Source organism: Nonomuraea sp. NPDC050680 (assembly GCF_040654555.1).
Classification (GTDB): Bacteria; Actinomycetota; Actinomycetes; order Streptosporangiales; family Streptosporangiaceae; genus Nonomuraea.
Genome location: NZ_JBFAIF010000006.1, coordinates 111,521 through 225,353, shown reverse-complemented (window position 1 = coordinate 225,353; position 113,833 = coordinate 111,521). Strand labels below are relative to the sequence as shown.

General features: G+C 70.6%; 99 protein-coding genes and 1 tRNA gene (2 of these 100 cut by a window edge). 50 read left to right on the top strand and 50 right to left on the bottom strand.

Features of this window, described 5'->3' with window-relative positions:
• Positions 1-1,810, bottom strand: partial view of an elongation factor G gene (gene fusA, locus AB0H88_RS23495; RefSeq protein WP_357647728.1) — the 5' portion only. It extends 248 nt beyond the left edge of the window; only the first 1,810 of its 2,058 coding nucleotides appear in the window; it begins with the start codon at positions 1,808-1,810; its stop codon lies beyond the left edge, outside the window.
• A gap of 107 nt (positions 1,811-1,917) precedes the next feature.
• Positions 1,918-2,043 carry a hypothetical protein gene (locus AB0H88_RS23490; protein WP_357647726.1) on the bottom strand — a complete coding sequence of 42 codons (126 nt, stop codon included), beginning with the start codon at positions 2,041-2,043 and terminating at the stop codon, positions 1,918-1,920.
• A 241-nt stretch (positions 2,044-2,284) separates the two neighbouring features.
• On the opposite strand from AB0H88_RS23490, the gene AB0H88_RS23485 reads away from it, so the two are divergent.
• The 5 genes from AB0H88_RS23485 to AB0H88_RS23465 all read left to right on the top strand — a co-directional run bounded on the left by AB0H88_RS23485 (position 2,285) and on the right by AB0H88_RS23465 (position 8,491).
• On the top strand, positions 2,285-2,425 hold the full coding sequence (locus tag AB0H88_RS23485) for a hypothetical protein (RefSeq protein WP_357647724.1): 141 nt from the start codon (positions 2,285-2,287) through the stop codon (positions 2,423-2,425).
• A gap of 69 nt (positions 2,426-2,494) precedes the next feature.
• Positions 2,495-4,147 (top strand): serine/threonine-protein kinase, encoded by a 1,653-nt coding sequence (locus AB0H88_RS23480; protein ID WP_357647722.1) that lies wholly within the window; start codon positions 2,495-2,497, stop codon positions 4,145-4,147.
• Positions 4,148-4,156: 9 nt separating this feature from the next.
• Positions 4,157-7,195, top strand: coding sequence for a BTAD domain-containing putative transcriptional regulator (locus AB0H88_RS23475; protein WP_357647720.1), 3,039 nt, complete (start codon positions 4,157-4,159; stop codon positions 7,193-7,195).
• A gap of 80 nt (positions 7,196-7,275) precedes the next feature.
• Entirely contained in the window at positions 7,276-7,881 is a 606-nt protein-coding gene (locus tag AB0H88_RS23470; RefSeq protein WP_357647718.1) for a hypothetical protein, read from the top strand.
• A gap of 163 nt (positions 7,882-8,044) precedes the next feature.
• Complete coding sequence (locus tag AB0H88_RS23465) at positions 8,045-8,491, top strand: OmpA family protein (protein WP_357647716.1); 447 nt, start codon at positions 8,045-8,047, stop codon at positions 8,489-8,491.
• A 109-nt stretch (positions 8,492-8,600) separates the two neighbouring features.
• Here the strand turns inward: AB0H88_RS23465 and AB0H88_RS23460 are convergent, their stop codons facing one another.
• The 4 genes from AB0H88_RS23460 to AB0H88_RS23445 all read right to left on the bottom strand — a co-directional run bounded on the left by AB0H88_RS23460 (position 8,601) and on the right by AB0H88_RS23445 (position 12,447).
• Positions 8,601-9,563, bottom strand: coding sequence for a winged helix-turn-helix domain-containing protein (locus AB0H88_RS23460; RefSeq protein WP_357647714.1), 963 nt, complete (start codon positions 9,561-9,563; stop codon positions 8,601-8,603).
• 44 nt (positions 9,564-9,607) lie between these two features.
• Positions 9,608-10,690: a trypsin-like peptidase domain-containing protein gene (locus AB0H88_RS23455; RefSeq protein WP_357647712.1), complete on the bottom strand. Its 1,083-nt coding sequence runs from the start codon at positions 10,688-10,690 to the stop codon at positions 9,608-9,610.
• A 19-nt stretch (positions 10,691-10,709) separates the two neighbouring features.
• Positions 10,710-12,137, bottom strand: a complete 1,428-nt coding sequence (locus AB0H88_RS23450) for an AMP-binding protein (protein WP_357647711.1) — start codon at positions 12,135-12,137, stop codon at positions 10,710-10,712.
• Between the two features lie 247 nt (positions 12,138-12,384).
• Positions 12,385-12,447 carry a hypothetical protein gene (locus tag AB0H88_RS23445; protein ID WP_357648029.1) on the bottom strand — a complete coding sequence of 21 codons (63 nt, stop codon included), beginning with the start codon at positions 12,445-12,447 and terminating at the stop codon, positions 12,385-12,387.
• A 925-nt stretch (positions 12,448-13,372) separates the two neighbouring features.
• Between AB0H88_RS23445 and AB0H88_RS23440 the strand changes: the two genes are divergently transcribed.
• A complete protein-coding gene (locus tag AB0H88_RS23440) occupies positions 13,373-15,550 on the top strand; it encodes an acyl-CoA dehydrogenase (RefSeq protein ID WP_357647709.1) in 2,178 nt (725 codons plus the stop codon).
• Between the two features lie 142 nt (positions 15,551-15,692).
• Here the strand turns inward: AB0H88_RS23440 and AB0H88_RS23435 are convergent, their stop codons facing one another.
• A complete protein-coding gene (locus AB0H88_RS23435; protein ID WP_357647707.1) occupies positions 15,693-17,537 on the bottom strand; it encodes a hypothetical protein in 1,845 nt (614 codons plus the stop codon).
• 103 nt (positions 17,538-17,640) lie between these two features.
• On the opposite strand from AB0H88_RS23435, the gene AB0H88_RS23430 reads away from it, so the two are divergent.
• From AB0H88_RS23430 to AB0H88_RS23410, 5 genes are all read left to right on the top strand, one after another.
• On the top strand, positions 17,641-19,227 hold the full coding sequence (locus tag AB0H88_RS23430) for a hypothetical protein (protein WP_357647705.1): 1,587 nt from the start codon (positions 17,641-17,643) through the stop codon (positions 19,225-19,227).
• A gap of 110 nt (positions 19,228-19,337) precedes the next feature.
• Entirely contained in the window at positions 19,338-19,472 is a 135-nt protein-coding gene (locus tag AB0H88_RS23425; RefSeq protein WP_263655675.1) for a hypothetical protein, read from the top strand.
• An 11-nt stretch (positions 19,473-19,483) separates the two neighbouring features.
• Positions 19,484-20,287: a glycosyltransferase gene (locus AB0H88_RS23420; protein ID WP_357647703.1), complete on the top strand. Its 804-nt coding sequence runs from the start codon at positions 19,484-19,486 to the stop codon at positions 20,285-20,287.
• Positions 20,284-21,387: a glycosyltransferase family 4 protein gene (locus AB0H88_RS23415; RefSeq protein WP_357647701.1), complete on the top strand. Its 1,104-nt coding sequence runs from the start codon at positions 20,284-20,286 to the stop codon at positions 21,385-21,387. Before AB0H88_RS23420 ends, AB0H88_RS23415 begins: the two co-directional genes overlap by 4 nt.
• Positions 21,384-25,436, top strand: coding sequence for an alpha-(1->3)-arabinofuranosyltransferase family protein (locus AB0H88_RS23410; protein ID WP_357647699.1), 4,053 nt, complete (start codon positions 21,384-21,386; stop codon positions 25,434-25,436). Before AB0H88_RS23415 ends, AB0H88_RS23410 begins: the two co-directional genes overlap by 4 nt.
• On the opposite strand, the gene AB0H88_RS23405 is transcribed toward AB0H88_RS23410, so the two are convergent.
• Entirely contained in the window at positions 25,357-26,529 is a 1,173-nt protein-coding gene (locus AB0H88_RS23405; RefSeq protein ID WP_357647697.1) for an acyltransferase, read from the bottom strand. The genes AB0H88_RS23410 and AB0H88_RS23405 overlap by 80 nt on opposite strands.
• Positions 26,526-27,245 carry a methyltransferase domain-containing protein gene (locus AB0H88_RS23400; protein WP_357647695.1) on the bottom strand — a complete coding sequence of 240 codons (720 nt, stop codon included), beginning with the start codon at positions 27,243-27,245 and terminating at the stop codon, positions 26,526-26,528. Before AB0H88_RS23400 ends, AB0H88_RS23405 begins: the two co-directional genes overlap by 4 nt.
• A gap of 275 nt (positions 27,246-27,520) precedes the next feature.
• Between AB0H88_RS23400 and AB0H88_RS23395 the strand changes: the two genes are divergently transcribed.
• A complete protein-coding gene (locus tag AB0H88_RS23395) occupies positions 27,521-28,438 on the top strand; it encodes a DUF3068 domain-containing protein (RefSeq protein WP_357647693.1) in 918 nt (305 codons plus the stop codon).
• 136 nt (positions 28,439-28,574) lie between these two features.
• The gene (locus AB0H88_RS23390; protein WP_357647690.1) at positions 28,575-29,681 is read left to right on the top strand and encodes a nitronate monooxygenase family protein; all 1,107 of its coding nucleotides are present in this window, start codon (positions 28,575-28,577) and stop codon (positions 29,679-29,681) included.
• A 7-nt stretch (positions 29,682-29,688) separates the two neighbouring features.
• On the opposite strand, the gene AB0H88_RS23385 is transcribed toward AB0H88_RS23390, so the two are convergent.
• Genes AB0H88_RS23385 through AB0H88_RS23375 form a run of 3 tightly spaced genes read right to left on the bottom strand, consistent with a single transcriptional unit; the run spans position 29,689 to position 31,210 of the window.
• Positions 29,689-30,069, bottom strand: coding sequence for a type II toxin-antitoxin system VapC family toxin (locus tag AB0H88_RS23385; protein ID WP_357647688.1), 381 nt, complete (start codon positions 30,067-30,069; stop codon positions 29,689-29,691).
• A gap of 16 nt (positions 30,070-30,085) precedes the next feature.
• Entirely contained in the window at positions 30,086-30,361 is a 276-nt protein-coding gene (locus AB0H88_RS23380; protein ID WP_357647686.1) for a type II toxin-antitoxin system prevent-host-death family antitoxin, read from the bottom strand.
• 39 nt (positions 30,362-30,400) lie between these two features.
• On the bottom strand, positions 30,401-31,210 hold the full coding sequence (locus AB0H88_RS23375; RefSeq protein WP_357647684.1) for a crotonase/enoyl-CoA hydratase family protein: 810 nt from the start codon (positions 31,208-31,210) through the stop codon (positions 30,401-30,403).
• A gap of 192 nt (positions 31,211-31,402) precedes the next feature.
• Between AB0H88_RS23375 and AB0H88_RS23370 the strand changes: the two genes are divergently transcribed.
• Genes AB0H88_RS23370 through AB0H88_RS23350 form a run of 5 tightly spaced genes read left to right on the top strand, consistent with a single transcriptional unit; the run spans position 31,403 to position 37,598 of the window.
• Entirely contained in the window at positions 31,403-32,953 is a 1,551-nt protein-coding gene (locus AB0H88_RS23370) for an acyl-CoA synthetase (protein WP_357647682.1), read from the top strand.
• Positions 32,943-33,839 carry an OB-fold domain-containing protein gene (locus AB0H88_RS23365; protein WP_357647680.1) on the top strand — a complete coding sequence of 299 codons (897 nt, stop codon included), beginning with the start codon at positions 32,943-32,945 and terminating at the stop codon, positions 33,837-33,839. Before AB0H88_RS23370 ends, AB0H88_RS23365 begins: the two co-directional genes overlap by 11 nt.
• The gene (locus AB0H88_RS23360; RefSeq protein ID WP_357647678.1) at positions 33,839-34,858 is read left to right on the top strand and encodes a thiolase domain-containing protein; all 1,020 of its coding nucleotides are present in this window, start codon (positions 33,839-33,841) and stop codon (positions 34,856-34,858) included. The genes AB0H88_RS23365 and AB0H88_RS23360 overlap by 1 nt, the downstream gene beginning before the upstream one ends.
• Before the next feature lie 2 nt (positions 34,859-34,860).
• A complete protein-coding gene (locus tag AB0H88_RS23355) occupies positions 34,861-36,009 on the top strand; it encodes a thiolase domain-containing protein (RefSeq protein ID WP_357647676.1) in 1,149 nt (382 codons plus the stop codon).
• Entirely contained in the window at positions 36,009-37,598 is a 1,590-nt protein-coding gene (locus tag AB0H88_RS23350; protein WP_357647674.1) for an acyl-CoA synthetase, read from the top strand. The genes AB0H88_RS23355 and AB0H88_RS23350 overlap by 1 nt, the downstream gene beginning before the upstream one ends.
• Here AB0H88_RS23350 and AB0H88_RS23345 read toward each other — a convergent pair.
• From AB0H88_RS23345 to AB0H88_RS23335, 3 genes are all read right to left on the bottom strand, one after another.
• Entirely contained in the window at positions 37,556-39,385 is a 1,830-nt protein-coding gene (locus tag AB0H88_RS23345) for a hypothetical protein (protein WP_357647672.1), read from the bottom strand. The genes AB0H88_RS23350 and AB0H88_RS23345 overlap by 43 nt on opposite strands.
• 186 nt (positions 39,386-39,571) lie before the next feature.
• A complete protein-coding gene (locus tag AB0H88_RS23340) occupies positions 39,572-40,204 on the bottom strand; it encodes a LysE family translocator (RefSeq protein ID WP_357647670.1) in 633 nt (210 codons plus the stop codon).
• Positions 40,205-40,341: 137 nt separating this feature from the next.
• Complete coding sequence (locus tag AB0H88_RS23335; RefSeq protein ID WP_357647668.1) at positions 40,342-41,202, bottom strand: LysR family transcriptional regulator; 861 nt, start codon at positions 41,200-41,202, stop codon at positions 40,342-40,344.
• Positions 41,203-41,302: 100 nt separating this feature from the next.
• Here AB0H88_RS23335 and AB0H88_RS23330 point away from each other — a divergent pair, with 100 nt between their 5' ends.
• From AB0H88_RS23330 to AB0H88_RS23315, 4 genes are all read left to right on the top strand, one after another.
• Positions 41,303-41,833, top strand: a complete 531-nt coding sequence (locus tag AB0H88_RS23330) for a cysteine dioxygenase family protein (RefSeq protein ID WP_357647666.1) — start codon at positions 41,303-41,305, stop codon at positions 41,831-41,833.
• Between the two features lie 40 nt (positions 41,834-41,873).
• The gene (locus AB0H88_RS23325; protein WP_357647664.1) at positions 41,874-42,416 is read left to right on the top strand and encodes a helix-turn-helix domain-containing protein; all 543 of its coding nucleotides are present in this window, start codon (positions 41,874-41,876) and stop codon (positions 42,414-42,416) included.
• 171 nt (positions 42,417-42,587) lie between these two features.
• A complete protein-coding gene (locus AB0H88_RS23320) occupies positions 42,588-43,298 on the top strand; it encodes a sulfotransferase family protein (RefSeq protein ID WP_357647662.1) in 711 nt (236 codons plus the stop codon).
• 73 nt (positions 43,299-43,371) lie between these two features.
• Positions 43,372-43,962: a TetR family transcriptional regulator gene (locus AB0H88_RS23315; RefSeq protein WP_357647660.1), complete on the top strand. Its 591-nt coding sequence runs from the start codon at positions 43,372-43,374 to the stop codon at positions 43,960-43,962.
• A gap of 2 nt (positions 43,963-43,964) precedes the next feature.
• On the opposite strand, the gene AB0H88_RS23310 is transcribed toward AB0H88_RS23315, so the two are convergent.
• Positions 43,965-44,567 carry a hypothetical protein gene (locus AB0H88_RS23310; RefSeq protein WP_357647658.1) on the bottom strand — a complete coding sequence of 201 codons (603 nt, stop codon included), beginning with the start codon at positions 44,565-44,567 and terminating at the stop codon, positions 43,965-43,967.
• Between the two features lie 89 nt (positions 44,568-44,656).
• On the bottom strand, positions 44,657-45,481 hold the full coding sequence (locus AB0H88_RS23305; protein ID WP_357647655.1) for an NAD(P)H-binding protein: 825 nt from the start codon (positions 45,479-45,481) through the stop codon (positions 44,657-44,659).
• Positions 45,482-45,566: 85 nt separating this feature from the next.
• Here AB0H88_RS23305 and AB0H88_RS23300 point away from each other — a divergent pair, with 85 nt between their 5' ends.
• Positions 45,567-46,517 carry an Lrp/AsnC family transcriptional regulator gene (locus AB0H88_RS23300; protein ID WP_357647652.1) on the top strand — a complete coding sequence of 317 codons (951 nt, stop codon included), beginning with the start codon at positions 45,567-45,569 and terminating at the stop codon, positions 46,515-46,517.
• A gap of 26 nt (positions 46,518-46,543) precedes the next feature.
• On the opposite strand, the gene AB0H88_RS23295 is transcribed toward AB0H88_RS23300, so the two are convergent.
• The gene (locus tag AB0H88_RS23295; protein WP_357647651.1) at positions 46,544-47,899 is read right to left on the bottom strand and encodes a dipeptidase; all 1,356 of its coding nucleotides are present in this window, start codon (positions 47,897-47,899) and stop codon (positions 46,544-46,546) included.
• Between the two features lie 230 nt (positions 47,900-48,129).
• Here AB0H88_RS23295 and AB0H88_RS23290 point away from each other — a divergent pair, with 230 nt between their 5' ends.
• Positions 48,130-49,512: an aspartate aminotransferase family protein gene (locus AB0H88_RS23290; RefSeq protein ID WP_357647649.1), complete on the top strand. Its 1,383-nt coding sequence runs from the start codon at positions 48,130-48,132 to the stop codon at positions 49,510-49,512.
• Between the two features lie 38 nt (positions 49,513-49,550).
• Entirely contained in the window at positions 49,551-50,666 is a 1,116-nt protein-coding gene (gene ald / locus AB0H88_RS23285; protein WP_357647647.1) for an alanine dehydrogenase, read from the top strand.
• Positions 50,667-50,791: 125 nt separating this feature from the next.
• Here ald and AB0H88_RS23280 read toward each other — a convergent pair whose 3' ends face one another.
• The 6 genes from AB0H88_RS23280 to AB0H88_RS23255 all read right to left on the bottom strand — a co-directional run bounded on the left by AB0H88_RS23280 (position 50,792) and on the right by AB0H88_RS23255 (position 55,263).
• Positions 50,792-52,180: a sel1 repeat family protein gene (locus AB0H88_RS23280; protein WP_357647645.1), complete on the bottom strand. Its 1,389-nt coding sequence runs from the start codon at positions 52,178-52,180 to the stop codon at positions 50,792-50,794.
• A gap of 52 nt (positions 52,181-52,232) precedes the next feature.
• Positions 52,233-53,213, bottom strand: coding sequence for a sulfite exporter TauE/SafE family protein (locus AB0H88_RS23275; protein WP_357647643.1), 981 nt, complete (start codon positions 53,211-53,213; stop codon positions 52,233-52,235).
• 160 nt (positions 53,214-53,373) lie between these two features.
• The gene (locus AB0H88_RS23270) at positions 53,374-53,613 is read right to left on the bottom strand and encodes an SHOCT domain-containing protein (protein WP_357647641.1); all 240 of its coding nucleotides are present in this window, start codon (positions 53,611-53,613) and stop codon (positions 53,374-53,376) included.
• 112 nt (positions 53,614-53,725) lie between these two features.
• The gene (locus tag AB0H88_RS23265; RefSeq protein WP_357647639.1) at positions 53,726-54,475 is read right to left on the bottom strand and encodes a class I SAM-dependent methyltransferase; all 750 of its coding nucleotides are present in this window, start codon (positions 54,473-54,475) and stop codon (positions 53,726-53,728) included.
• Between the two features lie 119 nt (positions 54,476-54,594).
• Positions 54,595-55,062, bottom strand: a complete 468-nt coding sequence (locus AB0H88_RS23260; protein WP_357647637.1) for a Clp protease N-terminal domain-containing protein — start codon at positions 55,060-55,062, stop codon at positions 54,595-54,597.
• Positions 55,063-55,107: 45 nt separating this feature from the next.
• Entirely contained in the window at positions 55,108-55,263 is a 156-nt protein-coding gene (locus tag AB0H88_RS23255; protein ID WP_091081925.1) for a helix-turn-helix domain-containing protein, read from the bottom strand.
• A 99-nt stretch (positions 55,264-55,362) separates the two neighbouring features.
• On the opposite strand from AB0H88_RS23255, the gene AB0H88_RS23250 reads away from it, so the two are divergent.
• Positions 55,363-56,808, top strand: a complete 1,446-nt coding sequence (locus tag AB0H88_RS23250) for an FAD-dependent monooxygenase (protein WP_357647635.1) — start codon at positions 55,363-55,365, stop codon at positions 56,806-56,808.
• Positions 56,809-56,969: 161 nt separating this feature from the next.
• Here AB0H88_RS23250 and AB0H88_RS23245 read toward each other — a convergent pair whose 3' ends face one another.
• Positions 56,970-57,590 carry an NAD(P)-binding domain-containing protein gene (locus AB0H88_RS23245; protein ID WP_357647633.1) on the bottom strand — a complete coding sequence of 207 codons (621 nt, stop codon included), beginning with the start codon at positions 57,588-57,590 and terminating at the stop codon, positions 56,970-56,972.
• A 119-nt stretch (positions 57,591-57,709) separates the two neighbouring features.
• On the opposite strand from AB0H88_RS23245, the gene AB0H88_RS23240 reads away from it, so the two are divergent.
• Positions 57,710-58,111: a helix-turn-helix domain-containing protein gene (locus AB0H88_RS23240; protein WP_357647631.1), complete on the top strand. Its 402-nt coding sequence runs from the start codon at positions 57,710-57,712 to the stop codon at positions 58,109-58,111.
• A gap of 433 nt (positions 58,112-58,544) precedes the next feature.
• A complete protein-coding gene (locus AB0H88_RS23235) occupies positions 58,545-59,132 on the top strand; it encodes a Uma2 family endonuclease (RefSeq protein ID WP_357647629.1) in 588 nt (195 codons plus the stop codon).
• A gap of 99 nt (positions 59,133-59,231) precedes the next feature.
• Here the strand turns inward: AB0H88_RS23235 and AB0H88_RS23230 are convergent, their stop codons facing one another.
• The 3 genes from AB0H88_RS23230 to AB0H88_RS23220 are packed head-to-tail and all read right to left on the bottom strand — an operon-like array spanning position 59,232 to position 61,443.
• Positions 59,232-60,257: a hypothetical protein gene (locus AB0H88_RS23230; RefSeq protein WP_357647627.1), complete on the bottom strand. Its 1,026-nt coding sequence runs from the start codon at positions 60,255-60,257 to the stop codon at positions 59,232-59,234.
• A gap of 43 nt (positions 60,258-60,300) precedes the next feature.
• The gene (locus AB0H88_RS23225; protein WP_357647626.1) at positions 60,301-61,233 is read right to left on the bottom strand and encodes a hypothetical protein; all 933 of its coding nucleotides are present in this window, start codon (positions 61,231-61,233) and stop codon (positions 60,301-60,303) included.
• Between the two features lie 33 nt (positions 61,234-61,266).
• A complete protein-coding gene (locus AB0H88_RS23220) occupies positions 61,267-61,443 on the bottom strand; it encodes a helix-turn-helix transcriptional regulator (RefSeq protein ID WP_357647624.1) in 177 nt (58 codons plus the stop codon).
• A 62-nt stretch (positions 61,444-61,505) separates the two neighbouring features.
• Here AB0H88_RS23220 and AB0H88_RS23215 point away from each other — a divergent pair, with 62 nt between their 5' ends.
• Positions 61,506-62,018, top strand: a complete 513-nt coding sequence (locus tag AB0H88_RS23215) for an ATP-binding protein (RefSeq protein ID WP_357647622.1) — start codon at positions 61,506-61,508, stop codon at positions 62,016-62,018.
• Positions 62,019-62,261: 243 nt separating this feature from the next.
• Here the strand turns inward: AB0H88_RS23215 and AB0H88_RS23210 are convergent, their stop codons facing one another.
• Positions 62,262-62,669: a hypothetical protein gene (locus AB0H88_RS23210; RefSeq protein ID WP_357647620.1), complete on the bottom strand. Its 408-nt coding sequence runs from the start codon at positions 62,667-62,669 to the stop codon at positions 62,262-62,264.
• A 450-nt stretch (positions 62,670-63,119) separates the two neighbouring features.
• Between AB0H88_RS23210 and AB0H88_RS23205 the strand changes: the two genes are divergently transcribed.
• Positions 63,120-63,716 carry an RNA polymerase sigma factor gene (locus tag AB0H88_RS23205; protein ID WP_357647618.1) on the top strand — a complete coding sequence of 199 codons (597 nt, stop codon included), beginning with the start codon at positions 63,120-63,122 and terminating at the stop codon, positions 63,714-63,716.
• Entirely contained in the window at positions 63,713-64,666 is a 954-nt protein-coding gene (locus AB0H88_RS23200) for a CU044_5270 family protein (protein ID WP_357647616.1), read from the top strand. The genes AB0H88_RS23205 and AB0H88_RS23200 overlap by 4 nt, the downstream gene beginning before the upstream one ends.
• Before the next feature lie 62 nt (positions 64,667-64,728).
• Here AB0H88_RS23200 and AB0H88_RS23195 read toward each other — a convergent pair whose 3' ends face one another.
• Positions 64,729-67,443, bottom strand: coding sequence for an AAA family ATPase (locus AB0H88_RS23195; protein ID WP_357647614.1), 2,715 nt, complete (start codon positions 67,441-67,443; stop codon positions 64,729-64,731).
• 236 nt (positions 67,444-67,679) lie between these two features.
• Between AB0H88_RS23195 and AB0H88_RS23190 the strand changes: the two genes are divergently transcribed.
• Together AB0H88_RS23190 and AB0H88_RS23185 are read left to right on the top strand one after the other, a co-directional pair.
• On the top strand, positions 67,680-68,243 hold the full coding sequence (locus AB0H88_RS23190) for a permease (protein ID WP_357647612.1): 564 nt from the start codon (positions 67,680-67,682) through the stop codon (positions 68,241-68,243).
• Positions 68,244-68,278: 35 nt separating this feature from the next.
• Positions 68,279-69,061 carry an alpha/beta hydrolase gene (locus AB0H88_RS23185; protein ID WP_357647610.1) on the top strand — a complete coding sequence of 261 codons (783 nt, stop codon included), beginning with the start codon at positions 68,279-68,281 and terminating at the stop codon, positions 69,059-69,061.
• Positions 69,062-69,064: 3 nt separating this feature from the next.
• On the opposite strand, the gene AB0H88_RS23180 is transcribed toward AB0H88_RS23185, so the two are convergent.
• A complete protein-coding gene (locus AB0H88_RS23180) occupies positions 69,065-69,721 on the bottom strand; it encodes a response regulator transcription factor (protein WP_357647608.1) in 657 nt (218 codons plus the stop codon).
• The gene (locus AB0H88_RS23175; protein ID WP_357647606.1) at positions 69,718-70,920 is read right to left on the bottom strand and encodes a histidine kinase; all 1,203 of its coding nucleotides are present in this window, start codon (positions 70,918-70,920) and stop codon (positions 69,718-69,720) included. The genes AB0H88_RS23180 and AB0H88_RS23175 overlap by 4 nt, the downstream gene beginning before the upstream one ends.
• A 236-nt stretch (positions 70,921-71,156) precedes the next feature.
• Here AB0H88_RS23175 and AB0H88_RS23170 point away from each other — a divergent pair, with 236 nt between their 5' ends.
• On the top strand, positions 71,157-72,146 hold the full coding sequence (locus AB0H88_RS23170; RefSeq protein WP_357647604.1) for a DUF418 domain-containing protein: 990 nt from the start codon (positions 71,157-71,159) through the stop codon (positions 72,144-72,146).
• A 22-nt stretch (positions 72,147-72,168) separates the two neighbouring features.
• Here AB0H88_RS23170 and AB0H88_RS23165 read toward each other — a convergent pair whose 3' ends face one another.
• Entirely contained in the window at positions 72,169-73,026 is an 858-nt protein-coding gene (locus AB0H88_RS23165; RefSeq protein WP_357647602.1) for a helix-turn-helix transcriptional regulator, read from the bottom strand.
• Between the two features lie 86 nt (positions 73,027-73,112).
• On the opposite strand from AB0H88_RS23165, the gene AB0H88_RS23160 reads away from it, so the two are divergent.
• Positions 73,113-73,895: an SDR family oxidoreductase gene (locus AB0H88_RS23160; protein WP_357647600.1), complete on the top strand. Its 783-nt coding sequence runs from the start codon at positions 73,113-73,115 to the stop codon at positions 73,893-73,895.
• 52 nt (positions 73,896-73,947) lie between these two features.
• Here AB0H88_RS23160 and AB0H88_RS23155 read toward each other — a convergent pair whose 3' ends face one another.
• Complete coding sequence (locus AB0H88_RS23155; protein ID WP_357647599.1) at positions 73,948-74,430, bottom strand: hypothetical protein; 483 nt, start codon at positions 74,428-74,430, stop codon at positions 73,948-73,950.
• Between the two features lie 185 nt (positions 74,431-74,615).
• Here AB0H88_RS23155 and AB0H88_RS23150 point away from each other — a divergent pair, with 185 nt between their 5' ends.
• Together AB0H88_RS23150 and AB0H88_RS23145 are read left to right on the top strand one after the other, a co-directional pair.
• Entirely contained in the window at positions 74,616-77,855 is a 3,240-nt protein-coding gene (locus AB0H88_RS23150) for a BTAD domain-containing putative transcriptional regulator (protein ID WP_357647597.1), read from the top strand.
• A gap of 110 nt (positions 77,856-77,965) precedes the next feature.
• The gene (locus AB0H88_RS23145; protein WP_357647595.1) at positions 77,966-79,213 is read left to right on the top strand and encodes a hypothetical protein; all 1,248 of its coding nucleotides are present in this window, start codon (positions 77,966-77,968) and stop codon (positions 79,211-79,213) included.
• Here the strand turns inward: AB0H88_RS23145 and AB0H88_RS23140 are convergent.
• The 7 genes from AB0H88_RS23140 to AB0H88_RS23110 form a co-directional block, all read right to left on the bottom strand.
• Positions 79,210-81,312, bottom strand: coding sequence for a beta-galactosidase (locus AB0H88_RS23140; protein ID WP_357647593.1), 2,103 nt, complete (start codon positions 81,310-81,312; stop codon positions 79,210-79,212). The genes AB0H88_RS23145 and AB0H88_RS23140 overlap by 4 nt on opposite strands.
• Before the next feature lie 20 nt (positions 81,313-81,332).
• Positions 81,333-82,244 carry a carbohydrate ABC transporter permease gene (locus AB0H88_RS23135; RefSeq protein WP_357647591.1) on the bottom strand — a complete coding sequence of 304 codons (912 nt, stop codon included), beginning with the start codon at positions 82,242-82,244 and terminating at the stop codon, positions 81,333-81,335.
• A complete protein-coding gene (locus AB0H88_RS23130) occupies positions 82,241-83,143 on the bottom strand; it encodes a sugar ABC transporter permease (protein ID WP_357647589.1) in 903 nt (300 codons plus the stop codon). Before AB0H88_RS23130 ends, AB0H88_RS23135 begins: the two co-directional genes overlap by 4 nt.
• Positions 83,140-84,504, bottom strand: a complete 1,365-nt coding sequence (locus AB0H88_RS23125) for an extracellular solute-binding protein (protein ID WP_357647586.1) — start codon at positions 84,502-84,504, stop codon at positions 83,140-83,142. Before AB0H88_RS23125 ends, AB0H88_RS23130 begins: the two co-directional genes overlap by 4 nt.
• Positions 84,501-85,526, bottom strand: coding sequence for a LacI family DNA-binding transcriptional regulator (locus tag AB0H88_RS23120; RefSeq protein WP_357647584.1), 1,026 nt, complete (start codon positions 85,524-85,526; stop codon positions 84,501-84,503). Before AB0H88_RS23120 ends, AB0H88_RS23125 begins: the two co-directional genes overlap by 4 nt.
• A gap of 390 nt (positions 85,527-85,916) precedes the next feature.
• Positions 85,917-86,567 (bottom strand): response regulator transcription factor, encoded by a 651-nt coding sequence (locus tag AB0H88_RS23115; protein WP_357647582.1) that lies wholly within the window; start codon positions 86,565-86,567, stop codon positions 85,917-85,919.
• Positions 86,564-87,676 (bottom strand): sensor histidine kinase, encoded by a 1,113-nt coding sequence (locus AB0H88_RS23110; RefSeq protein WP_357647580.1) that lies wholly within the window; start codon positions 87,674-87,676, stop codon positions 86,564-86,566. The genes AB0H88_RS23115 and AB0H88_RS23110 overlap by 4 nt, the downstream gene beginning before the upstream one ends.
• A gap of 93 nt (positions 87,677-87,769) precedes the next feature.
• Between AB0H88_RS23110 and ggt the strand changes: the two genes are divergently transcribed.
• Positions 87,770-89,503: a gamma-glutamyltransferase gene (gene ggt / locus AB0H88_RS23105; RefSeq protein WP_357647578.1), complete on the top strand. Its 1,734-nt coding sequence runs from the start codon at positions 87,770-87,772 to the stop codon at positions 89,501-89,503.
• A 14-nt stretch (positions 89,504-89,517) separates the two neighbouring features.
• On the opposite strand, the gene AB0H88_RS23100 is transcribed toward ggt, so the two are convergent.
• Positions 89,518-90,972, bottom strand: a complete 1,455-nt coding sequence (locus tag AB0H88_RS23100; protein WP_357647576.1) for an NAD(P)/FAD-dependent oxidoreductase — start codon at positions 90,970-90,972, stop codon at positions 89,518-89,520.
• Positions 90,973-91,134: 162 nt separating this feature from the next.
• Positions 91,135-91,302 (bottom strand): hypothetical protein, encoded by a 168-nt coding sequence (locus AB0H88_RS23095; RefSeq protein ID WP_225295673.1) that lies wholly within the window; start codon positions 91,300-91,302, stop codon positions 91,135-91,137.
• A gap of 105 nt (positions 91,303-91,407) precedes the next feature.
• Here AB0H88_RS23095 and AB0H88_RS23090 point away from each other — a divergent pair, with 105 nt between their 5' ends.
• Positions 91,408-92,193 (top strand): SURF1 family protein, encoded by a 786-nt coding sequence (locus AB0H88_RS23090; RefSeq protein ID WP_357647574.1) that lies wholly within the window; start codon positions 91,408-91,410, stop codon positions 92,191-92,193.
• A gap of 2 nt (positions 92,194-92,195) precedes the next feature.
• Positions 92,196-92,507, top strand: coding sequence for a DUF3817 domain-containing protein (locus AB0H88_RS23085; RefSeq protein WP_357647572.1), 312 nt, complete (start codon positions 92,196-92,198; stop codon positions 92,505-92,507).
• 25 nt (positions 92,508-92,532) lie between these two features.
• Here AB0H88_RS23085 and AB0H88_RS23080 read toward each other — a convergent pair whose 3' ends face one another.
• The 3 genes from AB0H88_RS23080 to AB0H88_RS23070 all read right to left on the bottom strand — a co-directional run bounded on the left by AB0H88_RS23080 (position 92,533) and on the right by AB0H88_RS23070 (position 94,844).
• Positions 92,533-92,724 (bottom strand): hypothetical protein, encoded by a 192-nt coding sequence (locus AB0H88_RS23080; RefSeq protein WP_357647570.1) that lies wholly within the window; start codon positions 92,722-92,724, stop codon positions 92,533-92,535.
• Between the two features lie 117 nt (positions 92,725-92,841).
• Complete coding sequence (locus AB0H88_RS23075; RefSeq protein ID WP_357647568.1) at positions 92,842-93,945, bottom strand: protein kinase; 1,104 nt, start codon at positions 93,943-93,945, stop codon at positions 92,842-92,844.
• 44 nt (positions 93,946-93,989) lie between these two features.
• The gene (locus AB0H88_RS23070; RefSeq protein ID WP_357647566.1) at positions 93,990-94,844 is read right to left on the bottom strand and encodes an arylamine N-acetyltransferase; all 855 of its coding nucleotides are present in this window, start codon (positions 94,842-94,844) and stop codon (positions 93,990-93,992) included.
• A gap of 72 nt (positions 94,845-94,916) precedes the next feature.
• Between AB0H88_RS23070 and AB0H88_RS23065 the strand changes: the two genes are divergently transcribed.
• Together AB0H88_RS23065 and AB0H88_RS23060 are read left to right on the top strand one after the other, a co-directional pair.
• Positions 94,917-95,600 carry a response regulator transcription factor gene (locus tag AB0H88_RS23065; protein ID WP_225295662.1) on the top strand — a complete coding sequence of 228 codons (684 nt, stop codon included), beginning with the start codon at positions 94,917-94,919 and terminating at the stop codon, positions 95,598-95,600.
• Complete coding sequence (locus AB0H88_RS23060) at positions 95,597-98,911, top strand: DUF4153 domain-containing protein (RefSeq protein WP_357647564.1); 3,315 nt, start codon at positions 95,597-95,599, stop codon at positions 98,909-98,911. Before AB0H88_RS23065 ends, AB0H88_RS23060 begins: the two co-directional genes overlap by 4 nt.
• A gap of 20 nt (positions 98,912-98,931) precedes the next feature.
• Here AB0H88_RS23060 and AB0H88_RS23055 read toward each other — a convergent pair whose 3' ends face one another.
• A complete protein-coding gene (locus AB0H88_RS23055) occupies positions 98,932-99,387 on the bottom strand; it encodes a hypothetical protein (RefSeq protein WP_357647562.1) in 456 nt (151 codons plus the stop codon).
• A gap of 238 nt (positions 99,388-99,625) precedes the next feature.
• Here AB0H88_RS23055 and AB0H88_RS23050 point away from each other — a divergent pair, with 238 nt between their 5' ends.
• From AB0H88_RS23050 to AB0H88_RS23030, 5 genes are all read left to right on the top strand, one after another.
• Positions 99,626-101,170, top strand: coding sequence for an amidohydrolase family protein (locus tag AB0H88_RS23050; protein WP_357647559.1), 1,545 nt, complete (start codon positions 99,626-99,628; stop codon positions 101,168-101,170).
• 261 nt (positions 101,171-101,431) lie between these two features.
• Entirely contained in the window at positions 101,432-102,457 is a 1,026-nt protein-coding gene (locus AB0H88_RS23045; protein WP_357647556.1) for an alanine racemase, read from the top strand.
• A 26-nt stretch (positions 102,458-102,483) separates the two neighbouring features.
• On the top strand, positions 102,484-102,864 hold the full coding sequence (locus tag AB0H88_RS23040; protein ID WP_357647554.1) for a Rid family detoxifying hydrolase: 381 nt from the start codon (positions 102,484-102,486) through the stop codon (positions 102,862-102,864).
• Positions 102,865-102,873: 9 nt separating this feature from the next.
• A complete protein-coding gene (locus AB0H88_RS23035; protein ID WP_357647552.1) occupies positions 102,874-104,070 on the top strand; it encodes a hypothetical protein in 1,197 nt (398 codons plus the stop codon).
• A gap of 163 nt (positions 104,071-104,233) precedes the next feature.
• A complete protein-coding gene (locus AB0H88_RS23030) occupies positions 104,234-107,281 on the top strand; it encodes an NACHT domain-containing protein (protein ID WP_357647550.1) in 3,048 nt (1,015 codons plus the stop codon).
• A 127-nt stretch (positions 107,282-107,408) separates the two neighbouring features.
• On the opposite strand, the gene AB0H88_RS23025 is transcribed toward AB0H88_RS23030, so the two are convergent.
• Entirely contained in the window at positions 107,409-107,954 is a 546-nt protein-coding gene (locus AB0H88_RS23025) for a TetR/AcrR family transcriptional regulator (protein WP_357647548.1), read from the bottom strand.
• Positions 107,955-107,958: 4 nt separating this feature from the next.
• Entirely contained in the window at positions 107,959-108,579 is a 621-nt protein-coding gene (locus AB0H88_RS23020; RefSeq protein WP_357647546.1) for a LysE family translocator, read from the bottom strand.
• 103 nt (positions 108,580-108,682) lie between these two features.
• On the opposite strand from AB0H88_RS23020, the gene AB0H88_RS23015 reads away from it, so the two are divergent.
• Complete coding sequence (locus AB0H88_RS23015; protein ID WP_357647544.1) at positions 108,683-111,421, top strand: AAA family ATPase; 2,739 nt, start codon at positions 108,683-108,685, stop codon at positions 111,419-111,421.
• Between the two features lie 164 nt (positions 111,422-111,585).
• On the opposite strand, the gene AB0H88_RS23010 is transcribed toward AB0H88_RS23015, so the two are convergent.
• Positions 111,586-111,972 (bottom strand): response regulator, encoded by a 387-nt coding sequence (locus AB0H88_RS23010; protein ID WP_357647542.1) that lies wholly within the window; start codon positions 111,970-111,972, stop codon positions 111,586-111,588.
• A 116-nt stretch (positions 111,973-112,088) separates the two neighbouring features.
• Between AB0H88_RS23010 and AB0H88_RS23005 the strand changes: the two genes are divergently transcribed.
• A tRNA-Arg gene (locus AB0H88_RS23005) sits at positions 112,089-112,160 on the top strand.
• Between the two features lie 462 nt (positions 112,161-112,622).
• A protein-coding gene (locus tag AB0H88_RS23000; protein WP_357647540.1) for a DEAD/DEAH box helicase family protein crosses the window boundary here: on the top strand, positions 112,623-113,833 show its beginning. 2,326 nt of this gene lie beyond the right edge of the window; only the first 1,211 of its 3,537 coding nucleotides appear in the window; it begins with the start codon at positions 112,623-112,625; its stop codon lies beyond the right edge, outside the window.

The following is a 113,833-nucleotide window of genomic DNA, read 5'->3' as shown; positions in this document are numbered from 1 at the left end:
CCAGCAGCACCATGATGCTGGCGCGCAGTGCCTCGCGCAGCCCGAGCCGGCCGGCCGTACGGAACGCCATCTCCGAGGAGTCCTTGGGATGGGTGGCTCCGTCGGTCAGGGTGATCCGCAGGCCGGTCACCGGGTGGCCGCCGAGAGGGCCGTCGGCCAGGGCGTCCCGGCAGCCTGCCTCCACCGCCCGGACGTACTCGCGCGGCACCCGTCCGCCGACGACGGTCGAGCGGAACACCGCGCCGTCGGCTGTGTCCAGGGGATCCACGTCCAGGACGACGTGCGCGAACTGGCCCGCCCCGCCGTCCTGCTTGACGTGCCGGTACAGGAACCCGGAAACTCCGCGCTCGACCGTCTCCCGATGGGCCACCTGAGGCCGGCCGATGGCGACCTCCAGCCCGTGGGCGCGCCGGATCTTCTCCGCCGCGACCTCCAGATGCAGCTCGCCCAGCCCCGACAGCAGCGTCTGACCGGTTTCGGCGTCGGTGCGTACCACCAGCGAAGGATCCTCTTCCACCAGCCGGGCCAGCGCCGACGTCAACCGGTCGGTCTCGGTGCTCCTGCGGGCCTCGACCGCCACCGAGACCACCGGATCGGCCACGGCCGGCGGTTCGAGGAGCAGGGGCGCCGTGGGCGCGCACAGGGTGGCGCCGGTGCGGGCCGTCTTCAGCCCGACCACCGCGACGATGTCCCCGGCCGCCGCGTGGTCCACCTCGGTGTGCCGGTCGGCCTGCACCCGCAGGATCCGGCCGATCCGCTCGGTGCGCCGCGCGCCGGTGTCCAGCACCGTGTCTCCTCTCCGCATCGTTCCCGAATACACCCGCAGGTACGTCAGTCGCCCGGTGGCCGTCGAGTGCACCTTGAACACCAGCGCGGCGAACGGCGCCGCCGGGTCGGCGGCGCGCTCCTGCTCCGTGCCGCCGTGCGTGCCACGTACGGCCGGCACGTCCAGCGGCGAGGGCAGGTAGGCCACGGCGGCGTCCAGGAGCGGCTCGATTCCGCGGTTGCGGTACGCCGATCCGCACAACACCACCACCCCCTCACCGGTCCGGGTCAGGTCGCGCAGCGCGGCGGCGAGAGTCCGTTCGGAGATCGCCGACTCCGCGCAGAACTCCTCCAACGCGACCGGGTGCAGCTCGGCCACCGCCTCCTCGAGCAGCCGGCGGCGCCGGTGCGCCTCCTCCCGCAGGCCGTCCGGAATCGGTCCCTCCTCGACCGGATCGCCGCTGCCGGGCCAGGCCAGCATCCGCATGCGCGGCAGATCGACCACCCCGGTGAAGCCGTCCTCCTGCCCGATCGGCAGGTGGACCACCAGGGGGACCACGTTTAACCGCTCGCGGATCGACTCGACCGCCGTGTCGAGGTCGGCGCCGGCGCGGTCCAGCTTGTTGACGAAGGCGATGCGCGGCACTCCGTACCGGTCGGCCTGCCGCCACACCGACTCGCTCTGCGGTTCGACTCCCGCGACGCCGTCGAACACCGCGATCGCGCCGTCGAGCACCCGCAGCGAGCGCTCCACCTCGTCGGAGAAGTCGACGTGTCCCGGGGTGTCGATCAGATTGATCCGATGGCCGTCCCAGGAGCAGCTCACGGCTGCGGCGAAGATGGTGATCCCACGGTCGCGCTCCTGGGAGTCGAAGTCGGTGATGGTCGTGCCGTCGTGTACCTCGCCGCGCTTGTAGGTGGCGCCGGTGAGGTACAGGATCCGCTCGGTGATGGTGGTCTTGCCGGCATCGACGTGGGCGAGGATGCCCAGGTTGCGGACGGCGTTCAGCGAGTCGGTGTGATGACGGTGCAATTCGGTACGCACGGCCTATGGCCCTTTCGGGACGCTTCAGACAGGACAGCGCGATTTCCGGACGAACACCGCGCGGAAGCAGGCCAATGCCTGTTCGATTCCGCGCGGAAAAGGGCTGATCAGGTGTTCGTCAGAGACGTCCAGTGCCGGCCGCGCAGCCGACGCCGGGCGGACGAAGACACCAGGATCACCTCGTAGCGAGACGAGGGGATGACCGAAGCGGTGCTGTTGCTGCTGTTGCGCACGGCCGGCTCCCCTCACTCGTCAATGGGCGCCGCGGTGGCACCCCGTTTCCGGGCGAGTGTACTGAAATGGCGGTAAGCGGCAAACCGATTTTAATCGGGAAACGCCCGGTGGCCACCGACCAGCCGGTCGCGCTGAGTGCTGTAAAGAAACTCGCCGTTATTCGGCGGCCGTCGTGGTTTGGACTCCTGCGCTGTCTGAAACTTTTTGTCACCTTCGCTGTCAACTGTTAGTTTGACGGCCGTGGAGCCCGACACGGAACGCTCGCGAGAACGCCCCGACCCGCCGAAGCCGCTGCTGGCCGCCGGCCTGGCGCTGGTCGGTGTGGTGTGGCTCATACTCGCCGCGTTGACGACATTCCTCATGGTCGCGGGCCCGGACTGAGCCAGGCGGCGGTGCTCCGGGAGTGGGCGACCTCGGGGATGTGCGCCGACCCTGGCTAGTGTGTCTGCGATGAGTGGCGAGCGGGTCATAGGCGGGTACACGCTGCGGCGTGTGCTCGGCCGGGGTGGCATGGGCGAGGTGCATCTCGCCACCACGCCCACCGGTGGCCTGGCCGCGGTCAAGGTGATCCATCCCGAGCTGGCCCGCGACCCCGCGTTCCGGCGGCGCTTCGAGCGCGAGGTGGCCGCGGCTCGCCGGGTGGCGAGATTCTGTACGGCCCCGGTGCTGGACGCCGGGATAGATGGGGATGTCGCCTATCTCGTCACCGAATACGTTAAAGGGCCGGATCTGGCGAAGGCCGTACGGGAACAGGGGCCGTTGTCCGGGTCCGACCTGGAAGCGCTGGCGGTGGGCATCGCGACCGCGCTCGGCGCGATTCACGGCGCCGGGGTCGTCCACCGGGACCTCAAGCCGTCGAACGTGCTGCTCTCGCCGCTCGGGCCGCGCGTGATCGACTTCGGCATCGCACAACTCGTCGAGGCCGACAGCCAGGCCAGCCAGGCGATCCTGGGGACGCCCGCGTTCATGGCACCCGAACAGGTACGCGGGGAGCCGCTCGGGCCGGCCGCCGACGTGTACGCGTGGGGCGGGGTGATCGCCTTCGCGGGAACCGGGCGGCTGCCGTTCGGTGGCGGGTCGCCGGCCGAGGTGCTGTACCGGATCGTCAACGAGGGGCCGCGGCTGGACGGGCTCGACGCGGGCATGCGGGATGTGGTGGAGCGGGCGATGGCCAGGGATCCACGCCTTCGCCCCACGGCCCGGCAACTGCTGGAGTCTCTGACGGGCGGCAGGCAGCTCAGTCAGGCCACGGCCACTCAGGTCGTCGAACGTACCTGGACCGGCCCTCGCGGCTTGACCGCGGAGGGGCCGGCGGCGTTCGGCGCCCGTGGCGGGGAGCGCGTCGGAGCGGTCGAAGGGCGTGGCTTGGCCGCAGCGGCCGAAGAGGCGTCCGTCCAGGCTGCTGCCGGTGTGAGCCTCGCCCGTGGTGGAGTGGCGCGGCGTCGGTGGCCCTGGGTGGCGGGGGTGATCGCCGTGGTGGCCGCCGTGGTGGCGGGGGTCGTGGTGGTGCCTCGGGTGTGGTCGCCGTCGTGGCCGTACGCGGCGGGGTTCGGCGACTCGTGGGCCACCGGGGCGTCCGACGGCGGGGACGCGCGGGTCGCCGGGAGCGACTACGTGCTGACCGCCAAGGCGGGCTGGCGGCTGTGGAAGTCCGCGCCTGTGCCGGAGCCGGACGGCGGGGTGGTGGTGAGCGCGAAGGCGCGGCTTGAGCAGGGGTCCGGTGAGTACGGTGTGTGGTGCCACGGCTCGGCGAGCTCGGGGGATCGCTACGAGTTCGGGGTGAGCGGCTCGGGGCGGGTCTCGATCGTCAAGCGCCGTACCGGGCAGAAGGGCACGTCTCTGTACGGTCCGGCGGCTCCGAACGGTACGGCGGCGACCGGCGGCGGCCGGATCGTCACGGAGTGCGCCGGTCCCAGCGGTGACGGCGCCGCTGGTGGCGGGGTGAGGTTGCGGATGTGGGTGAACGAGAAACTCGTCGCCGAGGTGTCCGATACGAGTGATCCGCTCGGGCCGGGGGCGGCCGGGGTTCAGGTCGCTCCGGACACCGGGGAGGCGCTGCGCGTACGCTTCGAGTCGTTCGCCATCGACCGTACGAAGGACTAAGCCCCCGAAATGCCGAAATTTCCGGCGCTGCCCGGCGAGGAGGGGCACGGTCCCGTCCGGTTCCGGCTGCTGGGGCCACTGCGGGTCGAAAGCGGATCCGAGCCGGGGCCGGAGCCGGGGCCACTGTCCGGGCTGGGTTCTGGGCCGGAGCCGGGGCTACTGTCCGGGCCGGGTTCTGGGGCGCAGTCGGGGTCGGGCCCGGGGCCGGCGAAGCATCGGGCGGTGCTGGCCGCGCTGCTGGTCTCCGCCGGACGGGTGGTGCCGATCGAGCGGCTGATGGCCGTGGTCTGGGACGACCGGCCGCCGGCCTCCGCGGAGTCGGTGCTCAGGGTGTACATCAGCGCGCTGCGCAAGCTCGTCGACGGCATCACGACCGTGCCCGGTGGCTACCTGATCGAGGTGGAGCCGGACGCGGTCGACTGCCACCGGTTCGAGCGGCTCGTCGGCGAGGCTCGGCGGGCGAGGGAGGCGGGCAGGGCCGAGGCGGCGGCCGAGGGGTTCGGGACGGCGCTGGCGCTGTGGCGAGGGGACGCCATGGCCGATATCGAGTCCTCGTACCTGCGCAGAACGCACGCCGTACCCCTGGAAGAGCTCCGCCTGACCGCGCTCGAAGAGCGTGTGGAGCTGGACCTGCTGCTGGGCAGAGGCGGTGAGGTGGTCGGCGAGCTGCGGGCGCTCGTCGGAGCGTACCCACTGCGCGAGCGGGCCTGGGCGCTGCTGCTCGACGCGCTGCGCCAGGCCGGGCGGCGGGCGGAGGCACTGGCGGCCTACCAGGAGGCGCGCCAGGTGCTGGTGGACGAGCTCGGCTTGGAACCGGGCACCGAGCTGATCGAGGCACACCGGCGCGTGCTGTCGAGCGAGGGACCGCCGCAGCACGCACCGGTGAAGAGCGAGGCCCCGCCGGATATTTCGGATTTCACGGGGCGGCGGGCCGTCCTCGACTGGATCGCCGCCCGGGTGCCTGCGCGAGGAGACGGGGCGCCTGCGGGTGGGGTGCCCGCGCGAGGAGGCGGTGCGCCTGCGCAGGGAGATGGGGTGTCCGCGCGGGGAGGTGCTCCCGTGCACCTCGTCGTACACGGGCCGCCGGGGTGCGGTAAGTCCGCCGTTGCTGTTCGTGCCGCGACCATGATCGACCTCCCGGACGGACATCTCTACGCGTCGCTCCGCGACCGGCAGCCCGGCGCCGTGCTGGAGGACCTGCTCCGGTCCCTGGGCTGTCCCGATGGTGCCGTGCCTGCCGCTTTCGAGGAGCGTGTACGGCTGTATCGCGGCATGACGGCGGCCCGCAGCCTGCTCGTGGTGCTCGACGACGCCACGGACGAGGCCCAGGTACGCCCGCTGCTTCCCACCGGTCCCGGCAGTCTGACGCTGGTGACCAGCCGCTCCCCGCTGGCGGGGCTGGAGGCGGCCAGGGCGTACGAGCTGGGGGTGTTCGAACCGGGCGAGGCCGTGGCCATGCTCGCCGAGGTGGTGGGCCGCGAACGGGTCGGCGCCGAGCCCGAGGCCGCGGACCGGATCGTGCGGCTCTGTGGTGGTCTGCCGCTGGCCCTGCGCATCGCCGGATCCCGGCTGGCCAGGAAGCCGGGCTGGACCCTCGACCACCTGGCCGGACGGCTGGGCGACGAGCGGCGCCGGCTGGACGAGCTGAGCGCGGGCGACCTGGCCGTACGCGGCTGCCTGGCACTCGGCTACCACGGGCTGGCCGATTCCGAACGGCGGCTGCTGCGCAGGCTGGGCGCGCTGTCCGCGCCCGACTTCGCGTCCTGGGCGCTCGGTGCCGATCTGGAGCCGCTGGCCGAGGCGGGGCTGCTCCAGTCGCTCGGCTTGGACGAGTCCGGCGGTGAGCGGTACGGCTGGCACGACCTGACCCGGCTGTACGCCGCCGAACGCCTGACCGCCGAGGACGGAGGCCCGGCAGCCGTCCTGGCCGAAATCGCGGGCGAGATCCTCGACCGGACCCGCCAGGCGCGGACGGCCCTCCTCCCCGCCGAACCCGGCTCAGGCCGCACCGTGGCCCACACCGAAGCCCAGCCCCTGGCGGCCGGTCCGGATTGGGCGGAGGAGCGGGCGCTGACAGGTGGGTGGGCGGTCGAGACCGGGCGGTTGCGGGCGGATGCTCGGTGGCTGAGTGCCGAACGCCGGTTCCTCGTGGCGACCGTGGGTGACTTCCACCGGGCTGGTCTGCACGAGGCGGCCTGGCGGTTGGCCTTCTATCTGACTCCGCTGTTCGAGCTGGGTGCGCATCACGACGACTGGCACGTCACCACCGCCACCGGTCTCGACGCGGCGCGGGCGGCCGGGCATCGGGAGGGTGAGGCGCTGCTGTTACGTGCTCTGGCCGATCTCCATCGGGTGGAAGGCCGCCCTGAGTCGGCCGCGGCCGCGCTGAGGGCCGCTCAGCCGCTGGTCGAGGGACTGGAGCTGGCCCGGATCATGCTGCGGCTCGGCCTGGTGGAGCGGCGGCCGGCCGAGGCGGAACGCGCGCTGGCCAGGTGCCTGCACGCGTTCGAGGAGGCCGGTGACCGGCGTGGCACGGCCGACGCGCTCCGGGCGCTGGGCGTCGTACGCGGAGACCTGGGGTTGGTGGGCCGGAGCCTGGAGGCGTACGAGGAGTTGGGCGACCCGCGCGGCGCGGCCGAAGCCCTGCTCGACCTGGCCCGGCTGCACCTCGGCGCCCACCGCTACGCACAGGCCCGCGACTGCGCCGAGCGGCGGATAAGGATCAACCGGCGCCTGGGCGACCGGCTGCCGGAGGCGGCCGGGCTGCTCGTGCTGGCCGACATCGCCAGTGCCGAGGGCGACCCGGAGGCGGCGGCCAGGCTGGCGAGCCAGGCCGAGGTGACGTTCACGGCTCACGGTGACCGGAGAAACGCATCAAAAGCCCTGATTATCCTCATAAAAGCGCACTTGGACCTTGATGAGGTTGATGCTGCGGTTGAGGGGCTTGCGCGTGTTATGGGAGAGTCTGACAGCCTCGGTGAGCCCCGGAGCGCCGAGGTCGAGCTTCTGGCGCAAGAGCTGGACAGACGTCGTGGCCTGGGGATTTAGCCCACTATGCGGATCCTGAAGGTCGCCCGGCTACCTTCGGTGCCACGAGTTCCACCCCTACCGGCAAAGGTGATCAGAACATGCGGAAGACGATCGCGCTGGCTGTCGCGGCCGTCGCGTTGACCGGCTGCGGGATGCTCCCTGGCCAGCAGGGCGGCGGCGGCGAGGAGCAGACGGGCCAGACCGGCCAAACCGGCCAGAGCGCGCAGCCTGAGCGGGCCACCACGAGCGGCGCACCGGCCGAAGCGCAGCCGACCGCGCCCGCGCAGGAGGCCAAGGCGATCGCGAGCCGGGAGGTCAAGGTCGGGGCGGGCGGACAGTACGGCAAGGCTCGCGTCGACATCACCGGGCTCAAGCGGCAGGGCAGGACGATCAGCCTCAACTGGACGGTCACGGCCACCGACGGCAAGGTCAACCTGCACAACGGCATGAGCAGCGGCACGCTCGACTACACGGTGTCGGCCGTCTCCCTGATCGACCCGGTCAACGCCAAGCGCTACCGCGTCGCCCGCAACGGTACGGGCCAGGACGCGAAGTGCGTCTGCTCGGGCACCCAGGGGCAGTTCCTGGAGAGCGGCGACGCCACCACGCTCTACGCGGTATTCGCCGCCCCGCCCCCGGACGTCACGAAGATCAATGTCGAGATGCCGATGATGGGCGTGTTCACCGATGTTCCGATCTCTTAGCGTCGCGCTGGCCCTGTTCCTGTCACCGACGCTCGTGTCACCGACGCTCGTGTCACCGACGCTCGTGTCACCAACGCTCTTGTCACCAACGCTCTTGTCACCAACGCTCTTGTCACCGACCCCCGCTCCGCCCGCCGACGCCACCGGTCCGGTGGAGGATCTGGTGCTTCCCGTCGAGGACATCATCGGCGAGGTCGAGTCGCTCGACGGCACCGAGAGCGAGACCAAGCAGGGCGAGCAGGTCACGGTGGCGCTCACCAGCGACGTGCTGTTCGCGGTGGACAAGTGGGTGCTGACCGGGGCGGCGAAACAGCGCCTCAGGGAAGTGGCGCGCAAGATCGACGCGGAGGGCGCCGGGGGTGTCGTGAAGGTCGAGGGGCACACCGACGACCAGGGCACCGACGCCTACAACGCCATGCTGTCGCAGCGCCGGGCGCAGGCCGTACAGCAGGCCATGCGCTCCATGCTGACCGGCGGCAACGCGGACCTCCAGGCGAAGGGGTACGGCGAGAGCCGCCCGAAGGTGCCCAACATCGTCGACGGCAAGCCCGTCGCCCAGAACCGGGCGAAGAACCGCCGCGTCGAGCTCGTCTTCAACGTCAAGCAGTGAAAGCGCCAAGCCGAACGCTAAGCCCGGCCAGGCTCATGCGCCCCGAGCCCATGTGGTGACCCCGGCCAGGCTCATGCGCCCCGAGCCCATGTGGTGAGCCCGGCCAAGCTCAGGTGGTGAGCTGGGCCAGCCCGTCGCCCATCGGGGTACGGCGGTAGAGGACCGACCGGCCGCTGCGCGTACGCGAGACCAGACCCGCCCGGCGCAGCACGGCCAGATGGCCGCCCACCCCGCCGAGCGTCATCGACAGCTGGGCGACCAGCTGGCTGGTGCTGGCCGGACTGTCGAGCGCCGTCAGCACCGCCGCCCGGCCCCGGCCGAGCAGCGCGACCAGGCCGTCGGTGGCGGGCGAGCCCCGCTCCCAGAGCGCGGCGACGCCGTGTGCGGGGTAGGTGAGGCCGTACGCGCGCGGTGGATCGAGGTAGACGTACCTGGCGCCGAACGCGTTCGGTATCAGCACCACGCCCACCCCGCCGAGCCGGTGGGAGGCGCCGCTGACCTTGCCGAGCAGGATGCGCTCCTCCTTGAGCTCCATGTCGATGCCGAGGCGGCCGAACACCTCCAGCCAGCCGTACACTGCGAGCCGCCCCGCCCGCCGCACGATGTCGCGCTCCAGCAGGGCGCGCAGCCGGGGCCAGTCGGGGGCGAGCAGCTCGGTCCAGAGCGCTTCGAGGGCGTCGGCGACCCGCGCCGGGGCGTCGGGAACGTCGAGCGCCGGATCGACCGGCCGCTCCCGGTGGCTGAGCCGAAAGTCGGCGGCGACCCGGTCGGCGGGCATCCGCCGGACGGCGGCCAGCTCCCGCTCGAACGTGGTGTCCACGCCTTCGGGCGGCACGCAGTAGAAGTCGGGCGCGTAGTCGGTCACCTGGTGCAGCCGGCTCAGCGCCCGCAGCACCGGGTTGCCCGCCAGCAGCCGCTGGTAGCGGTCGTGCACGCGGGCGGTCCAGATGGGCAGGCCGGGCGGCACGCTCCGGCCGCACAGCACGTTGAGCGCGCCGACGACCTGGCTCATGGGTGACAGACCGAATCTGACCTTCGCCAGATCCTCGGGCGTGCACTCCAGATGAGCCATCCGTCCCACCTCCCGATGAAAGGAACGGCCATCCTAATGCGGTGTCAGTCGCCTGGCAGGACGCCCAAGGTCACCGTGATCGTCGTGGTCGAGCCGTCGAGTCTGACGACCCCTACCTTGGCCTTTTGCCCCGGTTGGAGCGCGCTCAGCGCCTCGGCCAGCGCGGCCATCGTCGATGTCTTCCGGCCGTTGAGGGAGATGATCACATCCCCCGGCTCGATGCCGGCCTTGGCGGCCGCACTGCCCTTGTCGACCTTGGCCACGGCGACCCCGGCGGGCTGGCTGTCGTCGCCGATGAGCGTACTGCCCCTGATGCCGAGTGCGGCCCGGTGGCTGTTGGTGACCTTGCCGTTGCGGATGATCTGAGCGGCTATGTCCGTGGCGGTGTTGCTCGGGATCGCGAACCCGATGCCCGGCGCGGCACCGCCGCCGAGGTCCCGGTCCGTCGCGGCGAGCGTCGGGATGCCGATGACCTGCCCGGACAGGTCGACGAGGCCGCCGCCGCTGTTGCCGGGGTTGATCGCGGCCGACGTCTGGATGGCGCCGGTGATCGTCGCGCCGGGCGAGTCGGGGTCCTGCGGCTCGGTCACGGTACGGCCCAGCGCCGAGACGATCCCCTGGGTGACGCTGCCCGACAGCCCCAGCGGGTTGCCCATGGCGAGCACCATTTGGCCGACCCGGAGCTTCGAGGAGTCGCCGAACCTGGCCGGTGTCAGCCCCTTCGGGTCGTCCACCTTGATGACCGCCAGGTCGCCGCCGCCGAAGCTCTTGACGAGCCTGGCGTCGTGCGGCTTGCTGCCCGTGGCCAGGGTCACGTTCATCGTCTTGGCCGTGCCCACGACGTGCGCGTTGGTCAGGATGTGCCCCGCCGAGTCGTACACGATGCCCGAGCCGAGCCCGTCCTCGGTGGTGATCTGCACGATCGACGGGAGCACCTGATTGATGGTGCGCTCGAAGGCCGCTTCCAAGGGCACCGCGGACTCCTGAGGGGCGGGCTGCCGGGCGGCGGGCGCCTGGGACGACGGCGAAGCCGTGGGCGTCGTCGATCGGGCCGTGGTGGTGATCGGCGGCCCTGAGCAGCCGGCCAGCAGCATGGCGGCGACGATCCCGGCGAGGACCTTGCTCATGCAGGGGTTACTGCCCCGCTCAGCCGGAAAGATACGCCTCGCGGACGTTTCGTCTGCTCAGCTTGCCGGTGGGCGTACGCGGCAGCGCGTCGCGGAACTCGATGACGCGCGGATGCTTGAGTTTGGCCAGTCGCGGGGCGCAGTGCCGCATCAACTCGGCGGTGAGATCGCCGGTGTCGGCTCCCTCGGCGGGCTGGACCAGCGCGACGACCCGCTGGCCCCACTCGGGGTCGGGTACGCCGATCACCGCGACGTCGGCCACGGAGGGGTGTTCGAGCAGCGCCGCCTCGATCTCGGCGGGGTAGATGTTGACGCCGCCCGAGATGATCAGGTCGGTTCTGCGGTCGAGGAGGAACAGGTAGCCCTCCTCGTCCAGGTAGCCGATGTCGCCGGGGGTGTAGGCGGGCCCGCGCATGGCGGCGGCCGTCTTGCCGGGGTCGCCGTGGTATTCGAAGCGGTTCACGCCGCCGATGTAGACCAGGCCCGGCTCCCCGGGCGCCACCTCCTCGCCGCCGTCGCCGACGATCGTGAACGTCATGCCGTCGAGCGCCCTGCCGACCGTGCCCGGCCTGGCCAGCCACTCCGGCGACGACACCATGGTGGCCACGGCCGCCTCGGTGGAGCCGTAGTACTCCCACAGCACCGGCCCGAGCCAGTCGATCATGGCCTGCTTGGTCGCGGGCGGGCACGGCGCGGCGCCGTGGTAGAGGTGCGTCAGCGATGAGAGGTCGTACTTCTCCCGATCCGGTACGGCCAGCAGCCGATGAAACATCGTGGGCACCATGAACGCGTTCGTCACCCGATGCCGCTCCACCAGCCGCAGGGTCTCGGCGGCGTCGAACCGCTCCGGCGCCACGATCGAGTGCCCGAGCTGCAGCGCCATCATCGCCTGCCCGTACGGCGCCGAGTGGTACAGCTGCGAGCACACCAGGTGCACCCCGCCGACCGGCAGCCCGAAGTGCCGCCAGCTCTTGCGCATGAGGATCGGGTACAACTCCTCGGGCGTCAGGGGCAGCAGCCGCCGGCGCACGCCTTTGGGCCGTCCCGTCGTGCCGGAGGTGTAGAGCATCATCGACCCGGCCCGCCGGTGCTCCGGCGCGGTGTCCGGCTGACCGGCCGCCAGCTCGCCGACGGTGAGTGCGGTGGGGGAGACCACGACCTTCGCGCCGCAGTCGGCCACGATGTAGGCGATCTCCTCGTCGGTGAAGTGCCAGTTGACCGGTACGAGGTAGGCGCCGATCTGGTACGTCGCGAGCATCATGGTCAGGGCGTCCAGCCCGTTCCTGAGCACGGTCACCACCGAGTCGCCCGGCGCCACCCCGCGCCCGGTCAGGCCGTGGGAGACCCGGTTGGTGTGGGCGAGCAACTCCCCGTACGTCGCGCCGTCCGGGCCCAGCAGGGCGGGACGCCCGGCGTCGGCGGCGGCGATCTCGTAAAAACCCCTCATGCTCGCGACCATACAGAACTAGATTCTGGCGGGCGAATAGCAGAATTATCCCGCTCATTCGTAACGTAACCTGAAAGCCATGGCGGACGTCGGCGACCAGATACCTTCCTCGGACTCTCCCACCACCCCGTTCAGGAAGATCGTCCTGCCCGCCGAGGAGACGGTCATGGTCCCCCGGCCCCTGGAACGGCCACAGCCGCCCGACCATCCACCGATCCAGCCCGGCCAGTCGGCCCAGCCCGGTCGGTCAGCCCAGCCCAGTCAGGTTCAGCCCAGTCAGGTTCAGCCCAGTCAGGTTCAGCCCGGTCAGGTTCAGCCCGGTCAGGTTCAGCCCGGTCAGGTCCAGTCGGCTCAGCCAGGCCGGCCAGGCCAGCCGGTACAGCCGCTGCCGCCGATCCCGCCGCCACCCCCGCCGCTCAAGGGTGGGCTGCTCGCCCGGGTCGGTGACATCCCGATCAAGGCCATCTACCTGCTCGGCGCCATCATCGCGACCGTCCTGGCCGTGCTGCTGGTGTTCGTGATCTTCTCCGGCGACGTGCCGAAGGAGACGCAGCAGCCGCCGCGGCAGGTGGTCCCGGTCTCGCCGGCGCCGGGCGGCTCCGCCTCACCCAAGCCGTCGGCGGCCGGGATCGTGCTCCCTGAGGTGCCGACGAGCCTGGCGTACCCCGACCAGGCCGGCACGGCGACCCTCACCATCGGCACCATCTCCGACCTGGCCACCGGGATCAGCTACCCGCGCCTGGGCCTGCCGTGGACGGCCAAGTCGTTCGCGCCGTTCGCCATTGCCCAGCGCGTCGGCAAGGTCGCCATCCCGCACACCGTGATCGGCTCGGCGATGCTCCCCGGCGCCACCCCGAAGCCCAAGCCGGCCAAGAGCGCCGACTATCGCGACCTGGCCGTCAGGGCCGTCAATTGGACGCTGCGCACGCAGTATCCGGCGGGCGCCACGATCGCCTGGACCGGATCGCAGAAGGTGCCGGCGGGCAAGGGCTGGATGGTCGGCTACAAGGTGACCTACACGGTCTCGGGCAAGCAGAAGACGTCGCAGGCCATCGTGTCGATCCACGAGGTGGGCAAGGCCAAGCCGGCGATGCTGTTCGCCTCGATCCCCCAGAGCGGCAAGTCGCACTACCGTGACCTGAACACGATCGCGCAGAACATAAGGACCCTCTAGGCCAGAAGCATGCTCTAGAATATGGTTCTGGCATATGACGGGCCTGGCTGGAGGATGTGCGATGGCGATCGGGTTGAGCGAGGAACACGAGGCGCTCCGCGAGTCGGTGAGCGGCTGGGCGGCGCGGAACATCCCCGCCGAGCTGCTGCGATCCGGGACGGACGGGCGGCCCGCGTTCTGGTCGGGGCTCGCCGAGCAGGGCCTGCTCGGCCTGCACCTGCCCGAGGAGGCCGGCGGCTCCGGCTACGGGCTGCTGGAGGCCGCGGTCGCCGTCGAGGCGCTGGCCGAGCGGATGGCGCCGGGGCCGTACGTGCCGACGGTGCTGGCCAGTGCGGTGATCAACGCCTCCAAGCGGCCCGAGCACCTGGAGTCGTTCGCCGACGGCACGCTCACCGCCGCGGTCGCGCTGACCGGCACGCTGACCGGAACCCTCACCGAGGACGGCGCGCTGATCGTCTCCGGCACGGCCGAAGCCGTGCTCGGCGCCTCGCTGGCCGACGCTCTGGTGCTGCCGGTCTCCACGGCCGAGGGCGAGGAATGGGTCCTCGTCGACGCCGCGTCCGCCACCGTCACGGAGATCAAGTCCCTCGACCTGACCAGGCCGGTGGCCAAGGTGGAGCTGTCGGAGGTGCTGGTGCCCGACTCGGGCATCCTGGGCGGCGTCCAGAGCTCCGACGTGCGCGATCTCGCCGCGATCCTGCTCGGCGCCGAGGCCGCGGGCCTGGCCTCCTGGTGCGTGACGGCCGCCGCCGATTACGCGAAGGTGCGCGTCCAGTTCGGCCGCCCGATCGGCCAGTTCCAGGGCATCAAGCACAAGCTGTCCCGCATGCTCGTGGCGCTGGAGCAGGCGCGCGCCACCGTCTGGGACGCCACCCGCGCCGACGGCAAGGAGCAGGAGTACGCCGCCGCGATCGCCGCCGTCATGGCGCCCGACGCGGCCGTGCAGTGCGCCAAGGACGCCATCCAGACCTTCGGCGGCATCGGCTACACCTTCGAGCACGACGTCCACCTCTACTACCGCCGCGCGCTCACGATCCGCGCGCTGCTCGGCTCGTCGGCCGAGTGGGCGGCCACCGTCACCGCGCTCGCCCTGCAGGGCGTCACGCGCGAGATGGAGATCGACCTGCCCGAGGACGCCGAGGAGCTGCGCGAGTCGATCCGCGCGGAGATCACGTCGCTGAAGGAACTGGAGGGCACCGAGCAGAAGCGGGCGCTGGCCGCGCGCGGCCTGGTCATGCCGCACCTGCCCAAGCCGTGGGGCCGCGGCGCCAAGCCGCTGGAGCAGGTGCTGATCGCCCAGGAGCTCAAGGCCGCGCGGGTGAAGCTGCCCGCGATGATCATCGGCGCGTGGGTGGTGCCGTCGATCGTCTCGTACGGCACTCCCGAGCAGCAGGAACGCTTCCTGCTCAAGACGCTCGGCGGCGAGATGATCTGGTGCCAGCTCTTCTCCGAGCCCGGCGCCGGATCCGACCTGGCCTCGCTGCAGATGAAGGCGGACAAGGTCGAGGGCGGCTGGAAGCTCAACGGCCAGAAGGTCTGGACCTCGGTCGCGCACGTCGCCGAATGGGGCATCTGCATCGCCCGCAACTCCTCCGAGGGCTCCAAGCACGAGGGCATCACCTACTTCCTGGTCGACATGAAGGCGCCGGGGGTCACGGTCCGGCCGCTGACCGAGATGACCGGCGAGAACCTGTTCAACGAGGTCTTCCTGGACGACGTGTTCGTACCGGACGAGCTGGTCGTCGGCGAGGTCGGGCAGGGCTGGAAGGTCGCCCGCAACACGCTGTCGAACGAGCGGGTCTCGCTCTCGTCCGGGTCGGGCGGCACGGGCGCGTCCGTGCCGGACCTGCTCGGGCTGGTGGGCCGGCTTGGGCGGGAGCTGTCGCCGGTGGAGGCGTACCAGGTGGCGCAGGTGATCTGCGAGGGGCACTCGATCAACGCGCTGTCGTTGCGGGTGACGCTCAAGCAGCTGGCGGGGGCCGAGCCCGGCGCGGACGCCTCGGTGCGCAAGCTGCTGTCCACCGCGCACGCCCAGCACGTCTCGGAGTCCGCGGTGGAGCTGCTGGGGTCCGCGGCCGTGGTGGCCGCCGACATGAAGCTCGGAGACGCCGGCTACTGGAACCGGGCGGTGCTCGCCACCCGGGCGATGACCATCTACGGCGGCACCACCGAGGTGCAGCTGAACATCATCGGGGAGCGCATGCTCGGCCTGCCCAGGGACCCTGAGCCGGGTAAATGACGGCGGGGGCCGGCTCGGGGGCCCGGCCCTCCACGGGCACGAGCCCGGCCCCCCACGGGCACGAGCCCGGCCCCCCATGGGCGCCGGGCCCTGAAACGGGCGGGTGTGGAGCGGGCGGACGCGTAGCGGGCCGGCGTGGGCCTTACGGGGTGACCGGCTGGAGCGGGCTCGGCGTCCCGTCGGCCCACGGTCTCGGGATGCCGATCTTGATCTCGCCGAGGCAGGCGTCCGGGCCGTCCGCTGTACGGATGACGAGCTCGCTCCCGCCGCCCTTGACCGCGGCGAATGTCCAGCCGAACCCCTTCTCCGCGGCCACCTCGTCCTGACCGGCGCCGAGCCGTACCGACAACCGGGTGGCGGCCGGGTTGAGGTAGCCGACCTGGACCGTCCACTCGCCCTCGGGCAGCCGCGCCGGCAGCCGGAAGCGGACCTCGCGCGCACCGACCGGCCGGCAGCCGGCGGGCTGGGGGATCGTCAGCCCGTCGATGCTCACCGGGCGCAGGCGGCCCTGCGGATCGAAGGTCAGCGGGTTGCGTACCGGGCCGCTGAGCCGTCTGGTCCAGGTCACCGGGTGCGACGCGATCGGGCCGAGCACCTTCGAGGCCAGCGCGTAGTCGTAGAAGAAGATCGGGTAGACCACCTTGGCGGGCACGTGCGTGTCCAGCACGACCGCGCGGTCCGGGGCGCGCTTGAGCGCCAGCCGGCCGGTCTCGACGTAGCTCTTGACGTCCGCGCCGAACGGCAGGCGGGCGTAGGCCGCGACCGACCAGACCGAGCCGAGCGCGACCGCGGCGGCCAGCGGGAGCCAGGCGAACCTGAGGCGCGGCCAGACGCGCAGCCAGGGGCGTTCCTCGCCGGTGAGCGGGATGAACGCCAGGCCGATGGCGATCGCCACGACCGTGGCCGTGGACGACACGTAGCGCAGCTCGGCCCCGCTCAGGTCCGGCCCGAGCTGCTGGATCCGGCCGATCATGACGGGCACCACGTCGGCCAGCGCGAAGTAGGCGAACAGCACCAGCCACGCCAGCCAGGCCCGCCGCCGGAAGAACACCGAGACCGCCAGCACGACCACCGCGACGCCGAGCCCGGCCCAGACCAGCGCGGGCGGCGTCCCGGCGGCCGCGTAGTCCTCGCCGATCGGGCGCCACTGCCAGGGCCCGCCCAGCGACGTCGGGACCAGTGAGCTGGACAGCAGCGTCCAGGCGAACTTCGCCGCGAGCCCCGCGTCCGGCAGGCTGGGCTGGATGGTGTCGTTGGTGAGCTGCACGGAGGTGAGAAGCTGGCGGAAGAAGACGGCCGCGTAGCCGGCGAGCAGGCCCGCGTACAGCAGCAGGGCCGGCCACTGACGCCGCCAGGTCCAGCCCAGCCAACCCACGCTCAGCGCGACGGCCAGCAGCAGGATGAACGGCGCCTTGACGAAGAACGCCATCGCGAACAGCGTCCAGCCCGCCGCGGCCAGCGCGTGCCTGAAGCGGCCCGTCCTGGTGTAGAGGACGTGCGAGCACAGCGCCATCGGCAGCGCGATCTGGAACGGCAGCGTCTCGATCACCACCGCCCACCACGACAGCGAGGAGATCGTCATCGGCGTCAGCAGGTAGAACGCCAGCGGCACCAGGATGGCCGGCCGCGCCCCGAACAGCAGGCGCAGCAGCCGCAGCAGGGCCAGGCCCGCCGCGCCCAGCAGGGTGACCGTCACGACGTGCGCGAGGACGTCGTTGTAGACGCCCAGGCGGCCCATCGCCCACTGGATCGCGAACGGGCCGGGGACCAGGTGGCCGTAGTCGACCCGCATGAGGTAGTCCCACGTCAGGTCGTGCTCCAGGCCGCGGGCGATGAAGGTGAAGTCGTCCTGGCGGAAGTACGTACGCCGGACGAGGCCGGACTTCCAGACGAGCTGGACGGCGATCATCGCCAGGGCGGTGGCCATCACGGCGTCCCCGCCGCGCAGCCAATGACGGGCCCCCGCCGTCGTCTCGCTCGTCGCCACCCCGCCCCCTCCAGGCCCCCCGCAAGGCCCCCTCCAGCGGGAAGCGTAGTCATTGGGTGATTTACGGGGAATGGCCGTTGTTCGGTTGTGATGTCATAGCGGGATGCCGTACACGACCCGAGCCGGACCGCTGTCGGCCGTGCTTGGGCTCGTCCTCGGCTGCCTCGCCCTCGGACCCGCTCTGGGCTGGGGTTTCATCCTGGTGCAGGACATGGTCTTCGTGCCGGACCCGGTTTTCTCGCGCTTCACGTTCGGGCTGGCCGGCGGGGCGCCGCGGGTGGTGCCCAGTGACGCCGTGGTCACCGCGCTGGCCACCGTCGTCCCGGCCGAGCTGGTGCAGAAGGCGATCCTGCTGGGGATCTTCGTGCTGGGCTGCTCGGGTGCCGCGCTGCTCGTGCCCGCGGGCCTGCTCGGGGCTCGGCTGGTGGCCGGGGCGTACTACGTGTGGAACCCGTACGTGGCCGAGCGGCTGCTGATGGGGCAGTGGGCGTTGCTGCTGGGGTACGCGGGGCTGCCGTGGGTGGTGCGCGCGGTCCTGGCCCGGCGCGGGCTGCTGCTCGCGGTGCTGCCCGCCGCCGTCGGGGGGTTCGCGGCCATGACCGTCACGGCCCTCACGGCGCTGCCCGTCGCGGGCCGGCGGGTCCGGGTGGGCGCGGTGCTGCTGGCCGTCAGCCTGCCGTGGCTGCTGCTCGCGCTGCTGCGGCCGGGCGGGCTGAGCGGGGATCCGGTGGGCGTGGACGCGTTCGCGGCCAGGGCGGACGGGCCGTTCGGGGCGGTGGGCAGCCTGCTGTCGCTGGGCGGGATCTGGAACGCCAATGCCGTCCCGGCCGGGTACGAGAGCGCGGTGGGCTCGGTGGCCAGGCTGGCGCTGGTCGTGGCGGGGATCGTGGGGTTCGTCCTGATGAAGGATCGGCCGAGAGGGCTGGGCGCGGCGGCGGTCATCGGGTTCGGGATCGCCTGCCTGGGGGTGATCGAGCCGGGGCGCGCGGTGTTCAGGTGGCTGGTCGGGGTGTGGGGCGGGTTCGCGGTGTTCAGGGACGCCCAGCAGTTCGTGGCACCGCTGGCTCTGCTGGCCGCGGTCGGGCTGGGCGCCCTGACAAGAGAGGCCCTGACAAGAGAGGCCCTGCCAAGAGAGGCCCTGCCAAGAGAGGCCCTGAGAGGAGAGGAGAAGGCCGTGCGGTGGGTGGGCCTCATGGTGTTGGTGCCCGTGGCCGTGCTGCCGACCCTGGCCTGGGGCGGGGCGGGGGCGCTGCGGGCCGTGAGCTATCCGGAGAGCTGGAGCCAGGCCCGTGAGGTGATGCGGCGCGATCCGGAGCCGGGGGACGTGCTGGTGCTGCCGTTCGAGTCCTACCGGAGGTTCCCGTGGAACGGGGACCGGGCGGTGCTCGACCCGGCGCAGCGCTACTTCGCCGTGCCGGGGCGGGAGGTGGTCGCCAACGACTCGGTACGCGTCGGCAACATGGTCGTCCAAGCCGAGGACACGAGGGTGCGCAAGCTAGAACGCGTACTAGTAGGCCCCTCGCCAGACCTCGCCGCAGCGGGTTTCCGGTACGTCGTGGTCGACGCGGGCACGCCCGGGGAGCGGCAGCGGTTCGCGGGCTGGCTCAGCGGAGCGAGCCTGCTAGTGGACACAGATGATCTGAAACTGTACCGAACCGACCGGCGGTTTGTACCTTTTTTACAACACTAGGTCCACTGATCAGCGGATTTATTAAGATTTCGTAGAGCTACTTCCGAGTAGCAAGAATTGGTTCTAAGTTTGGGACGCCCGCTCATTAGCCGCTCGAGGAGGAACCCCCCGTGATCAAGATCCTCTTAGCAGCGATCATCGGTGTCGCCGTCGCCGCGCTCGTCGCGACGGTCACCACCGTGTCCTTCACCGGGGCCACCGCGACGCCCGTCAACCGCCCGCTCTACAACTACGGCGACCGGTAGTCCGAGCCGTCATGCCGCCCTCCCCCCAAGGGGACGAGAGGACGAGCCGACCACCACTGCTCGAGATCGTCGTTCCCGCCTTCAACGAGGAACTTCGACTCCCGGGGGGGCTCCTGCAGCTGTGCGCGAAGCTTGCCCGCATGCCGTTCCCGACCGCTGTCATCGTCGTCGACAACAACAGCACGGACAGCACCGCTGAGATCGTCAGAACCTGGCCGCGGGGGCCGGTTCCGGTTCGGCTCGTCGAGTGCGCGACTCCCGGCAAGGGTGCCGCCGTCCGCGCGGGGTTGCTCGATACAAGCGCTCCCTTCGTGGGGTTCTGCGACGCCGACATGGCCACCGACCTGGCCGCCATCGATGTCGCCTTCGGCCTGCTGCTCTCCGGTGAGCGCGTGGTCGTGGGCTCGCGGGCGCACGCCTTCTCCGACGTCGAGAACCGGCACAGCCGGGTGCGCGAGCTGGGCGCCGTCGGCTTCCGCGCGCTGGCCCGCGTGCTGGTGCGCGGCGTGAGCGACACGCAGTGCGGCTTCAAGTTCTTCGACGGCGCGCTGGTCCGCGAGGCCGTCGACGGGCTGCGTACCTACGGCTTCGCCTTCGACGTCGAACTGCTGGCCCGCTGCGTCGCGTTCGGCTCGACGGTGCTGGAGATCCCCGTCAACTGGCGGGACATGCCCGGCTCCCGCTTCTCCCCGGCCAGGCACAGCGTCGGCATCCTGCTGGAGCTGGGCCGGATCTGGCTTCGACTGCGCGCCGTGCCGAGCCCTGGTGTCACTCCGAGGTGGGAGCAGCCGCTCGACCCCGTCGGATCTCCGTGAACGTCGCCGTCGTCAACTGGCGTGATCCGTGGCACCCGGCCGCCGGTGGCGCCGAGACGTATGCCTGGGAGATGGCCCGCCGCTTCGCGCGGGCCGGCGACCAGGTGTGCTTCGTCACGGCGCGGGCGCCGGGCCAGCGCAGGAAGGAGACCGTCGAGGGGGTACGGCTGGCCCGCATGGGCGGGCCGTTCACCGTCTACCCCCTGGTCCTGGTCTGGTTGGTGTTCCGCCGGGGCGTGTTCGACGCGGTGCTCGACTGCCAGAACGGCATCCCGTTCTTCACGCCGCTGGTGCTGCCTCGCCGTACCAAGGTCATGTGCGTCGTCCATCACGTGCACGACCGGCAGTTCGACGTGCACCTGCCCCGGTGGCTGGCGGTGGTCGGGCGGTTCCTGGAGGGGCCCGCGTCGCGGTGGACGTACAAGGGGCGCGACAGCGTGGCCGTCTCGCCCTCGACCGTGAGCGCCATGCGCGAGCGGCTCGGCTGGGTCGGCCCCATCCACATCGTGCCCAACGGGGTGAACGTCTCCACCGACAGAGACTTCCCCAGAAGCCGGACGCCGCGGCTGGTCTGTGTCGGCAGGCTGGTCGCGCACAAGCGCGTCGACCTGCTGCTCGACGCGGTGGACCGGCTCAGGAAGCAGTGGCCGGACCTCACCGTGGACGTGATCGGCAGGGGTCCGGAGGAGGCGCGGCTGCGCGCCCGGCTCCCGGAGGGCGTCACCATGCACGGCTACCTGCCCGAGGACGAGAAGGAGCGGCTGATCGCCGCCGCCTGGCTGCAGGTCAACGCCTCGCAGGGCGAGGGCTGGGGGCTGTGCGTGCTGGAGGCCGCCGCGCTGGGGGTGCCGACCGTCGCGTACGACGTGGACGGCCTCAGGGACGCGGTACGCCACGGCGAGACGGGCTGGCTGGTGCCCGAGGGCGTCGGGAGCACCGGCCTGGCCAAGGGCATCGCCGCGGCCCTCGACGAACTCAACGACACCTATCGCATGAAATGTCGGGAATGGGCGGGGAAGTTTTGCTGGGACCGGAGCGCGGAACAGCTGGCCGCGCTGGTGCATGGCCGTACGACGGGACCCGGCTGGGAGGAGCCGTGATCGACAGGGTCCGGCACAGGCTCTGGCTGGCGCTGTGCTGCCTGGGCTTCGCCGTGCTGACGTTCACCACCAAGCCGGGCAGCATCATCTCCGACACCAAGCTCGACCTGGCCCTCAACCCGATCGGCTGGCTGGAGCGCGCCGCCCACCTCTGGGACCCGCAGCACTTCGGCCAGCTGCAGAACCAGGTGGCCGGCTACCTGTTCCCGATGGGCCCGTTCTTCGCGCTCGGTGACCTGGTCAACCTGGCGCCCTGGGTGACCCAGCGGCTCTGGCTGACGCTACTGCTGTGCGTGGCCTTCCTCGGCGTGGAGCGGCTGGGCAGGCAGCTCGGCGTCGGCACGCCGGGCACCCGGATCGTCGCCGCGCTGGCGTACGCGCTGGCGCCGCGCGCGCTGTCGATCATCGGCGAGATCTCGATCGAGTGGCTGCCCGCCGCGATGCTGCCGTGGATCCTGATCCCGCTGCTCACCGCCTCGGAGACGGGCCAGCGGGCCAGGGCGGCGGTCAGGTCAGGGCTGGCCGTGGCGCTGTGCGGCGGAGTGAACGCGGTCGCGGTGCTGGCCGTGCTCATCGCCCCCGTGCTCTACATCCTGACCCGGCCCGCCCCGGTGCCCCGCTGGCGGATGCTCGGCTGGTGGACGGGCGCGGTCGCCGTGGCCACCCTGTTCTGGTGGCTGCCGCTGCTGCTCGTGGGCCGCTACGCCTTCTCCTTCCTGCCCTACACCGAGACGGCCTCGACGACCACGCAGGTCACCTCGCTGACGAACGTGCTGCGCGGCGCCTCCGACTGGGTGCGCTACCTGACCGTCGGCGGCGTCACCGACCAGCCCGCCGGCTACGCGATCGCCACCTCCGCCGTGCTGGTCGCGATCACCGGCCTGCTGGCCGCGCTCGGCCTGGCCGGACTGGCCCGGCGCGACCTGCCCGCGAAGGGCTTCCTGCTCGTGCTGTTCGTCGTGGGCGTGGCCGCGCTGGTCGCCGGGCACGTGAGCGCGCTGGAGCCGGTGGTCGCCGAGCCCGTGCGCTGGCTGCTGGACGGGCCGCTAGCGCCGCTGCGCAATCTGCGGAAGTTCGATCCACTGGTACGGCTGCCGCTCGCCTTCGGCCTGGCGCACCTGCTGACCGGGGCCCGGCTGCGGCTGCGCTCGGTGGCCCTGGTGGCCTTGGCCGGACTCGTACTCCCCGTCTTCAACCAGGGGCTGAGCGCTCCCGGCGACTTCAAGGAGGTGCCGCTTTACTGGAAGCAGGCGGCGGCCTGGGTGAACGAGAACGCCGGAGACGACGGCGTGCTGGTCGTGCCCGGCGCCAAGTTCGGCGAATACCTCTGGGGCCGACCGATGGACGATCCCATGCAGCCGCTGTTCACCGCCCGCTGGACCACCCGGCAGGTCGCGGCGGCCGGCTCGGTGGGCCTGACCCGGCTGCTCGACGTCATCGACCAGCGGCTCACGGCCGGCTACGGCTCGGCGGGGCTGACCGACGTGCTGCGCAGGATGGGCGTGCGCTACCTGGTCGTCAGGAACGACCTCATGCGGGCGAACCTCCAGGGCGCCTGGCCGTCCAGGGTCTACGAGGCGCTCCGCGAGTCGCCGGGCATCACGAAGGTGCGCTCGTTCGGCGGGGAGGTCGGCGACACCGTCACGGACGACGTGATCGAGTCGGTGGACTGGCCGTTCCCCGCGCTGGAGGTCTACGAGGTGTCGGGCAGCTCCGACCTGCTCAGCGTGCAGTCGGCGGGCGATGCCGTACAGGTGCGCGGCGGCCCGGACTCGCTGCTCGCGATGGGCGATCTCGGGCTGCTCGGCGACGGTCCGGTGCTGGTGAACGACGACGCGGGCAAGCGCGAGGCGCCGGTCGTGGCCAGCGACGCGCTGCGGCTGCGCGAGCGGCAGTTCGGTGAGATCCGGTCGAACTGGACGCCCACGCTGACGGCCGACAGGCGCGACGACTTCTCCGGGGTCAAGACGCTCGACCTGCTCGAAGACGGCTGGCTGCGCGACACCGCCACCGCCGAGTACGACGGCATCTCCAGCATCACCGCCTCCTCCTCGGTGGCCGACGCCGAGGCGGTGCCCGGCCTCAGCGCCACGGGGCGCAGCCCGTGGGCCGCCATGGACGGCGACTACGAGACCGGCTGGGAGAGCGGTGGCTGGCACCGGCCCCAGGGCGAATGGCTGCGCGTGGACCTGCCCAACCCGCGGGTGATCCCCCGCTTCCAGGCGACGTTCACCAACAACGTGCTGCTCGGGCAGTCGGTCAAGCGCGTGGCCGTGGAGAGCGAGGGCGGCCGGATCGAGCAGGACGTCCAGCAGACCAACAGCCCGCAGTGGCTGCGCGTCCCGCCCGGTGCGACCAGCTGGCTGCGCGTCAAGATCCTGGCCACGTACAACAGGAACTGGAGCTTCGTGCAGCGAGTGGGCATCACCGAGCTCACGATCCCCGGCATCCTGCCGGGCCGGACGATCCGGCTGCCCGGCGAGGGCGGCGACGCCTTCGTCATGGACCGGGGGCTCGACTCCCGCCCCTGGTGCATGCGGAACCAGAGCCGCTGGATCTGCAACCCGCTGCTGGCCAGACCGGGCGAAGAAGGCGCCGGATTCGACCGGACTTTTACCGTTAAAGCGGGGCGGAAGGTTGCGGTACGCGGCTCCGCCGTCCTGCGTGACGCCAAGCTCGTCGACCGCTTCACCCGGCTGGGCGGGGATCTGACCACGGTGACCGGCTCCTCGCAGGCGACGAAAGACGCGGTGGTCGCGCCGAGGTCGGCGTTCGACGCCGACGCGGCCACCACCTGGCTCCCGGCCGCCGACGACCCCGAGCCCACGCTCACGCTCGGCTGGCGGGCCAAGCGGGTCCTGTCGCGGATCCAGATCGCCCGGCCCGGCGGTGACAGGCAGCCGCTCGACGTGGCCGTGACCGGTGACAAGGGCGCCGTCCGCAGCGGCCGGGTGGACGCGTACGGCTACCTGACGTTCAAGCCCCTCGCCACGACCCGGCTCAAGCTGCGCTTCTATCCCGCCTCCAAGCGGCTGCAGGTCACCGAGCTGGTGATTCCCGGCGTCGCGCCGGCCAGCCGGCCGGAGGGCGTGCCGTTCCGGCTGCCCTGTGGACAGGGACCGAGTCTGCAGGTCAACGGCGCGACCGTGGCGACCAAGGTGTCCGGCACCTTCGCCGACCTGCTCGAACAGCGGCCGGTGAAGTTCACCGGCTGCGCCAGGGCCGCGCTGGCGGCCGGCGACAACCGGGTCAGGGCGGCCGGCTGGGACCCCTTCGCGGTGGAGAACCTGGTGATCGGCGCGCTCCCCGCCGAGCCGCCGGCCGTGGAGGGCGCGGCGGTCCCGAGTACGTGGTCGTCGTCGGTGCGCGAGGCGCGGGTGACGGCGCCGAAGGACGCCTTCCTCGTCGTCAACGAGAACTTCAACGCGGGCTGGCGCGCCGAGCTCGACGGCAAGGCGCTACGGCCGGTCCGGATCGACGGCTGGAAGCAGGCCTGGGAGCTGCCCGCCGGCACGGCGGGGACCGTGCGCATGGAGTACCTGCCCGACCGGCCCTACTGGCTCGCGCTCGCCGTGGGGCTGGCCGGGATCGCGCTGCTCACGCTGCTCGCCCTGGTGTCGCGCGGGCCGCGCCCCGAACACGTCATGGCGACCGCTGCCGCCGCCGATTCACGGCTGTCGCGTTGGCGGGTGCCGTACGTGATCGTGCTGGGGCTGGCGTTCGGCGGCTGGGTCGCGGACTGGCCCGGCATGCTCGCGGTCCTGGCCGCCGTCGTGGCGGTGCTGCTGCTGCGCGTACGGCGGGCGGTGGCCGTGCACTGGGTGGCCGGTTGGCTGTTCGGCGGGGCCACGGCGGCGCTGGCGGCGGCCATGGCGCTGCGCGACTACGGGGTGGACGTCGGGCTGCTGATGGACCAGGTGCCCCAGCTCATCGCCTGCGCGGCCATGGGCGTGCTCTTCGGGCAGCTGGTCACGGAGCCGGAACCACCGGCGGCTCAGCCGGAGCCGGCGGCGGCGGAACAGGAGCTGGCCGGCGCCCGGCCAGCCTGAGCGCGCTCTCCTCGACCAGGTGGTAGCTGGTGGCGCTGACCAGGAGCGAGGCGATGAAGGTCAGGATCGCGACCTTGACGAAGTCGCCGGTGAACGGCTGGTCGCCGGTGATCTTGTAGTACAAGGTGATCACCGGGGCGTGCCACAGGAAGAAGCTGTAGGAGATGCGGCCCAGGTACGCCGTGACCGGGTTGCCCAGCACGCGGTGCCTCAGTGAGTCGTGCCGGGAGGCGAGCGCGAACGGCGCGACCACCAGGACGGCCACGGACGTCTCCAGGATCATCCGCCACAGCGACTGCGACAGCGTGGGCAGGGTGAGCGTGCGCGGCCCGGCCAGCTCGGTGCTCAGCACCGCGTACAGCAGCAGCGCCAGCACCAGCAGCTGGGGCGCGAGCGCGTCCACGACCTCGCTCTGCTTGATCCACACCGACAGGACGGCCATGGCCATGCCGGCGGCGAAGTAGATCAGGTGATGCGGCAGCCAGAGCGCCAGCTGCGGCTGGTCGAAGACGTGCGAGACGACCACGCTGGCCAGCGAGACCACCGGCAGCACGGCGATGCCCGCGAGCAGCCTGACCGGCCGGTCGCCGCCGCGCGCCCAGGCGTGCAGGGCCCAGACGTTCAGGGCCCAGGCGAGCACCGGGAGCACCAGGTAGAACGCCATCTCGATCGGCATCGTCCACATCTGGTAGAGGCCGTCGGGGGCGCGGTTCTGCTCGGTGTAGTTCTGCAGCAGGAACAGCCACTTCACCCAGCCGGTCCAGTCGAGCGAGCTCCACGCCCACAGGGCCAGCGCCGTGACCAGCCAGTAGGCGGGCATGACGCGGACCAGGCGGCGCCACAGGTAGCGTCCCGGCCGGGGGCCCGGCGTGTCCTCGATGACCGCGCGGGCCCACGGGCGGTAGAGCAGCAGGCCCGACAGCAGGAAGAAGATCGGCACGGCGATGCCCAGCCTGGTGGTCATCCAGGCGAACATGCCCTCGCGGTAGATGATGCCGGTGTTGCCACCGACGTGCAGCACCCAGACGCCGAGCGCGGCCAGGGCGCGGATGCCGTCCAGCGCGGCGTCCCTGCCCGCCGGTTGCTCCTTCACGGGCGCTTCCTGAGCACGAGGACCAGATTCCACGTGGCGAACTCCCTGACGATCGGCACCTTCAGCATCGGCCGCCACCACCAGGGCAGGTAGCGGGGCAGCACGTCGACCAGGTCGGCGTCCGTACGGGTCCGCGCCCAGCGCAGACCGTCGGCCACCGAGACCGGATAGAGGCTCTGGCCGTAACGATTTTTGGGCGGCTTCCCGTTTTTATCCTCATATTTCCGCGCGGCCCGGTCGCCCCCCAGGTAGTGCCAGGGCGAGGTCTCGTGGCCGCCCCAGGGGGAGAGCCAGTTCGTGTACGCGAGGAAGATCAGGCCGCCGGGCCGGGTGACGCGCGTCATCTCGGCCGCCATGCGCCACGGGTCTGGAACGTGTTCCAGGACGTTGGACGAGAAGCACACGTCGAAGGAGGCGTCGGCGAGCGGCAGGTCGAGCGCGCTGCCGAGCACACCGCCGCTGGGCGCGCCCTGCCCGGCCAGCTCACCGGCGTCGACGTCCACGCACAGGCAGCGGGCGCCGTCACGCCTGAAGGCGTCGGCGAAGTATCCCGGCCCGCCCCCCACGTCGAGCACCGTCTTGCCACTCAACGCGATGTAATGCCGCAGCTGCGCGGCGGTGTCGGCGGCGAGCGTGGTGTAGTAGTCGCTCGGCGTGGTCTGCTCGGACCTGAACGCGCGGAACAGGCGGATGGATCTGGCCAGATCGGCGCGCATGTTCGCGGCTCCCGGATACTTGACGGGCTCCCACAATAGAACGAAGCTCTGGCGGAGGCGATACCGCTGCGGGACAGGCGCGATAACATCCCGCTCGGACCGGCTTCATCGTAGAACCTGTTCCGATTCGTTATGCGGATGTAGCTGCAGCGATCTGTGATCGAATGCTACTTTCCAGTAGCGATCATGTCGCGGGTTGGTCACGCCCGCGATCTGTTGTCCGGGGGGACAAGTAACGGGCCTTCGTATCCCTCGACCGCCAGGAGGATCCCAGAATGCGACGCACACCTGTCCTCGTTCTCGTCGCCGTCGGCGCCTTCCTGGTCGTCCTGGCGGGGATGATCCGCTTCTGGGCGGCGGACAAGATCATCGCAGCCCCGGCGGCCCAGTACAGCGTCACCAAGCTGCAGGCCCCGGGAGCCCAATACTTCTCCATCGCCGACGGCAAGGTGCTGACCGCGGACCTCAGCATGCTCGTCACCACCCGTGGCGACGTCAAAGAGGCCACGGACAACCGGGTGGTCTGGGACGAGTTCACCGTGGTGGACGACGTCACCAACAGCAAGCCGCAGATCAGCCTCTCGGAGCGCCGCAGCGCCTTCGACCGGCGCACCGGCGTGGGCGTCAACTGCTGCGGGGTCAGCGTCAACAAGGAGCCGGTGAAGCTGGAGGGGCAGATCTACCTGTTCCCGTTCGGCGTGGAGAAGAAGACGTACAAGGTCTTCAACCAGACGGCCAAGAAGGCGTTCGACACGACCTTCGTCGGTGAGGACACCGTCAACGGGCTGCCGGTGTACAAGTTCCAGCAGATCGTGCCGGCCACGAAGGTCGCCACGCTGACCGCCCCCGGCTCGCTCTTCGGCGTGACCCAGTCGGGTGACATCCAGCTCGACCGCTGGTACGAGGGCACCGACACCTACTGGGTCGAGCCCAACAGCGGCGCCCCGGTCAAGGAGGAAGTGCGCCGCAACGAGACGCTCAAGACCCAGGACGGCGTCGAGCGCGCCAAGGCCCTGGTCGCCACCGCCTCGTTCACCCCGCAGACCATCACCGAGATGGTGCGCACGGCCACTGACGCCAAGAACCAGATCACCCTGCTGAAGACCACGATCCCGATCGTCCTGCTCGTGCTCGGGCTGCTCGCGCTGGCCCTCGCGGTCCTCCTGGGCCGCCGTCGGCGCGAAGGCGAGTAACTCCTACGGCTGGTACAGGGCGCCCGTGACCGATCCGGGCGCCCTGTCCATTTGTGTGGTCGTTTGTCGGACCGACAAAAAGTTCTAGTACTAGAACACGTTGCAGTTTCTTCGCCGCCGGTCGTATTGTCGGCCCATGCGGACACGTGTCACGGACATGTTCGGAATCGAGCTCCCGATCTTCGCCTTCAGCCATTGCCGCGACGTGGTCGCCGCGGTCAGCCGGGCCGGCGGCATGGGCGTTCTCGGTGCCCTCTACTTCACCCCAGAAGAGCTCGAAATGGAGCTCAAGTGGATCGACGACCACGTCGACGGCCACCCGTACGGCGTCGACGTGGTCATGCCCGCCTCCTACGAGGGCGCCGACTTCGCGCCCGAGGAGCTGGTGGGCCGCCTGCAGACGATGGTCCCGGCAGGCCACCGGCAGTTCGTCGAGAACCTCCTGGCCGCCCACGGCGTGCCTCCCCTGTCCTCGGACGCCGACGCGGGCAAGGTGCTGCTCGGCTGGACGGACGTCACCGCCCGCCCGCAGGTGGAGACGGCGCTGCGGCACCCGATCGCCCTGCTGGCCAACGCGCTCGGCCCGCCGCCCGCGGACGTGGTCGAGCTCGCCCACTCCCACGGCGTCAAGGTCGCCGCCCTCGCCTCCACCCCGCGCCACGCGCTCAAGCAGGTGGAGGTGGGCGTGGACGTGGTGGTGGCGCAGGGCACGGAGGCCGGCGGCCACACGGGCGAGATCTCCACCATGGTCCTGATCCCTCAGGTGGTGGACGCGGTGGACGTACCGGTCCTGGCGGCGGGCGGCATCGGCAACGGCCGCCAGATGGCCGCAGGCATGGCCCTGGGCGCCGAGGGCGTCTGGACCGGCTCGCTGTGGCTCACGGTCGAGGAGGCCGACACGCCCGAGATGGCCAAGCGGCGCATCCTGGAGGCCACCTCCCGCGACACCGTCCGCTCCCGCAGCTGGACGGGCAAGCCGGCCCGCCTGCTCAAGAACGAGTGGACGGACGCCTGGGAGTCGCAGGAGTCACCGGGGACGCTGCCGATGCCCCTGCAGTTCATGCTGGTGTCGGACGCCCTGCGCCGCATCGGCCGCTCCGACGCCGCCGAACTGGCCACCTTCCCGGCCGGCCAGATCATCGGCATCATGAACCAGGTCCGGTCCACGCGCGACGTCATGTACTCGCTGATGGAGGAGTACGCGGAGGCCACGGAACGGCTCGGCCGCATCACCGGCGACTGACCTGTCATCAGACCGGGACGATGGTCACCAGGCTTTCGAGTCCCACGAAGTCATCTGTGTTGCGGGTGTAGAGCGGCAGTCCCCGGCTCGACGCGATAGCGGCGATCATCAGGTCCATGCGCCGTGACCGGGGATCGCGCTTCGCGTTGATCGTCAATGCGACGAGAGTGCCGTAGCGGGCTGCCGCGTCCGCGTCGAAGGGCAGTGGCTCGAAATCGACGACGGCGGCGCCTAGTCTTTCCATGCGGGCGGCCCGGACCGCATCGTTCTTCGCCATCGCCACGCCCTGATGAAGCTCGGCCAGCGTGATCGACGTGATGTCGACAAAGTCTGGCAGGTCGCCCAACGGGAGCTCATCGAGGTCGATGTAGACGCACGTATCGATCACTCCGCGAGAGTGGCGCTCATGCACGGCGCCGCTCCCAGGGGTCGTCGTCGATGCGGTCCTCGGTGCCGAAGAACTCGTCGGCCTCCCCACGCATTTCGGCGTAGTCCACACGGGGGAGTCTTCGGTATTTGGCCACGAGTTCCGCTGTGCTCAGGCGGCGCTTGCGGGGCAACGGCCTTAGCTCTGCCACCTCGACGCCGTTGCGGGTGATGTGGAACACCTCGCCCGACTCCACTTGATCCATGACCGCGGCGGAGTTGTTGCGAAACTCCCGTTGGGTGATGACCTTCATGAGGCCTAGTGTAGCTCCGTGTAGCGCACGGGGCTACACTCAATGGCCCTTGTAGACCGCGGCGCGCTTCTCCTTGAAGGCGCGGGCGCCCTCGCGGGCGTCCTGGGAGCCGATGACCGGCCAGCCGATCTCGTCCGACACCTTGAGCGCCTCCGGCTCCGGCATGCCCAGCGTGTCCCGGTACGTGCGCAGGATCGCCTGCACCGCGAGCGGGCCCGAGGCGGCGATGTCGTCCGCGATCTCCCGCGCCACCGCCAGCGCCTGCCCGTCCGGTACGACGCGGTTGACCAGGCCCATGGCCAGGGCCTCCGCCGGGGTGACGGAGCGGCCGGTGAGCAGCAGGTCCATGGCGTGGCAGTACGGGATCTGCCGGGGCAGGCGGATCGCGCTGCCGCCCATCGGGAACAGCGCCCGCTTGGCCTCGAACAGGCCGAGTGTGGCCGACTCCGCCACCACCCGCAGGTCGGTCCCGACCAGCAGTTCGGTGCCGCCCGCCACCGCGTAGCCCTCCACCGCCGAGACGATCGGCTTGGTCGGGAGGTCCTCGCGGAGCAGGCCCTTCCAGTGGAAGTTGGGGATCTGGGCGGCGCGGGCCTGGACGTCGGCGTCCGTCGAGGGTTGTCCCATGGCCTTGAGGTCGGCGCCGGCGCAGAAAGTGCCCTCCGCGCCGGTGAGGATGGCGGCCCTGACCTCCGGCTCGGCCGACACGTACGCCCAGGCCGAGGCCAGGCCGATCAGCATGTCGGAGGAGAGCGCGTTGCGCGCCTCCGGCCGGTTCATGGTGACGATGACGACGTGGCCGTCGCGTTCGACCCGGCAGTGGGGGGTGCTGATCGGCAGGAGCTCCACGGACGCCTCCAGGTAACGAATCAAGCGCTTGTTAGGCAGCGATCCTACCCTGTGGCGGGCCCGCGGACGATGATGGCGGCACGACCTCGATCAAGCGCTTGCTACGACTCCGGTGCCGGGATACGCTGCCCAGGCAAAACGAGAACAAGTTCTTGTTTATCGGGGCCTCGGACCACCTGAAGAGGAGTTTCGATGGGCACGCTCGGTTTCTGGAGACTGGCGCAGGCGGATCCGGACTGGATCGCGTGCGTGGACCCAGACGGTACGGAGCACCGCGCGGGCGACCTCCTCGCCCGGTCGAACCAGCTGGTGCACGGCCTGCGCGAGCTCGGGCTGAAGCCGGGAGACGGCGTCTGCGGCCTGGTGCCGAACGGCGTGGACGGGCTCGTCCTCTACCTGGCCGCGTTACAGGCCGGCTGGTACTACACGCCGATCAACTGGCACCTGACCGGGCCCGAGATCGCCTACATCGTGGCCGACAGCGAGGCCCAGGCGTTCTTCGTGCACCCCAGGTACGCGGCCGAAGGCGCGAGGGGCGCCGAGGCCATCGCGCCTGAGCGGCGCTTCGCCGTAGAGGATGGCGATATTCCGGGATTCCGGCGGATCAGCGAGCTGACCGACGGACAGCCGGACACCGCGCCCCCCGACCGTACGGCCGGGCTGACCATGCACTACACCTCCGGCACGACCGGCAAGCCCAAGGGCGTCCGGCGGCCACTGAACGGGCTCGACCCCGACGACGCCGCCGAGATGCTGTCGTTCCTGCCGGGCCTGTTCGGCATCACCCGGGGCCGGCCGAACGCGCACCTGATCACCTCGCCGAACTACCACACCGCCGTCACCCAGTTCGGCGGCACGGCCCTGCACATGGGCCACACGCTCGTCTACATGGACAAGTGGGACGCCGAGGAGATGCTCCGGCTCTGCGAGAAGTACCAGGTCACGAACTCGCACATGGTGCCCACCCACTTCAAGCGCCTCCTGGCACTGCCCGAGGAGACCCGCCACAAGTACGACCTGTCCTCGCTCAAGTGGATGATCCACGCGGCCGCCCCCTGCCCGGTGCCGGTGAAGTGGGCGATGTTCGAGTGGTGGGGCGACTGCGTCTACGAGTACTACGCGGCCACCGAGGGCGGCGGCACCCTGGCCACGCCGGAGGGCTGGAAGGCGCACCCGGGCACGGTCGGCTCGGCCTGGCCGATCAGCGAGCTGCTCATCGTGGACGACGCGGGCGAACCCCAGCCGACCGGAACCCCCGGCACGATCTACATGAAGATGCTCGGCACCGGGTTCGAGTACAAGGGCGACCCCGACAAGACCGCCGCGAATCGGCTCAAGGACTACTTCACGGTCGGCGACATCGGCTACCTGGACGAGGACGGCTTCCTCTTCCTGTGCGACCGCAAGGCCGACATGATCATCTCGGGCGGGGCGAACATCTACCCCGCCGAGATCGAGAACGAGATCATGATCCACCCCAAGGTCGCGGACGTGGCGGTGTTCGGCATCCCGGACGAGGAGTGGGGCGAGCAGATCAAGGCCATCGTCGAGCCCGCGCCGGGTTCGGCGCCGGGTCCCGAGCTCGCGGCCGAGATCCTCGCCTCGCTGGAAGGCCGCCTGGCCCGGATGAAGTGGCCCAGGTCGATCGACTTCATCGAAGAGATGCCCCGCGAGCCCAACGGCAAGCTGCTCAAACGCAAACTCCGCGCACCTTACTGGGAGGGACACGACCGTGCCATCTGAACCGCTGGTGGCGGAGCACGTACTGGAGTTCCCCGGCGGCTACGCGCGCACGACCGGGCCGGTGATCGGGCGCTTCCTGACCGAGTTGCGCGGCGGCCGGATCGTCGGCGTGCGGACCGCCGAGGGCAAGGTGCTGGTGCCGCCGCTGGAGTACGACCCCGCGAGCGGCGAGGCCGTCACGGAGGAGTTCGTCGAGGTCGGGCCCGCGGGGACGGTGACCGCGTGGGCATGGGTGGACGAGCCGCGCGACGGCCACCCGCTCGACCGGCCGTTCGCCTGGGCGACGATCAAACTTGACGGCGCCGACACCGCGCTGGTGCACGCCGTCGACGCGGGCAACGCCAAGGCGCTGCGGATCGGCAGCCGGGTCTGGCCGGTCTGGCGGAGCGAGCGTACCGGTCACATCACCGACATCTCCTACTTCGCGCCGGAGGTCACGAAGATCGTGTCCCACGTGCGGGCCGACTACCGGCTGCAGGTGGGCGGGTCGCTGCTGACCTTCCTGGAGGGCGTCGAGCGCGGCGTGTTCCTCGGCGGCCGGTGTCCTGCCTGCGAGAAGGTGTACGTCCCGTACCGCGTCTTCTGCCCGGCCTGCGGTGGCCCGATCGCCGATCAGCTCGAATTACCCGACACCGGCACGATCACCACGTACGCCATCAACAACCTGCCCGACCCCCGCGCCCCCGAGGTGCCCTTCGTCTCCGCCTACATCCTGCTCGACGGGGCGGACATCCCGATGATCGCCCTCGTCGGCGGCCTCCCGGCGCACGAGGTGCGGCAGGGCATGCGGGTCAGGGCCGAATGGGTGCCCGAGAGGGAGCGGACGAAGTCGATGCGCAACGTCCGATGGTTCGCCCCCACCGGCGAGCCGGATGTGGAGCTCTGATGCGTGAGGTAGCCGTCGTCGCGTTCGCCCAGACCCGCCACACCGACCATGACGGCGGCCTGAGCGAGCCCGAGCTGATCCTGCCCGTCATCAACGAGGTCAAGGAGTCGACCGGGCTGAAGCGGTTCGGCTTCACCTGCTCCGGCAGCTGCGACTACCTCGCGGGCGCGCCGTTCTCGTTCGTCTCCGCGCTCGACGCGCTCGGCGCGTGGCCGCCGATCTCCGAGAGCCATGTGGAGATGGACGCGGCCTGGGCGCTGTACGAGGCATGGGTGCGCCTGCAGCACGGCGACATCGACTCCGCCCTGGTGTACGGCTTCGGCAAGTCGTCACTCGGCGACCTGCGCGAGATCATGACGCTCCAGCTGGACCCGTACTATCTGGCGCCGCTCGGCCTCGACCAGCTCTCCTTCGCCGCCCTCCAGGCCAGTGCGGCCGGCGCCGAACGCAAGGAGCTCGACGAGATCGTCCGGCGCAGCCGGGCCGCCGGCCGGAGCAACCCGTACGCGCTCGACCTGCCCGAGGACGTCGGCGACGAGTACGCGGTCGAGCCGATCAGGAAGTCGGACGTCGCCCCCATCACGGACGGCGCGGCGGCGATCGTCCTGGCGGCCGGCGACCTGGCCAGGGAGCTGTGCGCCAGACCCGCCTACATCAGGGGCATCGCGCATCGCATCGAGCCGCATTACCTGGGTATGCGGGATCTCGCCTTGTCGGTCTCCGCGGCCGACGCCGCACGTGCCGCGGGGGTCGGCAAGGGTCCCGTCGAGGTGGCGGAGCTGCACACGCAGTTCGCCCACGAGGAGCCGATCCTGCGCCGGGCGCTGGAGCTCCCCGACGGCACGGTGATCAACCCGTCCGGCGGCCCGCTCGCCGCCAATCCGGTCATGGCCACCGGCCTCATCCGCATCGGCGAGGCGGCCCGGCGCATCCACGACGGCACGGCCGCCCGCACGGTCGGCCACGCCGCCGGCGGCCCCTGCCTGCAGCACAACCTTGTGACCGTCCTGGAGGCATGAAAATGGGCAACAGGTGTGCCGTGATCGGCGTCGGTCAGACGCACTACACGACCAAGCGCAGGGACGTGTCGATCGCCGGGCTGGTGCGCGAGGCGGCCGTCCGGGCCCTGGAGGACGCCGGGCTGACGTTCAAGGACATCGACGCGGTCGTCGTCGGCAAGGCCCCCGACCTGTTCGAGGGCGTGATGATGCCCGAGGCGTACCTGGCCGACGCGCTCGGCGCGGCCGGGAAGCCGATGATGCGCGTGCACACCGCGGGCAGCGTCGGCGGCTCCACGGCACTGGTCGGCGCGAGCCTCGTCCAGGGCGGGGTGCACGACCGGGTGCTGGTCGTGGCCTTCGAGAAGCAGTCGGAGTCCAATGCCACCTGGGCCCTGTCCACCCACCTGCCGTTCAGCGCGTCGCTGGTGGTCGGGGCCGGTGGCTACTTCGCGCCGCACATCAGGGAGTACATCCGCAGGACCGGCGCGCCCGAGCACGTCGGCCACCTGGTGGCGGTCAAGGACCGGCTGAACGCGCTCAAGAACCCCTACGCCCATCTGAAGATCCCCGGCATCGACCTGAAGATGGTCGAGTCGACGCCGATGCTGTGGGAGCCGATCCGCTACCTGGACACCTGCCCGTCCAGCGACGGCGCCTGCGCCATGGTCCTGTCGTCGGAGTCGGCGGTCACCGGCACGCCCGCGTGGCTGCACGGCACGGCCATGCGCTCCGAGCCGATCTTCCGCGCCGACCGCGACACGGTCAGCCCGCAGGCGGGCAAAGACTGCGCGGCCGACGTGTACCAGCAGGCGGGCGTCACCGACCCGCGCCGCCAGATCGACGTGGCCGAGGTGTACGTCCCGTTCTCCTGGTACGAGCCGATGTGGCTGGAGAACCTGGGGTTCGCGGCAGAAGGCGAGGGCTGGAAGCTCACCGAATCGGGAGCCACCGCCCTCGACGGTGACACGCCGTGGAACGCCTCCGGCGGGGTGCTGTCGAGCAACCCGATCGGGGCGTCGGGGCTGATCAGGTTCGCCGAGGCCGCGCTCCAGGTACGCGGGATGGCGGGGGAGCACCAGGTGGACGGCGCCCGGCTGGCGCTCGGCCACGCGTACGGCGGGGGAGCCCAGTTCTTCGCGATGTGGATCGTCGGACGGGAGAAGCCCTGATGGAGTTCAACCACGCCGACCTGTTCGAAGGGATCGCGGACGCGGTCGGCGACCGGCCGGCCGTCGTCTGCGACGACGAGCGCCGCACCTTCGCCGAGCTGGACGCCGAGGCGAACCGGATCGCCCACTACCTCCAGGATCTCGGCATCAAGCCCGGCCAGCACGTCGGGCTCCACCTGTACAACAGCATCGAGTACGTCGCCGGGATGCTCGCCGCGCTGAAGATCCGGGCGGTGCCGATCAACGTCAACTACCGCTACGTCGAGGCCGAACTGCTGTACCTCTATAAGGACTCCGACATCCGGGCGCTGATCTACGACGTGGAGTTCGAGCCGCGGGTGGCGGCGGTCATGGGGGAGGCACCCCTGCTGGAGCACCTGATCGCGGTCGGCGGCCAGCCGTCTGTCGCGACCGCCGTGCCGTACACCGAGGCGCTGGAACGCGGCGTGCCCACGCGCGGCTTCGAGCCGCGATCCACGCGGGACGTCTACATCATCTACACCGGCGGTACGACCGGCATGCCCAAGGGCGCGATGTGGCACGTCGAGGACCTGTTCGTGGCCTTCGGCGGCGGCAACCCGTACGGCGCGCCGCTCCCGACGCCGCAGGCGGTGATCGACCAGGCGGCCGCCGCGGACCCGCCCATGGTGATGATGGCGGCCGCGCCGCTGATGCACGGGGCCGCGCAGATGGGCACGTTCGTCAGCTGGTGGATGGGCTCGACCGTGGTCTACGTACGCAGGTTCGACGCCGACACGGTGCTGCGGACGATCGCCCGCGAGAAGGTGGCCACGCTGAGCATCACCGGCGACGCCATGGCCAGGCCGCTGGCGGAGGCGATGGAGAGCGGCGACTACGACATGTCCTCGCTCATCGCGCTCAGCTCGACCGGGGCCATCCTCACCGGATCCGTCCGCGACCGGCTGCAGCGGGCCCTGCCCAACGTCATGATCCTCGACAGCTTCGGCTCCACGGAGTCCGGCTACACCGCCTCCGGGGTGGCGGGCTCCTCACCCGAGGCGGGGCTGCGCTACCAGCCGAACGCCACGTCCGGCCTCGCCGTGCTCGACGACAAGCTGCGGCCCGTCGAGCCCGGCTCGGGGGAGCTGGGCACGGTGGCCAAGTCGGGGCCGATCTCGTTCGGCTACTACAACGACGCGGAGAAGACCGCCCGTACGGTCGTCACCGACGCCGACGGCACCCGATGGCTGCTGACCGGCGACCTGGCCAGCGTCGACGCCGACGGCACCGTGAACGTCTTCGGGCGCGGGTCCCAGTGCATCAACACCGGCGGGGAGAAGGTCTTCCCCGAAGAGGTGGAAGCGGTGCTCAAGGGGCATGACGCGGTCTTCGACGCGGTGGTGACCGGGATACCGGACGAGCGGTGGGGCAACCGGGTGGCGGCCGTGGTCGAGGCGCGCGAGGGGGTCGAGGTGACGGCGGGCGAACTGGACGCGCACTGCAGGCAGCGGTTATCGGGGTACAAGGTGCCTCGTACGTACGTGTTCGTGGACGAGATGGTCCGGTCACCGGCGGGCAAGGCCGACTACCGGTGGGCCCGGCGCCAAGCCGAGTCCGGCGGCTCGTAAGCCCGGGGTTCAGCGGCTCGCGCCTCTTCCGCCTCCTCGTGGCGGCTCAGCTCGGCCCGGCAGACGTCGAGCCGGGCCTGGGCCACGGCGCCGAGCACATCGTCCTCGATCACCTGGGTGCCCCGGTGCAGCACGACGCCGGCCTCCAGCCATCGCCCCGCCTCGATCAGGGCGTCTCCGAGCATGAGCATCCCGTTGGCCAGCTGACCCATGAGGACCGGATCGCCGGCCGCGAACCGCTCCAGCACCGCCACCGCCTCACCCAGCGGGCGCACCGCGTCGGCGTGCCTGCCCTGGCGCATGAGCGCGGCGGCTTCGGCCTGGGACCAGGCGATGGCCTCCAGCGCGTCGTGCGGCCGGTGGAGCGCGGCCAGCGTCGCGCCCAGGACCGCGTACGTCATGGCCGCGCCGACCGGCTCGTCCAGCTCGTCACAGAGATCGGCGGCCCGCTCGACCTGCGCCAGCGCCTCGACGGCCCGCTGCCGCCCGAGCAGCGCCCTGGCGTAGACGCACAGGCACCGCACCAGCATGCCGCCTTCCACGTCACCATCCGGGTCGCCCAGCAGCGGACGGAGTGCGGCCTCGACCTGGTCGCCGAGCCGCGCGGACGGCTCGGCCGCCGCTTCCTCCAGCAGTCCGTCGAGCCGGCCCGTGAGCAGCGACCGCAGCGCCGACCGTACGGCGGGCCGCTCGCTCGACCGCCGCAGGACCTCCAGCATCCGCAGGAGGTGCCCGGCCGTTCTGGCCGGATGGTCGTGCACGGCCAGAACGAGCGCGTCCAGGTCCTCGGTCTCGGCCAGGAACTGCTCGGCCACGACCTCCGGCCCCAGCGGCGCCAGCCTCCCCTGTGGACCAGACCGGCCCGGGAAGAGGCGGGCCAGCCAGTCGCCCAAGGCCAGTCTGCGGTCGTACGTCTGGGCCTCGGGCACCGCCGACAGCAGTTCCCGCAGCTCCTGGCGGGTAGGCGTGGTGAGCGTGACCAGGGCCACCGCCTGCCGGGCCGTCGCGGCGTCCACCGGTTCGTGCCCGTCGGGCCACACCGTCATCCACTGGTGCTGCTCGTACATCAGGAACCGGCTCAGCAACTCCCCGCCCTCGACGTCGTCCCCGCGCAGCCGCATCAAGGCGGCCAGGTGCAGGTGCAGCGGATTGCCGTACCCAGGATCGTCGAGAGCGGGCAGGACGGCCCGGGGTGACGCGAATGCCCGCATGGCCGCCGCCGCGTGCCCGACCCGCTCGGCGCGCGTCAGCGGACGGCGGTCGAGCTGGACGGTGACGCTGTTCAGCTCCTTCGGCAGGCCGCCGACACCGGAGGGCTCGCGGGTGAGCAGCAGGATCCTGACCCGGTGACGGAGCCGCCGACCGGCCAGGTGCCCGATGAGTTCGCCGAGCGCCCCAGCCCACGGTTCCGGGTGGTCGACGGCGAGGAGGGTGGGGCGGAGTACGTCGAGGCGGGTGGCGCAGGGGTAAGGGGTGGTGAGGAAACCGGCGTCCCAGCCGACCTCGGTGAGCTCCACGCACAGCTCGCCGGCCAGCCGCGTCTTACCCGTGCCGCCCCGGCCCGTCAGCACCGCGATCGACAGCGGGGCCGGGGAGTCGGTCCAGCCGCGCAGTGTCGCCAGCTCCTCGTGGCGTCCCAGAAAGGGGACGACGGCGTGCTCCGGCACCAGCAACGGCCAGTCAGGGCAGTCGGGCGGCAGCGGTTCGCGGGCGCGCCGCAGGAGGCTCGGCAGAGAGTGGACCTCGACGACGCGCTCGACCCCGAGGCGGTGCGGTGGCCTTTCCATGGGGCCCGCCTAGTCGCTACGTCCCGATGTGTCGTCCCCCGACGAGGGTGCCACCACTATCCCATCCGGGCTCGCCCCCAGGCAGGAGATTGCCCCGCTTACTATGCTTACTCGCCCGTGAGCAGGGGAGCTACGCCTTCTCGCCCGTGAGCAGGGAGCTACGCCCTTTCGCCCGTGAGCAGGGAGTTACGCCTTTTCGCCCGTGAGCAGTGCGGCCAGGCCGAGGTAGACGAGGCCGCTGCCGATGTCGAGGCGGCGCCGCGCCCGCGTGGAGCGCCGGACCCGGCCGGCCAGGGCCGAGGAGAGCAGCGCGTACGTGCCGTCCGTGGTCATCCCGAGCCCCATCCAGACCAGCCCGAGCACCAGGATCTGCGGCGCGACCGGACCCGCCGCCGGATCCGTGAACTGCGGCAGGAACGCCAGGAAGAAGATGGCGGTCTTGGGGTTGAGCACGTTGACCACGAAGCCCTCCCAGAACATCCGCCGCTTGGAGTGCATCTCCGTCTCGACCGCTTCCTCGGCCGAGGCGGCGGTCCGGTTCATCAGCTTGCGCACCCCGAGCCAGACGAGGTAGGCGACGCCCGCGTACTTGATCACGGTGAACGCCGTGGCGGAGGCGGCCACCAGCGCGCTGATGCCCAGGGCCGCGGCGACCACGTGCACCACCGAGCCCGCGTGGACGCCGAGCACCGAGATCAGGCCCGCCGACCTGCCCTGCGCGACGCTTCTGGTGACGATGAACAGAACCGCGGGACCCGGCACCAGGAGGAGGGCGAGGGTGGCCGCGCAGAAGAGAGCGAGCGTCGCGAAATCCGGCATGTCGCTCATGGTAGGCGTGCGCCCCTCGTCGCGGCCAACGGAATTCCGCCGCCGCGCCACGACGGATCGTGGGGGGTGCGCCCCCGCCGCCTCGACGGATCGTAGGGGTGCGCCCCCCGCCGCCACGGCGCGACGGGTCAGACGCTCTCCACCAGGGCCGACAGCAGCGCCTCGGTGGCCGGCGGGTGGGGCGGGTCGCCGTAGACCGCCGCGTACACATGCCTGGTGGACCCCGGGATCGGAGCCACCTCCACGTCCGGATGCCGGTGCGCGCTGAGCGCCAGTCCGGGCAGCACGGTCAGCCCCATGCCCGCCGCCACCAGCGCTTGTACGGCCACGATGTCGTCGCTGGTGAAGGAGATCCGCGGCTCGAACCCCGCCTTGGCGCAGATGTCGAGCAGATGGCTACGACACCGGTCACACCCCGCGATCCAGGGGTCCCCGGCGTGTGCCCCCAAATCCTGCGAGACGCCGGAGGACACCAGATAACTCGGGTCGTCGAGCAGGTGGATCATCTGGATCCCCGGGTCCTCCGGTGCCGTGTCGTCGTAGCGGAACATCACCGCCACATCCACCCGCCCGCTCCGCAGCAGCCGCAGCGCCTCCGGCGGCTCGGTCTCCGTGAGGTGCAGCCGCAGCCCGGGATGCGAACCCGCCAACCGGGTCGCCGTCCTGGGGATGAAGGTGCCCAGCGCGGAGGGGAACGCGGCCAGCCGGGCCCGCCCCGAACGCAGCCCCACGTGCGCGGCCAGCTCGTCGGCGGTGGCGTCGAGGCGGCCGATGATGTCGTCGGCCCGCGTGGTGAGCAGCTTGCCGGCCTCCGTGAGCCGGATGCCACGCCCGACGCGCTGCACGAGCTTGGCCCCGGTCTCGGCTTCGAGCCGGGCGAGGTGGTGACTGACCGACGGCTGCGAGTAGTGCAGCTCCTTGGCAGCGGCGGTCAGCGAGCCCGTACGCGCGACGGCGACGAGGACGCGGAGCCGTACGACATCCAGCATTCATCAACCATATCTATTGATGAGCCACAAAACTTCTGTTGGACCTATGGATCCCAACGTAGCACCGTAGAGGGGGAGAGCGACTTATAGGGAGACATACATGGACACGGTCCTGATCCGGCCGGGGCTCGACGCCCTCGTGTCGGACATCGGCGACATCACCGCCCGCCGTCTCGCTCCGCGGGAGACCGCGTTCGCGGTGGCGGATCTGCTCCGCCCACGGCTGTCCAGCCTCGACTTGCTCACGGCGGAAGAGCGAGCGGGTTCGCCCGATACGTACGTGTCCCAGGCGCTGTACGCGTGCGACGACTTCTCGATCGTGTCGGTCGTATGGCGGCCGGGCCAGTACACGGTGATCCACGACCACGTGTCGTGGTGCGCGTTCGGCGTGATCAGCGGGATCGAACACGAGACGCTCTACCGGGACATGGGGGACCACCTGCTGGAGATCGGGCAGGCAGCCAACCTGCCGGGCGAGGCCAGCGGGTTCGCGCCGCCCGGCGACATCCACAAGGTGATCAACGTGAGTGACGAGGTCGGGGTGTCGGTGCACGTGTACGGGGCCGACGTGAGCAGGCTCGGCAGCAGCGTGCGCCGGGTCTACGACCTGCCCGTCAGGACGCCGGCCTAGCCACGGTACTCAACCTGAGGGCCCGGCTAGGCTGAGCCGTATGCCGGCAGAGCGCCCCAGGCGGGCGGACGCGCGCCGCAACCACGACGCGGTCCTGGCCGCGGCCAGGAAGCTGTTCGCCGAGCGCGGCGCGGACGTGCCGCTCGACGACGTCGCCCGCCACGCCGGGGTCGGCAACGCGACGATGTACCGGCATTTCCCCACCCGCCAGGACCTGATCATCGCCGTCTACGCCGACGAGGTGACGGAGCTGTGCGAGAGCGGCGACACCCTCCTGGCGGCCGCTTCGCCGGGCGACGCGCTGCACGAGTGGCTGGGCGCCTTCGTCGCGCACGTCGCCGGCAAGCGCGACCTGGCGCTGGCCCTCCCGCGCGACGGCTCGGCGCTGTTCGGCGAGTGGCACGAGAAGATGCTGGCCACCGCCTCGGCACTGCTCACCAGGGCACAGGAGGCGGGCGAGGTCCGCCCCGACCTGACCGTCCGCGAGCTGATGACCCTCGCCAACGCGATAGCGCTGACCGGCTCGGACCAGTCCGCGCGGCTGCTCGACCTGCTCAGGTACGGGACGGTCGGCAGGCGCTGACCCGGCCATGAGCGGGCGCTTGCGTCGGCCCCAAGCGGGCACCGATCCGGCCGTAAGCGGGCGCCGATCCGGCCATAATGGGAAAAAATGTACAAGCGTTGAGATTTGTGGGCTAGTCCTTTACTCTCAGCCAGAGGCGCGCGTCAGCCGCTGGAAACGGGAGGCACGGCAATGCTGAAAGTGATCGGGGCGGGGTTCCCGCGTACCGGAACCAGCTCGATGAAGGCCGCGCTGGAGCGGCTCGGGTTCGGCCCCTGCTACCACATGTTCGAGATCCTGACCAAGCCGGAGCATGCCGACCGGTGGGTGTCCGTCGTCTCCGGCGAGCCGGTGGACTGGGACCAGGTGTTCGACGGCTACCAGTCGGCCCAGGACTGGCCGGCCAGCGGGTTCTGGCGCGAGCAGGCGGCGGCCTACCCTGACGCCAAGGTCATCCTGACCGTCCGCGACCCCGCTCGCTGGTACGTCAGCATTCAGAATCTCTTCTCCATGGGCCCCGGCCGGACCATGTCCATGGACCCGTCGACGCTGCCACCGGCCGCGGCGAAGGTCTTCGAGGGGATGCAGAAGATGCAGCCGGTCATGAGCGCGATCGGGGAGGAGACCTTCGGCCAGGGCTGGACTCCCATGGCCGGCATGCCCGACGAGAAGGTCGCCATCGAGGCGTTCGAGCGCCACAGGGCCACCGTCGAGGCGAGCCTGCCCGCGAGCCGGCTCCTGGTGTTCGACGTGCGCCAGGGGTGGGAGCCGTTGTGCGAGTTCCTGGACGTCGAGGTGCCCGATGAGCCGTTCCCGCACCTCAACGACTCCGAGTCGCTGCAGCGCAGGATGGGCGAGCTGATGGCGGGGCAGATCCCATCGTCCATCGAGGAGGTCCGCTAGATCCGACCCCCTGCCCGGCCTCTGGTGGTGCCTGACCCCGTTACCATCGGAGGCCAGCAGGAGGTGGTGGCCCATGTCGACCGATGAGCTCGCCGGCCAGGCGTGGGAGAACGAGAGCAAGGGCCAGCGCACTCGCCGCCGGATCCTGGAGGCCGCCCGCCGCACCTTCGGCGAGGTCGGCTACGAACGCGCCACCATCCGCGCGATCGCGGCCGAGGCGGACGTCGACAAGTCCTCGGTCATCCAGTACTTCGGCACCAAGCAACAGCTGTTCCGCGAGTCCCTCGACTTGTGCCTCGACGTCGACTCCCTGACCACCGACGACCCGGGTCGCTCCGCCGAGAACTACCTGCGCGCCATGCTGGAGCGCTGGGCCGCCGCCCCCGACAACCCGATGGCCATACTCCTGCGCACCAGCATGACCAGCCAGGAAGCCGCCCAGTTGCTCCGCGAGCACGTGACGGCTGAGGCGATCGACCGGATCGCGGCCGGGGTCCACGGTCCCGACGCGCGCCTGCGGGCGGCGCTGGCGGGCGCGATGATGTTCGGCATCACCGTCCACCGCCACCTGGTGCGCATGCCCGACCTGGCCGAGGCCGACCTCGACGACGTCCTCCGCCTGGCCGTACCTCTCATCCGCACGCTGCTCGACGCCGACACCTGATCTCAGAGGCTTCCGCCGCCCCCCACGCCGGCCCGGGGCTGGTCGCCGGCCAGCAGATCGGGCCGGTGGTGGCGGACCCGATCGCCCATCGGACCGTGTTCCCACAGCGGGTCGACGACGCCAAGGGGAATACTCAGTTTCGGTAATCCGGTCGCCGGATCGACCGGCATCCGATCCAGATGGCACAACAACCAGCCAGGGGCGCTGGGAGAAACCTCATATTCACCCCAGCCGACCACGCCGATGCATTTTCTGGTTCCGGTCCGGACATAGATCCGGTCCGCCTCGGCGATGGTACGCGGGCTCGGCACCCGGCTTTCCACGACATCGACGCACTCAATGTGCCGCCATGCCAGGCGTACGCGGGATCCGTACGCGTCTTCCATCTCCACGCCCTCAGCGGAGAAACGTACGACCGTGTCCGCGGCCATCTGCCGATGCCTGGCCAGGCGTACGCCAATGGCGAGTATCGCCGTTCCCGCGGCTATCCACCCCCATTCGATATGACGGCCCGAGGCGAAGCTGAGCGCCAGGCACACCGGGACCAGCAGGATGAGCGGGCTGAGCAAGCGGGCAGCGGTCGCGAATGAGAATTCGCGCACCATGCGAAACTCCTCCATAAATCAAAACTGACGTCCGGTGACATACGTGTCAATCCGGCGTGCCCGCCCACTGCTCACCCTGTCAGCCCCCGTCAGCCGAAGTCGGCGGCGTGGTCCGTGGCCCACCGCCGCAGAGACCGTGCCGGAACCCCGGTGACGTCCTGGACGGTGGAGGTCAGGGTGGGCGGCGGTCCGGCGAGCATGGCGGCGTAGCCGTCGAGGAGCACGTCGACGAAGGAGTCGGGGAAGCTCTCGTCGGCCAGCAGCCGCTCTCGGGCCTGTTCGCGGGTCAGCTCCCGCCAGCGCAGCGGCCGGCCCAGCGCCTCGCCGATGACGCGGACCTGCTCGGCCTGGGTGAGCACTTCCGGGCCGGTCAGGGTGTAGGTGGCGCCGTCGTGTCCCGGCTCGGTGAGGGCGCGGACCGCGACGGCCGCCATGTCGGCCTCATGGATCGGGGACATCGGCAGCGCGCCGTAAGCCCCCTCGACGATGTCCCCGGCCCGGATCTGGTCGGCCCACCACAACGTGTTCACCGCGAAGGTGCTCGGCCTGATCATGGTGGACTCGATCCCGCAGCCGTGGACGAGCTTCTCCTGCTCCTCGAAGCCGAGGTCGGGAACGCCGCCCGTACCCAGGAAGACCACGCGGCGGGCCCGCCGGGCGATCACGTCGAGCACGGCGGGCAGCTGTTCGCCGGTGTGCAGCGGCCAGAGCAGGAACACCGCGTCGATGCCGTCCAGGCAGGCCGCGATGGTGTCCGGCGCGGACAGATCGCCGCGCATCACCTCGACCTCGGCGGGGAAGCGGGCGGCGCGCGGATCGCGGGTGACCGCCCGTACGGCGTGGCCGGTCTCGCGCAGTTGGGTGATGATCTGACCGCCGACGTTTCCGGTGGCGGCGAGGACGAGGATGTTCATGCGACGAGCGTCGCGCACGACCACCCACGTGTCCCAGCCAGGCGGCTAGGATCGCCGGAAACCGTCACCGCACAGGGATGTCTGGATGGATACCGTCGACCGGGGTCTGGTTCACGCGCTGCAGATCGACGGCCGGGCCTCGTTCAGGGCGGTCGCCGACGTGCTCGGGGTCTCGGAGAACACCGTGGCCCGCCGCTACCGGCGGCTGCGCGGCCAAGGCGTGCTGCGGGTGGCGGGCCTGGTCAACGGCGCACGGCTGGGGCACACCCAGTGGACCATCCGGCTGCGCTGTACCCCGGACGCGGCCGTGCCGGTCGCCAAGGCGCTGGCCGCCCGTGACGACACGTCCTTCGTGTACCTGCTGTCCGGCGGCACCGAGATCTCCTGCACCGTACGGACGCGCGGCACCCACGACCAGGACGCCCTGCTGCTGGACAAACTGCCCCGCACCAGCCGGGTCGTCTCGGTCTCCGCTCACCTGCTGCTGCGTAATTTCGTGCTGCCGGACGGCTGGCAGGGGCTGGCCTGCCTGTCACCCGAACAGGCCGACCGGCTGCGCCCGCCGCCGGTCGAGGCCGGAGACGGTCCGATCGACCTCGACGAGGGCGACAAGGCCCTGCTGCGGGCGCTCAATCTGGACGGCCGCGCGCCCTACGCCGAGCTGGCCGCCGCCACCGGCTGGTCGGAGACCACGGTGAAACGCCGCCTGTACGCGCTGCGCGGCCAGGGAATCCTGAGCTACCAGCTCGACGTACCGCCTTCGGCGCTCGGATTCGGCACCGAGGCCCGGCTGTGGATCGCCGCCCCGCCGGCCAAGGCGGTCGAGGTCGGTGCGGCGCTGGCGCGGCATCCCGAGATCGCCTTCGCCGCCCTCACCACCGGGCCCACCAACCTGGTCGCGGCCCTGAACTGCCGCGACCCGCTGGACCTGGGCCGGTACCTCACCGAGCGCCTCGCTGCCCTGGAGGCGGTCACCACCATGGAGACCGCCCCCATCATCCGCACGGTCAAGCGCGGCGGCCGACTCCTGCTGTAGCGAAATCAGGGATCAGGGATCAGGAATCAGACGCCGAGCGCGGAGGGCAGGCTGAGCTCCCGCAGGAACAGCGCCTCGGCGGTGGCGATGCGGCGCAGCTCCTCCAGGTCCACCCGCTCGTTGGGCGCGTGGATGGCCGCCTCCTCGTCCTCGGCCCCGAACAGCAGGATCTCCGCCGCCGGGAACTGCTTCAGCAGCGTGTTCACCAGCGGAATCGACCCGCCCGCCCCCACGTCGCGCGGCGGCCGCCCGAAGGCGCGCTCCATGGCCCGGTTGAGCGCCGTGCGGGCCTTGCCGCCCGAGTCCGCCTGGAAGCCCGATCCCACGGTGAAGTCGCCGAAGGCGACCTGCGCGCCCCACGGCGTGACCTGCCGCAGGAACTCGACCACCGCGTTCACGGTCGTCTTGGGGTCGCCGGAAGGGGGGATGCGGACCGTGACGCGGGCGCGGGCCGCGGGCTGGACCGCGTTGATGGCGCCCGACACCGAAGGCGCGTCGATGCCGGTCACGGTGATGGCGTACGAGGCCCACAGGCGGTCCGCCAGGGAGCCGGAGCCGACCAGCGACACACCGTCCAGCACACCGGAGGTCCTGCGGAACTCCTCCTCCGACGGTCCCTGACCGAGGAAGGTGCCGCGGGGCAGGCCCGGTACCCGGATGTCGCCGTTGTCGTCGTGCAGCGAGGTCAGCATGCGCATGAGCGCCGAGAGCGCGTCGGGGGTGGCGCCGCCGAACTGGCCGCTGTGCACCGGCTCGCGCAGGGTGCGGACCTCGATGGTGAAGGCCGCCATGCCGCGCAGGGAGGTGGTGACCGCGGGGTCGCCGATCCGCGGGTTGCCGCAGTCGGCCACCACGATCGCGTCGGCCCGCAGCAGGTCGGGGTTGCGCTCGACGAACGCCTCCAGGCGCTCCCCGGCGTACTCCTCCTGGCCCTCGATGAGGACCTTCACCCCGACGGGGAACTGCCCCTGGAACGCGCGCAGGGCGGTGACATGCGAGATGATGCCCGACTTGTCGTCTGCGGCGCCCCTGCCGAACAGCTGGCCGTCGATCAGGGTCGGCTCGAAGGGCGGGGTACGCCAGGCGGCCGGGTCCCCGGCGGGCTGCACGTCATAGTGCGCGTAGAGCAGCACCGTGGGCGCGCCGGGCGGCGCGGCCACCTCGCCGTACACCGCGGGGAAGCTGCCCTCGACCGCGACCCGCTGCACATGCGTCAGTCCGGTGCTGCGCAACAGCTCCTCGGTCAAGGCCGCGGCGGCGAGCACGGGCTCCTCGGGATGCCCGGGGAAGGCCACCGACGGGATGGCGGCGAGCCGCTTGAGGTCCTCCACGGACTGCGGCATCGCGGCCGCGATGGCGCTCTCGATCTGGTCAGGAGTCACGGACGGTCCCCCGGGTCGTTCTCGATAGTTAACGTCTCATTGGATCACAAAGGCTTCACATCGCGTGAAACGGGCATGGCCCGCGCGCTAATCTACCTGCGGATTTCGCAGCTGTTACATTCCGTTCCTGCGGATCTCGGTTTTCTTGCACACTGCTGCGACGCTTTCGCTTGGCAAACCCGAGGTGAACATGCAGACTGTGGGGAGATCGGACACGAGGGAAGATAATCATGACGCAGCCGGAAAACGAGATTCTCAAGGCCGCGCAGGATCACCTGTGGTTGCACTTCACGAGGCACAGCGCCTACCAGCAGGCGGAGATCCCGACCATCGTTCGCGGTGAGGGCTCCTACATCTACGACATCCACGGCAAACGCTACCTGGACGGCCTGGCGGGACTCTTCGTGGTCCAAGCCGGTCACGGCCGGAGCGAGCTGGCCGAGGCGGCCGCCAAGCAGGCGCAGGAGCTCGCCTTCTTCCCGTTGTGGTCTTACGCGCACCCGAAGGCGGCCGAGCTGGCACAGCGGCTCGCGAGCCTGGCCCCCGGCGATCTCAACAGGGTCTTCTTCACCACCGGCGGCGGCGAGGCGGTCGAGTCGGCCTGGAAGCTGGCCAAGCAGTACTACAAGCTCATCGGCAAGCCGCTCAAGCACAAGGTCATCAGCCGCCAGATCGCCTACCACGGCACCCCGCAGGGCGCCCTGTCGATCACCGGCATCCCGGCGTTCAAGCAGATGTTCGAGCCGCTCGTGCCCGGTTCGGTGCGGGTGCCGAACACGAACTACTACCGCGCCGACGAGATCAGTGGCGTCAAGGGGATGAGCCCGGAGGAGTACGGCATCTGGGCCGCCGACCGCGTCGCCCGCGCGATCGAGATGGAGGGCCCCGACACGGTGGCCGCCGTCTTCGCCGAGCCGGTGCAGAACGCCGGCGGCTGCTTCCCGCCGCCGGCCGGCTACTGGCAGCGGCTGCGCGAGATCTGCGACGAGTACGACGTGCTGCTCGTCTCCGACGAGGTCATCTGCGCCTTCGGCCGGCTCGGCACGATGTTCGGCGGCCAGAAGTTCGACTACGTGCCCGACATCATCACCTGCGCCAAGGGCCTGACCAGCGGCTACTCGCCCATCGGGGCCATGATCGTGCATGACCGGCTGTTCGAGCCGTTCAAGGGCGGCGACCAGATGTTCGCCCACGGCTACACCTTCGGCGGGCACCCGGTCTCGGCGGCCGTGGCGCTGGCCAACCTCGACATCTTCGAGCGCGAGGACCTGCTCGGCCACGTCACCAAGAACGAGCCGCTCTTCCAGGCCACCCTCGACGGGCTCAAGGACCTGCCGATCGTCGGCGACGTCCGGGGCGCCGGCTATTTCTGGGGCATCGAGCTGGTCAAGGACAAGACCACCAAGGAGACGTTCACCGACGAGGAGTCGGAGCGGCTGCTGCGCGGGTTCCTGTCGAAGGCGCTGTTCGAGGCCGGGCTCTACTGCCGCGCCGACGACCGTGGCGACCCCGTCATCCAGCTCGCGCCGCCGCTGATCGCGGGGCCGAAGGAGTTCGACGAGATCGGGTCGATCCTCCGCAACGTGCTCACGGAAGCGTGGGCTCGCCTCTAACACTGTTCAACGCTGTTCAAGGAACGAAAGGATCCGCCATGAAGATCGGCGTGCCTGCCGAGGTCAAGAACCACGAATACCGAGTCGCCGCAACCCCGGCAGGCGTGCACGAGCTGGTCCGTCACGGCCACGACGTCACCGTTCAGCGAGGTGCGGGCCTGGGCTCGCACATCCCGGACGAGGAATACCTGGCGGCGGGCGCGAAGATCGTCGAAGGCGCCGACGCCGTGTGGGGCGAGGCGGAGATGGTGCTCAAGGTCAAGGAGCCGATCGCCGAGGAGTACCACCGGCTGCGCGATGGCCTGGTGCTGTTCACCTACCTGCACCTGGCCGCCTCCCGGGCGTGCACCGACGCGCTGCTCGGGGCGAAGACGACGGGCATCGCCTACGAGACCGTGCAGGTCGGCAACACCCTGCCGCTGCTCGCCCCGATGTCGGAGGTCGCGGGCCGCCTGGCCCCGCAGGTGGGGGCGTACAACCTGATGCGCTTCAACGGCGGCCGCGGCGTGCTGCCGGGCGGGGTGCCCGGTGTGGCCCCGGCCAAGGTGGTCGTGATCGGCGGCGGCGTCTCCGGGCTGAACGCCGCCCAGATCGCCGTCGGCATGGGCGCCGAGGTCACCGTGCTCGACACGAACGTCGACCGCCTGCGCTTCATCGACGCCATCTACCAGGGCCGGCTCAAGACGCTGGTCTCCACGTCGTACGCGATCGAGCGCGAGGTGCTGAACGCCGACCTGGTCATCGGCGCGGTCCTGATCCCGGGCGCCAAGGCCCCGACGCTGGTCTCGAACGACCTGGTCTCGCGCATGAAGCAGGGCTCGGTGCTGGTCGACATCGCCATCGACCAGGGCGGCTGCTTCGAGGACTCACACCCGACCACGCACGCCGAGCCGACCTACACCGTGCACGGGTCGATCTTCTACTGCGTGGCGAACATGCCGGGCTCGGTGGCCAACACCTCCACCTACGCCCTGACCAACGCGACGCTCCCGTACGCCGTCAAGCTCGCCGACCTGGGCTGGCGCGACGCGCTCAAGGCGGACGCGGGCCTGGCGGGCGGGCTCAACACCTACGACGGCCTGCTCACCAACGGCCCGGTCGCGCAGGCGCTCGAACTCCCGGTCACGCCGGTGACCGAGGTCCTCGCCGCCTGACCCGTCTGGCCCCTCTGGCCCGCCTGACCCGCCTGACCCGTCTGGCCCACTTGAATCGCCTGACCTGTCTGGCCCACCTGAGTCGCTTGACCCGCTTGACCCGCCACTGGAGCACAGCGGCTTGGCTATCGGACGCCGAGCCGCTGTCGCAGGTCGCGGGCCGTGGCGAGGACGTGGTCGATCTCGCCGGGGCTGGGCCAGGGCGCGCTGCCCGGACGGAGCAGCGTGCCGCGTACCGACGCCAGGTGCTCGATCGCGCTGGAGTGCAGGCCGCTGCGCCGGGCCAGCCAGCCCAGCACGTCCGCGTGGTCGTGCAGCGGTCTGGTCGCCAGGTCCCAGGTGCCGAGGATCTCGGCCAGCTCGCGTTCGGCCAGCGAGACGCCGCCCCGGCGGCCCGTGGCGGAGGCCGCCAGCTCGGCCCGCGCGGCCAGCTCGGGCTCGGCCGGCCGGTCCCACGACGGAGGCGGCGGGTCGGCCAGCCAGCGCGCGGCCTCGTCCGTCTCCCCGGCCGCCGACAGCAGCCCGGCCAGCTCGATGGCCGCCTGGTGATGTCCGGCCAGCGCGGCCTGCCGGAACCAGTGCCGCCCGCCCGCCAGGTCGCTGAACTCGGCGATGAGCAGCAGCCCGAAGTGGAAGGCGGACTCGGCGTCGCCGCTGGCCGCCGCCCGGCCGAACCAGTGGCTGGCCCCGGCGGAGTCGCCCAGCTCGACGCAGACGAACCCGGCCATCCGCTGGTCCGCCAGCCGGCCCGCGCCGGCCGCCCGCTCGAACCAGGCGCGGGCCGTACGCAGATCTCCGTGGGCCAGCGCCCTGGCGCCGAGCTGCGAGGCGGCGCCCGGGTGGTCGCTCTTGGCGGCCAGCCGGAAGTAGGCGCCGGCGCCCTCGGGGTCACGGCTGGCCTGGAGGAGCAGGCCGAGGCAGTAGGCCGACTCGGCGTGGCCGCTGCGCGCGGCGCACTCCCACCAGTGCAGGGTCTCCTCGTCCTCGCCCGCCGCGTACGCCAGGAAGCCCAGGTCGTGCGCGGAGGCCGCGTCGCCGTCGGCGGCCGCTCTGCGGTGCCACTCGCGCGCGGCCGCGACCTCACCCGCGTCCTCGCAGATCAGCGCCAGTCGCCGGGCGGCCGTCCGGGAGCCCTCGCGGGCCGCGATCTCGAACCAGCGCCTGGCGGCCGTGACGTCTCCGCGTTGCTCCAGCAGCAGCGTGGCCAGGTTGACCGCGGCCTCGACGTCGCCGGTGGCGGCGGCCAGTTTGTACCAGGAGACGGACTCCTCCAGGCTGCCGTGCTTCTCGTGCCAGATGCCCAGGTTGTAGGCACTGTCGATGTTGCCGCCCGCCGCCGCGCGTTCCCACCACTCCTTGGCCGCCGAGCGGTCGCCCCGCTGGGCGCAGAGCCGGCCGAGCCGGTGCGCCGCCTGCGGGTCGCCGGCCCGAGCAGCCATCAGCAGCTCAGGCTCGTCTCCCACACGTGGCGCCGGAACAGCCGGTGCCGCCACCTCCTCTTGCCACCACGCCATGGCCACAGGGTGCCAGGTAATCGCGCGAATGCGAACAGTAATCGCCGAGGGACTAGGAGAAGTTGATGTAGCCGCTGTACATCCCCATCCCGCATACGTAACGAAGCGACCCAGGGCGCTGCGGCGGCAGGTGCACCGTCGCGGGAAGGGCGATGTCCCGCCCGGCGATCGTGACCGTGCTCGTGCAGCCCTGGTCGGCCAGCTTGAAGACGATCTCGACGGGGACGCCGGCGCGGGCGCTCACGATCTCCGGCCGGTAGCCGTCGCGGGTTGCCCAGACGGTGACCGTATGGGCACCCTGCTCGGCGCCGGCGCCGGCTCCGCCCGACGCGCCACCCGCCGAACCTGTCGAACCCGCCAAGCCCGTCAGACCTGCCAGGCCGACCAGGCCCGCCGAACCTGCCGGAGCCGCGAGCCAGCCGCCCAGGCTGAGCCCCGAGCCGACCGTCCACAGGCCGGCCGCGAGCGCCGCCACCCCGGCCAGCCGGGCGAGCCTGGTCCGCGAGACGCGCCGCAGGATCCAGCCGAGCAGCGCGAAGGCGGGCGCGGTGCCGAGCACGAACCCGGTCATCACCGCGGCGCCGCCGAGCGGCGAGCCACTGGAGACCGCGATCATCTCCATGCCGAGAGTCACCCCGCAGGGGATGAGGATGGTGGCCGCGCCCAGCAGTGGCGCGCTCCGGGGCGTCCGCTTGGGGGCCTCGCAGCCGGACCGCCGCCGGCGGAGCAACCTGATCGCGTACGTGATGACCGCGACGCCCGCCGCCACGAGCAGCACCGCCCGCGCCTGCGGGGGCAGGCTGACGGCCGAACCCGCCAGGCCGAGCAGCGCCCCGGCGGTCGCGTAGGCGGCCAGCCGGCCCGCCAGGAACCACCCCACGAGCGCGGGATCGCGCGACGGCCCCCGCTCGTCGCCATCGCAGCCGCCCGAGGTGAGGCCCACAAGCAGCCCGCCCTGCACCGCGGTGCAGGACGCGGTCCCCGCCACCAGCCCGGCGGCGAGCCCGGTGGCGAGCAGGGTGGCGGCCTGCACGCTCAGCCGCCGCAGAATCGGGCGATTGACTGCATAAGAGCCCCCACTTCTCGACAGTCCCTAGAGGCAACTTAACGTCGCGAACTGGATGCGGCCAGTAACAGTTCTTTTACCCGCGTGGTGGTTTGGCTTGCGCCGTGGCTCTTGAGCGTCGGGTGGGTCAGCTCTTGAGCACTGACATCCGCTGGAAGTACTCGTCGTCGGTCATCTCGCCGCGCGCGTACCGCTCGGCGAGGATCCGCTCCGCCGACGTGGTCGCTCCGGCCTCGGTACGCTGCCAGCGACCCTTCTGCCAGGTCCGAGCGGCCAGGGCGACGACGGCCACCCAGAACAGGCCCCAGACAACCGGGATGATCGGCCAGAATCCAGCGCCCCAGCCCCAATGCGTCATTGTGTTCATATCCCCAGGGTCGCCACCGGACGAGCCCGGCGCATCGGACCTTGGGCGCGTCGTGCGCTCCGCCCAGGGGAGTGTTCGGCCTCTTTCGTCGTACACCCACAGCGGTAGTCGGTCAGGCCCTGGCCTCGATCAGGAAACGGGTGGAATGAGCGATGAACGGTCCGTCTTCCTGGATGCGTTCGTGCAGCTCGCGCAGCTCTTTCTGGTAGCGTCCGACCGAGAAGTCCGGGACCGTCCAGATCACCTTACGCAGGAAGTAGATCACCGCGCCGATGTCCCAGAACTCCATCCGCAACGACTCGGCCCGCAGATCGACCACGGTGAGCCCGGCCTGCTCGGCCGCCGCCCTGGCCTTGCCGGGGTCGCGGCTGGAGCCGTCCTGCGGGCCCAGGAAGAATTCGGTCAGCTCGGCGACGCTGCGCGGGCCCACCTGCTGCGAGAAGTAGGTGCCGCCCGGCTTGAGTACGCGGGCGATCTCGGCCCACCAGGTGCGCACCGGGTGACGGCTGACGACCAGGTCGAAGGCCGCCGTACGGAACGGCAGGCGGGGCAGCTCGTCGTCGGCCACCACCGCGGCGCCGCGGGCGCGCAGCCTCTTGGCGGCCAGGGCGAGGTTGGGCGGCCACGACTCCGTGGCGACGGTGACCGGCGGGAGCTTGGGAACACCGGCCAGGATCTCGCCGCCGCCGGTCTCGATGTCCAGCGCGGCCTCGGCGGTGGCCATCCGGCCGGCCAGGCGGCGGGCGTACCCCCAGGAGGGGCGGGCCTCCGTCGCCCGGCCGTCGAGCCAGGAGAAGTCCCAGCCGTCCACGGAGACCGATTCGGCCTCTTGGACTAGGTCGTCGAACGTCCGATGGTCCATCGTTCGAGACTGCCAGGAGGAGTGAGGCGCGATCAACCCGATTTCAGCCCGCCGCCCGCCGCCCGCCGCCCGTTGTCCATCGCTCGGCCGGTCGGTGAGGCGGTGAGGCGGTGAGGCGGTCAGGCGGTCAGGCGGGCACGGACCTCGCCGCGGTCGATGCCGAGCTGGTCGATCAGCTCGGCCACCGGATCGGGCCGTCCCTGCGCGAGCAGGGCCAGCAGCAGCTGGGCCGGTGCGGCGGTGTTCCTGACCTTGCGGGTGGTCGTCTTGATCGTCTGGTTGATCGCCGCCCGCGCGCTGGACGTCAGCGCGGTGCCCGGCACGGCCGGATGCTTGCGCGGCCGTGCTCGCGGCACCTCGCCGACGTCGATCCCGAGCGCCCGCAGCGACGCCCGGTCAAGCTCCTCGAGGGCCGCCCGCGCCCGTTCCAGATCCACGCCGAGCGCTCGCGCGGGGGCCAGATCCGGCTCGCGCAGCAGTCCGAGCAGCAGATACTCGGTCCCCAGCCGCCGGTCGCCGCGCTGCCTGGCCTCCTCCAGCGCCGCGGCCACGACCACGGCGAACGGGCTCTTCTCCGTACCGAACATGCCACCCCTCACTTCCGGTAATCCGCAGCACTTCCGTGCTGCGCGTCACTTTCCGTACTTCGCGTGCACCGACTGCCGCGACATGCCGAGCGCGTCGCCGATCTGCTCCCACGTCCACCCCTGCTCTCTGGCCAGGGCCACGGACACGGCCTCGACCTGCTCGGCCAGCCGATGCAGGGCGCCGACCGCGCGCAGCCCCATGGCGGGGTCGTTCGACTTGATGCGTTCAGAGAGTTCTCCCACGTCCACAACGTCAGGCTAGATTGACAGGGCTCTATTTGTCAATCTAGCCTGACAGGCATGGAAGAAGTAGTGATCATAGGAGCGGGCCCCGCCGGGCTCATGCTGGCGTGCGAGCTGCGCCTGGGCGGCGTCCGTACGACCGTGCTGGAGAAGAGAGCCGAGCCTGGCGATCTCCCCAAGGCCAACGGCCTGGGCGGGCAGATCATCCAGCTGCTCGACCATCGGGGCCTGCTCGAACGGTTCAGCGCGGGCAGCCCGTTCGCCGGACGCGCGCCGGGCTTCCCGTTCGGCTCGGTGCCCTTGAAGTTCGCCGAGCTGGGCGGCGACTCCCCGTTACAGCTGCTGATGATCCAGCAGCCCCGCCTGGAGCGGCTGCTGCGCGAGCGCGCGGCCGAGCTCGGCGCCGAGATCAGATGGGACCACCGGCTGAGGGCGCTCGCCCAGGACGACGAAGGTGTGACGCTGGAGGGTGACGGCTTCCGGCTCCGGGCCCGCTACGTCGTCGGCTGCGACGGCGGCCGCAGCCTGGTACGCGAACAGGCGGGCATCGGCTTCCCCGGCACGACGGACGACGAGGTGCTGCTGCTCGGCCACTTCGCGGCGCCGGGTGCGAGCATCTTCGACACACCGCAGGTCAAGGGCCTGCAGCAGGGCTGGAACCATACCCCGAACGGCCGCCTGCTGCTCACCTCGCTTCAGCCCGGCGTCCACATCGTCGGCGTACGCGAGAAGGGGGCGGCGCCCGCGACGGCCGTCACGCTGGGGGATTTCGAGGCCGCGGTGCGCCGCGTCAGCGGCGTCGACCTGCCGCTGGGCGAGCCCATCTGGCTGTCGAGCACCGTCTCGCAGGCCCGCGTCGCCGACCGTTACCGCGAGGGCCGAGTGTTCCTGGCGGGTGACGCCGCCCACCTGTTCCCCGCGGGCGGCTCGGCGCTGAACGTCGGCCTGATGGACACCGCCAACCTGGCCTGGAAGCTGGCCGCCCACCTGCACGGCCAGGCCCCGCCCGGCCTGCTCGACACGTACGAGTCGGAACGCCGCCCGGTGGCCGTCCACACCCTGCGCCACACCCGCGCCCAGGCGACCCTGGAACGCCTCACCGGCGAGGACGGCACGGCCCTGCGTGACCTCCTCACGGAGCTGTTCACCTTCGACCAGCCCTTGCGCCGCCTCGGTGAACTGCTCCAGGGCTCCGACATCCGGTACGGCACCGCGCCCCACCCCCTGACCGGCCGATTCGTCCCCGACCTGGCACTGACCACCACGGAGGGACCGACCCGCGTGGCGGAGCTCATGCGGCCGGCCGGCTGGGTACTCCTCAACCTGGGCCCTTCGGAGCTGGGCGACCTGGTCAGCGACGACCGCCTCCACGTCGTCGCCGCGCACTGCGCGGACCCGCCCGTGGACGTCCTGCTGATCCGCCCCGACGGCTACGTGGCCTGGGCGGGCAGGAACGGCCTGCCCGAGGCGATGACCACCTGGCTCACCCCTCGATCGGCGTAGCAGGCGTCAACAGGCGTCAACAGGCGTGCGTCCGCATCAACAGAAAAGACGTGCGTCCGCGTCAGGAGACGTGCGTCCGCGTGCGTCCGCGTCAGGAGACGTGCGTCCGCGTGCGTCAGCGTCAGGGGACGTGCGTCCGAGTCAACGGACGTTGACAGGCGTCAGTGGGCGATGGCCATGCCGAAGGGCACCGGGCCGAGCGCGCGGACAAGGTCGCCGACCATCAGCATGAACGCCTCCGGCACCCGCGCCGTCTCCACACCACCGAGATCGATGACCCACTCAGCCGCCCACCCCAGGTCGGCCAGCAGACCACCGACGGCCTTCTTGGCGTCGGCGTCGTTCCCGGACAGAAAGGCAGTGGGCGGGTGGGTCGGCCGATCCGGTTGAGCCATGATCGATTCGTGCATGGTGTTGAGCGTCTTCACCACGCGTACCTCCGGCAAGGCCCGCTGGATCTCCTCGGCGAGGCTGCCGCCCGGATACAGCAGCGCCGCCGCGAAGCCGCGCGCGTCGGATTCGGTGGCGTTGGCGACGTCGACCAGCACCTTGCCCGCCAGTTCCGCCGCGAGGCCGGTGAGCACCTCCACCGACACAGGGCCGGGCAGGGCATTGATCACCACCTCCGCCACACCCGCCGCCTCACGCAGGCCGACGACAGGAACGGCGGAGTCCTCGCGCGGGGCACGAGAGCCCACGATGAGCTCGTGCCCGGCGTCTCGCAGCCGGCAGGTGAGGGCTCGGGCCACAGCGCCCGAGCCGAGGATGGCGATCGTCGTCATGGTTTCTCTTCAGCTCCTTGATCAGGCAGGTTGAGCCCTGCTCACGAGCGAAGTTAGGCGGTGCTACGGTCGAACGGCAGTACGCACTTCAAGGTGGCCAGCGCACGTGAGGGGATGCCATGACCACTCGCACCGCCGCCCAGCGGCGCACCGAGAGCCGACTGTCCTACCAGGCGCGCTTCACCGCCTGCCCGGCCAACCGGCTGATCGAGCGCCTCGGTGACAAGTGGGTGGCCGTCCTGCTCAACGAGCTGGCCGACGGCCCGCGCCGCTACGGCGATCTGGCTCGCGCGATCGCGGGCGCCAGCCAGAAGATGCTCACGGAGACCCTGCGCCACCTCGAACGCGACGGCCTGATCTCGCGTACGGTCACTCCGGCGGTGCCGGTCCGCGTCGACTACGCACTCACCGACCTGGGACGGAGCCTCCTGCCCGTCATGGCGGTCATGAAGCAGTGGGCCGAGCAGAACATCGACCGGATCGACAGCGCCCGCGAAGAGTACGACGCCCGCGACCACTGAAACCCGTCACCCGCTCTCCAAGCAAGGCCTTCGCCAGAGGGGCGCTTCGCGCTCAAGACCTCAGACTGTGTCTATTGGGGCTCCGCCCCAAACCCCGAAACGAGGGGCTGCCGCCCCTCGAGCTCCCCGACCGCTTGGCCTGCCTGGAGTGGCTACTTCGATGACCTGAGCCGAGGGAAGGGAGCAGGGCATGGCTATCTCTCCTCCCTGCCCCAGCGTTGACCGGCGCGCTCCCAGCACCATCGGGTGCGCGGGGGTGGAGGGGGCCGGGCAACATGGGGCGGTTGGAGCTCCGGGGAAGCGGGCTCAAAAAGCCTGCACCCTGTCGGGCTATGATCGACGCAGTTCCCAAGCTGACAGCACGGGTTCGACTCCCGTCACCCTTTCACTGCTCGCCGATCCTCGATGTCCGCCTCTAGCGGGGGAGACCGGCATGGAAATCCCGTCCTGGTTCGAGTCCCTTCCCGAAGTGATGAGTGAGGCTGAATACCGTGCGCTGCGCGAGGACGTCGCCAGAAGCATCGAGGTCGTGCACGGCCACGTGATCAAATGCGAGTCACCGGCTCCGCAACACAACCGGATCGCACGTCGGCTCGCCAGTTCGCTGGAAGTCGCGCGCCCCGCCGGCGGCCCATGTATGAGTGTTGAGACCGACATCGATGTCGTGCTCTGGCGGGTTCCCAAGTTCACCTTCCGACGCCCGGACGTCGTGATCTATAAGTGCCTGGACGATCCTGGCCAGAAGCCGGAGGTATCGCAGACCCTTGCGGTTGTCGAGGTGTCCTCGCCGGGAATGGTCCGCGAAGACCTCACCGACAAACGCGTCCAGTACGCGGCCTCCGGTATCCCGCTCTACCTCCTGATCATGCTGGACGAGAAATACGAGATCGTTGAGGTGAAGGAGTTCCACCTCGACGCCGTCGCTTCGGAATACCGGCTCCACCAGGTGCACAGGTCCGAACTCGAGCTGGAACTCCCCATCAGGGCGACTATCCCGTTCCTCACCCTGACCGCCCCCTGACAACCGACAGTGTGCTTGTGGCGTGCACCCGCGAACACCAGCGCCTCAAATCCGACTACAGGCCGATGCGGATGTGGTTGCATGTCGCTCTGCCACGGCTCAGAGGCTGATGAGCGCTTCGTGGAACGTCCGTGTGTCGGTGTCGTCAGGCCAGCGCTCGCGCAACGCGCCGTCCAGCGTCCGTAGCTCGCGGCGAATGCGGGCAGAGCCTGTCTGATGGGCGATGCCCAGCGCCTCGTGCCCCAGGTGGGCGGCGCGGTTCGGCTCCGCGACGGAGGATTGGGCGACGGCTACGGCAAGTTTGGCCGTGAGGTGGCCGCGGTCGCGGGTGAGGTTGGGGGGAAGTTTGCCGATCTGGGCTTGGAGGATAGCGGCGGCGGTGTCGGCGCGGCCGGCGGCCCGGTGACAGACGGCGCTTTGCTCCTGGAGCGTGTCGAGGTCGTAGGAATGCAGGTAGACCGGTACGTCCTGGCGGCTGACTCGCGGATGGTCGCGGAGGGTTTCGGCGGCTTGGTCGAGAAGGGTGAAGCACTCGTCGTGCTCACCGAGCATGGCCAGTCCACGGGCCTGTTGCTGGGCGGCCAGGGCGTCCAGCTTCGGCTCCAGCGCGTCAGTGTCGCGGCGGGCGGCGCCGGCGAGTTGGACGACGGCGGCATGATCACCGGTCAAGCAGGCGATGTTGGACTGCCGTACCAGCAGGTAGGCCGACATTTGGCAATCTCCTGCGCACTGGGACCATTCGGCGGCTCGCCTGGTCCAGTGCATGGCGTTATCGAGTTCGCCGAGATCTTGGTGTAGCCAGCCCGCCATCTCGGCGTACTGGGCCAGCACCTGAAGGAGCGACGCGGCGTGGCGGGTGCCGGCACCTCGCCGGAGCTCGTCCAAGACGTCGATCTGCGCCAATACCGGACGAAGCAGGGAGCGAGGGCCGAGCATCTTGTCAGCGGTGTAGTGCTCGGCCAGCACACGCCGGAAGTAGTCGATGACTTCGCCGTCGATACGCGACGGCTGCTCGATCGCGCGGGCTACCCGCTGAGCTTGATCCGGGTCACCGAGGCCGGGCAGAAGGGAGGTGAGTGCTGCGCCGGCGAGCAGCTGGGTGAACTGGCGTCGCGAGAGCGTCACGCGCATGCTCCTGGTAAATCCATCCACGAATACGCGTCCCTCGTCACGAGGGAGGATGCTCGGGCGAAAGTATCGCATGGAGACGCTCACGGGCCAGGCGGACGTCAGGAATTCGATCCCATTTAGCTGAGCCCTGAATGATGTCCTTCGCTTGGCTGTTCACCCGAGCGGAGCTGATAAAGGGCAGTGCCCGCGTCAGGCTGTGTATGTGGTTGACAGCGAGCGTCGGGCTGTTTGCCCAGATCGCCGTTTGTGCGAGGCGGCCTAGGTATTGGGCCTGGAAGAGGAGGGACCATTGCCCCATGGCATTGGCGGCATCGCCCAGGAGGTGTGCCGCTTGACCGAACTGCCCCAGTTGGCTTAGGCCGATGGCGACATCCCCGCTGAGGGTGGCCTCCGCAAACGCGCTCAGTCCGCGCGTGTCCAGGGCGCGGTCAAGGGCATTCCTCGCATCCTTCTGGCTCCCCTTGATGCCGGCCAGGCCGCGTCCGAGGCGCATGTGCAAGCTGGATTGGCGGCTCGGGGGAAGGTCTGGGATTCGCAGTCCGCGCTGGGCGAATTGCACCGCCCGCATCGGGTCATCGCGGTAGAGGCTGACGCGGCTCAGCGCATCGTAGGCGCGTGCCTGCGCCGGGAAGTGCTGTGCATGGTGTGCCAGGTCGAGCGCGGTCATGCCCGCGTGCTCGGCTTGGGCGAGTCTCCCGGCGTCGTACAGGGCGATGCTGGTCTGATACATCAGATCGGAAGCGGCTCCTTGCAGCTCGATCCCGGCCGTTTTCATTGTGATGTGCGTAATTTGCTTTACATGTCCTAGAGCGCGGGCCGCAATCGGCACGCCTCCGAGTTCGTAGCGGCCGCGTGCCAGGCTATCGGCGAGAGCGCGCACATAGTCCGGATCGAGATAGGGATTCGAGCTGACAGCGGACGGCACGAACATCACGGATGCGGCGGCTGCCAGGAATTCCCTGCGTTCCACAGGTTCCTCCACAGAAGGTGAAAAGCGCATCTCTCAGCCGACGCGCACAAGCAGCTGTTTTGCTCTCGTCAAACTCGTATCGGCGACGCCGCGGCAGACGCGCGATATCCATGCTTGAGAAACTCCCAACTCTTGGGCGAGCTGGATCTGTGTCCAATTCCGTTCTTCCATGATCGCTTTGAGCGCTTCGGGGAGAGTCCGTACGTCCACCAGCTGAGCTTATAGCGGAGAGGTATTGGCTCAATACTGTCTTATACCTCTGAGGAATACCCGTGCTGGTTCTGTGGAAACAGGGTGCGAGAGCATGGGCATCTCGCGAGGTGAGGCACATCACGAGTTCGGACGTGATAACGGCGATTGTCGTGACCGAGTTGATCTCGAATGCCGTCATGCACGTCGAGGACGGCGAGGGACGCGACTGGGTGGTGTTGCGGGTAGTTCGTGGCAGCGGCTCTCTTCGCGTCGAGGTCATCGACCCGGGTGCCCTCGATGGGGATGGACCGCACGTCGTGCGGCAACCGTCGGCCCCAGATCCGACGACGCGCGAGGGACTGATGACCCTGACGGAATCAGGACGGGGCCTGCACATCGTCAAGACGCATTCTCGCGCCTGGGGCACGTACCTGAGCGGCCAACGCCGTGTGGTCTGGGCCGACTTGCCGTACCCGGCTGCTTCAAGATGCGAAGAGGTGCACACGCCGGTCACACATCTGACAGCCCAAGCCATAGACGGGGTAGCGCGTCCCGATCTCGGATGTCGGCCATCTCTGGCCCGTGATCACTAACCACAAGCCCGTGACCAGCTGAACGCCGTTCAACGGCCGTCCCCCGTGGCTGGTCACGCGCCCCCATTGTCCTGCCGCTGAGAGGCGGAGATGGGAGAGACAGGCTCCCGTCCATCCAGGCCTGTCTCTTGGAAGTGGACGTTGGGGGGCGGCTCCGCCGCCGAGCCTGGCCCGGTGCGAGCGGCGGGGCCGCAACAAGAGTCGTCGGCCCAGCCGTTGAACGCGGCCGCGGGCAGCACGGCTCTAGCGACCGATCATGGTCGCGTCGGGGAGTGACTGCTTGACCGCCTCCGGCGTGCCTACCGCGACCGTCAGCTTCCCATTGGTCTTCTTGGCCGCCGCGTTCCCGTCGATCCGTACCTTTCCGAGATCCTTGGCTTCGACGGTGACGAACATCCGGGTGGGGGTGCACCACAACGTCACCATGCTCTCCCAGCTGGATCCGGTCATGAGTTCCTCGGGCCCCGCGAAGCCCTCCTCCGTTGTGGTGATGTTCCCCTCGGACTCCGTCAGGACTTGGCTCATGTTGAACGTGGCGCCAGAGGACCCCTGGTCGGCGAGCCCGCACACGCCCTTGCTGTGGATCCAGGGGACCATGTCGTACTTCGCGACCTGGATCCGTGCCAGCACCTTGTCCGCCCCGTTTGGCATCCCCGACCTGGATGCCGAACCCGGCAGCGCTGCCAGTGGCCAGCGGCTCGGATCCTTGAGCAGCCAGTCCTTCGGCTCCTCTGTCGAACACCCCGTCAGTAGCAGGAGCGCAAATAGCGCAACTATTCCTCTCATCAGTAGATCATCATAGTGCGGATTGTTTTCCCATAAGGCGCGCCCGAGCTGACGTTTCGGGGTGAAGCCCCACGAGTCAATAGTCCAATGATTGACCACACTCCGGCGCTTCCCTGATTCCGAAATCCCTTCGTCAGCAGACGGACCAGCAGCCCGGCGGCCCGCCGACGTGTGCTGGGGCGGGTGGGGGCGGCGGTCGTCAGGTGCTCGGAGGGCCGTAGGGGAGTGGTGGGAAGAAGAAGCGGGCGTACGGCGAAGGGTGGGTGAAAGCAACGATCCCCACCCGGAAGGCACACTCATGACGGAGACGGGCACGTGACCGCCGACGTGGGCGAGCAGGTGACCGACGCCGACCTCGTCGCCGGTTATCGGCGGGACCCTGAGCTTTTCACCGCAGTGCATGACCGCTATTTCCGCGACATCTACCTGTACGTGGCGGGCCGCCTGGACACGCAGGTGGCCGAGGACATCGCGGCGGAGACGTTCCTGCTGGCCTTCGATCGGCGCGATCGATTCGACCCGGGGAAGGGGGGATTACGGCCCTGGCTGTTCGGGTTCGCCACGAACCTGGTGGCCAGGCATCGCCGTAAGGAGGCCCGCCACTACAAGGCGCTGGCCCGGCTGGACCCAGCACCGGTGGTGGAAGGGCACGAGAACCAGGTCCTCACCTCGGTATCCGCCCAGCGCATGCAGCCGCAACTGGCCATGGCGCTCGCCTCGCTGAACGGCGGCGAGCGTGACGTGCTGCTGCTCCTGGCGCTGGGAGAGCTGAGCTACGACGAGATCGCCCAGGCGCTCGGCATCTCCATCGGCACGGTGGGTTCGCGGCTCAGCCGGGCCCGCGCCAAGATCCACGCCCGGATCGACAGCACCCTCATAGACAGCGCACTGAAAGGCAAGGAGACCCCATGAACGACCTGGAAGAGGTGGCCGCCCTGCTGGCCAAGCCGGAGCCGTCCGAGGAGGTGGTCGCGCGCAGCCGGAGCAGGCTCCAGCACAGGACGCAGAGCCACGGGACGCTGGGCCAGAGGATGCAGGGTCACAGGTCGCTGGGCCAGAGGATGCGGAGCCGGGGGCGTGTCAGGTGGTTCGTGCCGGGGGTGGCGCTGGTCGCCGCCGGGGCGGCCGCCGCGGTCGTGATCGCTACGGGGGCGGTCACGAACGGCGGCGCACCGGGGCAGGTGATCGCCGCGGCTCCGGTCTCGGGCAAGGAGGTCCTGCTCATGGCGGCTGTCAGCGCGGAACGTACGCCGCCAAGCTCCGGGACCTACTGGCACGTCACCGCCACGTGGTCGAAGAGCGAGATCCCCCCTATGGAGAGCTGGACCTCGCGCGACGGCAAGCGCTGGACCAGGAACGAGCCGGGCGACACTCCGGACACCGTGGTACGGGCCCCGGCCTGGCAATCGCTCAGGCTCAAGGGCGCCGATGTGAGCTTCGACGACCTCGAGAGGCTGCCGACGGATCCGGAGGCGCTGAAGGCCTGGATCGTCCAGCGCAAGGGCAACCCGAACGACATGTCCGCGTCCGAGATCCGGGGCGACCCCACACTCACCCTGCTCGCGCTGATCACGGAGCTGCCCACGCCGGCAGAGGTCCGTTCCGCGGCGTTCCGGGCGCTCGCCGCGACACCGGGAGTCGAGAACACGGGCGCGGTCGAAGGCGGTCAGGCCTTGCGGATTCCCGAGCTTGACGGCCCGGACAGCGGGATCGAGATGGTCGTCGATCCTGAGACCGCCCGGGTCGTCCGCGCCAACCTCCTTCTCGTCGGTAACGGAAACTCGGCGCGGACCGACGGGTACATCGCCGTGACCACCGATTGGACGGACGAGCTCCCCGCGACGCCGAAGGACCGCCCGTGACCAGAGGTATCGCGTGCAGGCCCTGTCGCGGTTCCTCAGCCGGATCAGGCGATTTGCGGCGTTCAGCTCAGGTCGAGGTGGGCGAGTTCGGTGCGGGTGGTGACGCCGAGCTTGGGGAAGGCGCGGTACAGGTGGTGGCTGACGGTCTTCGGGCTGAGGAAGAGCTGGGCGGCGATCTCCCGGTTGGTGATTCCCGTGGCGGCGAGGCGTACCACCTGCTGCTCCTGGGGTGAGAGCAGGGCGACCAGGTCGGGGCCGCTCTGGGCCACGTTCTCGCCCGCCGCGCGCAGCTCGGCACGGGCCCGCTCAGCCCAGGGGTGGGCGCCGACGCGCTCGAAGGTCTCCAGCGCCGCGCGCAGGCGGGCTCGGGACTCGTGCCTGCGGCGGTTGCGGCGCAGCCACTCGCCGTGGAGCAGGTCGGTGCGGGCCCGCTCGTAGGGCCGGTTCGCCTCGGCGTGCGAGCGCGCGGCCTGCTCCCAGTGCCGTTCCGCCTCGTGGTCGTCGTGGGCGAGGAGAGCGCGGCAGCGGTGCAGCACGGCCTCCGCCCACGGATGACCGGCGGCCGCGGCCCAGGTGGCGAAGCGGGCGAGCGGCTGCTCCGCGCGGGCGGGCAGGCCCAGCCGCACGGCGGCCTCGATCTGGTCGGGAGCGAAGTAGATCGGCATGATCTGGTGCCGGAGCGGCCCGCGAGCGGCGGCGTCGAAGCGTTCCAGCGCTGCCTCGAAGCGGCCCTGGCCGAGGTCCAGCAGGCCGAGCGCCCATTCGGCCCAGCCGACGATGGTCGCCACCGGATGGGCGGCGACGTGCGCGATCGTCCGCTCGGCGAGCTCGCGGCACTCCTGTTCGCGGCCCTGGACGGCGCTCGCCATCGCCATGACGCTCTCGAAGTGCGCGACGCGGTGCGTGTGGCCGATGTCGACGGCGAGCCGACGGCCCTCCGTCGCGGTCGTGACGGCGTCGCGGAAGCGCCCGAGGTAGAGCTGGTGGATCGCCAGCACGGCCTGGGCGAGCGGCAGCAGCCCGATCAGGCCGACGGCCCGGCATTCCCCGATCGCCGACTGGGCGATCGCCGCCCCGTTGTCGAAATCCCCCGAGATCCCGGCCAGCGAGCAGATGCTGATCCTCAGGGCCGTCATGCCGGCGGGGATCGCCACGGCCACGGCGATGAGCTCGCGGAACGGCGGCAGCGCCCGGTCCAGGTCGCCGGCCAGAAAGTCGGCCATGGCGCGGGCCGCCCGGACGAAGCCGTCCAGCCCGTCCTCCGGCGACAACGGCAGCTCGGCGAGCCGCGCCGCGGACTCGGCGACGGCCGCCGGATCGCTGATGTACCAGGCGTTGCGCACGGCGTCGAGCAGGATCAGCGCCGCGGCCTTGCGATCCAGGACGGAGATGGAGGCGGCGCCGTCGAGCAGGATCCGATGGGCGTCGTGCACGGCTCCCCGGTCGAAGGCGATCCGGCCGCGCAGCGCCGCCAGCCGCGCGACGGTCAGCGGGTCGTCGTCGAGCCGCCGCGCCTGGTCGGCCAGGCCCTGCGCGTGCTCCAGGACGCCGGCGTCCGCGGCGGCCTCGGCCGCCAGGGCCAGCCGTCGGCCCCGCTCGGCCAGGCCGGGGGTGAGCCGCGCCGCCCGCTCCAGGGCCGCGGCGGCCGCGGCGTGGCGGGCGCGCTCGCGGGCACGGCCCGCCGCCTGCTCCAGCGCGGCGGCGATCGGCTCGTCGCGGCCCGTCGTGGCGGCGGCCAGGTGCCAGGCGCGGCGGTCGGCGTCCTGTTCGTCGTCGAGCACGCCGGCGAGGGCGCGGTGCACGGCCAGGCGTTCGTCGTAGACCGCCCGCCGCGCCGCCGCGGTGCGCATGAGCGGGTGGCCGAAGGAGATCCGCCCGTCGGCGGTGGACAGGAAACCGGCGTGTTCGGCCGGGCCCAGGGCACTGCCGTCGACCCCCAGCCGGCCGGCCGCGCGCAGCACGACGTCGAGGTCTCGGGCGTCGTCGAGGGCCGCGACCAGCAGCATCGTCTGGGTGCCCGGCGGCAGGACGGCGATGCGCGCCTCGTACGCCTCCTGGATCCGGCGCGGCAGCGGCAGCGGTTCCTGCGCGTGCCGCAGCGCCTCGGGGGCCCGGGGCAGCTCGATCAGAGCGAGCGGGTTCCCGCCGCTCGCGGCGAGGATCCTCTCCCGTACCGACGGGCCCAGCCCGGGCGTGCGCTCGTGCAGCAACTCGCCGGCGGTCTGCCGATCGAGTCCTTCGAGCCGCAGCTCGGGGACCCCGGGCGCATGGAAGCCGTCCCTGGCGGCGAACAGCAGGGCGATCCCCTCGGAGTGCAGCCGCCGGGCCGTGAACAGCAGCGCCTCGGCCGACGATCGGTCCATCCACTGGGCGTCGTCGACCAGGCAGAGCAGCGGGCCGTCCTCGGCCAGTTCGGTGAGCAGTGACAGGGCGGCCAGGCCGATGAGGAAGCGGTCCTCAGGGGCGTCCCCGCGGGCGGTGGCCAGGCCGAACGCGCCCTCCAGCGCCCGGGCCTGCGGCGCCGGCAGCCGGCCGATCCGGTCGAGGGCCGGGCGGAGCAGCAGGTGGAGCGCCGCGAACGGCAGCTCGGCCTCGGTTTCGATGCCGGTGCCGCGCAGCGGTCGCAGGCCCTCCGGCGACTGGGCCGCGTGGTCGAGAAGCGCGGACTTGCCGATGCCGGGCTCGCCTCGGAGTATCAGGCTTGCGCTCCGGCCGTCCCTGGCCCGTGCGAGCAGCGCCTCGATCTCCGCCAGTTCTCGTTCCCGCCCTCGCAGCACGATCAGAATGTACCGTCCCTCGCCAGACGGGCATCAGTCGCATCACCCGACAATCGTCCGATACCGGCCGGACGCCTCCGGTCCCTAGCGTCGTATCGCAAGCGCGATCCGCGCGCAGACGCAAGGGGAAACATGTGGCTCTCCTGATCTTTCTGTTCTTGTTCGTCGTGCTGTGCGGGTGGCTCGACCACTGGGCCACCCGCGCCGCCGAGCCCGTCGCCAAGGAAGGACGTTAGATGTTCATCGGACACTTCGGCCTGGCCGCCGCGGTCAAGGCCCGCGAGCCGCGCGTCCCGCTGTGGTCGCTCATGCTCGCCACGCAGTTCCTCGACGTCGTCTTCGTGGTGCTGTACCTGGCGGGCGGGATCGAGTCCTTCAAGGCCGTCGCCCCCGGAACCTACGGCGAGGCGCTGATCAACGCGCAGTACACCCACTCGCTGCTGGGCGCCTTACTGCTATCGGCGCTGTACGGCGGCCTCGGCGCCTGGCGGTGGGGCCGCAAGACCGGTTGGGTGCTGGGCGCGATGGTGTTCAGCCACTGGGTGCTCGACCTACTGGTCCACCGCGCCGACCTGCCACTGCTGCCCGGTAACGCCGGCGGCCTGCCGCTGCTCGGCCTCGGACTGTGGCAGGTCCCCTGGGCCGCGGCCGTCGTCGAGGGGATCCTCGTCGTGGTCGGTGCCGTCCTGTACATCCGCTCGGTACGGCGGCGCGCGCCCGTCACCTGGCGCGCGATGGTCTCCGGCGGCGTGATGGCGGCGCTGCTCGTTCTGGGCCTCGCCGTCGATGTCCTCAGCTGAGACCGCCTACGTCCTCTTTCACGAAGGGTACTGACATGTTCGTTGACGTGCCGGGCGGCCGGCTGGCCTACGACTCCGCCGGCGAGGGGCCGCTGGTGGTGTGCGTGCCCGGCCTCGGAGACATCCGGGATGCCTACCGGTTCCTGCGTCCCGCGCTGGTGGAGGCGGGGTACCGGGTGGTGACCATGGACCTGCGCGGCCACGGGGAGTCGTCGGTGGGGTGGGACGACTACTCGCAGTCAGCCGTGGGCGGCGACATCGTGGCCCTTCTGGAGGAACTGGACGCGCCCGGCGCCGTCCTGCTCGGCAACTCCTACGCCGGAGGCGGCATCGTCCGCGCCGCCGCCGAGGCCCCTGAGCGGGTGGCCGGCATCGTCCCGATCGACGGGTTCATCAGAGCCATCCCGCTCAACGTCGCCGTCCGCGCGCTCATCCGGGTCATCGGCTCCTCCCCCCGGTTGTGGAAGGTCTACTACGGCATGGCGCACCCCACCGCCAAGCCCGCCGACCTGGACGGGCACCGCGCCAAGCTGGTGGCCATGCTGCGCGACCCGCAGCGGCGCGAGGCGATGCGCCGCATGCTCCTCAACCGGGCGCCGGAGGCCGAGCAGGTCATCTCCCAGGTCCGCTGCCCGGCCTTGGTGCTCATGGGCGTCAAGGATCCCGACTTCCCCGACCCGGCGGCGGAGGCGCGGGCCCAGGCGTCACTGCTGCGGGGGCAGGCCGTGTTGATCGACGACGCGGGCCACTACCCCATGTCGGAGTTCCCCGAGCGCACGGCCGAAGCCCTGCTGCCGTTCCTCAAGAACGTCTTCTGACCTTCAGGCGGTGCCCACGATGCGGTTCTCCCAGGCCCAGGCGACGACCTCGACTCGGTTACGCATCTGGAGTTTGGCCTGGATGGCGGTGACGTGACCTTTGACCGTACTCACCGAGATGAACAGCTCGGTGGCGATCTCCTGGTTGGTACGGCCCGCGGCCATGGCACGGACGACTTCGGTCTCTCGTTGGGACAGCGGCGAGGCGGCTCCGCCGGTGACCGGGGCGCCGGAAACGGTGAGGTGGCGCAGGAGCCGCAGAGTGATCGACGGGGAGATCAACGCGTCGCCGGCGTTCGCGGCCCGGACCGCCTCGACGAGCAGGGCAGGGCCGGCGTCCTTCAGGATGAATCCGGCCGCTCCGCCGCGTAGCGCGCCGTAGACGTACTCGTCCAGGTCGAAGGTGGTCACCACGATCACCCGCAGCGGGTCGGGGACGCGGGGGCCGGCCAGCTCGCGGGTGACCTCGATGCCGTCCAGGCGGGGCATCTGGATGTCCACCAGGCACACGTCCGGGCGCAGTCTCCGGGCCAGGGCGACCGCCTCGGCGCCGTCGGCGGCCTCGCCGACCACGCTGATGTCAGGCTGGTCTTCCAGGATGACGCGCAGGCTGGCGCGGATCATCGCCTGGTCGTCGGCCAGCAGGACCCGAATGGTCATCGCCGCTTGCTCCCGGGGGCGTCAGCGGGGGTGGAGGCGGGCAGGGTGGCGAGCACGGACCAGCCGGCTCCGCGGCGCGGGCCGACGCTCAGCGTGCCGCCGAGGGCCTCGACGCGTTCGCGCATCCCGATCAGGCCGTACCCGCCTCGGTGGGGGTAGTGGGCCGCGCCCGGCGGGGCGTCGTCGATGACCTGCACTCTGACGGCGTCCCGGTCGCGGGCGACGCTGACCGTGACGTGGCGGGCGTTCGGGGCGTGGCGGGAGATGTTGGTCAGCGACTCCTGTACGACCCGATAGAGGGTACGGGCCACTTCGGGCGGCCACCCCGAGTCCCCGTCGGGCAAGCTCAAACGCACGGCGAGGCCGTGGCCGTCGAACCGTTTGACGAGCTCGCCGAGCTGCTCGGCGCCGGGCATGGCGGCGGACGCGCCAGCGGCGCCGGCCGTGGGGCCGGATACGGCGGAGTACTCGTCGTTGTCGTCGCCGTCGCGCAGCAGGCCGACCACGCGGCGGGTCGCGGCCAGCGCGTCGGATCCGGCGGCCTCGATGTCGGCCAGGGAGCCTTCCGCCGTGTGCGGCTGCTTGCGGGCCAGGAGCTGTCCGGCCTGGGCCTGGAGCACGATGGAGGTGATGTGGTCGGCGACGACGTCGTGCAGCTCGCGGGCCAGCTCCAGGCGCTCGTTGCGGCGTACCCGCTCGGCGATGGCCCGGCGCCGGGCGGCCAGCAGCCGCGGCCCCAGCCCGGCTGCCAGCGCGGCCAGCCACGCCGCGCCGTTCAGCACCGCCACCACCGAGCCGGTGGAGAAGACGAACGCGGCCAGCAGCCCACCGGCGACCACCACGCCCCCGCCGGCCGCGACGGCGCCCGCCCACCAGGCCGGCAGCACTCTGACCGCCGAGCCGACCAGCACCGACAGGCCCAACGCCATAGCGGGCCCCGGCTCACTCGGCAGCCCGGCCAGCCGGGCGACCACGACGGCGGCCGCCGCGACGGCCAGGCCCGCGATGGCCGCCCACAACCGGCCGCGCCGGCGCACCAGAGCCAGCCCGCACACGACGGCCCCCGCCCCGCAGCCGAACTGCCAGTAGGCGCCACCCCAGCTGTCGGCGATCCGGTACGCCTGGAAGGCGAGCGCCGCCGCGAACCCGACGCCGAGTCCGGCATCGGCCGCGAACCCGGCCCACCCGCGACGATTCACACCGCTCAGGCTAGGAGATTGCCACCCCGCACCGAAACAGCCGAAAGTACCGTCAAGCACCCCGTAACCCTGCTTTCGCCCGATGCCCTGTACCGGACCGAACTCGCAGGATGAGCCTCATGCCACATCAAGATCCCTATTCGGTGCCGAAGGCCACGGACCTGACCGAGCCTGAGGGCCGCCGTGCACGCCGATCACCTGCGGACGAGCGCCCCGCTCCATCCGATGGCGGGGCGATGACCTCCGCCAGCCGGCCGCGTATCGGCGCGCTCGACGTAATCCGCGGATTCGCGCTGTGCGGGATCCTGCTGGCCAACGTCCAGCCGATCGCCAGCCTCGGCGGCCCGCCCGTGACCCATGGGTCGCCGACCGCGGGGGACGTGTGGATGGGGCTGCTCGTCGAGCAGCGCTTCTTCCCGATCTTCTCCCTGCTGTTCGGCGTCGGATTCTCGCTGCTGCTGGAGTCGTCCGCAGGCCGTACCGCCCACCCGCGGGTCCTCCTGCTGCGCCGGCTGCTGGTGCTGCTCGCGCTCGGTCTGGTGCACCATTTCCTGCTGTGGCAGGGCGACATCCTGACCATCTACGCCATCATCGGCCTGGCGGTACTGCTGCCCTCGACCTGGCTGCCCCGATGGGCCGTAGCCGGCCTCTCCGCCGCGCTCCTCGCGGTCTCGCCGATCCTCGGAAGCGGCTTCTTCGGCCTGGTCCCCGGGCTGTTCCTGCTGGGCTCGGCACTGACCCGGTACGGGGTGATCGACCGGATCGAGCGGTCCACCCGGGTGCCGGTTGTTCTGGGCTCGGCCCTGGCGGCGGTGGCGGCGCCCATCCTGTGGTGGCAGACCGGACTGCGGTCCGACGACCCCGGCTTCGGCCTCGCGATGGGCGAGGGTGGGCTGCTGGTCGCCGGGTTCTACATATGCGCCCTACTGGTCCTGCTCCGGACGCCACTCCGACCGGCGCTGCAGGCCATCTACGCGCCACTGGGCCGGATGGCGCTGACCAACTACCTGACCGCCACGATCCTCGTCCTCGCTGTCCAACGCGTCATCGGCGGCTCGCCGGACAACTGGTCCTTGACGATGGTGGTCGGGATCGCCGCTGCCATTCTCTGCACCCAATGGGTGTGGTCCACCCTCTGGCTGCGCCGATACCGCTTCGGCCCTCTTGAGTGGCTCTGGCGCTGGGCCACCTGGGGCCGCCGCCCACTCCTACGCCGCACTCCTTAGGCATCCGTCGGCTGCGGCTCCGTCAGAGTGACCTGCTCGCCTTGACGTACTCGGTTCCAAGGACGTTCAGCAGAGCCAGGGCTTCGGCGCCAGGGGATCCCGGCGGCGCGCTGTAGAGCACGAGGTGCTGGTCGCGGTCCGTGAGTGCGAGCGAGTCGCAGTCGACGGTGACCTCCCCGACGACTGGGTGACGGAACGTCTTCGTGAGCGTCGGCGCGGCCTGCACGTCGTGCCGCTCCCAGAGCCGGGCGAAGTCGGGGCTGGCGTCGCGGAGCTCGTCGACGAGGTTGGTCACCGCGGGGTCGGACGGGTACCGGGCGAGGGTGGAGCGGAGATTCATGACGACGTGGTGCCGGAACTCCGCGACGTCGGAGACGCCGTACAGCGTCGCATCGGCGCGTGCCGATCCGAGGAATGCCCGGCGCGCGAGATTGCGGTCCTTCGGGGCGAGCCCGGTGAAGTCCTCCATGAGCGCGGCCGCGAGGTCGTTCCACGCGAGCACCTCGAACGCGGCGGACACCACGATGGCGGCCGTCTGCGGCAGCCGCTCAAGGAGCGCGAGGATGCTCGGGCGGACGTCGCGCCGATGCAGTCCGGTACGGCTCGGCGCAGTGCCCGCGAGGACATGGAGGTGGTCGGACTCGGCGTCCGTGAGCCGCAGCGCGCCGGCGATCCCGGCGAGGACCTCGCCCGACGGCCGCGGCGCCCTGCCCTGCTCGAGCCGGACGTAGTACTCCGTGGAGATGTGCGCGAGGACCGCCACCTCCTCTCGGCGCAGACCCGGCGTCCGGCGTCGCGAGCCCGAGGGGAGGCCGACGTCCTGCGGCCGGAGCCGCTCGCGACGGCTGCGGAGGAACGCCCCGAGTTCCTGTTTGTCCATATCCCCAGTGTGCACGCCGCGCGGCGACGGATCCTGGTACAGCCTGTGCCTGCATACGGCCTGGTGGCCGGGCTGACACTGTCGTCATGACGAACACCATCGACATCGCACCCATCGGCCTGCTCACCGGCAAGGTCATGTTCATCACCGGCGCCAGCCGCGGCATCGGGGCGGCCGCGGCCCGGCTCTTCGCCTCCGAGGGTGCCGCCGTCGTACTCGCCGCCCGCGGCACCGACGCCCTGCAACGAATCGTCACCGAGATCCGCGCCGGCGGCGGCGTCGCCGACGCCGTCACCCTGGACCTCGCCGACCCTGCGAGCATCCGCGCGGCGCTCGACCGCGTCGAGGAGTTGCACGGACGGCTCGACGGCGCGTTCAACAACGGCGCGGTGATCCAGCACCCCGGCCCGCTGGACACCACGAGCGAGGAGGACATCGACGAGCAGTTCGCGGTGAACTTCCGCGCGCACTGGACCGCCATGACCGCCGAAGCCGCACTCATGCGACGCAGCGGTGGCGGGGCCATCGTGAACACCTCGAGCATCGGCAGCCGCCGCGCGAATCCCGTCCTCCCCGCGTACGGCGCCATGAAGCGCGCACTGAACAGCATCACCGAGTCCGCCGCGGTGAGCTGGGCCCGTGATGGCATCCGGGTGAACGGCATCACCCCCGGCGGCACCGCCACGAAGATGATCGACGACTGGGAGGCGGCGACCCCCGGCATCATCGAGCGCAATATCGCGCTGATCCCGCTTGGCCGGATGGCCGAGCCCCACGAAGTCGCCGAGGTGGCAGCGTGGCTGCTCAGCGACCGGGCCTCGATGGTGACCGGCGCGATCGTGCCGGTGGACGGCGGCGCCGGCGCCTGAACCCCAAGGCCCCGCCTCGGGACCACGGCAGGGCCTTCACGTTCGGGCGAGGTTACAGCCCGGTCACCCTGAACCTGAGGTTGTATTCGTAGTAGCTGTCATGGGTGCCCGAGATGATGCCCCCGACGATGACGGACTGGCCGGTGGAGAGCCCGGCGCAGGTGGAGCCGTACACGATGTACGTGCCGAGGTTGAAACCGGCCTTGACGATCGGCGGCTGGACCTCGCGCAGGTTGAAGGCCAACGACGAGGTGCTGCTGAGGTTGACGCTCGCGTAGTCGAAGTCCACCGGGTCGGCGTCGCTGCCGGCGTTCATGTTGACCCAGCTGTTGGGGAACAGTCTCGATCCGACCTCGAGCCTGAGCTCGTCCTTGCCGTCGACCTCGTCCACGGCGGACGCGTCGAGGTCGTAGAAGGCGACCGAGCAGTTCGCGGCCGAGGTGGTCGCGCCGGCGGGCGGGGCCGTGGCCAGCGCTGCCGGAACGGCCAGTCCCGCCGCCAGGGCGAGTGCGGGGATCAGCTTCTGAGAGCGCATGCTGCTTCTCCTTGGTGAGGATCTTTGGTGAGGATCGCGTCTCGCGGCTCTCGCGAAACGCGGCATCAGAGTGGGGCAGGCAGCGTGAGCGCATCGTTAGAACGCTGGTCAGTGGCGCAGTGCACGTTCCGTGCGCGCCTTTTTCCGCAGTCGCGCGGCGGGGACGCGCCTACCCTGCTGTGGCTATGGGAGACTCGCTGACCCTGCTGCTGCTCGGTCCGCCTGAGCTGGCCGTCGGAGGGCGGCCGGTGGGCATCCGCTCCGCCAAGACCCGCGCCCTGCTCTGCTACCTCGCCGCCACGCCGGGCCCGCGCCCGCGCTCCGAGCTGGCCACGCTGCTGTGGGGCGAGCGGCCGGACGCCAACGCCCGCGGCAGTCTGCGCCTGGCACTGTCGGAGCTGCGCAAGGAGGTGGGCGGGTGGCTGGACATCACCCGCGAGCACGTACGGTTCCGCCCCGGCGGCTGCTACGTGGACCATGGACGCCTGGCGGAGACGGCGACCGTGGCAGAGGCGCTGCGGTTGTGGCGGGGCGACTTCATGGACGGGGTGTGGTTCTGTGACGCCCCGGCCTTCGGCGGGTGGCTGGAGTCGGAGCGCGGGCGGGCCCGGCTGCGGCTGCGCGAGCTGCTGCTGCGCTCCGGCTCCGCGCCACCGGCCGATCTCGTACGGCTGGCGCGCCTGGTGGCCGGGCTGGACCCCTACGACGAGGAGGCGCACCGGCTGCTGATGGCGGCCCTGGCCGCGGCGGGCAACCGGGCAGGGGCCCTGGCCTGCTACGACGACCTGCGGCGGCGGCTGGCCGATGACCTGGGCGTCGAGCCCGCCCCTGAGACCGCGGCGGCCAGGCGGCGCCTGCTCACCCAGCGGACGGCCGTCCGGCGCGCGGCCCTGCCGGTGCCCGGCACCGAGCTGTTCGGCCGGGAGGCGGAGCTGGCGCGGCTGCGTACACTGCTGGCCGCCGAACGCCTGGTCACCCTGCTGGGCCCGGGCGGCGTCGGCAAGACACGTCTGGCCATCGCCGCAGCCTCGGGCTCGGCCCGTTTCATCTCCTTCGCCGGGGTACGCCCGGAGGCGGCCGTCACCACGCTCGCCCGCCGCCTCGGCGTGGACCTCACTCCGCAGCGCCCCGCCCTGGACCTGCTCCTGGCGGCGCTGGCCCGGCAGGAGGTCCTCCTGGTGCTGGACAACCTCGAGCACCTGCCCGCCTTCGACGCGGTCATCGGGCACATTCTGCGTACGGCCCCGGGCGTGCGGGTCCTGGCGACGAGCAGGCGGCGGCTCGACCTGCCCGGTCAGGTGAGGTTCGAGGTGGCGGGCCTGCCGGGACCGGCGGCCGAGGCCCTGTTCGCGGCCAGGGCGACGCGGGCGCAACCGGCGTTCGACGCCGACCGGAACGCCGCCGACGTGGCCGCGATCTGCGCCGCCACAGGTGGTCTGCCGCTGGCCATCGAGCTGGCGGCCGGGCTGCTGCGGGCCGTGCCGCCCGCCGAGCTGGGCCGCCGCCTCGGCGTGGACCCTGGCCTGCTGTCGGCCGCGGGACCGGCGGCCCGGTCGCGGCACGCCTGCATGCGTACGGTGTTCGAGACCTCCTGGCGGCTCCTCGACCCCGCCGGGCAGAGGGCGCTGGCGGCGCTGGCGGTGTTCGGCGGCGGATGCACGCTGCCCGCGGCGCTGGAGGTGGCCAGGACCACGCCGTGCGTGCTGGTCCGCCTGGTCGACCAGAGCATGATCGAGCTCACCCCGGCCGAGCGGTACGTCATCCACCCGCTCATTCAGCAGTTCGCCGCCGCGCGGTTGTCGCCGGGCGAGCGGCGGGCGGCGCGGGAGCGGCACGCCGCGTACTTCTCGCGCCTGCTCGACCGGCACGGCGCCGCCTTGCAGGATGCCTCGGACGCGGAGGTGACCCGCGTGCTGGGGGCTGAGCTGGACAACATCCGGCTGGCCTGGGCGGTGTCCGGGGAGGCCGGGTTCCTGGACGACTACTGGGTGTTGTGCCTGCGGCTGCGGCTGTACGAAGAGTCGGGGACCGTCGTGCGGCGGCATCTCGCCCGTACGCCCGAGGCTCCCCGCCTGCGGGCGCGGTGGTTGCGGATGGCGTGCGTGAGCGAGCATCAGCTCGCCCGGGAGCGGGAGGCGTACCGGCTGGTCAGGGCGGCGCTCGACACGGTAGGCAGGCCGCTGCCGATCTCCCGGCCCGGCCTGGTCGCCGCCATCCTGACGGCCGCCGCGCGTCAGGTCCTCCATCGGGTCCTGCCGGTGCCCCGGTCCGAGCGGGACGCCGAGGTGGCGCAGGCGCTGACGTTCCTGGCACGGTTGGCCTACCACCAGCAGGACGTGCCCACGATGCTGGCGGCCTCGCTGCGCCAGCTCAACGCCGCCGACCGTACCTCCGCCCCGGACCTGCGCGCGGAGGCGTACGCGAACTTCGCCACCATCGCCCGCGTCGCCGGACGCCACCGCCTGGCCGGGCGCTACGGCGCGCTCGCCGACAGGGCCCTGACGGGCATCGCGCATCCCACGGAGCCGGCGAGCCGCGCCCGCCTGGCCCGGGGCCTGGACCAGCTCTCGGCCGGGGAGTTCGAGGCGGCCCGGGGATCGTTCGCCGAGTGCCGGGCCAGGACGCTGGACCCGCGGGTGGCCGAGAACTGCGCGGGCATGCTCGCGGAGACGGCGCTCTGGCGGGGCGACTTCGAGCAGGCCGCGACCCTGTACGCCGCCACGGCGGAACAGGCGGCGAGCCGGGTCGGCGGCGACATCGGCCGCCACTGGTGCCTGACGGGCCAGGCCGAGGCCCTGCTGCGGATCGAGGGGACCAGCCCCGATCGGGTCGCCGGGGTGCTGGCGGCGGCCCGCGCCTCGACCGAGCGCCGCCGCGCCCACGAGCAGCGCCTCGGCCTGCGGGACGGCGCGGTCATGCCGGTGATCCAGGAGCTGCGCCTGCTCACGGCCTCGGCCCGCCTGCTCACGCCCTCAGCCCGTCTGCTCACGGCCTCGGCCCCCCTGCTCACGCCCTCAGCCCGTCTGCTCACGGCCTCGGCCCCCCTGCTCACGCCCTCGGCCCGCCTGATCGCGGACGACCCGCGGGAGGCGCTGGCCAGGGCGCTGGATCTGGCCGCCCGGCTGCCGAAGGCCCAGCGCGGCATGCTGGAGTGCTGGGCGGGGCTGGCCGAGCTGCTCTGCCACATGTCCCCGGACCCCGACCCCGCGACGGCCCGGAGACTCCACCGGCACCTTGCCGAGTACCAGAGCCGCCATCCGGGAGCCGCCGCCCGCATCGGCTGGGCCCGCGCGCTCGTCCTGGCCGCCGCAGGCGAACGGCGGGTGGCGGCGAAGGCCGCCGGGCAGGCGGTACGGGCGGCCGAACGCCTGTCGGCACCGTACGACCTGCGCCGCGCCCAGGAGGTGGCCGCCCGGCTCGGTTGAACGTTTCGCCGCCTTCCAAGCCGGGATTGACGGCCGAAGCCGCCGCCGACTATCAAGAAAGAAGCATCACTTTAGGTAGTCATGATGTCTCACGAGGTAACTATCCGGATGTGATCAACAAACAGCAGCTCATGCGCGCCCTGAGCGCCGCATCGCCGATCCTCTTGTCCTCCAGCGCCGGTTCCAGGGCCGAGGCCGCCACCACCGCCCCGCCCGCCGAGGAGTGGAGCGACTTCTGGCCGCTGCCCGGCGGGACCGCGTGGGTGTACTACGGCGAGGGAAACCGGGGCCTGGCACGGCCGGTGCTCCTGGCCGACGGTTTCGGGTTCGGGCCCAGCGACATCGACGAGCTCTACGACGGTCTGGAACGGCGCGCCTTCCCGCTGATCAGCGAGCTGCGCCGCCGTGGCCGCGACGTCGTCATCATCGGCTACGACGACCGCGGCGCCTCCATCCTCGACAACGCGCGCACCGCCACCGCGGCGATCCACCGCGCCGTCGCCGAGCGTCTCGGCGCCACCCGGCTGCTGGCCGGCGGGTTCAGCATGGGCGGCCTGGTCACCCGTTACGCCCTCGCCCAGATGGAGGCTGAGCGCGTCGACCACCAGGTCGGCGTGTACTTCTCCTGGGACACCCCGCATCGCGGCGCGTACGTGCCGATCTCGCTCCAGGCGTTCGCGCACTACATCAAGGACTACGACCCCCGTTTCTCCGACCAGTTCAACAGCCCGGCCGCCCGCCAGCTGTTGGCCTGCCACCTGCCCGGCTGGAACGGCGTGCCCGGCATCGACCCGCTGCGCACCCAGTTTCTCGCGAAGCTGGAGTCCGTCGGCGGCTGGCCGCGCATTCCGCGTCTCCTCGCCATCGCCGATGGGACCGGCACCGGAACGGGCAACGGCATCGAAGCCGGCGAGAGCGCACTGCTCGGCGTCGGTGATCTCATCGACGGCACCGAGTTGCGCACCCAGCCCATGGCGCCCGACACCCTCGCCGCCAAGCTCCGCGTCCTGACGCCCGACGTCGCCGAGGTCCAGGCCCCGGGCGTCCCGCCCGTGGACGGCGCCCCCGGCGGCACCCTGCCGGGCTTCAAGATCCTCGCCGACGTGCTCAACGCCATCGCCGAAGCCACCGGTCTCGGCCTGGGCGTCGACAACCCGATCGCCGGGCACTGCTTCGTCCCGTCGATCAGCGCCGTCTCCATCCGCGACATCACCCAAGCCGACCTGTACACCGACATCGACGCGTTGCCCCCGGACGACAGCGACCTCGACGACTTCATGTGCGGCAGCACCAACAACGGCCACACCGAGATCACCGAAGAGGCCGCCACCTGGCTACTCGACCGCCTGCCCGACTAGACCTGGAGGCCAGCCCCTCCGGAGGACACCTCCAACAGCACGCGTACGTCCCACGGGCCGAGGGACAGTCCCTCACCCGCCTCGTGGTCGGTGCCGGCGAGCACGTCGCGCACCGCGGTCCGTGCCGGAACGGCGATTTCCTGCCAGGTCCAGTTGTGCAGGAAGCGCAGCCGCCGCCCGTCCACGGTGACGGCGCCGGTCGAGGTGACGCCCGTCGGCAGGCCGGCCCACGACCCGGCGTCGGGGACGAGCCATTGGAACAGCGCCGTGGCCATGCGGGGGTTGGGGATCGTGCCGACGCAGGTGATGCGGCCCGCGCCGTGTGGGCGGGTGGTCACCGCCGCCCACCGGCCGAAGTGCGGGTGCTCGTAGCCGGCGAGCACCTCGGCATCCTGCGCGTGCACGCCGTCCGCCCATCGGGTGCCCGCGGCGTCGGACGGCAGCCTCAGCGGTGAGCCGGGCGTCGCCTGCACGGGCAGGTCGGCGGGCAGGTTGCTGAACTCGTCGTACGACACGCCCGCGGGGTCGGCGAGCCGGGCCGGCTGGACCTCGCGGCGCGCGCGTGCCTCGTGATCCGCGTAGGCGGTGCGCGGCCCGAGCACCAGGTGGCCGCCGGCCGCGGCGTAGGTCGTCAGCCAGTCCAGCGTGGCGTCGTCGGCCGCGTACAGACCGGCGGCGACGAGGACCGGGTGCCGTGCGGCCAGCTCGCCCGGCTCGGCCGCCACCGCCTGAGCCGCGTGCAGCACCCGCACCTGGAGGCCCGCCTCGAACGCGCCACGGTAGAACGGGTCGAAGATGCCCTGGTAGGAACGCCGGTCGGGGCTGCCGTCCGGCAGCGCCAGAGCCGGCTGGGCGCTCAGCGCCCAATTGCTCGGCGTGGAGTAGAGCATCGCGACATCGGCGTCCGGGGTCAGGCCCGTGACCAACTCGCCGGCCTTCTCCAGCTCCGCGCCGATCCGGCCGATCTCCCGATAGACGCGGCCCGGGCGGCCGCTGTGCGGCAGGACGCCGCCCCAGTAGGTCTCGGCGCCGAAGACCAGGGTGCGCCACTGCCAGTACTCGATCATGTTCGCGCCCCGCGAGACGAACGCCCAGGCGGCCTGCCGCCACTGACCGTCGTACGCGGGATGGTTCATCCACGACGGACCGATGGCCTGCGCGTTGGTCTCGGTGACCAGGAAGGGCTCCTGACGTGAGGAGAACATCCGGTCGGCGCTGAGGTAGAAGGCCCAGGTGTCGTGGGTGGCCCAAAGCTGCGGGCCGCTCTGCCCAGCGGGCAGAGCGAGACCATCCTGCATGGCGTAGTAAGGGTTACCGGCGGTGACGTCGAGACGCCCGGCCAGCTCGTCGTCGGCCACTCCAGGCCGGTCGTAGGAGATGCAGGTGGTGACGAAGTGGTCAGGCCTGGCATATTCGCGGACGATGTCCGCCTGCCAGGCGATGAACTCGGTGACCTGCTCGGCCTGAAAGCGACGCCAGGCCTGCTCGTACTGCGGCTGCGCGTTGCCGTCCGGTGTCCACAGGTCGGCCCAGGTCGACAGGCGATGCGACCAGTAGACCAGGCCCCACTCCTCGTTGAGCGTCTCCACGTCGCCGTAGCGGTCGCGCAGGTGATCCACGAAGCGCTGGAAGACGCCGTGGTTGTGCAGCAGCACCAGGCCGGGCTCGTTGTCCACCTGGAAGCCGATCACTGCCGGGTGGCCGGCGTACCGCTCCACGACGCGCCGGATGATCCGCTCGGCGTGGAAGCGGTAGGCCGGGTGGGTGAAGTCCATCTCCTGGCGGGCGCCCCACGGGATGCGCCGTCCCGAGCCCCGCTCTCCGGCGATCTCGGGATACTGGCGGGCGAGCCAGGGCGGCACGGCATAGGTCGGGGTGCCGAGGATGACGCCGATGCCGCGCTCGTGCGCGCCCTCGAGCGTGGGCTGGAGCCAGTCCAGGTTGAAGCGCCCGTTCTCGGGCTCCCAGGTCGACCACTCGGACTCGCCGACCCGGATGACGGAGAAGCGCGCCTCGGCCATCAGATCGAGGTCGGTCTTCAGCAGCTCACTGGGGTGGTATTCGGGGTAATAGGCGGCGCCGAAAAGCACTCGCGACACGTGTGTTTCCTTCGTTTCGTTCATTGCTTGACCCCGCCGGTGGTGAGGCCGTTCTGCCAGTAGCGCTGGAGCATCAGGAACGCCGCGACCAGCGGGATGATCGACAACAGTGAGCCGGTGACCACGAGGGGGATGACGTCGCCGGTGCCGCCGCCGCCCACCGACGCCCGTGCGGCCCAGTTGGCCAGGCCGACGGTGACGGGGTAGAGGGAGGGGTTGTTGAGCATGATCAGCGGCAGGAAGTAGTTGTTCCAGGTGGCGACGAGCGTGAAGAGCAGTACGGTGACGAAGCCCGGCGCGAGCAGGCGCAGCACCACCTGGCGGAAGATCCGGAATTCGCCGGCCCCGTCGATGCGGGCCGCTTCCAGGAGGCTGTGGGGCACCGCCTCCTCGACGTACACGCGCATGAGGTAGAGCCCGAACGGGTTCACCAGCGAGGGCAGGATGATCGCCCAGGGTGTGTTGACCAGCCCGACATTCGCGAAGATCAGGTACGTGGGAATGACCAGGGCGGTGCTGGGCACCATGATGGCGCCGAGGACGGTTCCGAACAGCAGCCTGTTGCCGCGGAAGGCGAACTTGGCGAACCCGTACCCGCCCAGGGCGGCCAGCAGCGCCGCGCCGCCCGCGCTCACCAGCGCGTACATCGCGGTATTGAGCAGCCAGTGGACGTACACTCCGCCGTCGGCGGTGAACACGTTCCGGACGTTGGCCAGCAGCGCGAAGTCCCCGCCGAACCAGAGCCCGAAGCTGGAGAACAGCGCGCTGGTGGTCTTCGTGGCCGCCACCACCAGCCAGAACAGCGGCATCAGGAAGTAGACGAGGAAGGCGAGCATCCCCAACGTGAGCACCGGGCTGCGACGTCGGCCGGCGGTGGAGGGCTGGGCCTTGCCGGTCGCGGCCGGGGGCGGCGCCGTTGCGGTGACGGTCATCTTCTCCTCCGGGAGACGGCGAGCTGGACGGTGTACGACACCACGACGATGACGAGCCCGAGCAGGAAGGAGACGGCCGCCGCGTAGTTGACGTCCTGGCTGATGAAGGCCAGGGAGTAGGTGTACAGGTTGGGGGTGTAGGCGCTGTCGATGACGTTGGGGGCCAGGCGCTGCAGCAGCGCCGGCTCGCTGAACAGTTGGAAGCTGCCGATCACCGAGAAGATCAGTGCCATCAGCAGGGCGGGGCGTAGGGCGGGGAGCTTCACGTTCCAGGCGATCCGCCAGGCGCCGGCGCCGTCCACGGCCGCGGCCTCGTACAGCTCAGGGGGGACGGCACGCAGCGCGGCATACAGGATGATCATGTTGTATCCGGTGAACTCCCAGGTCGCGATGTTGGCCAGCGAGCTCAGCATCAGGTCGCTGCTGAGCAGGTTCGGCGCGGGCAGGCCCAGCGCCTCGGCGAGCTGGGTGATCGGTCCGAACTGCGGGCCGTACAGGTAGCTCCACATCAGCGCGGCGATCACGCCGGGCACCGCGTACGGGACGAAGATTCCCAGCCGGACCACCCGCGACAGCCACATCACGCCGCTGTCCAGGGCGAGGGCGAACAACAGCGCCAGCCCCAGCATGATCGGCACCTGGATGAGGAAGAACCGGCTCACGCGCAGCACGCCGTTGATCAGCCGCTCGTCACTCAGCGCCTGGATGTAGTTGTCAAGACCGGTGAACGTGACACCGCCGATCAACTGCTCCCGGAACAGGCTCAGATATCCGGCGTACGCCAGCGGCGCCACGAGCATGGCGGCGAACACGATGAGGAACGGCGCGACGAAGAGGTAACCCACCCGGTCCCGGCGGGCGCCCGCCCCCCGGGACAGCGGCACTGCTGTGACGCTCATCGCGCGACCTTGAAGCCTTGCTTCTCGCCGTAGGCGGTGATTGTCTGCTGCCACTTGTCCAACGCGGCGGCCGTGTCGGTCTTGTCGGCGAGCGACTTGCCTACCGTCTCGTTCCAGTCATTGTTGATCTGGTCCATGAACGGCAGCCAGGTGAAGTCGGCGGGGACCGTGGCGCTGATGTTGGCGAACACCTCGTTCACCTGCTGCCCGCCGTAGAAGTCCGATTTCTGCTCGACAAAGCCCGGGTCGCTCAGCAGAGCCTTAGTCGGCGGGTACAGGAACTGCAGGGTCGTCAGCATTCTGGCCGACTCAGGGTCGGTGTTGAGGAATTGGGCGAACATGGCCGCGGCGATCGGGTTCTTGGTCGTCTTGACGACGGCGCTGGTTGAGCCGCCCCAGTTGCCGGATTTCTGTTCACCGGCCGTCCACTGCGGCAACGGCGCGACACGCCATTTTCCCCTGGTGTCCTTGGCGCTGGTGGACAGGAAGAGCGGGCCCCAGGCGGCGGTCAGCCAGGTCGCGTACCTGCCCTTGTTGAGGGCCTGGAACCATTGGTTGCTGAAGTCGGCGTCGGTGGACAAGACGCCCTCCTTGACCAGGCCGCTCCAGTAGGAGGCGAGCTTCTTCGACGTCTCACCGGCGACATCGACGGAGATCTGGTCGGCGCTCTTCAGCTGGAAGGGCTTGAGGCCGGCCTGCCACATCAGGCCCGTCCAGATCGAGTTGTGGTTGGTGGGGAAGTTGGTCAGGTACACGCTGGGGTCGGCGGCGTGCAGCTTGCGGGCCGCGGCGGCGAACTCGTCCCAGGTCTTCGGCGGCTGGATGCCGTGCTTGTCGAAGATGTCCTTGCGATAGAGCATTCCCATCGGCCCGGTGTCCTGGGGGATCGCCCAGACTTCGCCGTTCTTCCCGCTCACCTGGCCCCACGCCCAGTCGACGAACCGGTCCTTGAGCGCCTCCGCGCCGTACGGCCGCAGGTTCAGCAAGCTGCCGGTGATGGTGAAGCCGGGAATGTGCTGGTACTCGATCTGCACCACGTCCGGGGCGCCGCTGCCGGCCTTGAGCGCGGTCCGCAGTTTCGTGTACTCCGCCTGGCTGTTACCTGCGTTGACCACCTTGACGCTGATGGCGGGATATTTCTTGTGGAACAGCGCTACTTCCTTGTCGATGTCGGGCAGCCAGGTCCAGAACGTGAGCTCGGTCGGCGTCTTCATCGCCTTGTCGATGTCGGCCTGGCTGATGGCGGCGGGCTTGCCCCCGCCGCCGTCGGTGCTGCCGGTCGTGCCGCCGGCGCATCCGGTGAGGAACAGGGTGGTGGCGGCGGCTCCTACGGCGAGCCGCCTCATCCGCGGCAAGGTCATCTCTTACTCCTTGGGGGGGTGGTCGACCGGCGTAGCACGAGCTGCGCCGGCAGGTCGTCACGCATCGCCGAGCCTGGGGCGTTCTCGATCTGGTCAATCAGCAGGTCGAGCGCGTGCGAGGCGATCGCCTCGAAGTCCTGGCGCATGGTGGTCAGCGGTGGCGAAAGGTACGCCGCGACCGGGATATCGTCCATCCCGACGACGCTCACCTCCTCGGGGACGGCGCGGCCCGCTTCGGCCATGCCCCGCAGCAGGCCGATCGCCATCTCGTCGTTGGCCACGAACACCGCGGTGACCTCCGGGTCAGTGGCCAGTCGCCGACCGGCCTCGTAACCCGAGGCGGGCGACCAGTCCCCTTCGATCGGCGTGGGCGCGGCGATCCCCGCGACGTCGAGCGCCTGCCGCCAGCCGCGGGCCCGGTCGCGCGCCGCCGACCACTGACCAGGCCCCGCGACATGCCAGACCGTCGCGTGCCCCAGGCCGAGCAGGTGCTCGGTGGCGAGCCGGCCCGCATCGAAGCCGGATGCTCCGGTGACCACCAGCCGGAGTCCCTCGAGACCGGGGAACCCGCCGAAGCTGAGCACGGGGATGTCCGGGTCGATGCGCAGCTCTTGCCCTTCGTCGATCGGCGCGGACAGCATGATGCCGTCCACACCCTCGTCCAGCAGGGACTCCACCGCGCTCATGACGCCGCCGGACTCGCCCTCGAACATGTTGGCCACGCTGAGCGCGTAACTGGTCGCCCGTGCCTGCCTCTCTAATGCCACCAGCAGCGACGCGGGCCCGTACAGCGAGCTGCCGAGCGAGACCACGCCGATGCGGTGGAAGCGGCCCAGGTTGAGCGCGCGGGCCGCGGTGTTGCGGCGGTATCCAAGCTCACGCGCCGCCGCGAGCACTCGCTCCCGGACCTCGGCGCTCACGTACGGCTCGCCGTTCATCACGCGCGAAACGGTCTTCTGTGAGACGCCTGCGTGCCGCGCGACATCGGTACTCCGAGGGGTGCGGCGCTTGGCCTCCGACATGAGGACTCCTCGTTATGACTGCGTAGTCAGGCGAGTGGACAGGGTATGACTACGTAGTCAGAAGGGTGGGCATTTGCCTGACTGCGTAGGCAGGCGAGGGATTTCCTCACCTTGATGGCAGGACGCGCCAATTGTCAAGAGGATGTTTCGCGTCCGTTTCCCTCATGTCAGGCACGCCTGAGCGGACGTCGGCCGTCGATGCAGTTCCGCAGGTCGGTAAAGACCTCGGCGAGCTGGTCGGCCAGTTCGTCAGAGGGAAAGGGGGCGAAGCGGTGGGCTGGCGGGGTGAAGCGCAATCATCGCTGCTCCGCCATCAGTGCCGCGCTGGGAGCCCTCCCCGCGTTCTGCCCGTATCGTGACGATCCACGATACGGCTGCGCAGGGGCTTGTTTAGAGCCAGCCGGGTTTCACCAGGCCGGATTCGTAGGCGATGACGACGAGTTGGGCGCGGTCGCGGGCGTGGAGTTTCATCATGGCTCGGCTGACGTGGGTCTTCGCCGTGGCGGGGGACATGAAGAGGTCCGCGGCGATCTCGTCGTTGGTCTTGCCGGTGCCGACCAGGGACAGGACTTCGCGTTCGCGGTCCGTCAGTTGGTCCAGGTGGTGGTTGGTGGCCGAGGGTTCCTTGGCGCGGGTGGCGTACTCGGCGATCAGGCGGCGGGTGACGCTGGGGGACAGGAGAGCTTCGCCGGCCGCGACCACGCGGACCGCCTGGATGAGCTCCGCCGGCTCCGTGTCCTTGACGAGGAAGCCGCTGGCGCCGCCGCGCAGGGCCTCGAAGACGTACTCGTCCAGCTCGAAGGTGGTCAGGATGATGACGCGCGGGCCCGGGGGCATCTGGCGGGTCGCGGCCAGGCCGTCGGTGCCGGGCATGCGGATGTCCATGAGCACCACGTCCGGCTCGTGCTCGCGTGACAGGCGCACCGCCTCGGCGCCGTCGGCGGCCTCCGCGACCACCGTCATGTCGGGCTGGGCGTCCAGCAGGGCCTTGAAGCCCGCCCGGACGAGTGCCTGGTCGTCGGCCAGTACGAGCTTGATCATGAGGTCTCCTCGGGGAGGGGCAGGGCGGCCTCGACCTGGAAGCCGTTGCCTACCGGGCCGGCGGTCAGGGTGCCGCCGAGGGCTGAGGCGCGTTCGCGCATGCCGGGGATGCCGTTGCCGCTGCCTTCCTCGGTCAGTACGGCCGGCTTCGTCGCGCCGGTGTCCGTGACCAGGATGCGCAGCGCGCCTGCGCCGTACTCCAACCGGACCGTCACCCGCGCACCGGGCGCGTGGCGGGCGGCGTTCGTGAGGGCTTCCTGGATGATCCGGTACGCGGCCCGTTCGAGCTGCGGCGGCAGCGGCCGGGAGCCGACGCGTTTGAGCGACACGTCCAGCCCGGAGCGCGCCACGAGTTCGTCGAGGCGGTCGAGCCCGGCCGTGGGGGAGCGGGGGGCGCCTTCGCGCAGGACGTTGAGGACTGAGCGCATCTCGCCGAGAACCTCCTTGGAGGCGGACTTGATGGTGGTCAGGGCGGTACGGGCCTGCTCGGGCTGATCGTCCATGAGATGCAGGGCGGTGGACGCCTGGACGTGGATCAACGAGATGTTGTGCGCCAGTACGTCGTGCAGCTCCTGGGCCATCGTCAGCCGCTCCTCGCTGGCCTGCCGCCTCGACTCCTCCTCGACGACCCGCTGGTGCTCGGCGCGCCGCTCGTTGCGGATCCTGACCAGCTCGGCGATCACCATGAACAGCAGGATGAACGCGGTGATCGCCAGCGTGTGGAAGACCCAGAGGGCGTGGTTGGTCCCCAAAGAGGCATAAATCAGGAAAACGGCGAGTGTGACCCCCGAGAGGATCCACGCGGCCAGCCGCCGCCCGCTGAGGACGAGCGACCCGAGCATGTATATCGGCGCCAGAAAAACCGGCCCATACGGATAACCAACCACCACATACGCATATGTCGCCAAAAGCGTTGCAGCAGCTGAAAGAACGGGAAATTTCCGGCGGGTCGCTATCGCCACCGGCCCCACCAGCAGCAACACGTACGCCAACGAGTCCAGCGGCACCCGGAAATCCCTCTGCCCCCAGGCCGCCCCCTGCGACAGCACCACCTGGACCACCGCGACGACCAAAGCGACGTAGACGTCGTTTCCCGGCTTCTTTCGCACCCCCCAACGCTAGGCCACCCGCTTGACCTGCGCATCATCCTCGCGCCGCAGGGGGCCCTACCACGATGGGCGTACCTGGGCCATCGTGGACACATGCGCCGAGTGATCGTTCCCGCAGCAGCAGCAATCCTCATCTCGCTGGTCTCCACCCCAGCGCTGGCCACCACTCCCTCACCGCAGCAGAAGGCCCCCGTCGCCGAGGGGTACGGCGGTGCGGTCGCCACAGTGGACTTCGACGCCAGCAAGGCCGCCATCGCCGTACTCAAGCAGGGCGGCAACGCCATAGACGCCGCCGTCGCCGCCGGAGCGGTGCTCGGCGTGACCGAGCCCTACTCCTCGGGCCTGACCGGGGGCGGTTTCATGGTCTACTACGACGCCCGCAACCGCAGGGTGGTCACGCTGGACGGTCGCGAGACCGCCCCGCGGGCCATGACCGCCACCACGCTGGAGGGCATCCCGTTCGACGAGGGCGTCACCAGCGGCCTGTCGGCCGGCATCCCCGGCACGCTCGCGCAGTGGGATGTGGCCCTGCGGAAGTACGGCACGCTCTCGCTGAAGCAGGCGCTCCAGCCCGCCATCGAGGTGGCGTCCAAGGGCTTCGTCGTCGACCAGACCTTCTACGACCAGACCGCCGCGAACCTCGCCCGCTTCAAGGACATCACCTCCACCGCCAAGCTCTACCTCCCGAACGGCGCGCCGCCGCCCGTCGGCTCCGTCTTCAAGAACCCCGAACTCGCCGCCACCTACCGGGAGCTGGGCAGACGCGGAATCGGCTGGCTGTACGACGGGCAGCTCGGCAGGGAGATCGTCGCCACGGTCAAGCAGCCGCCCGTCACCCCAGGCGCCACCCGCAACGTACGGCCGGGCCTGATGGAGCTGTCCGACCTGCGCGCCTACCGGGTGCTCCAGCGCGACCCCACGCGCGTGGACTACAACGGCATGCAGGTGTACGGCATGGCGCCCCCCTCCTCCGGCGGCTCGACCGTGGGCGAGGCGCTCAACATCCTGGAGTCCCTGCCGAGCGTGGGCCTGCACGAATACCTGGAGGCCTCCCGCCTGGCCTTCGCCGACCGCAACAAGTACGTCGGCGACATCCCGAACGTGCCGCTCAAGGAGCTGCTGTCCGACGGCTTCGCCAAGGAACGCGCCTGCCTGATCGGCGACAAGGCGATGGCCAACCCCGCTCCCCCCGGCAACCCCGACGGCAGCTATGAGGCGTGCGCCACCCCGGCGGGCACGGCCACGGCGACCACCGACGAAGGCCCCGAGACGACCCACATGACCATCACCGACCGGTGGGGCAACGTGGTCGCCTACAACCTGACGATCGAGTCCACCGGCGGCAACGGCATCGTGGTCCCGGGGCGCGGGGTGCTGCTCAACAACGAGCTCACGGACTTCACCTTCGGTCCCGCCCCCGGTGACCCGAACCTGCCGGCCCCCGGCAAGCGCCCGCGCTCGTCGATGGCGCCGACGCTGGTGTTCGCCCACGGCCGGCCGGTGCTGGCGGCCGGTTCGCCGGGCGGCTCGACGATCATCACGACCGTGCTGCAGGTCCTGGTCAACCGGTACGAGCTGGGCATGAGCTTGCCCGAGGCGGTCGCCGCGCCGCGGGCCACGCAGCGCAACACCGAGCAGACGCTGGCCGAGCAGGCCTTCCTCGACAAGTACCGGGCCGAGCTGGAGGCACGCGGGCACAAGCTCGCGCTGACCACGGAGATCGGCGCGGCCACCGCGCTGGAGTTCCTGGGGCGGGGCAAGGTGCAGGCGGTCGCCGAGCCGGTCCGGCGGGGCGGCGGCAGCGCCCTCGTGGTGAGGCCCGGTTAGGGGATCAGGCCCGGTTAGTAGATCAGTTCGTACGCGCCGGGCTTCATCTTCCGGGTACGCGCCCAGTACTCGAAGGTGAAGCCCGGCCAGAGCGTCCGGTTCACCCCGTGCTCGTCCAGGTACCAGGACCGGCAGCCGCCCGCGTTCCACACCAGCGGGTCGAGCCGTTCTTGGAGTCGCCGGTTGAACGCCCGCTGCCGTCCCGGCTTGACGTCGATGGCCCTGGCCTGGGTCTTGGAGAGCAGCCGCAGGCAGTCCATCACGTAGCGGACCTGCGACTCGATCATGAAGACGACCGAGTTGTGGCCGAGGCCGGTGTTCGGGCCGAGGAGGAGGAACAGGTTCGGGAACCCGGCGGTGGAGATGCCGTAGTAGGTCTCGATGCCGTCCTGCCAGGCGTCCTGGATCTTCAGCCCGTCGCGGCCCACGATCCGCTGCCGCTGGAGCGCCTCGGTCACCTTGAACCCGGTGCCGTAAACGATCACGTCCACCTCGTGCCCGACCCCGGCGGCGTCGACGATCGAGTGCTCCCTGATCTCGGTGATCGCGTCGGTGACCAGCGAGACGTTCGGCCGGGTCAGCGCCGGATAGTAGTCGCTGGACAGCAGGATGCGCTTGCAGCCGATCGTGTAGTCGGGCGTCAGCCGCTCGCGCAGGTCCGGGTCGGGGATCTGGCTCTCCAGGTGCTTGAGCGCCAGCTTCTCGGACGCCTTCATCAGCTTCGGGTCGAGGGTGAAGCCCAGCGCCCTGGTCTCCAGTAGCCAGTAGATGGCGTTGCGGACCGCCCTGGCGGCGCCCGGCAACCGCATGAGCCGCTGTGTCCGGGGCGAGAAGCCGAAGTCCGGCTTGGGGTGGATCCAGGGTGGTGTGCGCTGGAACACCGTCAGCCGCGCCGCGTGTTCTGCGATCCGCGGCACGAACTGGATGGCCGAGGCCCCGGTGCCGATGACCGCGACGCGCTTGCCGGTCAGATCGACCGAGTGGTCCCACTCGGCGGAGTGGAAGGCCGCCCCCGCAAAAGCCTCACGTCCCGAAATTTCGGGGAATGACGGGATGTGTAGGGCGCCGATGCCGGACACCACGGCATTCGTCCGCAGGGTCTGGCCGTCGTCCGTGGTCACCGCCCACCGGCGGTCGAGGTCGTCGTACTCCAACGCGACGACTCGCTTGCCGTACCGGACATGCGGGGTGATGCCGTGCTTCTCGCCGCACGCCCGCAGGTAGTCCCAGATCTCCTCCTGCGGGGAGAACATCCGCGACCAGCCGGGATTGAGGTCGAACGAGTAGGAGTACATGGGCGACGGCACGTCGCAAGCACAGCCGGGATAGGTGTTGTCGCGCCAGGTGCCGCCCAGGTCGGCGGCCTTCTCCAGGATGACGAAGTCGTGGTATCCGGCGGCCTTGAGCTTGATCGCCATGCCGATCCCGGCGAAACCCGAACCGATGATCACTATTCCTGGCTCGTCCACGACTCCTCCGCATTATTAGACGACTTGTCCAATGTAATGAGAGGCTTCCAGATCCGTCCAGGGTGACCCATATCACACCGACTAGTCGGTATGTTAGCCGCTCCCAGGGCACACGAAAAGCGCCGAGAGCGGGTTGCCGTCGGCGCTCTGAAGTGCGCGGGGTTAGCGCAGGAGCAGGAAGGCGGCGACGCCGATGATCACGACGACGGCGATCACCGCGACGATCGGCAGAAGCGGAGACTTCTTGCTCGGCGCCTCCTGCTCGGACCGCTGCGCGAACGCGCGGAACTGCTGAGTGTTGCCGGCAGGGTCGATATGCTGGTCAGACATGCCCAGCAGCTTAGCGTGATCGTCTGGTGCGTCTGCGGCTTTTAGCATGATCTGTGGACATGGGCTGATTAGGGGACCGGCCTGGTGGCCGGATAGCTTTGAAGCATGCTCCGGACCCTGTTCTCCCCACGCGTGGTGGGGTTGCACCTGCTGACGATCGGGGTCCTCATCGCGTTCATCCTGCTCGGACGCTGGCAGCTCGGCGTGTTCCAGGATTCCGGCAAGCCGCACGCGGTCACCGATCCCGCCGCCGTCGGCGTCGCCACGCTGTCCCAGGTGGGCGCGCAGCTGACGGGCCCCGCCGTGGGCCGCAAGGTCTCGGCGGAGGGCGTCTACGACGCGCCGCGCCAGTTGCTCGTGGCCGACCGGCCGGCCGACGTCGACGCGCCCGGCGGCAACGTCTCGCGCGACGAGGGCTACTGGGTTCTCACGCCGCTCCGGCTCGACGACGGCACGCTGGTGCCGATCGTCCGCGGCTGGGTGGCCAAGGCCGGCGACCCGGCGGCGGCCGTGCCCGGCGGCAAGGTCGCGGTGACCGGCCGGCTGCGCCCGTCGCAGGGCACCGACAGCGTGCAGCGCCGCGCCGAGGGGTTGCCCGCGGGGCAGGTGCAGACGGTGTCCACCGGTGAGCTGATCAACCTGTGGAGCGGGCAGAAGCTGCGCAACGGCTATGTCGTCGCCCAGCCCGCCTCGGGGCCGCTGACCGCGGTGAAGGTCCGGCCGCCGGTCGTCGGCGGGGAGTTGACTTGGCGTAATCTCGCTTATGCCGCCAACTGGTGGATCTTCGCCGGGTTCGCCGTGTTCATGTGGTTCCACTTCGTACGCGATGCCGTACGAGCGGATCGTGATCGGGACAGTGGCAAGTCCCCTGAGATGGTTCTGGAAGGTTAACGGTGGAATCGGCTCTGAAGCCCTTCCGGGTGCTCGCCTACATCGTCGGCGTGATGCTGCTCGTGCTCTGCGTGGCCATGGTGCTCCGCTACGGCTTCGGCATCGTGGGCATATCGAAGATCGTGGCGCCCATCCACGGCTTCCTCTACATGATCTATCTGATCACGGTGATGAACCTGGGGATGAAGGCGCGCTGGAGCTGGCCGTACATGCTGGGCATCATGCTCGGCGGCACGGTGCCGTTCCTGTCGTTCTACATCGAACGCCGGGTGACGAGCCGGGTGCACACGGACCTGGCCGCGGCGGCGGCCTGAGGCCCCGCCGCGCGCCTTTCCCGCCTCAGCCGCCGATGCCGCGTCTGCGGGCTCGCTTGAGCCGCTCGCGCTGCGACGGATCGAGCATCAGGTAACCGACCACCGGGGCGGCGACCACGCCGAGGACGACCAGCAGGGTGAGCCAGCCGGGCAAGAAGATCAGCGAGAGCAGAACGGCGGCGCCTGCGCCGATGGCGTACTTCTGGACTGGTGACATCCTCAACTTCCTCCGTACGCGGAGCGCGTGCCCCGCCTCTCCCATTGTGTGTCTTGAGTCCAACGCGTGGGCCCCCTCTGGGGTTCCATTCGCGATATATCTTAAAAAATTCGTCTCTCAAAACAGGTCCGCGACGGCCTTGAGGTCCTTGCGGAGCGCGTCCGGCCCCGGCCGGTGCGCCGGGAACCCTGACAGCAGGCGGAACAGAACCGGCGCCAGCGCGCCCGCCCTGGCCAGCGGGGCGCCGGGCGCGGGCGGATGCCCCTCGACGGCCGCGAACAGGGTGGCGCCCAGTGACCACAGGTCCGCCGCCGGTCCTGGCACGCGTTCTGGCGCCGTGTAGGCCGGGATCGTCGCCGGCATCACGGGTGCGTGCGAGACCTGCGCGGGAAGGGGCGTGGTGGCCAGCGTGGCCCGGCCGGCCGTGTCGATCAGGACGTTGCCCGGCTGTACGCCGCCGTGATGCGATCCCCGGGCGTGCAGGTCGGCCAGCTGGTCGAGTACGGCCAGCCCGATCTCGGCCACCCGGGCGGGCGGCAGCGGCCCGGCCGTGGCGAGGATGTGCCCGAGCGTCTGCTCCACGGCGAGCCGGTCGAGCATCCCGGCCACCACCTCGACCGGCGGCGGTCCCGCTGGCTCCAGCATGGCCCTGACCAGCCACCGGAAGGCGTCGGTGCTCTCCGCGGGGGCCCGCCCCGGCGGCCGGCCCTCGACGGCGAAGTGCAGCGTCGCGGCCATCGACCACATGTCGGCGGACGGCCGCATGCCCAGTCCCGGCAGCCCGAACCCGGTGAGCACCGCCCGGCCCGTCGAGGTGAGCAGCACGTTGCCCGGATTGACCCGCCCGTGCACGATCCCCGTGTCATGAGCGGTCCGCAACGCCGACAGCAGGCACACGCCCACCCGCGCGGCCTGTTGCACGGGCAAAGGGTGCCGCGAGTCCACGGTCTGCTCCAGCGAGGTGCCGGAGACGAACTCCATGACCAGCCACGGCTCGTCGTCCTCCACCACCACGTCGAGAACCGGTACGACGGAGGCATGCCGGAGCCCGGCGGCCCGCCGCGCGTCCTGCAGCGCGGATCCGCGTAACTCGGCGGGCACGTGTAGCTCCCTGACCGCGACGTCACGATGTTCTACCTCGTCGAACGCCAGTCGTACGGAACCCGCGCCCAAAGGGTTCAGCAGCCGGTAGCGACCGGCGAGCTTCTTGGTCTCTCCCATCCCGAGGTGCACGATATCGCCACGTTCTATGGCAAAGCCATGGGCTAGGCGTGGGTTCCCCTCAGCCACTTTTCATGCGCGGCGTGAACCTTCCCGAACAGGGCTTCTTTCTCTTCCTGACTGACGTCGTCCAGGTGCAGCCCGAACACGTCGGACAACGCGGCGTAGTAGTCGCGAGCCGTGTGGAGGCTGATGGAATGGGCGCCGTTGCCCACACGCGACAGGGCGAGCCCTCGGAGGAGGTCCACGCCGGAAGCGTCCCGCCGGGCGATCGTCGCGACCCGGACGAAACCCGACTCCGGCGACGTCGACAGGTGATGATGCATCGCAGTAAAGGCTGACATGTCGGTCGGGGTGGGGTCGAAGTCCATGCCCAGGAACGCGCCGCTCGGGTCGTGGTCGAACCGCCAGCCTCCCGGCGCGACCTCGGACCGCCGCAGGCCGTACGAGAAGGGCCCCTGCCGGTAGACCCCCGCGACCAGCGGGAGCGGCTCGTGCAGCGCGTCGCCCAGCCCCACGTCGGCCAGCCACTCGCCGCCCGGATTGTCGTCGGACGGCAGCCCGCGCACGGTGAGCACCAGGTGGTTGGCGGTGATGCCGGGTGTGCCGCCGGGGGACTGCACGCCGCCCACGTGCCTGCTCACGTCGTAACCGAGCTCCATGAGCAGCAGGGAGAACGCGCCGTTCAGGTGGTAGCAGTAGCCGCCGCGGCCGCCGATGATCCGCCCGGCCGACTCGGCGGGATCGACCGTGGTGGGACGGCCGAGCCAGATCTGCAGCGCCTCGTAGGGGACCCGCTCGATGTGCGCGACGTGCAGCCGGCGCAGGTTCTCGGCCGTGGCCGGGGCGGTCAGCAGGTCGGGAAGCCCGAGGCGACGCAGGTATCCGTCGGTGTTCACCGGCTAAGTCTGCACCGGATATGCACAGATTGGGGAGTGCCGTCTGCACAGCCCCCTTCTAGGCTTTCGTCCGTGGCAGAGCAGCGACGCATCCTCCTGGTCGAGGACGACGAGACCATCGCCTTGGCCGTACGGAACCGGCTGGCGGCCGAGGGGTTCGACGTCAGGGTGGCGGGAGACGGGGAGACGGCCCTGGTCGAGTACGGCAGGGCCGAGCCCGATCTGGTGATCCTGGACCGGCTGCTGCCGGGACTCGACGGGCTGGAGGTATGCCGCCGGATGCAGGCGGCCCGGCCGGTGCCGGTGCTCATGCTGACCGCGCTCGGGGAGGAGACCGACGTACTGGTCGGGCTCGGGGTGGGCGCGGACGACTACCTGGCCAAGCCGTTCAGCATGCGCGAGCTGGTGGCTCGGATCCACGCGCTGCTGCGCCGGGTCGAGCGGGCCGTCCAGCTCGCCTCCGAGGACACGGTGATCAGGGTGGGCGAGGTGGAGATCGACACCGCGGCCCGCCGGGTGTTCGTGCGCGGCGCCGAGGCGCAGCTCACCAGGACGGAGTTCGACCTGCTGCGCCGCCTGGCCGAGCGGCCCGGCCAGGTCTTCGAGCGCGACCGGCTGCTGTCGGACGTGTGGGGCTTCTCCGAGGCCGCCGCGACCAGGACCGTGGACAGCCACGTACGCGCGTTACGCCGCAAGCTCGGCTCCGGCGTCGTCCGCACGGTGCACGGAGTCGGCTACGCGCTGGTCCGCCGATGAGGCAGCCGCTCGACTTCCTCGGCCGCATCAAGGTCAAGCTCGGCCTGGTGATCGTGCTGGCCGTGGGCACCGCCTTCGTGGTGAACGAGGTCGGCATCAACTCCGGCCTCTCCCGGCCCATCCGGATCGCGGTCGCGCTGATCCTCGCCCTGATCATGGTGCAGGTGCTCGCCATGGGCATGACCAAGCCGCTGCGCCAGATGGCCAGGGCCGCCCAGACCATCGCCAAGGGCCGCTACACGCTGCGCGTCCGCGCCACCTCGCGCGACGAGGTCGGGGAGCTGGCCAGGGCGTTCAACGCGATGGCGGCCGACCTCGGCGAGGTCGACCGGCAACGGCGCGAGCTCGTCGCGAACGTCAGCCACGAGCTGCGCACCCCCATCACCGGTCTGCGCGCCGTCCTGGAGAACGTCGTGGACGGCGTCTCCGCGGCCGACCCGGTCACGATGAAGACCGCGCTCGCCCAGACCGAACGGCTCGGCCGGCTCGTGGCGCAGCTGCTCGACCTGTCACGGCTCGACTCGGGCGTGCGCCTCATGGAGCCGGAAGCGGTCGAGCTCGCGCCGCTGCTGGAGCAGGCCGTGCGCGAGGCCGCGCTGGCGCGGGAGGACGTCCGGCTCGCTCCCGCGGCCCCCGCCGACCTCGTCGTACGCGCCGACCCCGACCTGCTCGCCCAGGTCCTGGCGAACCTGCTCGACAACGCGGTACGCCACAGCCCACCCGGCGGCTCGGTCACCGTGACGGGCGCGCCCGACGGGGACGGGGTCCGCATCACCATCGCCGACCAGGGGCCGGGAATCCCCGCCTCGGCTCACGGGCGGGTGTTCGAGCGCTTCTCCCGGCTGGACGCGGGGCGGACGGCGGACGGCGGGGGTGCCGGGCTGGGGCTGGCGATCGTGAAGGAGATCGTCGAACTGCACGGCGGTTCGATCCGCATCGACGACTGCGCGGGGTGCCGCATGATCGTCGATCTACCAGGGAGGACCATCATGGCGGATACGCCATTAGAACCCGCTTCGGGGGCCGACGAAGGGATGGCGCCCGTTGCGGCGGGTGATGCGCTACTCGGGTCGGAGGTTCTTGCGGCGGCGGTCGGTGGTGTCGAGCCGGGTCTGTCTGAGTTGAGGGCTGCCGGGGCTTCCGGCGCTGGGGATGTGGAGGCCGTGCCGGAGACTGAGACGGCGGGCCAGGCGGTGCTCGCGGCTTCGTCGGCTCAGGAGCCGGAGTCGCCGGCCTCGTCTGCTCAGCCGGTCCCGTCGGTCCAGCCGGTCTCCTCGGCTCTGTCGGAGTCCTTGGCGCAACTGGTCGCTCTGGCTCAGCCGGTGGCCTCGGGTCAGGTGGCCTCGGGTCAGCCGATCGCTCTGGCTCCGCCGGTGGGTCCGTCGGACCCTTCGCCGGCACCGGCGCAGGTGGCCATGTCTCCGGTGCCGGTGCCGGTGTCTGCTGGCCGGCTCGGACGGATGGTCGCGGGGGGAGTCATCGGGCTGCTTCTCGGGTTCCTGGTCGGGCTGTTCGCGGCCGTGTTCGTCAGTGTGGCGGCGGGCAGCGATACGGCCGCGCTCATCACGCTCGTGCTGGTCACCGCGCTCATCGGGGCTGTCGGGGTGTCTCTGGGGGCGGGCACCGGGCGACGGGCTGCCAGTGTCCCGCCGTACCAGCCCGCTCAGGGTCCGCCGCCGGGCCAGCCGTACCAGGGGCAGGGGATACCGGGGCAACCCCAGCAGAGCCAGGCGTACCAGCGGCATGGGCAGCCTGGTTCGCAGGTCTCCGGTCCGCAGGCGCACGGTCCGCAGGCGCACGGACCGCAGGTGCACGGGCCGCAGTCGCCGCCCCCGCCGTACGTTCCGCCGCCGCTCTTCCCGCGCCCCGACCTGCCCGAGACGCCGCGCTGGCTGCTGCCGGCGGCGGCGGGGGCCGGCGTGTTCTCAGCCGTGGCGGTGCCGGACGCGCAGGTGGGCCTGGGCCTCGTCCTGGCCACGATGGTGCTGGGCGCCGCGGCGCTGCCCGCGGTGCTGCGGCGGATCACGCCGTGGACGGTGCTGTTCGGCCTGACCGCCTACTGGCTGATCGCGATGGCCGCCGTACGGGACGCCGACTGGCTGGTCGGGATCCTGTTCATGGCCGGGTGCGGGCTGCTGGCGCTGGCCGTCTCCGGGGCGGGGTTCGGCTGGCTGGGCGTGATCAGGGGCGGCGTGTCGGTGTTGCTCGCGCTGGGGCCGGTGCCGTGGTTCCTGGCCAAGCCGCTGAAGCGGCTGACCGCCAAGCGGCGCGTCCTGCCCATGGTCGCGGCGCTGGGCATCACGGCGGTGTTGCTGGTGGTGTTCGGCCTGTTGTTCGCCTCCGCCGACGCGGTGTTCGCCACCTACCTGGAGCGCCTGACCACGACCCCGGATTGGGCCGAGTCGGTGCCGCTGCGGATCTTCCTGTTCGTGGTCGGGGCCGTGCTGCTGGCCGCCGTGGTGCTGGTCGCGCTGCGGCCCGTGGTGGATCCGATCGGGCCCGAGGTCAAGTTCGCCGTGTCCAGGAGCGTCTGGGTGGTGCCGCTGACCGCGGTCAACCTGCTGTTCGCGGCGTTCGTGGCGGTTCAGATCACCGTGCTGTTCGGCGGCGACTCCTGGGTGCTGAAGACCGCTGGCCTCACCTACGCCGAGTACGCCAGGCAGGGCTTCTTCCAGCTCGTCGTCGTCAGCGTGTTCGTGATGTGCATCGTCGCCGTCGTGGCCGGCCTGCTCCGGACCGAGCGGCGCGAACGCTGGCTGCTGGCCGGCCAGCTCGGCGTGCTCTGCGCCCTCACGATGGTCGTGCTGGTCTCCGCGCTGCACCGCATGGACCTCTACACCGAGGCGTACGGCCTGTCCCGGCTGCGCCTGTCGGTGCAGGCCACGGTCTGGTGGCTGGGCGCGCTGTTCGCCCTGGTCATACTGGCGGGCGCGGCCCGGCTGGCCGGTCGCGGCTCCGGCTGGCTGCCCCGCACGATCGTGCTGGTCACCGGGCTCGGACTGGGCGCGTTCGCGATCGTCAACCCGGACTTCCAGGTGGCCCAGACACAGGTGGTGGTACGCGGGCCGGCCAAGCTGGACGCGGACTACCTGGGCGACCTCGGCGCGGAAGCCGTACCGGCCCTGGACCGGCTCCCGGAGCCGCAACGCAGCTGCGTGCTGACCGACGTGATCAAGGCCAACGGCCTGAACCAGCCGGACGCGTGGAACGGCTGGAACCTGGCCAGGTCGCAGGCCCGCGAACTGCTCGCCAAGCGCCCGGTCACCACCACGACCACGGGCTGCGACCGATCGGTGTCCCGGATCGACTGACGGCCGCCACAGTGGTGGTCCTAGCAGTGCGGGTTGGCGGCCTTGTAACCGTGCTTGAACAGCTTCGACCGCCCTTGGAAGTGCCGCTTCACGCACCGGTGGAACGTGGCCGCGTCCGCGGCGCCTCGTCTCTTGCCCTGCTGTCTGAGCTGGGCGCGCCCGGACGAATCGCCCCCGCCACAGCCGGCGTGCTTCCGGCCCACCGCCCAGCCGACCTTGTAGCCGAGTCTGTAGTCCGGCTGGCCGGAAGCCGGGTGTTTACCCGGACGGGAGGGCTGGCACCGTACGCCATTGGCGTAGCCGTCGGAGTAGCCCTTCGGGCAGCCCTGGCCCTTGTCGTCGCACGGGTTCAGCCGTGCCGACAGGGCCATGGCCCCCGTACGGGTGACCGGGGCCACCGCGGTGAAGCCCTGAGGCAGGGCGAGGGCGGCGACAAGAGCCGATCCGAGGACGACGAGCGCGCCTCTTTCGATCATGACCTCTCCGTCTCCGGCGAAGAGCACGGCCAGGTGTCCCGCCTCGAGCAATGAGCGTCTTGAGGTAATTCCCGCTCATATAGTGGACAAATAGCCATGTAGGGCATCAACCATCTCAAGCTTGACCAAAAGTGATCATGTTCTATTTGTCGCCCGCTCGAGCCGACGACGGCCGGACGGGGTTACTCGGTCAGGACCGCAGCCGCGCGGGACCTGCTGGATCATGTTTAATCCTTGAGTGGCTTTCGATGTGATCATCAGCGGCGGACACGTGCTCGACGGGACGGGGGCGCCGCCGTACCGAGCCGACGTGGCGATCACCGGCGACCGGGTCGCCGCCGTGGGTCGCCTCGACGGCGCGGAGGCCGCCTCCGTCATCGACGCGAGCGGACGGTTCGTCGTACCGGGGTTCATCGACTGCCACGCCCACGGGGACGCGGCCGTCTTCGACCCCGCCGTACAGTTGGCAGCGCTTCGCCAGGGAGTGACCACGTTCGTGCTGGGACAGGATGGCCTGTCCTTCGCCCCCGGCTCCGCCGGCACCGTCGCCTACGCCGAACGCTACTTCGCGGCTGTCAACGGCCCCCTTACGGGCGGCGTGCGTTCCGGAGACGGGCTGTCGGTCGCCGAGTTGCTCCAGGGGTATGACCGTGCGGTCGCCCTCAACACCGCCTACCTGATCCCGCACGGCACGATCCGCTACGACGTCATGGGTCCCTCCTCAGGCGCCCCCACACGCGACGAGCTGACCCGTCTGCTCGCCCACGTGGAACGCGGCCTGGAGGACGGCGCGGTCGGCCTGTCGAGCGGCCTGGAGTACCTGCCGGGCCGCTACGCCTCCGCGGCGGAACTGGCCGCCCTGTGCGCGCCCCTCGCGGGCCTGCCGTACGTCACCCACATGCGCGCCTACGGCGAGCGAGCCGACATTGGCATGTCGGAGGTCGTCGAGATAGCCCAGCGATCCGGTACGGCCGTGCACATCTCCCACCTGCACGGACCCGCGGACGTTCTGCTTCCCCTGGTGGAGGAGGCGCTGACGGCGGGCATGGACCTGACCTTCGACTCCTACCCCTACCTGCGCGGCAACACCATCCTGGCGATGGTCGTCCTGCCGCCCGAGGTCCCGGGCGCCGAGCCGGACCGCGCCCTGGAGATGCTGTCGTCCGGGGAGCTCGACGCCTGGTGGCCGGAGCTGGCTCAGACCTGGCCGCGCCTGACCATCTCCCACGCCCCCGGCCTGGAGTGGGCGGAGGGCCTGGGCATGGTCGAGGCGGCCGAGCGGGCGGGCTTGGCGCCGCACGAGTTCTGCCGCCGCCTGCTCATCGAGACGCGTCTGGAAGCGGGCTGCGTGACGGCCCGTCCCGACGAGGGCCCGGAGGGGGAGGAGTCGGTACGCCGCGTGCTGCGCCACCCTTCGCACACGGGCGGCTCGGACGGCATCTACGTGGGCGGCCACCCGCACCCGCGCGGCTTCGGCGCGTTCGCCCGCTTCCTGGGACGGCACGTGCGCGAGCTGGGCGACTGGACGTGGGGGCAGGCCGCCGTCCACCTGTCCTCGCACCCGGCGCGACGCTTCGGCCTGACGGACCGCGGCCTGCTCCGGCGCGGCTTCGCGGCCGACATGGTGGTGTTCGATCCGGCGACGGTGACGGACCTGGCCACCTACGAGGCTCCGCGCACCCCGGCGAGGGGAGTGGACGACGTGCTCGTGTCGGGGGTGCCGGTGCTGGCGAACGGCGCCCTGACCGGCGAGACTCCAGGACGAGCACTGCGCGGGCGCTAAACCCGTCACCGGCCAGTGCCCCCTGGAACGACGGACGGGGCCAAGAATGCGCACGTCACGGCGCCCAGCCACCTCCACCGGAGGAGCGTGCCCCTGGACAGAGCCCGGCTCCTGCGGCGGGTGGGGCTCACCGGGCTTGCCGTACAAGATCATAAAAAAGGGACACCAGTGAGATAGGCTCGGGCGCGGACAAATGGGGGTGTTGTGCAGGGAATCCACGAACACAATCGGTCCGTCTTCGACGGCGCCACCCTCCCTCTGATGGTCGTGCATCGGGAGGCGCTGGAGCACAACATCGCGACCATGGCCGCCTTCGCCCGCGATCACGGCATGGAGCTGGCGCCGCACGCCAAGACGCACATGTCCCGAGAGATCGCCACCATGCAGCTCGAAGCGGGCGCCTGGGCGCTCACCGTGGCGACGGCGCGGCAGGCGATGGCGGTGCGGGAGTTCGGGGCGGCCAGGGTCATGGTGGCCAACCAGATGGTGGACCCGGCCGGGCTGGAGTGGGCGGCGACGGAGCTGGCCGCCGACCCGGGCTTCGACTTCCTGTCCTTCGTCGACTCGGTGGCCGGGGTGGACATCCTGGCCCGGCACGCCTCGTCGCGGCCGTTCAGCGTGCTGGTCGAGCTCGGGCATGAGGGTGGGCGGGCCGGGTGCCGGACGCTGGACCAGCTGCTGGAGTTGGCCGCGCACGTGCAGCGGACCGACGGGGTGGAGCTGGCGGGTGTCGCCGGGTACGAAGGGGCGCTGAAGACGGCGCCCGAGGTCCGGAAATATCTGTATCTGTTGCAGGATGCCGCCGAGCACATCCGCGTCAAGAACCCCATTCTGACCGTCGGCGGCAGCCAGTGGTTCGACGTGATCGGGCGCGAGCTCGTCACCACCCAGGCCAGGATCGTCCTGCGCGCCGGAGCGTACGTCACCCACGACGACGGCTACTACCGCGAGCACACGCCCTTCAACCGCGTCCCCGGCGAGCTGCGGCCCGCGCTGGAGGTGTGGGCGCACGTGCTGTCCACGCCCGAGCCGGGGCTGGCGATCGTCGGCCTGGGAAAGCGCGACGCGCCCTACGACGAGGGCCTGCCCGTCCCCAGGCGCGGCGGCGTCACGATCGTGAAGATGCAGGACCAGCACACGGTCGTCCGCGCCGACGGGCTCAAGCCGGGCGACCTGCTCGCCTTCGGCATCTCGCACCCGTGCACCGCCTTCGACAAGTGGCGCACACTCCCGGTGGTCGACCGCGACTACCGCCGCGTCGACACGATAAGCACCCATTTTGGCTGATAAATGCTGGTAAATAGGGAGATGTTGTGAAGAAGGAATTGAAGACCAACGAGGGCGCGGCCCCGGTCGGCGCGTACTCCCAGGGTCTGGTCGTCGGCGACTTCGTCTACACCTCGGGCGCGGGACCGCTCGACCCGCAGACCGGTGAGGTCGTCGGCGACGACGTGGCCGCCCAGACCCACCAGACCATGCGCAACCTCGGCGCCATTCTCGCCGCCCACGGCCTCGGCTTCGACGACGTGGTCAAGGCCACGGTTCATCTGCAGCATCTCAAGCGCGACTTCGCCGCTTACAACGAGGTGTACAAGTCGTACTTCAGTCAGCCGTACCCGGTCCGTACGACCGTCGGCTCGGACCTGCTGGACATCCTGGTGGAGATCGACTTCGTCGCGTACAAGAGCGCGTAAGGTCGGTCCGTGGACAGTTCGGTGTACGTCTTCGTCGAAGATCTACGCGGCGAGGGTGTCGAGCGGGTGCTCGACAGGATCAGCGGGTACGGCGTGGCGGGCGTCACCGTCGGCGCCGTACACCACGCCTCCCGCGACGTCACCCCGCACGGACTGACCAGGCTCACACTCCGCCACGACGGCGCCCACTTCGTCCCGCCGGCCGACCTGTTCTCCGGTCTGCGGCTCAGGCCGACGGCCGGGTACCAGAACGCGCTCGACGGCCTGCGCGAAGCCTGTTCGGAGCGCGGGCTGAAGCTCCATGGCTGGACGGTTTTCCTGCGCAATGCCACGATCGGCACCCAGCATCCAGACGTGACCGTACGCGACTGCTTCGGCGACCGCGGCTCGCTCACCGACCTGTGCCCGGCGCATCCCGATGTGCGCCAGTACGCCGTCGCGTTGTCCAGAGCGGTCGCCCGGCTCGGCGTCGACAGCGTCGTGGCCGAGTCGTTGCACTTCAGACCGCTCAAGCCGCAGCGTTCCTTCGTACCGCTCGGGCCCATGGACGCCTATCTGTTCGGCCTGTGCTTCTGCGACTACTGCATGCGCCGGGCCACCGACCTGGGCGTCAACGCCGAGGTGGCCCGCGAGGAGTGCGCCAGGATCGTGGGCGGGGTGTTCGACGGCGACCCGCCCGCGCAGGGCGAGGTGACCCGGGCGGCGCTGACGGCGTACGCGGGCCCTGAGGTGGTCGCCTACGCCCGCGCCCGGTCGGAGACCGTCACCACGCTGGTCTCCGAGGTGGCCTCCGCCGTGGCGGACGAGGGCTCCAAGCTGGTGTTCGTCGACTCCACCGGCGCCGTCAAGGGCTACACCGACGGCCTGCCCTCGCCCGGCCTGGCCGCGCACGACGCCTGGCAGCTGGGCGTGGATCTGGTGGCGCTCGGCGACCTCGTGCCCGCGTTCGGCGTGCTCGCCTACGCGCGCGACGCCGCCCGGGTGGCCGACGACGTGGGCGCCTACCTGCGGTCGGTGGGCAAGGATCGGGAGGTACGCGCGGTGCTGCGGCCCGGTTACCCCGACAGCGACTCGGCTGACCGGCTGGTCGCGAAGGCGCGCGGGGCCAAGGCGGCGGGGGCGTTGGCGGTGGATTTCTACGCTTATGGGCTGATGTCGTACCCGGTACTGGACCGCATCCCCGCCGCTCTGGCCGAGGCTCTCTGATCAGCCTCCGATGACCTGGTGAGCCGGATCAGGGTCCGATTTCCACCGGGTTGAGTCATTACGGAGTGGTCAGGCGCTCACCGTGCTGCGGCCGCCCCACGGACGATCACCAGGGTTTCCGGTGCGTGTTGAAACGGTTGCGCTTAGTTGCCATGCTGGCCGTATGAGCATGGGCGGCCGGAGCCGCTGGGTGGTGTCGCCGGTCGCGCTCGCCGTGCTGCCGGTCTGTATCGGGTTGGTGGGGAACCTGGCGACCGGCACCGTTGAGGTGAAGGCTTGGTGGTGGGCGCCGGCCACATGGGCGTTGACCGGTGTGCTCGTCATAGCCGCCATCGCGTCGCAGATCGTGGGGTCGCGCGCAGAGTCGCCGAGCCAGGAGGCGGCGATGCGTACCGCCGCGGCGACTTTGCGGCAGATGGTGCGCAAGCAGTGGGAGCACGACGCGGTGGTGCGCGGTGTTCGGCAGCCGGTGCCGTTGCGGGTGCGGTGGTCGTCGACCGCTCGGCAGGTCGCGGAGACGCGTCAGATCGTGCTGGACGAGCCGGAAGCCACCTGGCAGGACATGCCGTTGGAAGGCGACGTCACGCAGATCGTCGAGAAGTTCCGCGGGCTGCCCCATCGGCAGTTGGTGGTGCTCGGAGAGGCGGGTGCCGGCAAGAGCGTCCTGGCGACGCTGCTCGCCCTCGGACTGATCGAGCAGTCGGAGGGGGATGACCCGGTGCCGGTGCTCCTGCCCGCCGCTTCCTGGAACCCGCAGGACGAGCCGGTGCGCCGGTTCGCGGCTCGGCGGATAGCCGAGGATTACCTGCCGCTGGCCGGTTCGATGGAGGGTCGCTGCGTGGCGGACCTGCTGATCGGCGAAGGCCGGATACTGCTGGTGCTGGATGGACTGGATGAACTCCCGGTTGAGTCGCAGGAGCGAGCGCTGCGGAAGCTGGATGAGTTCGCCGCGACGGGACGGCCGCTTGTGGTGACCTGCCGGGCCCCCGAGTTCCAGCGAGCCGTGGACGCCGGCGGTGTGATCATCTCCCGGGCGGCGGTCGTGGAGATCATGCCGGTGGACGTGGAACGGGCGATCGCGTTCCTGTCCCACCCTGAGCCGTTCCGGCATCGCTGGGAGCCGGTCTTCACCCACCTCCGCCGCGACAGCGAGAGTCCGCTGGCGCGGGTGCTGTCCACGCCGTTGATGGTGTCGCTGGCCCGTACCGCCTTCAGTCTCCCGGCCACGGACCCCACCACCCTGGCTCGCCTCGACAGCCGGGACGCCATCACCGCGATGCTCATGGACACGTTCGTGACCAGTGTCCATGACCCCGACCGGCCGGTGCCGCCCGAAGGCCGGCCGCCGCGCCGCTACGCTCCCGCCGCTGCCCAGCGCTGGCTCGGCTGCCTGGCCCTGCACCTGCGTCTGGTGGGCAGTACGGAACTGGTGTGGTGGCAGCTGTCCCCCGACCTGTACACCTTCAACGCGGAGGCGATCAGAGTACGCGTCGTGACGGCCATCGCCGCCATCGTGGGTGCCGGTGTCACAGCTGTGGCCGGGGCAGTGCCGGGGTGCGCGGTGACGTTCACCGTGGCAGCAGGCGCCTTGGCCGCCGCGGCGGGCATACTCCGGCCGCTATGGCCGTACGCCTACCCGCCGTACACCTCCACCTCCTACTCGCCGCTCGGCAAGCACCGTCGCCGGGCCCTGACGCTGAGAGCCGGATTCGGCATCGCGCCGGGGCTGCTGACCGGGATCATTCTCGGCGATCCGCTGATCGGGGTGGCCGGCGCCCTGGTCGTCGGGCTGCTCATCTTGATCATGCCCTCCCTGCCTTCGCGGACCAGACCGCGTGGCATCACCCCACGCGCAACCCTGAACGCCAACCACCGCGCCGCCGCCATCGCCGCCGCCCAGCACGGCATCACCGCCGCACTGGTCTTCGCCGCCTCCACCGCGGTGCTCGCCCCTGCGGCGACCCCCTGGATTCCCGCCGTCACCGCGGCCGTCGTCTACGGGTGGGTCGCTGCCTGCGGTGCGGGGTTGTGGACCTGGATCGATTACAAAACCACCCATCTTCGTCTTGCCGCCAAGGGCCGGCTCCCCTTGAGGCTGTGGACATTCCTCGAAGACCAGCACCAACGCCAAACACTGCGCCAATCCGGAACCGCCTGGCAATTCCGCCACGCCCTGCTTCAACACCACCTCGCCGCCACCCCCTACACCGAGCACCTGTATGCCTGCGCTCGCCAAGGCGACGCGGGCGCTCTTGGACACATCGCCGAGCGGCTGGTCGAAGAAGACCGCATCGAGGAGGCCATCGCCATGCTCGGGGCCTGGGCCGACCATGACGACTCCGGCACCGCCGCGTCGGCAAGCCTGAAACTGGCCGGCTTGTTGAGAAAGCACGGCCGCGTCGAGGAACTGCGCACCCGCGCCGACGCAGGCGACGCGCATGCTTTCGCGATCCTGGCTTACCTGCTGGAAGAACAGGGCCGGATCGAGGAGGCCATCACCGTACTCAGCCCTCACACGGACCGAGGCGCCGCTCCGCAACTGGCCAGGCTCCTCGCCCGCCAAGACAGGGCTCAGGAGGCCATCGACCTCCTTCACGCTCACCCCGAGCAGGACTACAACTGGACCAGCACGCTGGCCAAGCTGCTGGCTCAGCAGGGTCGGACCGAAGAACTGCGCGCCCGCGCCGACCAGGGCGACCGAGCCGCCGGCGACCAGCTGGCCCAACTGCTCGCCGGGCAGGGGCACATGGACGAACTGCAGGCCCGGGCCACGGCAGGCGATCCCGACGCCGCCTTCCGGCTCGCCCGGCAGGGCCGAGCGGAGGACGCCATCGCCCTGCTCCGCCCCCACGCCGACCAGGGCGACTGGGCCACCGGCGACCAGCTGGCCCGACTGCTGGCCGATCAGGGGCATGTGGACGAACTGCGAGCCCGCGCCACAGCAGGCGACCCGCACGCGGCCCACCGCCTCGCCCGGCTGCTCGCCGAACAAGGGGGGTTGGAGGAGGCGGTCACCCTGCTCCTGCCCCACGCTGTCCCAGCAGCGCGATCCGTCGAAGCGGGTGTTGTCCTGCCGCTGCTCAGCCATCTCCTGACGGCGCTGGGGCGGGAGCAGGAGGCCATCACCGTGCTTCGCGCCCACGCTCATCTGGGCAACGCCGACGCCGTAAGGCTGCTTGCCGACCGCGATCTCATGCGTGAGGAAGGCTAAAAGATCGGCAGCCGCGAAGCGGCCGGATTCATCCAGAAGTCGCGACACCGCCTGGCTCGTGAAGTCGTCCCTTACGACATGACACCACCAAGGACCACGGACACCGCCTGACTCGCGATGTCGTCCCTTACGGCATGACACCACCGAGGACCGCGGACACCGCCTGACTCGCGAAGTCGTCCGTGAGCGGCAAACCCCGGAACACCGCCCTGACCCACACCGCCCCGGCCAGCAGATCGACCACCAGCATCGGGTCGACCGACCGCTTCAGCTCGCCCCGCCGTACCGCACGCTCGAAGACCTGACGCTCCCGCGCGAACCGGTCGGCGAAGAACCGGTGCGCGTCCAGTTCGGGATGGCGTACGGCGGCGCCGAGCGCGGCCACCGCGATGTCCCTGGCCGGCGGCTGGGTGAGCAGCCGCCTGATCCCCTCCACGAGCGCGACGAGATCGCCACGCAGGCTCCCCGTGTCCGGCGCCTCGAACTCCAGCGCCTCCGCCTCCACCAGCGCCGCCCCCAGCAGCGCGGCCTTGGACGGCCACCAGCGGTAGATCGTCGTCTTGTTGACGCCGGACCGCTCTGCCACGCCCTCGACGGTCAAACCGTCATAGCCCTTCTCCGCGACCAGCGACAGCGTCGCGTCGAAGATCTCCTGCTGCTTCCTCGGCGCCATGCGGTCATTTTCTCCCGGCGAACGCCGTGATCACGCCCAGCCCCAGGTACACCACACCGCTGAAGAGCCGCATCGCCCTGGCCCTCCTCACGAGGCGGGCCCCGAGCGCCCCGGCGGTGAACGCGTACACCAGGTCGGAGAGCACCCCCAGCACCAGCAGCGTGACGCCGAACACCACGATCTGGAGCGCCGGCGACCCCGCCGCCGGCTTCACGAACTGCGGCAGCAACGCCAGGAAGAACAGCGTGACCTTGGGGTTGAGCAGGTTCACCACGACGCCTTCGAGGAACACCTTGCCGAGCGGCTGCGGCGGCCGCGGCACCTCGGACTCGGCCTGCTCCTTGGAGGTGAGCGCGCGTACCCCCAGATAGACGAGGTAGGCGACCCCTGCCCACTTGACGATCCCGAACAGCGTCGCGGACCTCGTGATCAGGTACGAGAGCCCGGCGGCGGCCGCCGCGATGTGCACCAGCGTGCCGGTCTCCACGCCGAACGCGCTGGCCAGCCCCGCCGCCCGGCCCTGGGAAAGGCCCCTGGCGGTGATGTAGAGGTGGTTCGGACCAGGGATGAGCACCAGCGCGAGCGAGGCGCCCACGAAGAGCACGTACGTGGACCAAGGGATCATGAAATATAAGCGTAAAGCGGCTTTGGCTCGCTGTTGAGAGCCAATCGGGTACCCCGTTCACGGACCAATCGGAATGTCGGCCAGGCGTGGCATAGTTGCTGCCGTGAAGGGTCTCCTGGTCGGGCGCGCTGCTGAGCTGGCGAGACTCGCGCGCGTGCTCGAATCCGCCGCCCACGGCACCGCCGAGGTGGCGCTCGTCGGCGGCGACGCCGGCATCGGCAAGACCCGGCTGGTGTCCGAGCTGGTCGCCGAGGCCCGCTCCTGCGGCTTCAACGTGCTGGTCGGGCAGTGCGCCGAGCTCGGCGACACACTGCCCTACCTCCCGCTCGCCGACGCCCTGCGCGGAGCCGAGCCCGCCGTCCGCGAGGCGGCCGCCGCTCATCCTCTGCTCGGCCAGCTGCTGCCGGGCATGGAGAGCGCGCCTTCGGCCGGGCTCACGCAGCAGCGGCTGTTCGGCTCGCTGCTGGGGCTGCTGGCCGAGGTCCAGCCGGTGCTGTTCGTGATCGAAGACCTGCACTGGGCCGACCGCTCGACCCGTGACCTCCTGGTGTTCCTGAGCCGCATGGTGCAGAGCGAGCGCGTGTGCGTCGTCGGCACCTACCGCACCGACGACCTGCACCGCCGTCACCCCCTGCGGTCGGTGCTGGCCGAGCTGAAGCGCCTGCCCAGCGTCACCCACCTGGAGCTGGGCCCCCTCGACTCCGGAGAAATGTCCGACTACATCACGACCTTGGGTGAGGTGGACGCTCAGGAGCTCGGCGTGATCGTCACCCGCGCCGGCGGCAACCCGTTCTATGCCGAGGAGCTGTTCGCCGCCGTGGCCGAGGGCGACACCCTGCCCGACGGGCTGGCCAGCCTGCTGATGTCCCGGGTCGAGGTGCTGTCCGAGCCCGGTCAGCGGGTGCTGCGCGCCGCCGCGGTCGCCGGCCGCCGCGTCGAGGACGAGCTGCTGCGCGAGGTCTCCGGGCTCCCGCTGGCCGACTTCGAGGAGGCCGTACGCGAGATCGTCTCGCGCGGCCTGCTCCGCGTCGACGGCTACGGTTACGCCTTCCGGCACGCTCTGCTGCAGGAAGCCGCCTACACCGACCTGCTGCCCGGAGAGCGCAGCCGACTGCACGCCGACTTCGCGCGACTGCTCACCTCGCCCGCGGAGCTCGCCCACCACCACCTGGCCGGCCACGACCTGGCGGGGGCCCTGGCGGCCTCGGCGAAGGCCGGCCGACTGGCCGAGCGCCTGGGCGCGCCCGCCGAAGCCCACAGCCACTACGACCGGGCCCTGAGCCTGTGGGATCGAGTCCCCGACGCCGCCGAGCTCGCCGGTGAGGACCGGGCCGCGCTGGCCTTCCGCAGCGCGGTCATGGCGGCCGACAGCGGCGACAACCACCGCGCCGTCCAGCAGCTGCGCGCCCTGCCCCCGACCTCCGAGGTCAACGAGCGGCTCGCCTACTACCTCGTCGAGCTCGACGACCAGGACGGCGCCATCGCCGCGGCCCAACGCGCCGTCGAAGCCGCCGCCGACCAGCCCACCCTCGCCCGAGCCCTGGCCACCCTTGCCCGCACGATCACCTGGTCCGCCCGCCACGCCGAAGCCGAGGACATCGCCCGCCGCGCCATCGAGACGGCCAGAGCCGCCGGCGCCCGCGACGCCGAAGCGGGCGCCCTGCTCACCCTGGCCCTGCACGCCGAGCACGAAGGCGACATGGCCCGGGCCCTCACGCTCGCCCAGACCGCCTCCGCCGCGAACACCGGCCACCTGGCCATGGACCTGCGCGCCCGCTTCCACCACGCCCGCCTCCACTACGAGCAGGGCCTGCTCGCCGAGGCGGCCGAGGTCGCCGACGCGGGCATCCAGCTGGCGGTCGAAACCGGCCTCAACTGGAGCACCTACGGCACCGACCTGCGCTTCCTCCGCTTCCTGATCCACTACGTGGCCGGCGAATGGGACGAAGCCGAGGCCACCGCCGCCGGCTTCGGCGCCCGCGTCGGCACGCTGCCGGAGGCGGTCCTGTCGTCGTTCGCCCTGTTCGTCGAGGTCGCCCGCGGCCTGCCCGCCGTCGAGGGCCGCCTCAACTGGCTGCGCCCGTTCTGGTCCGACCTGCTCGTCGCCTACATGTCCCGAGGCATGGCCGCCGAACACGCCCTCTGGAACAACGACCCCGCCCTCGCCCTCGAACACGTAGAGGCCGCCATGGCCACCCTCGAACCCGGCGAAACGGGCACCCTGCGCGTCGCCGCCATCGGCCTGTGGGCCCTCGCCGACCTAGGCCAGGTGGAGGGAGCGGACGACCTCCTCAACCGCGTCCGCTTCGCCGTCGAATCCGGCCCAGTGGGCGACCGCGGCCCCATGGGCCCAGAAGGCCAAGCCTGGGCCCTGCGCGCGGAGGCCGAATGGCACCGCGTCCACGGCCGCCTCGACGTGGAGCTGTGGCGGCGCGTGGTGGCGGCATTCGACTTCGGCTTCGTCTACGAGGCGGCCCGCGCCCGCTGGCGCCTCGCGGAGGCCCTACTGGCAGCAGGCGCCCGTACGGAAGCCCAGGCCGAGTGGGACCTGGCCCGCGAGGCAGCCGGCAAACTCCGCGCCACGCCCCTGGAAAACGCCCTGAGCGACTTCGCCCGCCGAGCCCGCTTCACCACCGGCGGGCATGGCGACGGGGGACTGACGGCGCGGGAGACCGAGGTGCTGCGACTGGTGGCGGAGGGGTTGACGAACCGGGAGATCGCGGAACGGCTGTTCATCGCGCAGAAGACGGTGAGCGTGCACGTGTCCAACATCCTGGGCAAGCTGGAGGTCGCTACGCGCACACAGGCAGCGGCGGAGGCCCGGACACGCGCACTGCTGTAGCCCAAAGGCCTAGCGTGCTGCTCTTGCCCAATGGCCCTGCGTGCCGCTCTAGCCCCATGCCCTCGCGCGGCTGCACTGGGCTAATGACAGAGCCCCACGGCCAGCGCGGGGTTCTGCCATTGAGGCCGCTTGATCTCAACGCCCACTCGTTGAGCGAGCGGGGCTCAGACCCTGCTTCCCGCCGCAAGATCGCGGACCACCTCAATGAGCTCCGCCGGGTCGAACGGCTTGGTGAGATAGGCGTCGACGCCGATCCCTCGCCCCCGCCTCTTGTCATCGTCCTGCGCCCGCGCCGTGATCAACACGACCTTGATGTGGCTGGTCGCCTCATCGGTACGCAGCCTCTGCGCCGTCACCCAGCCGTCAAGAAACGGCATCATCACGTCAAGCGTGATGACATCGGGCATGACATCGAGCACCCGCTCGAGACAGTCCTGCCCATCGGTGGCGGTGGCGACTTCGAACCCTTCCAGGCTCAAGTTCACCGCGATCAACTGACGGATGACCTCGTCATCGTCCACGACCAGTACCCTGCCAAGAACCTCGCCCACGGCCGCAAAGCTACCTGTAGTGGCGCGGTCACGTGGGGTTTTCCTCGGATGTGTGGCTGGACCTTTATCGTGGTGCGGAGTGGTGGCCCGATACTGGTAGCCTTATCACTCGTTGAGCCCCCTTAGCTCAGGGGATAGAGCACCGGCCTCCGGAGCCGGGTGCGTAGGTTCGAATCCTACAGGGGGCACTCGATCTTGAGCAGCGATTCAGGTCGCTGACCAGGGCAAACATCGCAGGTACGGGCGGGCCTCCAGTCTCACGGAGTCCCGCCCGTTCTCGTTGACGCTCGCAGGTTGTGGACCAGTTGTGGACCATGATCGGGTTTCCGTCTATGCCAACGTTTGTCTGCCGACTTCAAGCGAGCGTCGATCAGTAAGTGCGGTCGCCCGAATGAGGCTCTTCTCCACGCTCTCTTGCAGCGCCTGCCTACGGCGGCCGCAGCGCTTGGGCCGCCAGCTGGCCGCGCTGCAGCTCTTCGGCCGGTCGCGGTCAGCGCGTCCCACGTCGCACGATTCCCGCGTGGACCTGGTAATTCCATGACCTTGCCGGGTAAGCCCCTCTCGAACTTCGGAGACACGCAGGGACTGGACAAATTTTGCGTATGATCTTTCTAGGGGTAGATGTCGGGACTTCTCCAGATGAGGGCAACGTGGACCAGCGACTGTCTGACCTTGCGCGTTCTTCCGTGAACTTCGGGCATTTGTTCAGCCATAGCCCCCTCCTTGCCCTCTATGGCGCCCAGGCCGAAGCCATCGTGTTCACCGACTCGAACGCCGCCCTCGTTCACACGCGCCAGTTCGGCGAGGTACTGGCCGAAGTGCTGCTCACGCGGGCAGGGCTGAGGGTCGCCGGGGACAAGCAGGTCCACCGAGTTCAGGCCCTAGCGAATGCAGGCTTGGTGCCATCGAACATCCGCACGGGGTTCGACACCCTGCGGCAGGTTGGCAACCACGCGACGCACCGCCACATGTTCGACACGACGCGGGCTCTTCAGGGGATCCGAGTCGCTTGGGAGCTCGGGACGTGGCTAAACCGGACTCTGACCGGGGACCGCACGGTTACCGCGTTCGTGCCACCAGTGGCCCCGGTCGTCGTCGATCCTGCCGAGGTTGCCGCACTACAGGAGGCGCTGGAGGCAGATCGCGCGGCGCTCGCCGAATCGCAGCTACGACTCAGCGAAATCTCTGATCTGTTCCAGGAGCGCGAGCGCGCACGAGTGATCGCTGACTCCATGGTCAACGAGGCGAATGCCCGCCACGAAGCGCTCCGAGCGGATAATGAGGCGCTCCTTGCGGAGATGGCCAGGCTGCGAGGGGCCCAGGAAGGATCTTTCAAGGCGCATAAGGCCGCGCCGAAGCGGGTTTCGGCTCTCGATCGTGCCACTCTCGTCGACCGCGCGCTACGCCCGGCCCCGCTGAATGAAGCGCAGGCCCGACGCGTTATCGATCAGCAGCTAGCTGAAGCGGGGTGGCTGGTTCAGGATATGAGGGAACTCAACCCGATCGCCGGCCGTGGTGTCGCTGTCAGGGAGTTCCGTCTCGCATCGGGCTCGGCCGACTACGTGCTCTACGTGGACGGAAAGATCGTTGGGGTGATCGAGGCAAAGCGTGAGGGGGAAACCCTCAGCGCGGCTCAGGCCCAGAACGCACGATACGCCGCAGGCACTCTTAAAGAGCATGCTCTCGCGGTATGGCACAAGGACGAGCCTCTCGTCTTCCGCTACGCATCCACCGGCGCCGAGACCGTGTTCCTCAATCGGCTGGACCCGGAAGCCCGCAGCCGAGAGGTCTTCTCCTTCCACCGGCCGGAGACCATCTCAGGATGGATGAGAGAGGCCGACGAGTTCCCGGAGACCCCGAC

Excerpts from the sequence above, each read along its gene's own strand:
- AB0H88_RS23480 (WP_357647722.1), top strand. The coding sequence starts at position 2,495 with ATGAGTGGCGAGCGGGTCATAGGCGGGTACACGCTGCGGCGTGTGCTC.
- AB0H88_RS23475 (WP_357647720.1), top strand. The coding sequence starts at position 4,157 with ATGCCGAAATTTCCGGCGCTGCCCGGCGAGGAGGGGCACGGTCCCGTC.
- AB0H88_RS23470 (WP_357647718.1), top strand. The coding sequence starts at position 7,276 with ATGCGGAAGACGATCGCGCTGGCTGTCGCGGCCGTCGCGTTGACCGGC.
- AB0H88_RS23460 (WP_357647714.1), bottom strand. The coding sequence starts at position 9,563 with ATGGCTCATCTGGAGTGCACGCCCGAGGATCTGGCGAAGGTCAGATTC.
- AB0H88_RS23455 (WP_357647712.1), bottom strand. The coding sequence starts at position 10,690 with ATGAGCAAGGTCCTCGCCGGGATCGTCGCCGCCATGCTGCTGGCCGGC.
- AB0H88_RS23450 (WP_357647711.1), bottom strand. The coding sequence starts at position 12,137 with ATGAGGGGTTTTTACGAGATCGCCGCCGCCGACGCCGGGCGTCCCGCC.
- AB0H88_RS23440 (WP_357647709.1), top strand. The coding sequence starts at position 13,373 with ATGGCGATCGGGTTGAGCGAGGAACACGAGGCGCTCCGCGAGTCGGTG.
- AB0H88_RS23430 (WP_357647705.1), top strand. The coding sequence starts at position 17,641 with ATGCCGTACACGACCCGAGCCGGACCGCTGTCGGCCGTGCTTGGGCTC.
- AB0H88_RS23420 (WP_357647703.1), top strand. The coding sequence starts at position 19,484 with ATGCCGCCCTCCCCCCAAGGGGACGAGAGGACGAGCCGACCACCACTG.
- AB0H88_RS23400 (WP_357647695.1), bottom strand. The coding sequence starts at position 27,245 with ATGCGCGCCGATCTGGCCAGATCCATCCGCCTGTTCCGCGCGTTCAGG.
- AB0H88_RS23395 (WP_357647693.1), top strand. The coding sequence starts at position 27,521 with ATGCGACGCACACCTGTCCTCGTTCTCGTCGCCGTCGGCGCCTTCCTG.
- AB0H88_RS23390 (WP_357647690.1), top strand. The coding sequence starts at position 28,575 with ATGCGGACACGTGTCACGGACATGTTCGGAATCGAGCTCCCGATCTTC.
- AB0H88_RS23380 (WP_357647686.1), bottom strand. The coding sequence starts at position 30,361 with ATGAAGGTCATCACCCAACGGGAGTTTCGCAACAACTCCGCCGCGGTC.
- AB0H88_RS23370 (WP_357647682.1), top strand. The coding sequence starts at position 31,403 with ATGGGCACGCTCGGTTTCTGGAGACTGGCGCAGGCGGATCCGGACTGG.
- AB0H88_RS23360 (WP_357647678.1), top strand. The coding sequence starts at position 33,839 with ATGCGTGAGGTAGCCGTCGTCGCGTTCGCCCAGACCCGCCACACCGAC.
- AB0H88_RS23355 (WP_357647676.1), top strand. The coding sequence starts at position 34,861 with ATGGGCAACAGGTGTGCCGTGATCGGCGTCGGTCAGACGCACTACACG.
- AB0H88_RS23350 (WP_357647674.1), top strand. The coding sequence starts at position 36,009 with ATGGAGTTCAACCACGCCGACCTGTTCGAAGGGATCGCGGACGCGGTC.
- AB0H88_RS23345 (WP_357647672.1), bottom strand. The coding sequence starts at position 39,385 with ATGGAAAGGCCACCGCACCGCCTCGGGGTCGAGCGCGTCGTCGAGGTC.
- AB0H88_RS23340 (WP_357647670.1), bottom strand. The coding sequence starts at position 40,204 with ATGCCGGATTTCGCGACGCTCGCTCTCTTCTGCGCGGCCACCCTCGCC.
- AB0H88_RS23335 (WP_357647668.1), bottom strand. The coding sequence starts at position 41,202 with ATGCTGGATGTCGTACGGCTCCGCGTCCTCGTCGCCGTCGCGCGTACG.
- AB0H88_RS23330 (WP_357647666.1), top strand. The coding sequence starts at position 41,303 with ATGGACACGGTCCTGATCCGGCCGGGGCTCGACGCCCTCGTGTCGGAC.
- AB0H88_RS23325 (WP_357647664.1), top strand. The coding sequence starts at position 41,874 with ATGCCGGCAGAGCGCCCCAGGCGGGCGGACGCGCGCCGCAACCACGAC.
- AB0H88_RS23320 (WP_357647662.1), top strand. The coding sequence starts at position 42,588 with ATGCTGAAAGTGATCGGGGCGGGGTTCCCGCGTACCGGAACCAGCTCG.
- AB0H88_RS23315 (WP_357647660.1), top strand. The coding sequence starts at position 43,372 with ATGTCGACCGATGAGCTCGCCGGCCAGGCGTGGGAGAACGAGAGCAAG.
- AB0H88_RS23310 (WP_357647658.1), bottom strand. The coding sequence starts at position 44,567 with ATGGTGCGCGAATTCTCATTCGCGACCGCTGCCCGCTTGCTCAGCCCG.
- AB0H88_RS23305 (WP_357647655.1), bottom strand. The coding sequence starts at position 45,481 with ATGAACATCCTCGTCCTCGCCGCCACCGGAAACGTCGGCGGTCAGATC.
- AB0H88_RS23300 (WP_357647652.1), top strand. The coding sequence starts at position 45,567 with ATGGATACCGTCGACCGGGGTCTGGTTCACGCGCTGCAGATCGACGGC.
- AB0H88_RS23290 (WP_357647649.1), top strand. The coding sequence starts at position 48,130 with ATGACGCAGCCGGAAAACGAGATTCTCAAGGCCGCGCAGGATCACCTG.
- ald (WP_357647647.1), top strand. The coding sequence starts at position 49,551 with ATGAAGATCGGCGTGCCTGCCGAGGTCAAGAACCACGAATACCGAGTC.
- AB0H88_RS23280 (WP_357647645.1), bottom strand. The coding sequence starts at position 52,180 with ATGGCGTGGTGGCAAGAGGAGGTGGCGGCACCGGCTGTTCCGGCGCCA.
- AB0H88_RS23270 (WP_357647641.1), bottom strand. The coding sequence starts at position 53,613 with ATGAACACAATGACGCATTGGGGCTGGGGCGCTGGATTCTGGCCGATC.
- AB0H88_RS23265 (WP_357647639.1), bottom strand. The coding sequence starts at position 54,475 with ATGGACCATCGGACGTTCGACGACCTAGTCCAAGAGGCCGAATCGGTC.
- AB0H88_RS23260 (WP_357647637.1), bottom strand. The coding sequence starts at position 55,062 with ATGTTCGGTACGGAGAAGAGCCCGTTCGCCGTGGTCGTGGCCGCGGCG.
- AB0H88_RS23255 (WP_091081925.1), bottom strand. The coding sequence starts at position 55,263 with ATGGGGCTGCGCGCGGTCGGCGCCCTGCATCGGCTGGCCGAGCAGGTC.
- AB0H88_RS23250 (WP_357647635.1), top strand. The coding sequence starts at position 55,363 with ATGGAAGAAGTAGTGATCATAGGAGCGGGCCCCGCCGGGCTCATGCTG.
- AB0H88_RS23245 (WP_357647633.1), bottom strand. The coding sequence starts at position 57,590 with ATGACGACGATCGCCATCCTCGGCTCGGGCGCTGTGGCCCGAGCCCTC.
- AB0H88_RS23240 (WP_357647631.1), top strand. The coding sequence starts at position 57,710 with ATGACCACTCGCACCGCCGCCCAGCGGCGCACCGAGAGCCGACTGTCC.
- AB0H88_RS23235 (WP_357647629.1), top strand. The coding sequence starts at position 58,545 with ATGGAAATCCCGTCCTGGTTCGAGTCCCTTCCCGAAGTGATGAGTGAG.
- AB0H88_RS23210 (WP_357647620.1), bottom strand. The coding sequence starts at position 62,669 with ATGCCAAACGGGGCGGACAAGGTGCTGGCACGGATCCAGGTCGCGAAG.
- AB0H88_RS23200 (WP_357647616.1), top strand. The coding sequence starts at position 63,713 with ATGAACGACCTGGAAGAGGTGGCCGCCCTGCTGGCCAAGCCGGAGCCG.
- AB0H88_RS23190 (WP_357647612.1), top strand. The coding sequence starts at position 67,680 with ATGTTCATCGGACACTTCGGCCTGGCCGCCGCGGTCAAGGCCCGCGAG.
- AB0H88_RS23185 (WP_357647610.1), top strand. The coding sequence starts at position 68,279 with ATGTTCGTTGACGTGCCGGGCGGCCGGCTGGCCTACGACTCCGCCGGC.
- AB0H88_RS23180 (WP_357647608.1), bottom strand. The coding sequence starts at position 69,721 with ATGACCATTCGGGTCCTGCTGGCCGACGACCAGGCGATGATCCGCGCC.
- AB0H88_RS23170 (WP_357647604.1), top strand. The coding sequence starts at position 71,157 with ATGACCTCCGCCAGCCGGCCGCGTATCGGCGCGCTCGACGTAATCCGC.
- AB0H88_RS23165 (WP_357647602.1), bottom strand. The coding sequence starts at position 73,026 with ATGGACAAACAGGAACTCGGGGCGTTCCTCCGCAGCCGTCGCGAGCGG.
- AB0H88_RS23160 (WP_357647600.1), top strand. The coding sequence starts at position 73,113 with ATGACGAACACCATCGACATCGCACCCATCGGCCTGCTCACCGGCAAG.
- AB0H88_RS23155 (WP_357647599.1), bottom strand. The coding sequence starts at position 74,430 with ATGCGCTCTCAGAAGCTGATCCCCGCACTCGCCCTGGCGGCGGGACTG.
- AB0H88_RS23150 (WP_357647597.1), top strand. The coding sequence starts at position 74,616 with ATGGGAGACTCGCTGACCCTGCTGCTGCTCGGTCCGCCTGAGCTGGCC.
- AB0H88_RS23135 (WP_357647591.1), bottom strand. The coding sequence starts at position 82,244 with ATGACCGTCACCGCAACGGCGCCGCCCCCGGCCGCGACCGGCAAGGCC.
- AB0H88_RS23130 (WP_357647589.1), bottom strand. The coding sequence starts at position 83,143 with ATGAGCGTCACAGCAGTGCCGCTGTCCCGGGGGGCGGGCGCCCGCCGG.
- AB0H88_RS23125 (WP_357647586.1), bottom strand. The coding sequence starts at position 84,504 with ATGACCTTGCCGCGGATGAGGCGGCTCGCCGTAGGAGCCGCCGCCACC.
- AB0H88_RS23120 (WP_357647584.1), bottom strand. The coding sequence starts at position 85,526 with ATGTCGGAGGCCAAGCGCCGCACCCCTCGGAGTACCGATGTCGCGCGG.
- AB0H88_RS23115 (WP_357647582.1), bottom strand. The coding sequence starts at position 86,567 with ATGATCAAGCTCGTACTGGCCGACGACCAGGCACTCGTCCGGGCGGGC.
- ggt (WP_357647578.1), top strand. The coding sequence starts at position 87,770 with ATGCGCCGAGTGATCGTTCCCGCAGCAGCAGCAATCCTCATCTCGCTG.
- AB0H88_RS23095 (WP_225295673.1), bottom strand. The coding sequence starts at position 91,302 with ATGTCTGACCAGCATATCGACCCTGCCGGCAACACTCAGCAGTTCCGC.
- AB0H88_RS23090 (WP_357647574.1), top strand. The coding sequence starts at position 91,408 with ATGCTCCGGACCCTGTTCTCCCCACGCGTGGTGGGGTTGCACCTGCTG.
- AB0H88_RS23080 (WP_357647570.1), bottom strand. The coding sequence starts at position 92,724 with ATGTCACCAGTCCAGAAGTACGCCATCGGCGCAGGCGCCGCCGTTCTG.
- AB0H88_RS23075 (WP_357647568.1), bottom strand. The coding sequence starts at position 93,945 with ATGGGAGAGACCAAGAAGCTCGCCGGTCGCTACCGGCTGCTGAACCCT.
- AB0H88_RS23060 (WP_357647564.1), top strand. The coding sequence starts at position 95,597 with ATGAGGCAGCCGCTCGACTTCCTCGGCCGCATCAAGGTCAAGCTCGGC.
- AB0H88_RS23055 (WP_357647562.1), bottom strand. The coding sequence starts at position 99,387 with ATGATCGAAAGAGGCGCGCTCGTCGTCCTCGGATCGGCTCTTGTCGCC.
- AB0H88_RS23045 (WP_357647556.1), top strand. The coding sequence starts at position 101,432 with ATGGTCGTGCATCGGGAGGCGCTGGAGCACAACATCGCGACCATGGCC.
- AB0H88_RS23030 (WP_357647550.1), top strand. The coding sequence starts at position 104,234 with ATGAGCATGGGCGGCCGGAGCCGCTGGGTGGTGTCGCCGGTCGCGCTC.
- AB0H88_RS23025 (WP_357647548.1), bottom strand. The coding sequence starts at position 107,954 with ATGGCGCCGAGGAAGCAGCAGGAGATCTTCGACGCGACGCTGTCGCTG.
- AB0H88_RS23020 (WP_357647546.1), bottom strand. The coding sequence starts at position 108,579 with ATGATCCCTTGGTCCACGTACGTGCTCTTCGTGGGCGCCTCGCTCGCG.